Source organism: Herbihabitans rhizosphaerae (assembly GCF_004216555.1).
GTDB classification, from domain to species: Bacteria; Actinomycetota; Actinomycetes; order Mycobacteriales; family Pseudonocardiaceae; genus Herbihabitans; species Herbihabitans rhizosphaerae.
The window spans coordinates 172,204-267,531 of the sequence record NZ_SGWQ01000011.1; the positions used below are offsets into that span (position 1 = coordinate 172,204).

The 95,328-nt window shown below is 69.5% G+C and carries 100 protein-coding genes (1 of these 100 only partly in view); 47 read left to right on the forward strand and 53 right to left on the reverse strand.

The features are described 5' to 3' along the window. Nucleotides 1–226, reverse strand: partial view of an IclR family transcriptional regulator gene (locus EV193_RS26885; protein ID WP_130347714.1) — the start only. The gene continues 560 nt to the left of window position 1, outside the view; the window shows 226 of its 786 coding nt (coding positions 1–226); the start codon lies at nucleotides 224–226; the stop codon falls past the left edge of the window. Nucleotides 227–327: 101 nt separating this feature from the next. Between EV193_RS26885 and hutH the strand changes: the two genes are divergently transcribed. The 4 genes from hutH to EV193_RS26905 are packed head-to-tail and all read left to right on the forward strand — an operon-like array spanning nucleotide 328 to nucleotide 6,092. After that, nucleotides 328–1,845: a histidine ammonia-lyase gene (hutH, locus tag EV193_RS26890; protein ID WP_130347715.1), complete on the forward strand. Its 1,518-nt coding sequence runs from the start codon at nucleotides 328–330 to the stop codon at nucleotides 1,843–1,845. 15 nt (nucleotides 1,846–1,860) lie between these two features. Beyond that, entirely contained in the window at nucleotides 1,861–3,519 is a 1,659-nt protein-coding gene (gene hutU / locus EV193_RS26895; RefSeq protein ID WP_130347716.1) for a urocanate hydratase, read from the forward strand. A 3-nt stretch (nucleotides 3,520–3,522) separates the two neighbouring features. Continuing rightward, a complete protein-coding gene (locus EV193_RS26900; protein ID WP_242613696.1) occupies nucleotides 3,523–4,761 on the forward strand; it encodes an allantoate amidohydrolase in 1,239 nt (412 codons plus the stop codon). Next, nucleotides 4,758–6,092, forward strand: coding sequence for a formimidoylglutamate deiminase (locus tag EV193_RS26905; protein WP_130347717.1), 1,335 nt, complete (start codon nucleotides 4,758–4,760; stop codon nucleotides 6,090–6,092). Before EV193_RS26900 ends, EV193_RS26905 begins: the two co-directional genes overlap by 4 nt. Nucleotides 6,093–6,105: 13 nt before the next feature. Here EV193_RS26905 and EV193_RS33835 read toward each other — a convergent pair whose 3' ends face one another. Continuing rightward, nucleotides 6,106–6,507 carry a hypothetical protein gene (locus EV193_RS33835; RefSeq protein WP_207222815.1) on the reverse strand — a complete coding sequence of 134 codons (402 nt, stop codon included), beginning with the start codon at nucleotides 6,505–6,507 and terminating at the stop codon, nucleotides 6,106–6,108. A 101-nt stretch (nucleotides 6,508–6,608) separates the two neighbouring features. Between EV193_RS33835 and hutI the strand changes: the two genes are divergently transcribed. Beyond that, nucleotides 6,609–7,784: an imidazolonepropionase gene (gene hutI, locus EV193_RS26915; RefSeq protein WP_207222816.1), complete on the forward strand. Its 1,176-nt coding sequence runs from the start codon at nucleotides 6,609–6,611 to the stop codon at nucleotides 7,782–7,784. Here the strand turns inward: hutI and EV193_RS26920 are convergent. Then, the gene (locus EV193_RS26920) at nucleotides 7,777–8,019 is read right to left on the reverse strand and encodes a hypothetical protein (protein ID WP_130347719.1); all 243 of its coding nucleotides are present in this window, start codon (nucleotides 8,017–8,019) and stop codon (nucleotides 7,777–7,779) included. The genes hutI and EV193_RS26920 overlap by 8 nt on opposite strands. 115 nt (nucleotides 8,020–8,134) lie before the next feature. Here EV193_RS26920 and EV193_RS26925 point away from each other — a divergent pair, with 115 nt between their 5' ends. The 5 genes from EV193_RS26925 (at nucleotide 8,135) to EV193_RS26945 (ending at nucleotide 10,506) form a co-directional block, all read left to right on the forward strand. After that, complete coding sequence (locus EV193_RS26925) at nucleotides 8,135–8,995, forward strand: helix-turn-helix domain-containing protein (RefSeq protein WP_242613697.1); 861 nt, start codon at nucleotides 8,135–8,137, stop codon at nucleotides 8,993–8,995. A gap of 21 nt (nucleotides 8,996–9,016) precedes the next feature. Then, nucleotides 9,017–9,217 (forward strand): DUF397 domain-containing protein, encoded by a 201-nt coding sequence (locus tag EV193_RS26930; RefSeq protein WP_130347720.1) that lies wholly within the window; start codon nucleotides 9,017–9,019, stop codon nucleotides 9,215–9,217. Next, complete coding sequence (locus EV193_RS34505; RefSeq protein WP_130347721.1) at nucleotides 9,214–9,411, forward strand: DUF397 domain-containing protein; 198 nt, start codon at nucleotides 9,214–9,216, stop codon at nucleotides 9,409–9,411. The genes EV193_RS26930 and EV193_RS34505 overlap by 4 nt, the downstream gene beginning before the upstream one ends. A gap of 178 nt (nucleotides 9,412–9,589) precedes the next feature. Beyond that, nucleotides 9,590–9,991, forward strand: a complete 402-nt coding sequence (locus tag EV193_RS26940; protein WP_130347722.1) for a hypothetical protein — start codon at nucleotides 9,590–9,592, stop codon at nucleotides 9,989–9,991. After that, the gene (locus tag EV193_RS26945; RefSeq protein ID WP_130347723.1) at nucleotides 9,988–10,506 is read left to right on the forward strand and encodes a hypothetical protein; all 519 of its coding nucleotides are present in this window, start codon (nucleotides 9,988–9,990) and stop codon (nucleotides 10,504–10,506) included. The genes EV193_RS26940 and EV193_RS26945 overlap by 4 nt, the downstream gene beginning before the upstream one ends. 8 nt (nucleotides 10,507–10,514) lie before the next feature. Here EV193_RS26945 and EV193_RS26950 read toward each other — a convergent pair whose 3' ends face one another. Then, nucleotides 10,515–10,796 carry a contact-dependent growth inhibition system immunity protein gene (locus EV193_RS26950; RefSeq protein ID WP_130347724.1) on the reverse strand — a complete coding sequence of 94 codons (282 nt, stop codon included), beginning with the start codon at nucleotides 10,794–10,796 and terminating at the stop codon, nucleotides 10,515–10,517. 156 nt (nucleotides 10,797–10,952) lie between these two features. On the opposite strand from EV193_RS26950, the gene EV193_RS26955 reads away from it, so the two are divergent. Further along, nucleotides 10,953–12,161, forward strand: a complete 1,209-nt coding sequence (locus EV193_RS26955) for a Fic family protein (RefSeq protein ID WP_207222817.1) — start codon at nucleotides 10,953–10,955, stop codon at nucleotides 12,159–12,161. A gap of 9 nt (nucleotides 12,162–12,170) precedes the next feature. On the opposite strand, the gene EV193_RS26960 is transcribed toward EV193_RS26955, so the two are convergent. Then, entirely contained in the window at nucleotides 12,171–12,710 is a 540-nt protein-coding gene (locus EV193_RS26960) for a DUF1697 domain-containing protein (RefSeq protein ID WP_130347725.1), read from the reverse strand. 45 nt (nucleotides 12,711–12,755) lie between these two features. On the opposite strand from EV193_RS26960, the gene EV193_RS26965 reads away from it, so the two are divergent. Further along, nucleotides 12,756–13,748 (forward strand): aldo/keto reductase, encoded by a 993-nt coding sequence (locus tag EV193_RS26965; protein ID WP_130347726.1) that lies wholly within the window; start codon nucleotides 12,756–12,758, stop codon nucleotides 13,746–13,748. 3 nt (nucleotides 13,749–13,751) lie between these two features. On the opposite strand, the gene EV193_RS26970 is transcribed toward EV193_RS26965, so the two are convergent. The 5 genes from EV193_RS26970 to EV193_RS26990 form a co-directional block, all read right to left on the reverse strand. After that, nucleotides 13,752–15,302 carry a hypothetical protein gene (locus EV193_RS26970; protein WP_130347727.1) on the reverse strand — a complete coding sequence of 517 codons (1,551 nt, stop codon included), beginning with the start codon at nucleotides 15,300–15,302 and terminating at the stop codon, nucleotides 13,752–13,754. Nucleotides 15,303–15,484: 182 nt separating this feature from the next. After that, a complete protein-coding gene (locus EV193_RS26975; RefSeq protein ID WP_130347728.1) occupies nucleotides 15,485–16,057 on the reverse strand; it encodes a Uma2 family endonuclease in 573 nt (190 codons plus the stop codon). Nucleotides 16,058–16,139: 82 nt separating this feature from the next. Next, complete coding sequence (locus EV193_RS26980; protein WP_242613699.1) at nucleotides 16,140–16,865, reverse strand: GAF and ANTAR domain-containing protein; 726 nt, start codon at nucleotides 16,863–16,865, stop codon at nucleotides 16,140–16,142. 28 nt (nucleotides 16,866–16,893) lie between these two features. After that, nucleotides 16,894–17,637, reverse strand: coding sequence for a GAF and ANTAR domain-containing protein (locus tag EV193_RS26985; protein WP_130347730.1), 744 nt, complete (start codon nucleotides 17,635–17,637; stop codon nucleotides 16,894–16,896). Then, nucleotides 17,634–18,575 (reverse strand): acyl-CoA desaturase, encoded by a 942-nt coding sequence (locus tag EV193_RS26990; protein ID WP_130347731.1) that lies wholly within the window; start codon nucleotides 18,573–18,575, stop codon nucleotides 17,634–17,636. The genes EV193_RS26985 and EV193_RS26990 overlap by 4 nt, the downstream gene beginning before the upstream one ends. Before the next feature lie 129 nt (nucleotides 18,576–18,704). Between EV193_RS26990 and EV193_RS26995 the strand changes: the two genes are divergently transcribed. The 3 genes from EV193_RS26995 to EV193_RS33520 all read left to right on the forward strand — a co-directional run bounded on the left by EV193_RS26995 (nucleotide 18,705) and on the right by EV193_RS33520 (nucleotide 20,044). Beyond that, complete coding sequence (locus EV193_RS26995) at nucleotides 18,705–19,262, forward strand: YflT domain-containing protein (protein WP_423202225.1); 558 nt, start codon at nucleotides 18,705–18,707, stop codon at nucleotides 19,260–19,262. Between the two features lie 162 nt (nucleotides 19,263–19,424). Next, complete coding sequence (locus tag EV193_RS27000; RefSeq protein ID WP_242613701.1) at nucleotides 19,425–19,892, forward strand: DUF5994 family protein; 468 nt, start codon at nucleotides 19,425–19,427, stop codon at nucleotides 19,890–19,892. Further along, a complete protein-coding gene (locus EV193_RS33520) occupies nucleotides 19,889–20,044 on the forward strand; it encodes a DUF6307 family protein (RefSeq protein WP_165401520.1) in 156 nt (51 codons plus the stop codon). The genes EV193_RS27000 and EV193_RS33520 overlap by 4 nt, the downstream gene beginning before the upstream one ends. Before the next feature lie 12 nt (nucleotides 20,045–20,056). Here the strand turns inward: EV193_RS33520 and EV193_RS33525 are convergent, their stop codons facing one another. Continuing rightward, entirely contained in the window at nucleotides 20,057–20,230 is a 174-nt protein-coding gene (locus EV193_RS33525) for a DUF6104 family protein (RefSeq protein WP_165401521.1), read from the reverse strand. Nucleotides 20,231–20,233: 3 nt separating this feature from the next. After that, a complete protein-coding gene (locus tag EV193_RS27005; protein WP_242613708.1) occupies nucleotides 20,234–23,899 on the reverse strand; it encodes a multifunctional oxoglutarate decarboxylase/oxoglutarate dehydrogenase thiamine pyrophosphate-binding subunit/dihydrolipoyllysine-residue succinyltransferase subunit in 3,666 nt (1,221 codons plus the stop codon). A 197-nt stretch (nucleotides 23,900–24,096) separates the two neighbouring features. Here EV193_RS27005 and EV193_RS27010 point away from each other — a divergent pair, with 197 nt between their 5' ends. From EV193_RS27010 to EV193_RS27030, 5 genes are read left to right on the forward strand one after another with little or no spacing between them, the layout of a single operon-like run. Further along, entirely contained in the window at nucleotides 24,097–24,546 is a 450-nt protein-coding gene (locus EV193_RS27010; protein ID WP_130347734.1) for a hypothetical protein, read from the forward strand. Between the two features lie 38 nt (nucleotides 24,547–24,584). Further along, nucleotides 24,585–25,760 (forward strand): acyl-CoA dehydrogenase family protein, encoded by a 1,176-nt coding sequence (locus EV193_RS27015; protein ID WP_130347735.1) that lies wholly within the window; start codon nucleotides 24,585–24,587, stop codon nucleotides 25,758–25,760. Further along, nucleotides 25,757–26,854 (forward strand): acyl-CoA dehydrogenase family protein, encoded by a 1,098-nt coding sequence (locus tag EV193_RS27020; RefSeq protein WP_130347736.1) that lies wholly within the window; start codon nucleotides 25,757–25,759, stop codon nucleotides 26,852–26,854. The genes EV193_RS27015 and EV193_RS27020 overlap by 4 nt, the downstream gene beginning before the upstream one ends. 10 nt (nucleotides 26,855–26,864) lie before the next feature. After that, complete coding sequence (locus tag EV193_RS27025; RefSeq protein WP_130347737.1) at nucleotides 26,865–27,044, forward strand: hypothetical protein; 180 nt, start codon at nucleotides 26,865–26,867, stop codon at nucleotides 27,042–27,044. A gap of 50 nt (nucleotides 27,045–27,094) precedes the next feature. After that, nucleotides 27,095–28,006 (forward strand): GNAT family N-acetyltransferase, encoded by a 912-nt coding sequence (locus EV193_RS27030; protein ID WP_130347738.1) that lies wholly within the window; start codon nucleotides 27,095–27,097, stop codon nucleotides 28,004–28,006. A 6-nt stretch (nucleotides 28,007–28,012) separates the two neighbouring features. Here the strand turns inward: EV193_RS27030 and EV193_RS27035 are convergent, their stop codons facing one another. Together EV193_RS27035 and EV193_RS27040 are read right to left on the reverse strand one after the other, a co-directional pair. After that, nucleotides 28,013–28,924, reverse strand: a complete 912-nt coding sequence (locus EV193_RS27035; RefSeq protein ID WP_130347739.1) for a hypothetical protein — start codon at nucleotides 28,922–28,924, stop codon at nucleotides 28,013–28,015. A gap of 47 nt (nucleotides 28,925–28,971) precedes the next feature. Continuing rightward, nucleotides 28,972–32,736 carry an ABC transporter ATP-binding protein gene (locus EV193_RS27040; RefSeq protein ID WP_130347740.1) on the reverse strand — a complete coding sequence of 1,255 codons (3,765 nt, stop codon included), beginning with the start codon at nucleotides 32,734–32,736 and terminating at the stop codon, nucleotides 28,972–28,974. Between the two features lie 45 nt (nucleotides 32,737–32,781). On the opposite strand from EV193_RS27040, the gene EV193_RS27045 reads away from it, so the two are divergent. Beyond that, entirely contained in the window at nucleotides 32,782–33,693 is a 912-nt protein-coding gene (locus EV193_RS27045) for a hypothetical protein (RefSeq protein WP_130347741.1), read from the forward strand. On the opposite strand, the gene EV193_RS27050 is transcribed toward EV193_RS27045, so the two are convergent. From EV193_RS27050 to EV193_RS27075, 6 genes are all read right to left on the reverse strand, one after another. Next, the gene (locus tag EV193_RS27050; RefSeq protein WP_130347742.1) at nucleotides 33,694–34,593 is read right to left on the reverse strand and encodes an ABC transporter permease subunit; all 900 of its coding nucleotides are present in this window, start codon (nucleotides 34,591–34,593) and stop codon (nucleotides 33,694–33,696) included. Then, nucleotides 34,593–35,708: an ABC transporter ATP-binding protein gene (locus EV193_RS27055; RefSeq protein WP_130347743.1), complete on the reverse strand. Its 1,116-nt coding sequence runs from the start codon at nucleotides 35,706–35,708 to the stop codon at nucleotides 34,593–34,595. Before EV193_RS27055 ends, EV193_RS27050 begins: the two co-directional genes overlap by 1 nt. Before the next feature lie 51 nt (nucleotides 35,709–35,759). Continuing rightward, a complete protein-coding gene (locus EV193_RS27060) occupies nucleotides 35,760–36,065 on the reverse strand; it encodes a hypothetical protein (protein WP_130347744.1) in 306 nt (101 codons plus the stop codon). Continuing rightward, nucleotides 36,062–36,262, reverse strand: coding sequence for a hypothetical protein (locus EV193_RS27065; protein ID WP_130347745.1), 201 nt, complete (start codon nucleotides 36,260–36,262; stop codon nucleotides 36,062–36,064). Before EV193_RS27065 ends, EV193_RS27060 begins: the two co-directional genes overlap by 4 nt. 421 nt (nucleotides 36,263–36,683) lie before the next feature. Beyond that, nucleotides 36,684–37,805 (reverse strand): alanine dehydrogenase, encoded by a 1,122-nt coding sequence (gene ald, locus EV193_RS27070; RefSeq protein ID WP_130347746.1) that lies wholly within the window; start codon nucleotides 37,803–37,805, stop codon nucleotides 36,684–36,686. A 126-nt stretch (nucleotides 37,806–37,931) separates the two neighbouring features. Beyond that, nucleotides 37,932–39,500: a PucR family transcriptional regulator gene (locus tag EV193_RS27075; RefSeq protein WP_130347747.1), complete on the reverse strand. Its 1,569-nt coding sequence runs from the start codon at nucleotides 39,498–39,500 to the stop codon at nucleotides 37,932–37,934. Between the two features lie 80 nt (nucleotides 39,501–39,580). Here EV193_RS27075 and EV193_RS27080 point away from each other — a divergent pair, with 80 nt between their 5' ends. Then, the gene (locus EV193_RS27080) at nucleotides 39,581–39,973 is read left to right on the forward strand and encodes a hypothetical protein (RefSeq protein WP_130347748.1); all 393 of its coding nucleotides are present in this window, start codon (nucleotides 39,581–39,583) and stop codon (nucleotides 39,971–39,973) included. Here EV193_RS27080 and EV193_RS27085 read toward each other — a convergent pair. The 4 genes from EV193_RS27085 to EV193_RS27100 form a co-directional block, all read right to left on the reverse strand. After that, nucleotides 39,933–40,241, reverse strand: coding sequence for a transcriptional regulator (locus EV193_RS27085; RefSeq protein WP_130347749.1), 309 nt, complete (start codon nucleotides 40,239–40,241; stop codon nucleotides 39,933–39,935). The genes EV193_RS27080 and EV193_RS27085 overlap by 41 nt on opposite strands. Then, nucleotides 40,238–41,086 (reverse strand): hypothetical protein, encoded by an 849-nt coding sequence (locus EV193_RS27090; RefSeq protein WP_130347750.1) that lies wholly within the window; start codon nucleotides 41,084–41,086, stop codon nucleotides 40,238–40,240. The genes EV193_RS27085 and EV193_RS27090 overlap by 4 nt, the downstream gene beginning before the upstream one ends. A 93-nt stretch (nucleotides 41,087–41,179) precedes the next feature. Next, on the reverse strand, nucleotides 41,180–41,623 hold the full coding sequence (locus EV193_RS27095) for a VOC family protein (RefSeq protein WP_130347751.1): 444 nt from the start codon (nucleotides 41,621–41,623) through the stop codon (nucleotides 41,180–41,182). Beyond that, complete coding sequence (locus EV193_RS27100; RefSeq protein ID WP_130347752.1) at nucleotides 41,620–41,976, reverse strand: PadR family transcriptional regulator; 357 nt, start codon at nucleotides 41,974–41,976, stop codon at nucleotides 41,620–41,622. The genes EV193_RS27095 and EV193_RS27100 overlap by 4 nt, the downstream gene beginning before the upstream one ends. Before the next feature lie 69 nt (nucleotides 41,977–42,045). On the opposite strand from EV193_RS27100, the gene EV193_RS27105 reads away from it, so the two are divergent. Continuing rightward, entirely contained in the window at nucleotides 42,046–42,426 is a 381-nt protein-coding gene (locus EV193_RS27105) for a VOC family protein (RefSeq protein WP_130347753.1), read from the forward strand. On the opposite strand, the gene EV193_RS27110 is transcribed toward EV193_RS27105, so the two are convergent. From EV193_RS27110 to EV193_RS27125, 4 genes are all read right to left on the reverse strand, one after another. Then, on the reverse strand, nucleotides 42,423–43,607 hold the full coding sequence (locus tag EV193_RS27110) for an HNH endonuclease signature motif containing protein (RefSeq protein ID WP_130347754.1): 1,185 nt from the start codon (nucleotides 43,605–43,607) through the stop codon (nucleotides 42,423–42,425). The genes EV193_RS27105 and EV193_RS27110 overlap by 4 nt on opposite strands. A gap of 252 nt (nucleotides 43,608–43,859) precedes the next feature. After that, entirely contained in the window at nucleotides 43,860–44,738 is an 879-nt protein-coding gene (locus tag EV193_RS27115; protein WP_130347755.1) for an SGNH/GDSL hydrolase family protein, read from the reverse strand. Nucleotides 44,739–44,822: 84 nt separating this feature from the next. Next, nucleotides 44,823–45,320 carry a hypothetical protein gene (locus EV193_RS27120; RefSeq protein ID WP_130347756.1) on the reverse strand — a complete coding sequence of 166 codons (498 nt, stop codon included), beginning with the start codon at nucleotides 45,318–45,320 and terminating at the stop codon, nucleotides 44,823–44,825. 87 nt (nucleotides 45,321–45,407) lie between these two features. Beyond that, nucleotides 45,408–46,019: an SACE_7040 family transcriptional regulator gene (locus EV193_RS27125; protein ID WP_130347757.1), complete on the reverse strand. Its 612-nt coding sequence runs from the start codon at nucleotides 46,017–46,019 to the stop codon at nucleotides 45,408–45,410. Between the two features lie 209 nt (nucleotides 46,020–46,228). Here EV193_RS27125 and EV193_RS27130 point away from each other — a divergent pair, with 209 nt between their 5' ends. From EV193_RS27130 to EV193_RS27155, 6 genes are all read left to right on the forward strand, one after another. Beyond that, the gene (locus tag EV193_RS27130) at nucleotides 46,229–47,020 is read left to right on the forward strand and encodes an SGNH/GDSL hydrolase family protein (RefSeq protein ID WP_242613709.1); all 792 of its coding nucleotides are present in this window, start codon (nucleotides 46,229–46,231) and stop codon (nucleotides 47,018–47,020) included. 356 nt (nucleotides 47,021–47,376) lie between these two features. Then, nucleotides 47,377–48,981 (forward strand): carboxyl transferase domain-containing protein, encoded by a 1,605-nt coding sequence (locus EV193_RS27135; protein ID WP_130347759.1) that lies wholly within the window; start codon nucleotides 47,377–47,379, stop codon nucleotides 48,979–48,981. A gap of 2 nt (nucleotides 48,982–48,983) precedes the next feature. Continuing rightward, nucleotides 48,984–50,981 carry an acetyl/propionyl/methylcrotonyl-CoA carboxylase subunit alpha gene (locus EV193_RS27140; RefSeq protein ID WP_130347760.1) on the forward strand — a complete coding sequence of 666 codons (1,998 nt, stop codon included), beginning with the start codon at nucleotides 48,984–48,986 and terminating at the stop codon, nucleotides 50,979–50,981. Continuing rightward, a complete protein-coding gene (locus tag EV193_RS27145) occupies nucleotides 50,978–52,132 on the forward strand; it encodes an acyl-CoA dehydrogenase family protein (protein ID WP_130347761.1) in 1,155 nt (384 codons plus the stop codon). Before EV193_RS27140 ends, EV193_RS27145 begins: the two co-directional genes overlap by 4 nt. Nucleotides 52,133–52,273: 141 nt before the next feature. Next, entirely contained in the window at nucleotides 52,274–54,121 is a 1,848-nt protein-coding gene (locus EV193_RS27150; protein ID WP_207222819.1) for a Xaa-Pro dipeptidyl-peptidase, read from the forward strand. Nucleotides 54,122–54,190: 69 nt separating this feature from the next. After that, a complete protein-coding gene (locus EV193_RS27155) occupies nucleotides 54,191–56,032 on the forward strand; it encodes a Xaa-Pro dipeptidyl-peptidase (protein ID WP_130347762.1) in 1,842 nt (613 codons plus the stop codon). Here the strand turns inward: EV193_RS27155 and EV193_RS27160 are convergent. Beyond that, nucleotides 56,010–57,020, reverse strand: coding sequence for an aldo/keto reductase (locus EV193_RS27160; RefSeq protein WP_130347763.1), 1,011 nt, complete (start codon nucleotides 57,018–57,020; stop codon nucleotides 56,010–56,012). The two genes, EV193_RS27155 and EV193_RS27160, sit on opposite strands and share 23 nt — an antisense overlap. Nucleotides 57,021–57,162: 142 nt before the next feature. Here EV193_RS27160 and EV193_RS27165 point away from each other — a divergent pair, with 142 nt between their 5' ends. Further along, nucleotides 57,163–57,726 (forward strand): nuclear transport factor 2 family protein, encoded by a 564-nt coding sequence (locus EV193_RS27165; protein WP_130347764.1) that lies wholly within the window; start codon nucleotides 57,163–57,165, stop codon nucleotides 57,724–57,726. Here EV193_RS27165 and EV193_RS27170 read toward each other — a convergent pair. From EV193_RS27170 to EV193_RS27220, 11 genes are all read right to left on the reverse strand, one after another. Further along, the gene (locus EV193_RS27170) at nucleotides 57,723–58,511 is read right to left on the reverse strand and encodes a SigB/SigF/SigG family RNA polymerase sigma factor (RefSeq protein WP_130347765.1); all 789 of its coding nucleotides are present in this window, start codon (nucleotides 58,509–58,511) and stop codon (nucleotides 57,723–57,725) included. The genes EV193_RS27165 and EV193_RS27170 overlap by 4 nt on opposite strands. Next, a complete protein-coding gene (locus EV193_RS27175; RefSeq protein WP_242613702.1) occupies nucleotides 58,508–58,933 on the reverse strand; it encodes an ATP-binding protein in 426 nt (141 codons plus the stop codon). The genes EV193_RS27170 and EV193_RS27175 overlap by 4 nt, the downstream gene beginning before the upstream one ends. 57 nt (nucleotides 58,934–58,990) lie before the next feature. Continuing rightward, a complete protein-coding gene (locus EV193_RS27180; protein WP_165401523.1) occupies nucleotides 58,991–59,374 on the reverse strand; it encodes an STAS domain-containing protein in 384 nt (127 codons plus the stop codon). 223 nt (nucleotides 59,375–59,597) lie between these two features. Beyond that, nucleotides 59,598–60,689 (reverse strand): Rv2629 family ribosome hibernation factor, encoded by a 1,092-nt coding sequence (locus tag EV193_RS27185; RefSeq protein WP_130347767.1) that lies wholly within the window; start codon nucleotides 60,687–60,689, stop codon nucleotides 59,598–59,600. A 151-nt stretch (nucleotides 60,690–60,840) separates the two neighbouring features. Next, entirely contained in the window at nucleotides 60,841–61,761 is a 921-nt protein-coding gene (locus EV193_RS27190; RefSeq protein WP_130347768.1) for a cation diffusion facilitator family transporter, read from the reverse strand. Between the two features lie 82 nt (nucleotides 61,762–61,843). Beyond that, nucleotides 61,844–62,599, reverse strand: coding sequence for an alpha/beta fold hydrolase (locus EV193_RS27195; protein ID WP_130347769.1), 756 nt, complete (start codon nucleotides 62,597–62,599; stop codon nucleotides 61,844–61,846). Nucleotides 62,600–62,633: 34 nt separating this feature from the next. Then, nucleotides 62,634–63,620, reverse strand: a complete 987-nt coding sequence (locus EV193_RS27200) for a sigma-70 family RNA polymerase sigma factor (RefSeq protein WP_130347770.1) — start codon at nucleotides 63,618–63,620, stop codon at nucleotides 62,634–62,636. Beyond that, nucleotides 63,621–64,166, reverse strand: coding sequence for a DinB family protein (locus tag EV193_RS27205; protein ID WP_130347771.1), 546 nt, complete (start codon nucleotides 64,164–64,166; stop codon nucleotides 63,621–63,623). Between the two features lie 215 nt (nucleotides 64,167–64,381). Then, nucleotides 64,382–65,464 carry a glycoside hydrolase family 172 protein gene (locus tag EV193_RS27210; protein WP_130347772.1) on the reverse strand — a complete coding sequence of 361 codons (1,083 nt, stop codon included), beginning with the start codon at nucleotides 65,462–65,464 and terminating at the stop codon, nucleotides 64,382–64,384. Beyond that, nucleotides 65,461–66,846 carry a sugar porter family MFS transporter gene (locus EV193_RS27215; RefSeq protein ID WP_130347773.1) on the reverse strand — a complete coding sequence of 462 codons (1,386 nt, stop codon included), beginning with the start codon at nucleotides 66,844–66,846 and terminating at the stop codon, nucleotides 65,461–65,463. Before EV193_RS27215 ends, EV193_RS27210 begins: the two co-directional genes overlap by 4 nt. 111 nt (nucleotides 66,847–66,957) lie before the next feature. Beyond that, the gene (locus tag EV193_RS27220) at nucleotides 66,958–67,422 is read right to left on the reverse strand and encodes a carboxymuconolactone decarboxylase family protein (RefSeq protein WP_130347774.1); all 465 of its coding nucleotides are present in this window, start codon (nucleotides 67,420–67,422) and stop codon (nucleotides 66,958–66,960) included. A gap of 47 nt (nucleotides 67,423–67,469) precedes the next feature. Between EV193_RS27220 and pdxR the strand changes: the two genes are divergently transcribed. Further along, nucleotides 67,470–68,897: a MocR-like pyridoxine biosynthesis transcription factor PdxR gene (gene pdxR, locus EV193_RS27225; RefSeq protein ID WP_130347775.1), complete on the forward strand. Its 1,428-nt coding sequence runs from the start codon at nucleotides 67,470–67,472 to the stop codon at nucleotides 68,895–68,897. 9 nt (nucleotides 68,898–68,906) lie between these two features. Continuing rightward, on the forward strand, nucleotides 68,907–69,560 hold the full coding sequence (gene kamB / locus EV193_RS27230; protein WP_130347776.1) for a 16S rRNA (adenine(1408)-N(1))-methyltransferase KamB: 654 nt from the start codon (nucleotides 68,907–68,909) through the stop codon (nucleotides 69,558–69,560). Here kamB and EV193_RS27235 read toward each other — a convergent pair. The 4 genes from EV193_RS27235 to EV193_RS27250 form a co-directional block, all read right to left on the reverse strand. Then, on the reverse strand, nucleotides 69,547–69,810 hold the full coding sequence (locus EV193_RS27235) for a hypothetical protein (RefSeq protein ID WP_130347777.1): 264 nt from the start codon (nucleotides 69,808–69,810) through the stop codon (nucleotides 69,547–69,549). The genes kamB and EV193_RS27235 overlap by 14 nt on opposite strands. Before the next feature lie 537 nt (nucleotides 69,811–70,347). Continuing rightward, entirely contained in the window at nucleotides 70,348–71,007 is a 660-nt protein-coding gene (locus EV193_RS27240) for a class I SAM-dependent methyltransferase (protein WP_207222820.1), read from the reverse strand. Between the two features lie 7 nt (nucleotides 71,008–71,014). Next, the gene (ligD, locus tag EV193_RS27245; protein WP_130347778.1) at nucleotides 71,015–72,028 is read right to left on the reverse strand and encodes a non-homologous end-joining DNA ligase; all 1,014 of its coding nucleotides are present in this window, start codon (nucleotides 72,026–72,028) and stop codon (nucleotides 71,015–71,017) included. A 2-nt stretch (nucleotides 72,029–72,030) separates the two neighbouring features. After that, entirely contained in the window at nucleotides 72,031–73,113 is a 1,083-nt protein-coding gene (locus EV193_RS27250) for an ATP-dependent DNA ligase (protein ID WP_207222821.1), read from the reverse strand. 88 nt (nucleotides 73,114–73,201) lie between these two features. Here EV193_RS27250 and EV193_RS27255 point away from each other — a divergent pair, with 88 nt between their 5' ends. Genes EV193_RS27255 through EV193_RS27265 form a run of 3 tightly spaced genes read left to right on the forward strand, consistent with a single transcriptional unit; the run spans nucleotide 73,202 to nucleotide 75,661 of the window. Further along, nucleotides 73,202–74,002, forward strand: a complete 801-nt coding sequence (locus EV193_RS27255) for an SAM-dependent methyltransferase (RefSeq protein WP_242613703.1) — start codon at nucleotides 73,202–73,204, stop codon at nucleotides 74,000–74,002. A 3-nt stretch (nucleotides 74,003–74,005) separates the two neighbouring features. After that, nucleotides 74,006–74,806: an SAM-dependent methyltransferase gene (locus tag EV193_RS27260; RefSeq protein ID WP_130347779.1), complete on the forward strand. Its 801-nt coding sequence runs from the start codon at nucleotides 74,006–74,008 to the stop codon at nucleotides 74,804–74,806. A gap of 54 nt (nucleotides 74,807–74,860) precedes the next feature. Beyond that, nucleotides 74,861–75,661: an SAM-dependent methyltransferase gene (locus EV193_RS27265; protein WP_130347780.1), complete on the forward strand. Its 801-nt coding sequence runs from the start codon at nucleotides 74,861–74,863 to the stop codon at nucleotides 75,659–75,661. Here EV193_RS27265 and EV193_RS27270 read toward each other — a convergent pair whose 3' ends face one another. Together EV193_RS27270 and EV193_RS27275 are read right to left on the reverse strand one after the other, a co-directional pair. Beyond that, nucleotides 75,662–76,297, reverse strand: coding sequence for an SRPBCC family protein (locus EV193_RS27270; protein WP_130347781.1), 636 nt, complete (start codon nucleotides 76,295–76,297; stop codon nucleotides 75,662–75,664). Then, on the reverse strand, nucleotides 76,294–76,629 hold the full coding sequence (locus tag EV193_RS27275; protein WP_130347782.1) for an ArsR/SmtB family transcription factor: 336 nt from the start codon (nucleotides 76,627–76,629) through the stop codon (nucleotides 76,294–76,296). The genes EV193_RS27270 and EV193_RS27275 overlap by 4 nt, the downstream gene beginning before the upstream one ends. Before the next feature lie 79 nt (nucleotides 76,630–76,708). Between EV193_RS27275 and EV193_RS27280 the strand changes: the two genes are divergently transcribed. Together EV193_RS27280 and EV193_RS27285 are read left to right on the forward strand one after the other, a co-directional pair. Then, nucleotides 76,709–77,050 (forward strand): DUF5313 family protein, encoded by a 342-nt coding sequence (locus EV193_RS27280; protein WP_242613704.1) that lies wholly within the window; start codon nucleotides 76,709–76,711, stop codon nucleotides 77,048–77,050. Between the two features lie 169 nt (nucleotides 77,051–77,219). Continuing rightward, nucleotides 77,220–79,031, forward strand: a complete 1,812-nt coding sequence (locus EV193_RS27285; RefSeq protein WP_130347783.1) for a glycoside hydrolase family 84 protein — start codon at nucleotides 77,220–77,222, stop codon at nucleotides 79,029–79,031. A 192-nt stretch (nucleotides 79,032–79,223) separates the two neighbouring features. Here EV193_RS27285 and EV193_RS27290 read toward each other — a convergent pair whose 3' ends face one another. The 3 genes from EV193_RS27290 to EV193_RS27300 all read right to left on the reverse strand — a co-directional run bounded on the left by EV193_RS27290 (nucleotide 79,224) and on the right by EV193_RS27300 (nucleotide 81,676). After that, nucleotides 79,224–80,072, reverse strand: a complete 849-nt coding sequence (locus tag EV193_RS27290) for an ABC transporter permease (protein ID WP_130347784.1) — start codon at nucleotides 80,070–80,072, stop codon at nucleotides 79,224–79,226. Beyond that, nucleotides 80,069–81,067 carry an ATP-binding cassette domain-containing protein gene (locus EV193_RS27295; RefSeq protein WP_130347785.1) on the reverse strand — a complete coding sequence of 333 codons (999 nt, stop codon included), beginning with the start codon at nucleotides 81,065–81,067 and terminating at the stop codon, nucleotides 80,069–80,071. Before EV193_RS27295 ends, EV193_RS27290 begins: the two co-directional genes overlap by 4 nt. A 273-nt stretch (nucleotides 81,068–81,340) precedes the next feature. Beyond that, nucleotides 81,341–81,676: a DoxX family protein gene (locus EV193_RS27300; RefSeq protein WP_130347786.1), complete on the reverse strand. Its 336-nt coding sequence runs from the start codon at nucleotides 81,674–81,676 to the stop codon at nucleotides 81,341–81,343. Nucleotides 81,677–81,752: 76 nt separating this feature from the next. On the opposite strand from EV193_RS27300, the gene EV193_RS27305 reads away from it, so the two are divergent. Then, nucleotides 81,753–82,508, forward strand: coding sequence for an ABC transporter permease (locus tag EV193_RS27305; RefSeq protein ID WP_207222822.1), 756 nt, complete (start codon nucleotides 81,753–81,755; stop codon nucleotides 82,506–82,508). Here the strand turns inward: EV193_RS27305 and EV193_RS27310 are convergent. Beyond that, entirely contained in the window at nucleotides 82,477–83,121 is a 645-nt protein-coding gene (locus EV193_RS27310; protein WP_130347787.1) for a TetR/AcrR family transcriptional regulator, read from the reverse strand. The two genes, EV193_RS27305 and EV193_RS27310, sit on opposite strands and share 32 nt — an antisense overlap. Before the next feature lie 83 nt (nucleotides 83,122–83,204). Here EV193_RS27310 and EV193_RS27315 point away from each other — a divergent pair, with 83 nt between their 5' ends. After that, nucleotides 83,205–84,098 (forward strand): AurF N-oxygenase family protein, encoded by an 894-nt coding sequence (locus tag EV193_RS27315; RefSeq protein WP_130347788.1) that lies wholly within the window; start codon nucleotides 83,205–83,207, stop codon nucleotides 84,096–84,098. A gap of 55 nt (nucleotides 84,099–84,153) precedes the next feature. Here EV193_RS27315 and katG read toward each other — a convergent pair whose 3' ends face one another. Both katG and EV193_RS27325 read right to left on the reverse strand, forming a co-directional pair. Further along, nucleotides 84,154–86,370, reverse strand: a complete 2,217-nt coding sequence (gene katG, locus EV193_RS27320) for a catalase/peroxidase HPI (protein WP_130347789.1) — start codon at nucleotides 86,368–86,370, stop codon at nucleotides 84,154–84,156. Between the two features lie 34 nt (nucleotides 86,371–86,404). After that, the gene (locus EV193_RS27325) at nucleotides 86,405–86,836 is read right to left on the reverse strand and encodes a Fur family transcriptional regulator (RefSeq protein ID WP_130347790.1); all 432 of its coding nucleotides are present in this window, start codon (nucleotides 86,834–86,836) and stop codon (nucleotides 86,405–86,407) included. 114 nt (nucleotides 86,837–86,950) lie between these two features. Between EV193_RS27325 and EV193_RS27330 the strand changes: the two genes are divergently transcribed. The 8 genes from EV193_RS27330 (at nucleotide 86,951) to EV193_RS27365 (ending at nucleotide 94,533) form a co-directional block, all read left to right on the forward strand. Continuing rightward, the gene (locus EV193_RS27330; protein ID WP_207222823.1) at nucleotides 86,951–87,550 is read left to right on the forward strand and encodes a helix-turn-helix domain-containing protein; all 600 of its coding nucleotides are present in this window, start codon (nucleotides 86,951–86,953) and stop codon (nucleotides 87,548–87,550) included. Nucleotides 87,551–87,613: 63 nt separating this feature from the next. Next, nucleotides 87,614–88,762, forward strand: coding sequence for an NAD(P)/FAD-dependent oxidoreductase (locus tag EV193_RS27335; protein ID WP_423202226.1), 1,149 nt, complete (start codon nucleotides 87,614–87,616; stop codon nucleotides 88,760–88,762). Beyond that, nucleotides 88,759–89,010, forward strand: a complete 252-nt coding sequence (locus tag EV193_RS27340) for a (2Fe-2S)-binding protein (RefSeq protein ID WP_130347793.1) — start codon at nucleotides 88,759–88,761, stop codon at nucleotides 89,008–89,010. Before EV193_RS27335 ends, EV193_RS27340 begins: the two co-directional genes overlap by 4 nt. Before the next feature lie 14 nt (nucleotides 89,011–89,024). Then, entirely contained in the window at nucleotides 89,025–90,341 is a 1,317-nt protein-coding gene (locus tag EV193_RS27345) for an FAD-dependent oxidoreductase (RefSeq protein WP_242613705.1), read from the forward strand. After that, a complete protein-coding gene (locus EV193_RS27350; protein ID WP_130347795.1) occupies nucleotides 90,328–91,233 on the forward strand; it encodes a dihydrodipicolinate synthase family protein in 906 nt (301 codons plus the stop codon). The genes EV193_RS27345 and EV193_RS27350 overlap by 14 nt, the downstream gene beginning before the upstream one ends. 1 nt (nucleotide 91,234) lies before the next feature. Beyond that, nucleotides 91,235–92,236, forward strand: a complete 1,002-nt coding sequence (locus tag EV193_RS27355) for a proline racemase family protein (RefSeq protein WP_130347796.1) — start codon at nucleotides 91,235–91,237, stop codon at nucleotides 92,234–92,236. Further along, entirely contained in the window at nucleotides 92,233–93,567 is a 1,335-nt protein-coding gene (locus EV193_RS27360) for an aldehyde dehydrogenase family protein (RefSeq protein WP_130347797.1), read from the forward strand. Before EV193_RS27355 ends, EV193_RS27360 begins: the two co-directional genes overlap by 4 nt. A 9-nt stretch (nucleotides 93,568–93,576) precedes the next feature. Next, entirely contained in the window at nucleotides 93,577–94,533 is a 957-nt protein-coding gene (locus EV193_RS27365; protein ID WP_278044224.1) for an o-succinylbenzoate synthase, read from the forward strand. A 161-nt stretch (nucleotides 94,534–94,694) separates the two neighbouring features. Here the strand turns inward: EV193_RS27365 and EV193_RS27370 are convergent, their stop codons facing one another. Further along, complete coding sequence (locus tag EV193_RS27370) at nucleotides 94,695–95,213, reverse strand: DUF6879 family protein (RefSeq protein WP_130347798.1); 519 nt, start codon at nucleotides 95,211–95,213, stop codon at nucleotides 94,695–94,697. Nucleotides 95,214–95,328 lie beyond the last annotated feature (115 nt).

Consider the following 95,328-nt stretch of genomic DNA (forward strand, 5'->3'; position numbering starts at 1 on the left):
CACCCAGCTCGAACGCGGCGAGCCCGAGCGCGTAGCGGCGCTGGTCGGGCAGGTGGGTGACGAATCCGGCGTCGGTCAGCTCCGCGAGCAGGTGGTACGCCGTGGACCGGGGGAGCGCCAGCTCGCGGGCCAGCCACGCCGCGGTCACCGGCTCGGCGCGGTCGGCGAGCACGCGCAGCACGGCCAGCCCACGCCGCAACGCCGGCACGTCGCTGCTGCCACCCACGGGACCTCCAATACGCCGTTGCGGTGACATTGTCTGGGATACCAGACACGGGCGCACGCCGTGGGGTCGCAGAGACGCCGCCCAGGGTTTGGGATGGGGGCATGGACGCAGTGCTGCTCGACGCCACGCCGCTGCGACGCGATCAGGTGGTCGCGGTCGCCAGGCGGGGCGCTCCGGTCGAGTTGACCGACATCGCGAAGGAGGCGGTCGCCGGCTCGCGGGCGCACGTCGAGCTGTTGGCCGGCGCCGAGCAACCCACCTACGGCGTGTCCACGGGGTTCGGCGCGCTCGCCGTGCGACACATCCCGGTGGACCGGCGTGCCGCGCTGCAGCGGTCGCTGATCCGCTCGCACGCCGCCGGTGCGGGCGCCGAGGTCGAGTGTGAAGTGGTGCGCGCGCTGATGCTGCTTCGCCTGCGCACCTTGGCAAGCGGGCACACCGGCGTTCAACCGTCCACTGTGGACGCGCTGGTGCGGGTGATCAACGCGGGCATCACCCCGGTGGTACCCGAGTACGGCTCGCTCGGCTGCTCCGGTGACCTGGCTCCGCTGTCCGCCGTGGCGCTCGCGCTGATGGGCGAGGGCGAGGCGCGCGACGCCACCGGCGCGCTGCGCCCCGCCGGCGAGGTGCTCCGCGAGTCCGGCATCGAGCCGATCACGCTGGCCGAGAAGGAGGGCCTCGCGCTGATCAACGGCACCGACGGCATGCTCGGCCAGCTGGTACTCGCGCTCGACGACCTCGCGCGGTTGATCGACATCGCCGACCTGACCGCCGCGATGAGCGTGGAGGCGCTGCTCGGCACCGACCGGGTGTTCGCCGCCGATCTGCAGGCGCTGCGGCCGCACCCCGGCCAGGCCGTGTCCGCCGCGCGGATGAGCGTGCTGCTCGCCGACTCCGAGATCGTGGCCAGCCACCGCGGCCCGGACTGCAACCGCGTGCAGGACGCGTACTCGCTGCGCTGCGCGCCCCAGGTGCACGGCGCGGCCCGGGACACGGTGGCGCACACCGAGACCGTGGCCGACCGCGAACTGGCCTCGTTTATCGACAACCCGGTCGTGCTCGCCGACGGGCGGATCGAGTCCAACGGCAACTTCCACGGCGCGCCGGTCGGCTACGCGCTGGACTTCCTGGCGATCCCGACCGCCGACGTGGCGAGCATGTCCGAGCGGCGCACCGACCGGATGCTCGACAAGAACCGGTCGCACGGGCTGCCGCCGTTCCTGGCGCACGACCCCGGCGTGGACTCCGGCCACATGATCGCCCAGTACACGCAGGCCGGCATCGTCTCCGAGCTCAAGCGCCTCGCGGTACCGGCCAGCGTGGACTCGATCCCGAGCTCGGCCATGCAGGAGGACCACGTCTCCATGGGCTGGTCGGCCGCGCGCAAGCTGCGCAAGGCCGTCGACGGGCTGACCACCGTGCTCGCGATCGAGCTGCTCACCGCGGCTCGCGCGCTGGACCTGCGCGCGCCGCTCAAGCCCGCGCCGAAGACGGGGGCCGCGCTGGCCGCCCTCCGCGAGACGGTCGACGGGCCCGGCCCGGACCGGCACCTCGCACCCGAGATCGCCGCCGCGGAAGCGCTGATCCGCTCCGGCCGGCTGAACGAGATCACCGCCTAGTCAGGAGGACACACGATGACCGGACCGCGACCAGTGCGGGCCGCCCGAGGTACCTCGATCACGGCCAAGAGCTGGCAGACCGAGGCGCCGATGCGAATGCTGGCCAACAACCTGGACGCCGAGGTCGCCGAGCGGCCCGACGACCTGGTGGTCTACGGCGGCACCGGCAAGGCCGTGCGCGACTGGGCCAGCTTCGACGCGATCACCCGCGAGCTGACCGACCTGGAGCCGGACGAGACCCTGTTGGTCCAAAGTGGACGGCCGGTCGGCGTGATGCGCACGCACGAGTGGGCGCCGCGGGTGCTGATCGCGAACTCCAACATCGTGCCGGACTGGGCGACCTGGCCGGAGTTCCGCAAGCTCGAGTCACAGGGCCTAATGATGTACGGCCAAATGACCGCCGGATCGTGGATCTACATTGGTACGCAAGGGATCCTGCAGGGCACCTACGAGACGTTCGCCGCGGTGGCGAACAAGCGGTTCGGCGGCACGCTGCGCGGCACGTTGACGCTGACCGCCGGGCTCGGCGGCATGGGCGGCGCGCAGCCGCTGGCGATCACCATGAACGACGGTGTGGCGCTGGTGGTCGAGGTCGACCCCGCGCGGGCCAACCGCCGGGTGGAGACCCGCTACCTGGACGAACTGGCCGACGACCTGGACGACGCGGTGCGCCGGGTGGAGGCGGCCAAGGCGGAGAAGCGGCCGCTGTCGGTCGGCGTGATCGGCAACGCGGCGGAGGTGTTCCCCGAGCTGCTGCGCCGGGGCGTGGCGATCGACATCGTGACCGACCAGACCTCGGCGCACGACCCGCTGGCGTACCTGCCGAAGGGCATCGCGCTGGACGAGTGGAAGGACTACGCCGACAAGAAGCCGGACGAGTTCACCGACCGGGCGCGCGAATCGATGGCCGAGCACGTCGGCGCGATGATCGGCTTTATGGACAAGGGCGCCGAGGTGTTCGACTACGGCAACTCGATCCGCGGCGAGGCGAAGCTCGGCGGGCTGGAGCGGGCGTTTGACTTCCCGGGCTTCGTGCCGGCCTACATCCGGCCGCTGTTCTGCGAGGGCAAGGGCCCGTTCCGGTGGGCGGCGCTTTCCGGTGACCCGAAGGACATCGCGGTCACCGACCGGGCGATCCTGGAGCTGTTCCCGGAGAACGAGTCGCTCGCGCGGTGGATCAAGCTGGCCGGCGAACGTGTTGAGTTCCAAGGACTTCCGGCGCGCATCTGCTGGCTCGGTTACGGCGAGCGGCACCTGGCCGGGCTGCGGTTCAACGAACTGGTGGCCTCCGGCGAGATCTCCGCGCCGATCGCCATCGGGCGCGATCACCTGGACTGCGGCTCGGTCGCGTCGCCGTACCGGGAGACCGAGGGCATGATCGACGGCTCGGACGCGATCGCCGACTGGCCGCTGCTCAACGCGATGGTCAACACCGCGTCCGGGGCGACCTGGGTGTCGATCCACCACGGCGGCGGAGTCGGCATCGGACGGTCGATCCACGCCGGCCAGGTGACCGTCGCCGACGGTACCGATCTGGCGGCTGCCAAGATCGAGCGCGTGCTGTCCAACGACCCCGGCATGGGCGTGATCCGCCACGTCGACGCCGGTTACGACCGGGCGAACGAGGTCGCCGCCGAACGCGGAGTCCGAATCCCCATGGAGCACAAGGACTAACCTGTGATAGTCCACAATGGACACTCGGAGGGCGGGTCGGTCGCCACCGCGACCGGCCTGCTCTCCGCTATCGCCGACGTCGGCACCGACCGCACTCGTGGCGGGTTCTCCCGGCACGTGTTCGACCGTGCCGAGCACGACCTGCGCGAATGGTTCGTCGAGCAGGCGCGGCGCAGAGGGCTCGACGTGCACAGCGACCGCAACGGCAACCTGTGGGCGTGGTGGGGCGCGCCGGGGCCGGACGCGGTGGTGACCGGCAGCCACCTGGACTCGGTGCCCGGCGGTGGCGCGTTCGACGGCCCGCTCGGCGTGGTGTCCGCGCTGGCCGCCGTGGACTCGTTGCGCGCCAAGGGTTTCACGCCGTCGCGCCCGTTCGCGATCGTGGTGTTCGCCGAGGAGGAGGGCGGCCGGTTCGGCATCCCGTGCCTCGGCTCACGGCTGCTGTCCGGGGCGATCAGCCCGGACGTGGCCCGCCGGCTGACCGACGCGGACGGCGTCACGTTCACCGAGGCGGCGCGCGCCGCGGGCGTCGATCCGGCGTTCGTGGGCCGCGACGAGGAGGCGCTCGGACGCATCGGCCGGTTCGTGGAGCTGCATGTCGAACAGGGTCGGGGGCTGGTCGACATGGACGCGCCGGTCGGAGTCGCCGAGTCGATACTGGCGCACGGGCGGTGGCGGTTCACCTTCTCCGGCCAGGGCAACCACGCCGGCACCACGCAGATCGGCGACCGGACCGACCCGATGCTGCCCGCCTCGCAGACCGTGCTCGCGGCGCGCTGGGCGGCGTCCGGTGTGGACGGCGGGCGCGCCACGGTCGGGCGGATCGTGCCGAATCCCGGTGGCACCAACGTGATCGCGTCCAGCGTGGACCTCTGGCTGGACGCCCGCGCGCCCAACGACCGGCGCGCGCGGACGATCGTGGAGCGGATCACCGCGGCGGCGAAGCAGGCGGCGAACACCGAGGGCTGCCGGGTCACCGTGCGGCAGGAGTCCTACGGCGACACCGTGCACTTCGACGCCGACCTGCGCGACGAGGTGTCCACCGTGCTCGGCGGGGTGCCCGCGCTGCCCACCGGCGCCGGCCACGACGCGGGGATCCTCGCCGCGCACGTGCCGACCGCGATGCTGTTCGTGCGCAACCCGAGCGGGGTGTCGCACGCGCCGGCCGAGCACGCCGAGCCGGACGACTGCGAGGCCGGCGTCGCGGCGCTGGCTCGCGTCTTGGAGCACTTTTCGGCATGACCGACTTCTGGTGTGAACGCGCGCTGCTGCCCGACGGCGTGGCACGAGGTGTCCTCGTCAACGTCGCCGAGGATGGGACGGTCGGCGGGGTGTCCACAGCGGACACCCCGCCGCCTGACGCGCATTCGTTGCGGGGCCTGGTGTTTCCCGGTTTCGCCAACGCTCACTCGCACGCGTTCCACCGTGCGTTGCGCGGGCGCACCCACGGCAGTGACACTTATGGGGGCGGCACGTTCTGGACCTGGCGGGACGGCATGTACACGCTCGCCGAGCGGCTGGACCCGGACTCGTACCACGAACTGGCCCGCGCGGTGTACGCCGAGATGGCGCTGGCCGGGATCACCTGCGTCGGCGAGTTCCACTACCTGCACCACGGGCCGGGCGGCACGCCGTACGCCGATCCGAACGCGATGGGCGAGGCACTGATCGCGGCGGCGGCCGACGCCGGTATCCGGATCACCCTGCTCGACACGCTGTACCTGCGCGGTGGGCTGACCGAGGACGGGTACCAGCCGCTGGCCGGCCCACAGTTGCGCTTCGGCGACGGTGACGTCGAGGCGTGGGACGACCGGGTGTCACGGCTGCGGCCCGATTCGCACGCGCGGATCGGGTCGGCGCTGCACTCGGTGCGGGCGGTGCCGAAGGACATGCTCGGCACGTTCGCGATGCACGTCGAGGGCACGCCGGTGCACCTGCACCTGTCCGAGCAGCCGGCGGAAAACGAGGCGTGCCAACGGTTTCACGGCTGCTCACCGACCGAGCTGCTGGAGTCCTACGGTGTGCTCGGCGGCTGGGTCACCGCCGTGCACGCCACCCATCTGTCCACAGTGGACATCGGGCTGCTCGGCTCGAACGGTGTCACCGCGTGCTTCTGCCCGACGACCGAGGCCGATCTCGCCGACGGCATCGGCCCGGCGCGTGAGCTGCTCGACGCCGGCTCGCCGTTGGCGCTGGGCAGCGATCAGCACGCGGTGATCGACATGCTGGTCGAGGCGCGGGCGCTGGAGCACGGTGAGCGGTTGCGCACCGGCGAGCGCGGGCGACTCACCCCGGCCGAGCTGATGCGTGCCGTGACCGAGGCAGGTCACCGCTCGCTCGGCTGGCGGGCCGGACGGATCGTCGCCGGTGCGCCCGCCGACCTGGTCGCGGTCGACCTCGACACGCCCCGCACCGCCGGTGCCCGCCCCGACCAGGTGATCCTCGCCGCGACAGCCGCCGACATCCACACCGTCGTGTCCAGCGGCCGGATCATCGCCCGCGACGGCCAACACGAGAAGCTCGGCGCCGTCGGCCCGCTGCTGACCAGCGCGATCACCCCGCTCTGGGCATGATCAGCGTGCGTCGTCAGTCGTCGTCCCGTTCGTTGATCTCGTTGGTAAGCAGTGCGGTGATCTGGGCCATTCCCACGCTCATCGTCGAGAACCCGTGCTGCATGTCGACCCTCATCGCAGCGAACTCGCCGCGCAGGTCGATCTGGTCCTCGCGCAAAGCGTTGATCACCTCGGCGTGGGCCTTGAAGCCGGCTCGCATCTCGCGTCTGACCTCGGCGAACTCGTCGTTGACCTTGGCGAACCCGTCACGCATCTCGTGCCGGAGATCGACCTGGTCCTCGCGGAGCGCGTTGAGCACCGAGCGGTGCGCCCGGAGTTCGCTGCGGACTTCCGCGACGTCCCGGTCGGCGCCTTTGGCCAGATACAGCGCGGTGGCAGTGTCCTGGCGGAGCTGGTTCAGCTCGTCGTCGTTCATGTGGCGTCCCCTTTCATCGGCGGTGAACCTAGCCGAGGTGTGGCGACGCCGTCGGGAGTTATCCACAGGCCCCAGTATGGTCTGGACGGGTCGACGGCGCTATGAGTGAAGGACTGCCCGTGAGCGTGTTGATCACCGGTATCGGCGAGTTGACCACCAACGACGAGGAACTCGGCACGCTGCCGGACGCGGCGCTCGTGCTGGACGGCGACCGGGTCGTCTGGGTCGGGCCGGCACCGGCCGCGCCGGACGCCGACGAGCGGGTCGACGTCGAGGGGCGGGCCGTGCTCCCCGGCTGGGTGGACAGTCACACGCACCTGCTGTTCGCCGGCGATCGCACCGAGGAGTTCGGCGCGCGGATGGCCGGAAAGCCTTATGCGGCGGGGGGAATCGCGGTCACCATGGCCGCCACGCGCGCCGCGACGGACGACGAGCTGGCCGGCAACCTGCGCCGGCACGTGGCCGAGGCGGTGCGCCAGGGCACCACGTACCTGGAGACCAAGACGGGCTACGGGCTGACCGTCGCCGACGAGCTGCGTGCCGCCAAGATCGCCGCCGGGCACGCCGACGAGGTGACTTTCCTCGGCGCGCACCTCGTCCCGCCGGACACCGACGCGGCGTCCTACCTCGACCTGGTGTGCGGGGAGATGCTCGACGCGGTGGCGCCGCACGTGCGCTGGGCGGACGTGTTCTGCGAGACGGGGGCGTTCGACGCGGACGCCTCCCGTGCGGTTCTCCTTGCCGCGCAACGGAAGGGGCTGGGCCTGCGGGTGCACGGCAACCAGCTCGGCGAGGGCCCCGGGGTGGCGCTGGCGGTCGAGTTGGGCGCGGCCAGCGTGGACCACTGCACGTACCTCGCACCGTCCGATGTGGACGCGCTGGCCGGTTCGGACACGGTGGCGACCCTGCTGCCGGCGTGCGACCTGTCCACCCGGCAACCGCTGCCCGACGCGCGGGCGCTGCTGGACGCGGGCGCCACGGTGGCGCTGGCGTCCAACTGCAATCCCGGGTCGTCGTACACGTCCTCGATGGCCTACTGCGTCACGACCGCCGTGCTGCAGATGCGGATGAGTGTCACCGAGGCGGTGCGCGCCGCGACCTGGGGCGGTGCGCGGGCGCTGCGCAGGGAGACCGGCGACGGCGCGGTCGGCGTGCTGCGGCCGGGCGCACGGGCGGACGTGCACGTGCTCGACGCGCCGTCGGTGACGCACCTGGCCTACCGTCCCGGCGTGGCCCTGACCCACGCCGTGTGGCGGGCCGGACGGCGGGTCAGGTGACAGGAGTCCCGCTCAGGTCGTGCTCCGCCTGAGCGATCGCCTCATCCAGGGCTTGCCGATAGTCGGCGATGTGCGATCCGGAGAGTGTGGTTTGCTCGTCGTCCGGCCCGAAGAGTTCGATGGTGCCGCGCGACACGGTGATCGCGCATACGGCGAGGTCACCGCCGCCGTCCTCGCAGCGGACCAGCCATTCGCGCTTCGGGTTCTCCGGCTGAATCCTCGACATGCCGTCCATGGGTTCCTCCCTTAGTCTGCTCTACAGCAGTTGCAAGTTTGAGCCCTGGAGGCGCTACTCTGCAACTGCGAACTAGCAGTACACCCGAACGGGCGAGTGACGCGGAGGTAGTGCGATGGCGATGACACCCACAGTGCGCCTGAAGTTCCTGTCCATCTACATGCGCGAGGCCAGGCTGAAGGCCGGTGTCACCACCAAGGAGGTCGCCAAGCTGCTCGGCCGCGACACCACGCGGGTGGCCAAGTTCGAGCGCGGCAAGGAAGGGCTGACGCCGGGCGACGCCAAGATGCTGCTCGACCACTACGACGTGCACTCCGAGCAGGAGAAGGCTGAGATCGTGGAGCTGGCCCGCACGCGGTCACAGCGCGGCCGCTGGATCGGCCACCGTGCTGTGATTCCCACCGAGCAGCGCGCCTTCTATGACTTCGAGACCGACGCCAATCTCATCCAGCACTACGGCAACGAACTCGTCCCCGGCCTGCTCCAGACCGAGGACTACATCCGCGCACTGTTGATCGATGAGCCACGAGTCGATCCAGGGAGCATTGACGATGTAGTCGCCATGCGGCTGGAGCGCCAGCGCCTGCTCTACCGCGCCGAGGCGGCCGAGGCCGCGTTCGTGCTCAGCGAGAGTTGCTTGCGTCGCAAAATCGGTGGCAACAAGATCATGCACGAGCAGATGCAGCATCTCGCAATGTTGGCCCGGCGGCCGAACGCACAGATCCAGGTACTACCGTTCAACTCGTCCGGCCGTGCCAGCACCTTCGGCTTCACGATGTTGCGAATTCCGGCACCGACGGCGTCCGCTCCACCGTTGGACATGGTTTACGTGGAGAACCTGCACGACGCTGACTACCTCGATGACTTGGATGCCGTCGCCGACTATGCAGCTCTCTGGCGCAACTTGACTGCCAGCGCGCGCAGCCCGGAGTCATCCCGCAGGTTTATCCTGGAGGTCGCCCGCGGATACGCCTGAACTCGCCAAGGAGCAATTGCTATGACTGTCATCCGGCCGGACTTCGCGTCGGCCACGTTCAAGACGTCGACGTTCACTGAGGCCAACGGCACGTGCGTGGAGGTAGCCGTGGTGCCGGGGTTCGCGGCGGTGCGGGACACCAAGCATCGCGCGGGCGGCCACCTGTCCGTGCCCGCGCCCGCGTTCGCCGACCTGCTGAGCAGCGTGCGAGCCGAGCGATGATTGCCACTCCGGATTTCGGTGCCGCCCGGTTCAAGACGTCGAGCTTCTCCGAAGGCACTGGCACGTGTGTCGAAGTGGCGGTAGTGCCGGGGTTCGCGGCGGTGCGGGACACCAAGCACCGCGCCGGCGGTCACCTCACCCTGGCCGCGCCCGCGTTCGACACGTTGGTCCGGCGGGTGACTGTCAGGTTCTGAACGGCTGATCGGCCGACCGAGGGTTGTTGCTCACCCGCTCGGCGTAACTTTTCGTGTTGACCTTGCTTCGCTGTGTGATCTGCTCCACGGTTGACTCAGCTGTCACTGGGGAGTGGGGTCGATGGATGCGGGGCATAGATCCTTTACGCGATATCTGGTCTTGTGCGCGGCGGTCACCGTGACCGTGCCACTCACCTCTTCGTGTCAACCGCTCGAGCCGACCGTCAAGGCATGCGATCTGTCGGTCGATAAACCACATGTATCGAGCGGTTTGAAGAAGAAGGGCATCCTCGGTGTGGATGCCAAGGTGAGAGTGGAGTGCGACGTCGCGCCGGAGTCGCATATTGTCACGATTCAGTTGAAACGAGAGGTTTCGCACCGCTGGGTCGTGCTGGAGACTGTCGAGGACAGTCGGCTGCCACGGCCGGGAAAGAGAGAGACCTACCAGATCAACTACGCCGGTTGCGTGCCTGGAGCGTGGCGCGCGATCGCGCAGGCGCGAGGTTCCCTTCGAGGCAAGGCTTTCAACTTCGCAGCCGAAAGCGATGCCTCGATAGGCAAGGAAGAGTGCACGCTGTGACCGGTGATGGCGAGGGTGAGCACGCCGGCCTTCCCGAGGGGTTTCTGGGACCGGACGGCTTTCCGCTCAGCCTTGCCCGATTTCGCGCCGAGGTGGTCGCGCGTGGCGGTGCGATCACCGGTGTCGACCTCCGGTGGGTAGTGAGTCATCCCGATCCCGGCATTCTGGATATCGTGATCTCCGTCGACGAACACGGGGATGCGATCATCGACGCCGGTGGTGAGGTTTCCCTGGATCTGCACTGCCAGGAACGATGGTGGCAGTCGCCGTCCGCGGACCGCGATTGGTCGCACATCGAGGACGCGTTGCTCGGCTATCTGAATGGGGGATACACCGAGGTGTACTCCTTCAACGCCGAGGGCGAACGAATCCGCGTCGATTTTCTCCTCGAGTATCCCGAGGAGAGCCCGGACGCCCGCGAAAGCGGTGGATACGCCGACCCCGCCGTGTCACCGGACCGGCGTGAGGTGTCGCGCACGGTGCGGTGGAAGTATCCGGCGTGGCCGGCCGAATAGATTGCGTTTCAGTCGGCCGTGCGGGCGAGGAATCGGTGCACCGCCGAGCGCACGGACTGCCGGGGATCGGTGTTGCGCTCGGCCAGGTCTCGCAGGTCGGCCAGCAGGTCCGGATGATCACGCAGGAAGTCCGTCGGCACGTCGAGCACATCGATCAGGAGCGCGGCGTCGTAGCCGTCGGAGTGGATGATCGGGCTGCGGCGCAGCACCCGCGTGGCTGCCGGCAGCACCTCGTCGAGTCGAATCCGTTGTGTCACAAGGGATCGCAGCTCCTCAACCGTCAGTTCCATCAACCCTCCAGCATCGCGGCGAGCTTGGTGACCGTGTACCCGGGGCGTAGCGGTCGCATCCGAGCTACGGCAAACCGCTAGCGTCAACCGTCGGCAGTCGATGTTAGCCGCAAGTGTTAGCGTCACTTGTAGCATAAATGATGCTAGTGTGGTGACGTGGCGTCAGAATCGGGAGTCGAAGACCGAGGTGCCTGGCCGGCGCTGACGTGGGAGTCGCGCGATTGGGTGTCGACGATCCCTCGTGACCTCATGTCGCGGTCGGTTCGCGAGCGGCACTCCGGCCCGTATCGCGCCGCCGTGACGCCGCCAATCGCCGAGGTCGTACCGGTACTGCCGTCAGGTGTCATGTCGATGGCGGACGACGCATCGATCGAGATCGCGCACTTCGACGCGGAACTGGGTGCCGAGATCGCCCCCTTCGGCGCGATCCTGCTCCGCTCAGAATCGGCGTCGTCGTCGCAGATTGAGAACCTCACGTCGAGTGCGAAGTCCATCGCGCTCGCCGAACTCGGCAGCCGCGGCAAACGAAACGCGACCGAAATCCTGGCAAATGTGCGAGCCATGCAGGCGGCGATCGATCTTTCCGACCGACTCGATAAGGACGCCATTGTCGCGATGCACGATGCGCTGCTCGGCGCACATTATCCGAACCTCGTCGGTGGCTGGCGAACCGACCAGGTATGGATCGGCGGCAGTGGTTTCGGTCCGCACCAATCGGATTTCGTGGCACCCCACCCTGAGCGGGTCGCGGAGGCTATGGACGATCTCATCCGCTTCGTCAAACGAAGTGACGTTCCGACGCTGGTGCACGCAGCCCTGGCGCACGCGCAATTCGAGACCATTCATCCTTTTCCTGACGGAAATGGTAGAACCGGGCGAGCGCTGATTCATTCCATGTTGCGCGCGAGAGGCTTGACCAGAAACGTCGCGGTTCCCGTGTCGGCTGGGCTGCTCTCCGATACGCGATCATACTTTGATGCGTTGAACGCCTTTCGGAGCGGAGATCCTGGACGTATTGTCACGATGCTCGCCGAGGCGTCTTTCACGGCGATCGTCAACGGCCGGCAGCTCGTCGCCGACCTGCGAGAGGCGCGTGAGCGGTGGAGTGACGCGATCACCGCGCGTCGCGACTCCGTGGTGTGGCGGATCGCGGACCTGCTGTTGCGGCAGCCGGTCATCGACGCGCCGACTGCGCGACGAGAGACCGGCGCACCGTCCGCGAACACCGCACGGGCGATCCGACAGCTCGCCGATGCCGGTGTCATCACCGAGTTCGGCAATCGCAAACGCGACCGGCTGTGGCAGTCGACTGAGGTGCTCTCGGCGTTGGACGCCTTCGCCGAGCGAGCTAGCAGGCGACGGTGAGCTTGGTGATCAGCCCTCCAGCATGGCAGCGAGCTTGGTGACCGTGTTCCAGTTGCGGTTGGACACCACCACGTCCAGCTTCTTCTCCACGAACGCGGTCACGCCGGGCGCGGCCATGATCCCGTCCGGGCACCATTGATAGACCACCCGGTCACCGAGGAACACGTTGCCGGTATCGAGTTCGCGAGGATCGTGGCGCGCCAACAGGTTCTGGTCGATCGGGTGATCGAGGAACAGCGCGAGATACCGTGATCCGTTGATCTCCTTGCCGCGCATCGGGTCGGCGTCGATCACCGCGCGCAGCTCCGCCGCGGTGCGCACCAGACACCGGATGCGCAGGCCGAGCCGCTCGGTGATCGCGCCCTCGATCTCGGCGGCGATCTCCGCCGGCGTGCGCTCACCGGTCGTGAACACCGCGTTGCCGCTGCGCAGCAGTGTCGCCACGTCGGTGAACCCCAGGCCGCTCAGCAGCTCCCGCAGATCCGCCATGGCGATCTGGTTGTTCTTGCCGACGTTGATCCCGCGCAGCAGCGCGACGTACGTGACCACGCAGGCAGCGTAGCTGGAGCCACTCCACGGTTAGGGTGGGAAGACATGGAGTACACCCACCTCGGCCGCAGCGGCCTGTCCGTGTCCCGGCTCGTGCTCGGTACCATGAACTTCGGTCCGGAGACGTCCGAACAGGACAGTCACACGATCATGGATCGCGCGCACGAGCACGGCATCAACTTCTTCGACACCGCCAACGTCTACGGCTGGCGCAAGGGCGAAGGCGTCACCGAGCAGATCATCGGGCGCTGGTTCGCCAAGGGCGACGGGCGGCGCGAGAAGACCGTGCTCGCCACCAAGCTCTACGGCAGCATGAGCGACTGGCCGAACGACACCTTCCTGTCCGCGCTGAACATCCAGCGCGCCTGCGAGGAGTCGCTCAAGCGCCTGCGGACCGACCACATCGACCTGTACCAGATGCACCACGTCGACCGGAACACGCCGTGGGACGAGATCTGGGAGGCGTTCAGCGTCCTTCGCCAGCAGGGCAAGGTGCTGTACTTCGGCTCGTCCAACTTCGCCGGCTGGCACCTCGCCCAGGCCCAGGAGGCCGCCAGGAGCAGGCACTTCCTCGGCCTGGTCAGCGAGCAGTCGATCTACAACCTGATGACTCGCTGGATCGAGCTGGAGGTGCTGCCGGCCGCGCGGCACTACGGGTTGGGCGTGATCCCGTGGTCGCCGCTGCACGGCGGCGCGCTCGCCGGCCTGCTGCGCAAACAGCGTGAGGGCACCGCCTCGCGCGGCCTCGGCGACCGTCCGTCCGAGGCACTGGCCAAGCACGGCGAGGCGATCGAGGCCTACGAGAAGCTGTGCGCGGACATCGGCGAGGACCCGGCGAACGTCGGGTTGGCCTGGCTGCTCGCGCAGGAGGGCGTCACCGGTCCGATCATCGGGCCGCGCACCGCCGAGCAGCTCGACAACTCCCTGCGCGCGCTGGAGATCACGCTCGACCAGGACACGCTGGCCACGTTGGACGAGCTGTTCCCGCCGCCCGCGCCGAACGGGTCCAAGCCCGCGCCGGAGGCCTACGCCTGGTGACGGTCACCAACCTCGGCTGAACGCCAGCACGCTGGAGATCACGTCCGGATCGTTGTCGAAGTCGCCGTGCCGCACGGCTCTCGCGGTCATGCCCTCCACGGTGGACTGGCACGGTGATCGCACCAGCCGGCCGTCGGCGCCGAGGAATTCGCGCACGACGGCCAGCTCCGGCGTGTCGTCGCGCGCGCTCAGGTGACGCTCGAGCCCGACAATAGGTAGGACGGCGGAAGAGTGCCCGTCGTGTTCGAGAGCACCGCTTACAAGGTAGAGCAGTGATCTCGGATACGCGGGGCCACCCACGCGGTCGTCGCGCTCGTGCTGGTCGTCCATGGTGAACATGCGGAACCCGCTGATCAGCGGGCGCGCGGCGGTCAGCGCCTCGGCGAAGTGCGCGTGGGTGTTGGCCGGCGCGAGGAACGCGACCCGGAAGGACAGCCCGTCCGGCCAGGTGCGGCCGCCGGTGGCGACCTCGCGCAGCAGGTTGTCGATGAACACCGCGCCGGTGCTGTGCCCGACCAGCGTGATCGTCTTCGGTCGGCCGTCGAGGCGTTCGGCGAGCCGGTCCAGGAAGTAGCGGCCGGCGCGCACCTCGCCGTCGGCCTTCGCGAAGGTGTCCGCCGTGTCGCGCTTCATCGTGGACCACACGGTCGCGCCGATCGCGCCGAGGTAGAACTCGCGCAGCACCTCCTCGACCACCGTGGGGTACAGGCCGTGATCGCGGTCGGTGCGGTACCGGTCCACGACTCTGGCGAGGATCGCCACCCCGTGCCTGGCCAGGTTGATCATGTTGATCAGGCCGAGCCCGGCGACGGCCGGCTCGCCGGCCCGCGGGGTGGTGATGTCGGCCAGCGTGGACGCGTCCATGCGCGGGGGCTGGGCGGCGATCACCCGCACGGCGGCCGGGTTCGCGAGTTGCTTCTCCACCGCCTCGGCCGCCGCCATGCGCAGCTCCTCGTCGCCGGCCAGCACCTCGGCGAACCGGCGCTCCTCGGCCGCGCTGATCGCCCGGGGGCGGCGTGTCGGGTGCACCCCGGCGAACGGTTCGACCGATGAGCGGATGCCGGGTTCCCTTGCCGCACTTGGGCTTGTGACACTGGGGCTTACCGCACTGGGGAAGGCGGCGGCCAGCTCGTCCTCGACCTCGGACAGCCGGGGGAGCGGGACACGGCCCGAGGCGGTCGCGCGCACGCCGAGCGTGACACCGATCTTGCGGGTCGCGAACTGGGTCACCCTGGCGATGATCCGGCGGAAGAACTCCTGCCCTGCCAGCTCACCGAGAGCCCGCTCGGCGAGTTCGGGCAGGTTGTTGCCGACCGTCTCGGTGAGCCCGCTGTGCCACACGAAGAACACCGGCTCGACGCCCCCGGCGGTGTACGCGCCGTGCAGCCGGTGTGCCAGGGCCAGCCCGACCGGCGTGGCCACGAGACCGCCGTGGAAGTGCAGCAATGGACGTTCGGCGGCACACACCCGGTCCACGATCGCGTCGATCGTGGCGGTTGTCGTCGCGCCGGCGAGCCGCCCGTCGCCGGCGGACTCGATGATGCCGGGCACCATGGTGTCCCCCTCTCACGGTCCAACATTCCGTGATCGGGGTGGCGCCCGCGGCCGTTAGCTCAGAAGGTGCCGCCCTCGCGAGTGTGTTGGTGTACCGCGTTCAACACGACCAGGCCGACCACCGCGACCACCAGCACGCCGAGGAAGATCCACAGAAAGGGTCACGACTCGACCGTAGACGATCAGCCGGTCAGCTCGTCCAGGTCGAGCGCCAACGCGAACGGGTCGGACACGGTCAGCTCACCAGTGTCCGCGCCTGTCGCGACGTAGACCCGCGTTGTCTCGTCGAGGCGGTACCGGAACAGTGTCGGCGCGCTGGAATCCAGCTCCACCCGCCAGAAATGAGGAACTCCCGCCATGGCGTACTCGGCCGGCTTGTCGGTTTGGTCGGTGATGACCGACCCCGGAGACATCACCTCGACCACGAGTGAACAATGTTCGGCGCGCAGAGTGGCGTCGTTCGGGAGGTCGCCGTCGAACACGACGATGTCCGGCCGGCGGTTCAGCAGTGGGATGTCGCGCAACCGAAGGTCGACATCGACGCTGACGCCGTATCGAGGCCTCGCCGCCGCGCGGAGCGCGTGCGCGAACTCGAACGCGAAGGTCTGGTGCAGCCGGCTGGGCGAGGGGCTCACAACGATGTTCCCGTCAACGATCTCGATCTGGCGGCAGACGTCTTCGGGTAGCGCGTCGTAATCGTCCGCCGTGAGCCCGCCGGGTGGCGCGATCATCCACTCGGGCAAGGTCGCCGTCATCGCCACACCTCCGTCGTTGCGTTGGCCTCCGCACCAAGCTTAACGACCGTGGGGGCGATCTGTCGTTCTCGAGAGCGAGGACTCACGTGCCACGCAAGGCCTCGGCGTCGACCGTCCCGTCGATGATTCGCGCGGCGACCTCGCCGAGCCGGCGCTGGTTCGCGCGGGCGTAGCGGCGCATGGCGTGGAACGACTCGTCCATCGACAGACCGGTGCGCTCGGCGAGCACGCCCTTCGCCTGCTCGAGGAGCACCCGGCTGCTCAGCGCCGCCTGGAGCTGTTCGGCCAGCTGCTCACTCGCGGCGATGGAGCGCTCCTGCATCAGCCCGACCGTGGCGACGTGGGCCATCGCCTGGCCGATCCAGAGGTCCGACTCGGTCAGCGGACCGGGCCGGCTGCGGAACAGGTTCAACACGCCGATGGTGTCGCCGTGCAGCCGCATCGGCAGCGCCTGTGCGGAGCTGAACCCCAGTTCCCGCATGCGTTTGGTGAAGACCGGCCAGGTCGCCAGCATCGCGTCCAGGTCGGCGCGCGCGACGGGTGCGCCGGAGTGGAAGCAGTCGAGGCACGGGCCTTCGTTGCGCTGCAGCTCGTACAGCTCCAGCAGCCGGGCCTCCTCGGTGGACGACGCCATCACGCGCAGGCTGCCACGCTGGTCGGCGAGCATGATCCCGGCGGCGTTCGCGTCCAGCAGCTCCGTGCTGCGGGTGGCCAGGGTGTGTAGCAGGTCGATCACGTCGAAGTCGGCCACCAGTGTGTCGGCCAGGTCCACGAACGTCCTCGCCAGAAGATGTTCTCGACTCGTCACCAGCGCACGCCCTCGACTCGGGATGCCATCACGGATCGCCAGAAGCGCCGGTATCGCTGTCGTCGAAGCGGATTCGGCGGTCAACGACATCGACGGCGACCTCTGACACCGTACGACTCGTAGCGTACGCGTGTGCGCGCAGCCGCAGCAGCGCCTCGGCCATCTCGACGTCGAGCTGGATCGTGATCATCCCGGTCGCCTGGTGCACCTGGGCCCGGTTGTCGATCGGCTCGGTCAGCGCGGCCGGTGCGAGGCCGGCGCCGCTGTCGGCCTGCAGGTACAGCACCACGACCGTGGCCGCGTCGGCGAACGCCAGCGCCTCGGCCAGGTCCTCGGCGGACAGCCAACCGGGAACATCGCGGTAGAGGTCCAGGATCCCGACCCGGATGGCGCCGACCCGCAGTGGGAACGCGAAGATCGCGCGCACCCCGGCCTCCAACACCGCGGCGCCGAAAGCCGGCCATCGGGTCGGCCCGGACGACCCGAGGTCGGGCTCCAGCACGGCCCGACCATTGCGGGACGCCTCGACGCACGGGCCCTCGCCGAGGCTGAACTGCAGCTCCTCCAGTTTCCGTGCCCGGTCGTCGGTCGCCGCGAGCACCACACCGCTCGGGCCCTCGTCGGTCATCAACGCCAGCGCGACGCCGGCGACCGGCAGCGCGGTCAGGCCCTGTGCGCAGAGCCTGACCAGCAGCGGCCGGTCGTCTTCCGTATCTGTGATCAGCGACAGGATCTCGGCGACTCGGCGATCGTGTGCCGCCGCCGTGGTCATGTTCGTGCCGAGATCCGAGCCAGCCGGTCGGGGGTGGTCCAGCGGACGTCGGACACCCAGCCAAGCTTCTCGAAGATCCAGATCACTCGGGCGGAGATGTCGATCTGGCCGCGCAGTACGCCGTGGCGGGCGCACGTCGGGTCGGCGTGGTGGGAGTTGTGCCACGACTCGCCCATGGACAGGATCGCCAGCGGCCAGAAGTTCGCGGCCTTGTCCCGGCTGGCGAACGGCCGGTGGCCGATCATGTGGCAGATCGAGTTGATCGACCAGGTCACGTGATGCAGGAAGGACACTCGCACCAGGCTGGCCCAGAAGAACGCGGTGAGCGCGCCCCACCAGGACCACGTGATCAACCCGCCGAGCACGGCCGGCATACCGAGGCTGAGCACCATCCACAGCGGGAACAGCCGGTCGATGAGTCGCAGGTCGCGGTCGGCGAGCAGGTCCGGCGCGAACCGCTCGGCGTTGCTGCTCACCCGCTCGAACAGCCAGCCCATGTGCGCGTGCCAGAACCCCTTGGCCAGGGCGACCGGCCCGGTGCCGTAGCGCCACGGCGAGTGCGGGTCGCCCTCCCGGTCGGAGAACGCGTGGTGCCGGCGGTGGTCGGCGACCCAGGGGATCACCGGGCCCTGGGCGGCCAGACCACCGGCGATCGCCAGTGCGATGCGCAGGCCGCGCTTGGCCTTGAACGCGCGGTGCGTGAAGTAGCGGTGGTAGCCGACGGTCACGCCGAGGCAGGCCACGGTGTAGAAGCCGGCGGCCAGGGCGAGGTCGGTCCAGCCGAGCCCCCAGCCCCAGGCGATCGGCACGGCCGCGATCAGCGCGGCGAACGGGATGAGTACGAACGTCTTGACCAGGATCTGCTCGCGGACCGAGCGACCGGGCACGATCAGCGGCTTCGGTTCAGGACGACGCGCTGGATCGAGTACGGCGGTCATAGGTGCCCCCTCCGGGGGTAGTCGTCACGCCGGGGGCTGGGGCACTTGTCCTCCATCGTACCCGCCGCGTTTCGGTCGCGCGTCTGAGAAATCGCCGTGATTCCCAGAAATTCGGAACTATTCACCAGGATGAGATGTTGGGCAGGGTGTAGGACTTTCTCACCCGAAAGGGGGCGGACATTGACATCGACATTTTCGAACGGACGGCGTGAAACCGCGCTCCCGACCTTGCCGGACGGTTGGCCGATCGGCTCGTACGACACATACCAGCAGGCCCAGCGCGCGGTGGACCACCTCGCGCACAGCGACTTCCCGGTGCGCGGCCTGGCCATCGTCGGCGTCGGCCCGATGCTGGTCGAACGGGTGGACGGACGGCTGACCCGGCGGCGCGTGGTCGGCGCGGCCGCGCTGTCGGGCGCCTGGCTCGGCCTGTTCCTCGGGCTGATGTTGAGCCTGCTCACACCAGGTGCCGGTGTCACGACCATCCTGGCCGGGATGATCATCGGTATGGGGCTCACGGCTGCCATGGCCGCCGCTCGTTACGCCGGCGCGCGCGGACGGCACGACTTCGTGTCGCACAGCCAACTGGTCGCGCACCAGTACGACGTGCTGGCCCCGCCACCGGTGTCGGAGCGCGGACGCGATCTGCTGGCCATGCTGTCCATGAAGGGCCCTCAGGCCGGCTGACAATCGCGGCGAAGGTCGTACAGAAATCAATTGGACGCCGATCTTGCCGAATTAGGTGTAGACTGAAATTACCGAGAATATTTCGTACCTGAGCGGTCAAGCTCGGATCATCCTCGGCGAAAGTCCACATTCGGCCAATTTCGGCCGAAGGAGGGACCCGGCATGACGTCGGCCCCGCACCGTCCAATGACCCCACCGGCCAGTACGGCCACCGAGCTGTCTCGGCATCCGCTCCGCTTGCGGCTGCGGCCGAAGGCGCCCACCACGGGGTATGTCGACGGTGCCTGGTGGCCACATGGCCGGGACCTCTCCTCGGAACTGCCGGCACTGCTCGCGGTGCTGGCAGTCCGCCTGGGTCCAGTCCAGCGCGTGAGCTACAACCTCACCGAATGGGACACCCCACCTCGCCGCCTGACCGTCGACGGCCAGCCGACCCGGCTCGCCGGCTTCCTGTCACAGCCCGCGCACACCATGGACGTCATCGCGTCCGATCGTGGCCGGCTCACCCTGCTCGTCGTGCCGCCCGACACCGAATCGTCCTCAGCCCACGACACCATGATGGACGCCGCCGACCGGGACAACATCGACACCGTCGACCACCTGCTCGCGGCTCCCGAGGAGACACCATGACCACCACGTACGTTTCGCGCTACGACCGCAGGGTCAAGCTCGTGCAGAACACCCTGGCGGCGCACGCCGAACTCGGTGACACCGCCGCCAAGGACCTCGCCGTGCATGTGCTCCAGGCGCTGGACCACATCCCGGAGGAAGTCCGCCGCTGATCCCGGAGCGGCTCAGTCCTCTTCGTCGTCGCGCGCCAGGTAGGTGGCCAGGCGCTCGACGGCGTCCTCGTAGTCGGGGTTGGTGTCGACGAACTCGCGCAGCTTCACGGCGAGCCAGGCCAAACTGACCTGCTCCTCGCCGCGTCGCCGCTCGAGCTCCTCGATTCCGCGATCAGTGAAGTACACGGCTCAGTCGAACGCCTTGTTGATGATCGAACGCTGCTCCAGTTCGTGCACCTTGCTCGACCCCGCAGACGGCGCGGACATCGGCCGGCGGGACACGCGGGTGACGTTGGCCAGCCGCTCGCCGAACAGCTCGCGCAGGTGCAGCCCGTAGAACGGCCACGCGCCCTGGTTGGCCGGCTCCTCCTGCACCCAGCGGAAGTCGTCGGCGTTGGCGTAGCGCTCCAGCACCGCCTCGAGCTTCTTCTTCGGCACCGGATAGAGCTGCTCGATCCGCACCACCGCGGTGTCCTGGGCGTCGCGCTTGACCTTCTCCGCGGCCAGCTCGTAGTACAGCTTGCCGGACACGAACAGCACCTTGCGCACGCCGGCCGGGTTCGCCATGTTCGGGTCGTCCAGCACCGAGGAGAACCGCGCGTGGGTGAAGTCCTCCACCGGGCTGACCGCCGCCTTGTTGCGCAGCATCGACTTCGGCGTGAACACCACCAGCGGCCGCTGCACGCCGTCCAGCGCGTGCCGGCGCAGCAGGTGGAAGTAGTTCGCCGGAGTGGACGGCAGCGCGATGGTCATCGAGCCCTCGGCACACAGCTGCAGCCACCGCTCGATGCGCCCCGACGTGTGGTCGGGGCCCTGGCCCTCGTGCCCGTGCGGCAACAGCATCGCCACGTCGGACACCTGGCCCCACTTCGCCTCCGACGAGGAGATGTACTCGTCGATCACCGACTGCGCGCCGTTGACGAAGTCGCCGAACTGCGCCTCCCAGAGCACCAGCGCCTCCGGGTTGGCCACCGAGTAGCCGTACTCGAAGCCGAGCGCCGCGTACTCCGACAGCGCCGAGTCGTACACCAGGAACCGGCCCTGGTCCTCGGACAGGTTCTGCAGCGGCGTGAACTCCTTGCCGCTCTTCCGGTCGATGATCACCGAGTGCCGCTGGGTGAACGTGCCGCGCCGGGAGTCCTGGCCGGCCAAGCGAACCAGCCGGCCCTCCAGGTTCAGCGACCCGAATGCCAGCAGCTCGGCGAACGCCCAGTCGATGTCGCCCTCGCGGGCCATCTTGGCGCGCCGTTCCAGTACCGGGCGCACCCGCGGGTGCGGGCTGAAACCGTCCGGCAGGTTGACGTGCGCGTCGGCGATCCTCTCCAGCATGTCCTTGCCGATCGCGGTCGGCACCTTGGCCGGGACCTGCTGCTCGGACTCCACCGACGGGCTCGCCATGACCGGGTGCCGCTCCAGCTCGCGCACCTCGTTGAACACGTGCTCCAGCTGTGAGGAGAAGTCCTTGAGCGCCTTCTCCGCCTCGTCGACGGAGATGTCGCCGCGCCCGATCAGCGCCTCGGTGTAGCCCTTACGGACGCTGCGCTTGGTGTCGATGATGTCGTACATCGCCGGCTGCGTCATGGACGGGTCGTCGCCCTCGTTGTGCCCGCGGCGGCGGTAGCACACCAGGTCGACCACGACGTCCTTGTTGAACGTCTGGCGGTAGTCCATGGCCAGGCGCGCCACCCAGTAGCACGCCTCCGGGTCGTCGCCGTTCACGTGGAACACCGGCGCCTGGATCATCTTCGCCACGTCGGTCGCGTACTGCGAGGAGCGCGAGTGCTCCGGCGCGGTGGTGAACCCGACCTGGTTGTTGATGATCACGTGCACGGTGCCGCCGGTGCGGTAGCCGCGCAGCAGCGCCAGGTTCAGCGTCTCGGCGACCACGCCCTGGCCGGCGAACGCCGCGTCACCGTGCAGCGCGACCGGCAGCACGGAGAACCCGCCGGAGCTGTCGCCCTTGTCGAGCATGTCCTGCTTGGCGCGGACGATGCCCTCCAGCACCGGGTCGACGGTCTCCAGGTGTGACGGGTTCGCGGTCAGCGAGACCTGCACCTCGCCGTCGCCGAACATGCGGAAGTACTTGCCCTCGGCGCCGAGGTGGTACTTCACGTCGCCGGAGCCGTGCGCCTGACCCGGGTCGAGGTTGCCCTCGAACTCCTGGAAGATCTGCGCGATCGGCTTGCCGACGATGTTGGCCAGCACGTTCAGCCGGCCGCGGTGCGGCATGCCGATGACCACCTCGTCGAGGTCGTACTCGGCGGACTTGTCCAGGATCGTGTCCAGCAGCGGGATGACCGACTCGCCGCCCTCCAGCGAGAACCGCTTCTGCCCGACGTACTTGGTCTGCAGGAACGTCTCGAAGGCCTCGGCCGCGTTCAGCTTGGACAGGATGTACTTCTGCACCGCCTGCGCCGGCTTCTCGTGCCGCACCTCGACCCGGTCCTGGATCCACTGGCGCTCGTCGGGGTCGAGAATGTAGGTGTACTCGACGCCGACCGTGCGGCAGTAGGAGTCGCGCAGCACGCCGAGCACGTCGCGCAGCTTCATGTGATCCTTGCCGGCGAATCCGCCGACGGCGAACTCCCGGTCCAGGTCCCACAGGGTGAGCCCGTGGGTGAGGACGTCGAGGTCCTTGTGCTTGCGCTGGCGGTAGTTCAGCGGATCGGTGTCGGCCATCAGGTGGCCGCGGGTGCGGAACGCGTCGATCAGCCCGAGCACGCGCGCGGTCTTGTCGACCGGGCCCTCGGCGATGTCCTCGGTCCAGCGGATCGGCTCGTACGGGATCCGCAGCGACGTGAAGATGTCGTCGTAGAACCCGTCCTCGCCGAGCAGCAGCTTGTGGATGCGGCCGAGGAACTCGCCGGACTCGGCGCCCTGGATGATCCGGTGGTCGTAGGTGGAGGTCAGCGTGATGATCTTGCTGACGCCCATCTCGACCAGGGTGCGCTCGCTGGCGCCCTGGAACGGCGCGGGGTACTCCATCGCCCCGACGCCGATGATCGCGCCCTGGCCGGCCTGCAGCCGGGGCACCGAGTGCACCGTGCCGATGCCGCCCGGGTTGGTCAGCGAGATCGTGGTGCCGGCGAAGTCGTCCGCGGTCAGCGCGTTGGAGCGCGCTTTCCGGATCAGCTCCTCGTAGGACTGCCAGAACTGCTGGAACGTCATGTCCTCGCAGCCCTTGATGGCGGCGACGACGAGCGTCCGGTTGCCGTCCTTGCCCTTCATGTCGATCGCGAGACCGAAGTTGACGTGGTCCGGCGTCACGATGCCCGGCTTGCCGTTGATCTCGGCGTAGTGCCGGTTCATGTTCGGGTAGGCGTGCAGCGCGCGCACCATCGCGTAACCGATGATGTGCGTGAACGAGACCTTGCCGCCTCGGGTGCGCTTGAGGTGGTTGTTGATCACGATGCGGTTGTCGGAGAGCAGCTTCGCCGGGACCGCGCGCACACTCGTCGCCGTCGGAACGGTGAGCGAGGTGTTCATGTTCTTCGCGATCAGCGCGGCGGCGCCACGCAGCGCCTTGCCGTTCTCGGTGGCCTTGGCCGGCTCTTTGGACGCCGACTGAGCCGGGGCCTTGGCCGGGGCGGCGGCGGGCTTGGCGGCCGCGGTGGCCGCCGGGCGCGCGGTACTGGCCGGCACCTGGCCGTTGTCGGACGACTCGGTGGGCGGTGAGCCACCGGACGGCGGCTTGGTCGCGGTCGTCGTCTCCGTCGCGGCGGGCTTCGGGGTACCAACGTCAGCGGCCGAGTTCTTCTCGGTGGTCCCGGTCCTCGGTGTGGGCTTGTAGTCCGCGAAGAAGTCATGCCACGCGGGGTCTACTGACGACGGGTCCGCCAGGAACTGCTCGTACATCTCTTCGACGAGCCACTCGTTGGGGCCGAACTGTGACGCAGGGCTGCTGGACACGGCTGGCGTTCGCCTCTATCCATCTCGATCTTGGTAGTGACACACTCTTACACCAGGCTAGTCCCCGGATCGCACCGGGTGGGAGTCGGTCGAGGCCCCGCACGCGGGTGATCTTGCGGTATCCGTCACTGAATCGATTGGGCGTGGTGAAGTCGCTGACCAGGGAACGGCGGCTGCGTCTGGCGCAGTACTTGGAAGCCGAGGCGTTGGCGAAGAAGCTGCCCGCGATGCGGGTGCGGGAGTACCTCGACTGGCTGGCGATCCCGGAGTGGATCGCACCGGCACTGGCGGCGACGAGACGCACCGGCGCCGAGCCGGACGAGGTGCTGCCGGAGAGATCCGAGGACGCCGAGGTGCGGGCGTGGCTGCGGGTGTTCGTGGCGCGCGCGAGCCTCGGCCGGCAACTGCTCGTGGCGAGCGGCATCGAGCGGTTCCCGTGGCTGTCCTGTGAGGCGCGCTCCAGCGGCTGGCTCGACGAGCTGATCGACGCGAAGGGGTACGGCCCGACGGTGGTCTCCCGCGACCGGGGCGCGCTGGTGGTGTTCTACCAGGAGGAGCACGAGTACCAGGCGTTCCTCGCGCGCCAGGACTGAATCCGCTACCCGCGAGTAGTCCGGGTTACGGTGAGCCCATGACCACGGTGGACGATCTGCGCGAGCGCACTCGCGCGCTGCTCGCCGAGCACGACCCCGGCGAGGCGCTGGCGTTCCTGCGCGCGCGGTTCGACGCGGGGCTGGCCTGGGTGCACTTCCCCGAAGGGCTCGGCGGGCTGGGGCTCGCCCGCGAGCTGCAGTCCGTCGTGGACGCCGAGCTGGCGGCGGCCGGCGCGCCGGGCAACGACCCGGAGAAGATCGGCATCGGGTTGGGCATGGCCGCGCCCACGATCCTGGCGTTCGGCACCGATGAGCAGCGCAAGCGCCTTCTCCGTCCACTGTGGACAGGCGAGGAGGTGTGGTGCCAGCTGTTCAGCGAACCCGGCGCCGGCTCCGACCTCGCCGCCGTCGGCACCCGCGCGGTCCGCGACGGGGACGGCTGGCGGGTCACCGGCCAGAAGGTGTGGACGTCCAACGCGCACAGCGCCAAGTGGGCGATCCTGCTCGCGCGCACCGACCCGGACCTGCCCAAGCACGCCGGGCTCAGCTACTTCGTGCTCGACATGACCGATCCCGGTGTCGAGGTCCGGCCGCTGCGCCAGATCACCGGCGAGGCCGAGTTCAACGAGGTGTTCCTGACCGACGCGCACATTCCCGACACGCTGCGGCTCGGCGAGGTGGGCAACGGCTGGCGGGTCGCGCAGGCCACGCTGATGAACGAGCGGGTGGCCATCGGCGGGCGCCCGATTCCGCGCGAGGGCGGCATGATCGGCGTGGTCGCCGGCACCTGGCGCGCCCGTCCCGAGTCGCGCACCGCCGAACTGCACGACCGGCTGCTGCGCGGCTGGGTGGAGTCGGAAGCGTTGCGCCTTGCGGGAATGCGGCTGCGCCAGCAGCTCGCGGTCGGTGCACCCGGTCCGGAGGGCTCGGCCATGAAGCTGGGCTTCGCGCGGCTGGCCCAGGAGCTGTCCGGGCTTGAGGTGGAGCTGCTCGCCGAGGACGGCTTGCGCTACGACGACTGGACCCTGCGCCGCCCGGACCGGGTGGAGTTCACCGGGCGCGAGGCGGGCTACCGGTACCTGCGGGCCAAGGGCAACTCGATCGAGGGCGGCACGTCGGAGATCCTGCGCAACATCATCGCCGAGCGGATTCTCGGGCTGCCCACCGAGCCGCGCGCCGACAAGGACGTGCCCTGGAAGGACCTGCCGCGATGACCGATCTACTGTACAGCGACGTCGAGGAGGACCTGCGGGCGAGCGTGCGCGATCTGCTCGCCGACCGGGTGGACGCGGCGGCGATCCTGGCCAGGTGCGAGACCGGCGAGCCGCACGACCGGGACACCTGGCGGGCGCTCGCCGAGGTCGGCGTGACCTCTCTGCAGGTGCCCGAGGAGCTCGGCGGCCAGGGCGCGTCGCTGCGGGAAACCGCTGTGGCACAAGAGGAACTGGGCCGGGCGGTGGCGCCGGTGCCGTTCCTGGGCAGCGCCGTCCTGGCCACCGCCGCGCTGCTCGACTGCGGTGCGGACGACCTGACCAGAGCACTCGCAGAGGGCACCGCCACAGCCACGCTCGCGGTGTCGCTGGCCACCGCGCCGGGTGCGGCGTTCCCGTCCGGTGTGTCCGTCGTGGGCGGCCGGCTCGGCGGTGTGGTCCGGGCGGTCGCCGACACCTCGATCGCCGACCTGCTCGTGGTGCCGGCGATCGGTGACGGCGGTCCCGAACTGCACGCCGTGCGGGTGGCCGATGTCGGGGTGACGATCACGCCGTCGGTGTCGCTGGACCTGACCAGGCCGGTGGCCGACGTGGAGCTGACCGGGGTGGCGTCCGAACGGCTCGCCGGGCCGGACCGCGCCGAGTCCACTGTGGACAACTCGCTGCTGGTCGGTGCCGGAATGCTTGCCGCGGAACAGGTCGGGCTCGCCGAGTGGTGCGTTCAGTCCACTGTGGACTATCTGAGGGAGCGGCACCAGTTCGGCCGGCCGGTCGGCTCGTTCCAGGCGCTCAAGCACCGGCTGGCCGACCTGTGGTCGTCGCTCGTGTCGGCGCGCGCCGCGTCCCGGTACGCGGCGGACACCCTGGCCACCGGCGATCCTGACGCGCGCATCGCGGTGCACCTCGCCGCGTCGTTCTGCTCGGCGCTGGCCGTGCGGGCGGCCGAGGAGTGCGTGCAACTGCACGGCGGGATCGGCATGACCTGGGAACACCCGGCGCACCTGTACCTCAAGCGGGCCAAGGCGAACGAGATCGCGCTCGGCACGCCGGGCACGCACCGTACTCGGTTGGCTCCGCTGGTGGACCTGCCGGCGTAGGCTGGGACGCATGGGAGCGTTCGGACAGCTTTTCGGCAACGGCAAGCTCCGCAAGGAGAGCGCCGACGAGGACGGCGGCGGCCAGTGGGGTGACCCGGGTCCGCTCGACCTGGACAGCGGCGTGGTTCGCGTGCCCCGCAAGGAATCCCAGCCGCCCGCGGAGGACGAGCAGGCCGAGGACGCCGAGTAAAGCCGAGAAAATCGGAGGCGCCACGCCGCGCCGCTGGTTAACGTGCCGGTGTGACGCTGACTGTTCGTGACTTCCGACCGTCCGATGTGGAGGCTGCCTCCGCAGCGGTGCGGGCCGGTGTGCCACACCTGGCCATCGGGCGACCGGAGATGTTCCTCTGGTTGGTCGAGAACGCGCCCGCGGCGCAGCGGCTGCGCGCGTTCGTGGCCGAGCTGGACGGTCAGGTCGTCGGCGTCGTGCGCGCGAACCTGCACAACGAGACCAGCGAGCCGGGGCAGGCGTCGGCCAACCTGACCGTGCACCCCGACCATCGCGGCAAGGGCGCCGGCACCGCGCTGATCACGCGAGCCGAGGAGTACCTGCGCGAGATCGGCGCCACCCAGATGTACTCGTGGGCCGTGGACGAGCCGCGCGCGCTGGCCTTCGCCGAGCGGCACGGGTTCCGGCTCGGCAGCGCGGCGACGTTCCAGCGGTTGGACCTCACCGGTGAGCTGCCCGCGATCCCGGCAACCCCGGACGGTATCTCGCTTGCGACGGCGGCCGACTACGCCGACGACCCGCGCCCAGTCTACGACGTCGATGTCGAGGCCACCCTGGACGAGCCGAGCGACGTGGACGCGGTCTCCTACTCCGACTGGCTCGCGATGCACTGGGAGCGCCCGGATCTGGACCGCGAGCTGAGCGTGCTGGCGGTTGCCGACGGCGTGATCGTGGCGTTCACCTCCGCCATGACCGACGGCCGCACTCGGTACTTCTCCGGCATGACCGGCAGCAGGCGCGCGGTTCGCGGGCAGGGGCTGGCCAAGCTGGTGAAGGCGCACTCGCTGCACCGCGCGCGGGCCGCCGGGTACACCGAGGCTTTCACCGGAAACGACCTGACCAACCAGCCGATGCTCGCGATCAACCGCTGGTTCGGCTACCAGCCGGCCCAGGGCGAGCGCCGCGCCATCCGCGATCTCTGAGCGCGATCAGAACGGCGGCACCGAACTGGTGGCGGCGGCGCCACCGTCGCCTCTCTCCGTCGTCTGCAGTTCGATTTCCCAGTTCGAGCTGGGGTGGAACGGCTCGTCGAACTTCTCGAACCCACAACCCCTTGTGAACCCGCGCCTGCCGGCGTCCCAGTCCACACCGCTCTTGAGGTACACCTCGTAGGTGCCGGACAGTCCGGTCAGCTTGGTGTTGCTGTTGGCGTGCACGTAGATGGTGGCCTGTGGGATGGCCGGATTTCCGGTCACCGCCGAGACGGCGTAGTCGCTCGCGGAACCGTTCCTGATCAGCAACTCACCGCTGCCGCGCCGACCGGCCCGCTGCACGATCTCTCCGTTGCGCGCCCTGCGGTTCAGCTCTGGTGGCGGCGGCGGGATGACCGGTGGCGGTGGCAGCATCTCCGCACCGAACCGCAGGCCGACGTTGGTCAGGCCGGCCTCCAGCCATCCGGGCAGCTCGACGGACCGGTACGTCAGCAGCTTGGCGCTGGCGAGGTCGATCTCTGGTGTCGGGATGCCACAGATATTGGGCGGGACGCCGGAATTGACCGGCACGTCGATCCGGGTGGCACCGAGGGCGGTCAGGACGTCCTGGTGTCGCTCGCCCACCTCCGTCGGCGGCTTGACCGGCGCCACGGCCGCCCGCTGCTGATCGAGTACCGCCTGGAGGTCCTTGCGGGCGGCGGTGAGCTCGGCGACGGTGCCGGTGGCGAGCATCCGCTCGACGGCGGGTCGCACGGTCTGCTCGACACCGGTGAGCATTCGCTGGTAGTCCGCGAGCGGCATGCCCGCCGAGGAGCCTTCCGCGGCACCGGGCTCGCTGGTGCATCCGGTGGCGCACAACAGAATCGCGCCCGCGACGGCGAGCGCGGCGATCTTGGTGGTGTCCCCCATGGGCGGAGCGTATGGGCACGCGGCTGGGACCGGTACCGCCGTGCGGGTCAGCCGTCGGCGGCGGCTCCGGCGTGCTCGCGAGTGCCGGCGCGCCACAGGCGGGTGTAGTGCCCGCCGGCGTCGACCAGCTCGGCGTGCGTGCCCTGCTCGACGATCTTCCCGCCGTCCAGCACCACGATCCGGTCCGCGCGCGCCGCGGTGGCCAGCCGGTGCGCGACCACGAACGTGGTGCGCGTACTGGCCAGCCGGTCGGCCGCGGCCAGCACGGCCGCCTCGGTCGAGGGATCGAGCGCCGCGGTCGCCTCGTCCAGCAGCAGCACGTCCGGGTCGACCAGTTCGGCGCGGGCCAGCGCGACGAGCTGCCGTTGCCCGGCGGACAGGCTCTGCCCGCGCTCGCCGACCTCCTGGCGGAACCCGGACGGCAGCGTGGCCACCATCGGCAGGCCGCCGACCGCCCGTGTCGCCCGCTCGACGTCGGCGAGTGGCGCGTCCGGCTCGCCGTAGGCCACGTTCGCCGCGACGTCCCCGGTGAACAGGTGCGCCTCCTGCGGCACCACGCCGAGCCGGTGGTGGAACGCGGCCGGGTCGTAGCGGCGCAGGTCCACGCCGTCCACGAGAACGGCGCCGTCCGTCGGGTCGTAGAACCGCGCGACCAGCTTCACCAGTGTGGACTTCCCGGCACCGGTGGCACCGACGAGTGCGACCGTCTCACCGGGACGGACGTGCAGCGAGATCCCTTGCAGCGCTGGGGTTTCCGTACCCGCGTAGGCGAACGACACGTCGCGCAGCTCGATCTCGCCGCGCAGCCGGGCCGGCACCGCGACCGGCTCGTCCGGCGCCGGCACCGTGGTCGGGGTGCGCAGCAGGTCGCCGATCCGGCGCAGCCCGACGCGCGCCTGCTGGTAGCCGTCGAACACGCCGGACAGTTGCTGCACCGGCGCGAAGAAGAGCCCGAGGTAGAGCAGGAACGCCATCAGCACGCCGGGGGACAGCTCGCCGGTGGCCACCCGGTGCGCGCCGACCACGAGCACCGCCGCGCGGGCCACGCCGGACAGCATGTCCACGAACGGGAAGTACGTCGCGATGTAGCGCTGCGCCCGCGCGCGGATGCGCCGGTAGGCGTCGCTGCGCTCGGCGAACGCCTTGGCCGACACGTCCTCGCGGGTGAACGCCTGTGACACCCGCAGCCCGGTCACGTTCTCCTGCATGTCCGCGTTCACCGCGCTGACCCGCTCGCGCGCCTCCGCGTACGCCCGGCTGGACAGCCGCTGGAAGATCACCGTCGCGACGATCACGATGGGCAGCACCGCCAGTGCGACCATGGCCAGCGACAGATCGGTGATCAGCAGCGCGCCGGTCACCCCGACCACGGTGAGCAGGCTCGCCGTCGCGGTGGTGAGCCCGGTCTGCAGGAACGTGGACAGCGCGTCCACGTCGGTGGTCATCCTGGTCATGATCCGGCCGGCCAGCTCACGCTCGTAGTAGTCGAGCCCGAGCCGCTGCAGGTGCGCGTAACTGCGCACGCGCAACAGGAACAGCAGCCGCTCGCCGAGCCGGGTGGTGACCATCGTGTTCGCCACCGAGGCCAGCCAGCCGACGGCGACCAGCACGGTGGCCAGCAGTGCGGCCGTCCACAGTGGACCGTCGCGGCCGGTGAGCACGCCGGAGTCCACGCCGTGCCGCACCAGCGTGGGCAGCCCCATCGACACCAGCGCGTCGGCGATCATCAGCACGCCGGCCAGCGCCAACGCGGCACGCACCGGGCGCAGCAGCCGGCGCAGCCGGAAACCGGGATCCGGCGCGGTCGGGTCCTCGCCGTCCAGTCGCGGCCGCTCCTCGGCGGGCGGCAGCGCGCGCACCTGGTCGAGGAGTTCGGCCGTGGGTGGCAGCGCGCCGATCGTCGTGCCGCCGCCACCGCCGCGCCCGCCGGGGAGCCGCCCGCCGCCCGAGGTGCGCAGCGCCGCCGACGCGGTGGCCGCCTCGGGTTCGTCGGCCGGCTCCGGCCACAGCGCCGGTGTCACGCCCTCGTCGTCCGGCTCCAGATCGGCGGCCGCGCGGCGGTGCGGGTCCTCGATCGCCTCGCCCGGCCCGGACAGCAGGCACCGGTACAGCTCACAGCGCGCGGTCAGCTCCTCGTGCGTGCCGACGTCGACGAGCTTTCCCTTGTCCAGCACGGCGATCCGGTTCGCCAGGGCCAGTGTGGACCGGCGGTGCGCGATCAGCAGCGTGGTGCGCTCGGCGGTGACCGCGCGCAGCGTGTCGTGGATGGCCGCTTCCGTCGAGGCGTCGACCGCCGAGGTCGCGTCGTCCAGCACGAGCACCCGGGGGTCGCTGAGCAGCGCGCGGGCCAGTGCCACCCGCTGGCGCTGCCCGCCGGACAGGGTGAGCCCCCGCTCGCCGACCACCGTGTCGTACCCGTCGGGCAGGTCGGCGATGAACTCGTCGGCCTGCGCGGCCACCGCGGCGGCGCGCACCTCCTCGGCGGTGGCGTCCGGACTGCCGTAGGCGATGTTGGCGAACACCGTGTCGGAGAAGAGAAAGGCCTCCTCGAACACCACGCCCAGCGCGCCGCGCAGCGAGGCGATCTCGAGGTCGCGGACGTCCGTCTGTCCGATGTGGACACTGCCGGACTGGACGTCGTAGAACCGGGGGAGCAGCAGCGAGACGGTCGACTTGCCCGAGCCGGCCGTACCGACCAGCGCCAGTGTCTCGCCCGGGTCGACGTGCAGGCTCACCCCGTCCAGCACCGGCTCGCTGCGCGTGTAGCCGAAGCGCACGTCGCGCAGCTCGACCGCGAGCGGCCCGTCCGGCACCTTCGCCGCGTCCGGCTTCTCCCGCACGTCCGGCTGCGAGTCGATCAGCTCGTACACCCGCTCCACGCCGGCCCGCGCGAGTTGCGCGTTGATCAGCAGGGCGGACAGCAGGCGGGTCGGGCCGACCAGGTTCGTCACGTACGCGGCGAACGCCAGGAACGTGCCCAGCGACAGCGCGTCGTGCATGGCCATCGCGCCGCCCAGTGCCAGCACGGCCACCTGCCCGGCGGCCGGCGCGGCGACCAGCGTGGCCTGCGGGCGCGCGGTCAGCGACGCGCTGCGCATCCGCTCGGCGAACAGCCGGCGCGCGGCCGACTCCAGGCGGCTCACCTCGCGCGCCTCCTGGCCGAAGCCCTTCACCACGCGCACGCCGGTGACCGTCTCCTCGACGTGCTGGGCGAGGTCGGCCGCGCGCTGTTGCGCCGACCAGGTCGCGGGGAACAGCACCTTGCGGCTGCGCACCGCCACCAACGCCACCATCGGCACCACGACCAGCGCGACCACGGTGAGCAGCGGCGACAGCCACAGCATCGCGGCCAGCGCGGCGATCGCGAACACCACGTTGCCGATCGAGTACGGCACCATCGACAGCAGCCCCTGCACGAGCTGCAGGTCGGTGATCGAGCGGGACACCACCTGGCCGGTGCGCATTTTGTCCTGCGCGCCGCCGTCCAGCCGCTGTACCGCGCCGAACACGGCCTGCCGCAGGTCGTGCTGGACGTCGAGGGCGAGCCGTCCGCCGAGGTAGCGGCGCACGAACGCACTGCCGAAGGTGAGCAGCTCCAGCCCGATCAGCGTGATCACGAGCCAGCTCAGCCGGTCGGTGCGGCCGGCGACCGCGTCGTCCACGGCGAAGGCCACCAGCAGCGGGCCGAACGCCTGGAACCCGACCCCGATCACGGACGCGCCGACCGAGGCGAGCACCAGCTTGCGGTGCCGCCAGCAGGCCGCGTTCAGCCTGCGGATCCAGCCGGTCGGGTTCTCGGGTGCTGACACCAGACCAGGTTACGGATCACCTCCGACAACCGTGCCAAGCTGACCGGCATGCGATCAGTACGCATGGAGCAGCGGGCGGTGTTCGAGCCGCCGCGCGACGGCGACGTGCTGGTGTCGGCCGACGTCGGCCCGCACGGCGAACTCGTCACGCTCTGGGCCGCCGAGGCGGATCGCGAGGCGCTGCACGGGCGCACCGTCGCGCCGAGTGGCGTGTCCCACGCGCACACCAGGACCGAGCGGCCGGTGACCGTGCGGGTGTGCGTGCACTACGACGACACCGTGCACCAGGTGGAGATCGACAAGTTCCGGCTCGCCCACCCGTCGGTGCAGCCGCTGCCGGACGGGCGGCTGCTCGCCGTCGGTGCGCGCTGTCGGTCGGACAACGGCGGGCCGGAGCGCAACGCGGTCGTGTACGACGAGCGCGGGCGCAAGATCACCGCGGCCAGCGTCGGCGACGGGGTGAACCACGTGCGGACCACGCCGTCCGGTGCGATCTGGGTCGGGTACTTCGACGAGGGCATCACTGGGATCGGCGCGCCCGGGATCGTGCGGTTCGACCAGGATCTCCAGGTCGCGTGGCGGTTTCCGGTCAACGTGCTGGACGACGGCATCCTCGATTGCTATGCGCTCAACTCAGATGGTGAGAACATCTGGGCGTGCACCTACCCCGAGTTTCCGGTGATCCGGATCGACGGCGAGCGGGTCACGTCGTGGCGTAACCGGCTGCGAGGTGTGGACGCGCTGATCACCGACGGGCGGCGGTGCGCACTGGTCGGCGGCTACGGCAGCGATCGCGACCGGCTGATGATCGGGCAGTTGGACGGCGGCGGCTACAACCCTCGTGATCGCCGCCGTCTCGTGACACCGCCCGGTGACCGCATTGCGATCACCGGGCGGTGTTCGACGCTGCACGTGGTCGCCGGCCACACGTGGTGGACGCTCGACCTCGCTGATCTCTGATCAGGTGATGTCGCGCCGCTGGTTGCGCGCGAGTCCGGACACGAAGAACAGCATGCTCCAGCCGATGAAGATCAACGCGCTGGCCCAGAGGGCGAACGCGCCGGGTGCGCCGGCCGCGAACCGCATCGCCGCCTGGAAGGTGTCGACCGCCCGGTCGGAGATGGGCTTGCCCTGGGCGAGTTCCTCGATCTGCTTCTGGATCAGATCCGCGGCGGTCGAGCCGGTCAGGCCGTTCGCCGACCCGTTCGGCAGCGCACCGGCGATGTTCGGCTTTCCGTCGGCGAACCCGGTGAGCACGATCTCGCTGACCGGGCCGACGATGATCGCGTAGATCAACAACACGATCACCGACGCCACCGGCGAGCCCATCAGCGCGCCGACACCCAGGCCGAGCAGAGTCCACAGGACGGTGGACACGATGCCCATCAGCGCGATCAGCATCCACTGGCCGCCCTCGGGCAGGATGTCGGAATCCGAGCCGGCCAGCGTGCCGAGGCTGGCGCCGAGGACGATCACGATGCCGTAGATCGCGCCCCACAGCACGTAGGTGATCGCCTTCGCGCTGAGCAGCGCGGGACGGCTGGACGCGGTGAGGAAGCTGGTGGTGATCGTCTTGCGGTGCAGCTCGGACGAGAGCGCCAGTGCTCCGAAGATCAGCGGGAACATCGTGGAGATGTTGATCGCCCTGGTCAGCGCGATCACGCCGAAGGAGACGGAGTCCTTCCCGATCCCGGCGGACTTGATGAAGTCCTCACGGTAGACGTCGTCGGCGATGTCGGAGGTCAGCGCGCCGACACCCCACGCCATGGCCAGCGCCACGATGAAGGTGGGGATCATCAGGCCCCACCACATCTTGGTGGTGAGGATCTTGCGGAACTCCGCGTTGATCAACCTGCCCATCAGGCGTTGCCTCCCTGTCCGCCCTGGTAGCCCTGGTGCTGGTCGTAACCCTGCGGCGGTGGCGGCGCCTGCGGCACCGGCCCGCTCTGCGGGTTCCAACCTCCGGGCTGCGCGCCCTGGGGCAGTTGCACCGGCGCGGCGTACCCGCCCGGCGGCGTGCCGTGTGCCCCCGGCGGCAACTGGCCGAACTGCGGGGGGTTCTGCGGTGCCGCGTACTGGCCGCTGGTGAGCCGGAAGAACAGCTCCTCCAGATCGGCCCGCTCCTCCTGGACGCCGTACAGTGCGACACCGGCCTTCGCCGCGACGTCGCCGACCTGTTGCACGGTCACGCCGGGAATCGCGATCTTGCCGTCCTGGGTCGGCGTGGCCCCGGAGAGCCCGGCCTCCTGCAGCGCGCCGACCAGCTTGTTCGGGTCGGACGGCTGGGCGATCACCCGCGACTGCTGCGACTTCCGCAGATCATCGAGCATGCCGTAGTACATGGTCTGGCCGCGGCTGATGATCACGACCTGATCGATGGTCTGCTCGACCTCGGCCAGCAGGTGCGAGGAGATCAACACCGTGCGGCCGCCACCGGCGAAGCTGCGCAGGAACGTGCGCAGCCAGGCGATGCCCTCGGGGTCCAGACCGTTGGCCGGCTCGTCGAGCACCAGCACCTGCGGGTCGCCCAGCAGCGCGGTGGCCAGTGCCAGGCGCTGTTTCATACCGAGGGAGAACCCGCCGGCCTTGCGGTGCGCCGCCTCACCGAGGCCGACGAGGTGCAGCACCTCGTCACACCGCTGGTCCGGGATGCCCATCGCGGCCGCGTACACCCGCAGGTGGTTGCGTGCCGATCTGGTCGGGTGGAATCCCTGGGCCTCGAGCACGGCGCCGACCACCCGGCCGGGGTTGCCGAGGTGGTTGAACGGCTGGCCGTTGATCGTCGCCCAACCGGCGGTGGGCGTGACCAAACCGAGCAGCATGCGCAGGGTCGTGGTCTTGCCCGCGCCGTTCGGGCCGAGGAAGCCGGTTACCGATCCCGGTTCCACGTGGAAGCTGAGGTTCTGCACCGCGCCCACCTGACCGAAGTGCTTGGTCAGGTTCTGGACAACGATGCGACCGCTGCCGTCGTGCACAGGGCCTCCCTGTTCGCCTGGCGATTGCTGGCGACATCTTGCCCTATGCGATCAGCGGCCGTGCCGCGACGGGCCCTTCCGCACACGATGCCCGGTCGCGTCACCGATCAGTTGCCGATGCGCCATCCGCCAGACCTGGCACGGCCACCGCTTGCCGCGCCATCCGCGTGGGCAGGCCTGGCAGCGCCGGTCGTGGTCGGGCTGGTGCACGGTCAGCAGCAGACGCCACCCTTCGGCCAGCCGGTGCAACTCGGTGCGGGCCAGTGCTTCCACGGTCCGCGGGTCGCCGCCGTCGGCCACATGGTCCAGCAGGTCGAGCCGTCGAAGCACGGCGTCGCGGATGGCGTCGTCGCTCATCGCGGCGGCCCGGTCGGTACGTCGGCGACCGCCTCGCCGAGGACCTTGGCCAGCGTGCTCGCCTGCTGCGGCGAGAACACGGCGGACGCGCCGGGCGGCTGGACCAGGACCACGCCGTCACCGGCTGTCAGTACGGTCAGCGCCCTGTCACGGCCGAACGGATCGTGGCAGCTGATGCGCCAGCGGAGTTCGTTCATGGGACTTCCTTCACACCGTGTAGGGCTGTGTCACTCCTTTGTCGTCATCGGCAAGATCAGTACTAATCCGTAGCCAGGTTCACACCATCGGTTAGTTTGTCCTGCGCATCACCCATTCGTGACCCTTTCGCGGAGGCATCCACCGGGTATCGATTCGAAGCCAGGTGAGGCGCTTGTCCGAGTTATTGCCTAAGCTTGTCCCCGGCGGCCCGCTCCCGGTGACCCCCAGGCCGGTCGAGCGGGCCGCCCCGAACCTCGAACCGTGTTCGCGGAGAGCGCGAACCACGGTTCGGGGCAATGTCTTGTGGGGCCAAGCCCCCCACCCCTGCCGGGGGGCAAGCCCCCGGACCCCCGTAGGTGGGCCGTCATGACAGAAGGGGCCACCGTCCATATTGGACGGTGGCCCCTTCTGTTTGGGGTGTTACGCGTTCCCGATGACCTCGTCGAGGTCGGTGTACGACAGGCCGTGGGCCTCGGCGACCGGGGCGTTGGTGAGCGCGCCGGCGTGCGTGTTCAGGCCGAGAGCCAGCGGACGGTCGGCGCGCAGCGCGTCGGCCCAGCCGTGCTCGGCGAGTGACACCGCGTACGGGAGCGTCACGTTGGTCAGCGCGTAGGTGGACGTGCGCGGGACGGCGCCTGGCATGTTGGCCACGCAGTAGAACACCGTCTCGTGCACCGAGTACGTCGGCTCGGCGTGCGTGGTGGGCCGCGAGTCCTCGAAGCAGCCGCCCTGGTCGATCGAGATGTCCACCAGCACCGCGCCCGGCTTCATCCGCTCGACCAGCGCGTTGGACACCAGCTTCGGCGCCCGGGCACCCGCCACCAGCACCGCGCCGATCACCAGGTCGGCCTCCAGCACGGCCTGCTCCAGCGCGTAGCGGTTGGACGCCACCGTGCGGATGCGGCCGTGGTAGTCGCGGTCGATCTGGCGCAGCCGGTCCACGTTGGTGTCCAGGATCTCCACGTCGGAGCCCATACCGAGGGCGATCGTGGCCGCGTTCAGGCCGGCGACACCGCCACCGATCACGACCACGCGGGCCGGGTGCACACCGGGCACGCCGCCGGGCAGCACGCCGCGCCCGCCGGACGGACGCATCAGCGAGTACGCGCCGACCTGCGGCGCGAGCCGGCCGGCCACCTCGGACATCGGGGCCAGCAGCGGCAGCGCGCCGGTGGGCAACTGCACCGTCTCGTACGCGATCGCGGTGCTGCCGGAGTCGATCAGCGCCCTGGTCAGCGCCTCGTCGGCGGCCAGGTGCAGGTAGGTGAACAGCACCTGGTCCTTGCGCAGCAGCGGGTACTCCTGCGCGATCGGCTCCTTCACCTTGAGTACGAGGTCACCCTCGGCCCACACCTCGGCCGCGGTCGTGAGCACCTTGGCGCCGGCGGCGAGGAACTCCTCGTCCGGGATGGCCGAACCGGCGCCGGCGTTCGCCTCGACGAACACCTCGTGGCCGCGATCGACCAGCTCGTGCACCCCGGCCGGGGTCAGCGCCACCCGGTACTCGTGGTTCTTGATCTCCCGGGGAACAGCGATCTTCACCGTTGGTCCTCTCGTTGCCTGTGTTGCCCCATCTGGGTGTCCTACACCACGGTGAGGCAGCAACTCTCCGCTGTCATCGTGCTCCTGCACTGACGATTTCGCTTCTAGTTTGTGCTCCGAGCACAACTACCGCCAGCGGAGCGCCGCCAGCTGGGTGAGCAGCGCGAGCCGCACGTCCGGGTCGGCCAGGTCCACGCCGGCCAACTCGCCGATCCGCGCCATCCGGTAACGCAGCGTGTTGGGATGGATGCCGAGAGAGCTGCTCGCCGCGCGCGCGTCGCCGGGGTGACGCAGCCAGGCGTAGAGCGTGTCGACGTACCGGGTGCCGTCCGCCTTGTCCGCGGCGATCAGCCGGGGCAGCGGGCCGAGGTCGGTGACACCCGCGCCGGTCGCCGCCACGGCGAGCCGGTGCAGCACGAGTACCGCCCACACGTCCTCGTGCGTGGCGACCGGCGGCGGCACCAGTCCGGCGCGCAGCAGGGCGAGCGATTCGTCGGCCTGTGCGCGGGAGTCGGCCAGCTCGCCGAGTTCCACCGGTGCGCCGGCCGCGACCAGTGCGCCGCCGTCACCCTCGTCCGTGTCCGCGCAGAGTGCCTTGCGCAGCTCGGGCCAGCCGCCCGCGCCGGACCGGTCCGGTACCACGGCGTAGAGCACGTCGCCCAGCTCCGCCACGGCCGGCCGCCGCCCGATGCCGGCGGTGATCCGCTCCCACAGCGCCAGCCGCATACCCTCGGCGCCGAGCGCGTCCTCGGTGTCCACGTCGATCGCGACCACCCGGTGCGGCTCGTGTTCCAGGTCCAATTCGGCGGTGGCCAGGCGCACGCTGCCGGTGCCGGACAGGATCGCGCGCACCAGTTCGGCGGACCGCCGCCGCTCGGCGTCCAGCAGCGCGCGCCGGCGCAGAAGGTGAAGTGCCACAACGGGTGCGGCGTCCGCGAAGGCGGCGGCGCGCTCGTCCGGCACCGGCCCGGCGACCACCGCCCACATCGAGCCGAGCAGCTCGCCACCCATCCTGATCGGCACGATCAGCCGTGGCAGCGTGCCGTCCGCCTGGGCCGGCACGAAGATCGTGGTGCGGCCGCGGGACAGGTCGCGGAACACGCCGCGGGAGCGGAACCTGGCGAGTACGTCGTCCGGTACGCGCCGGCCCATGATCGTGGACACCCGCGCCGGGTCGGTGCGGTCCTGGCGGGCCGAGTAGGCGAGTACCCGGGAGTTGGCGTCCTCGATGGTCACCGGAGCGTCCACCACCGCGGCCGCCGCGTCGGCGAGCCGGAACAGGTCGCCGAACCCGGGGGCGCCGTCCGTGCTGGCCAGCGACTCGTGCTCGTCGGCGGCCGCGTCCAGCACCGTGCGCAGCAGCCACACCAGCTGCGCCCACGCGGCGGCGACGTGCACCTCGACGATCGTCACGCCGGCCGCCCGTGCGGCGGTGCGCACCGCGGACCGGCCGGCCAGCGGCGGCTTCAGCAGGACGGCCGCGGCGCCGTGCGAGCCGCAGTGCCTGATCAGCTCGACCGCCGCGTCCACGGTGTGCGCCGCGACCGCGAGGACCAGGTCGCCGTCCGCGACGTGGGTGCGCCGGCCGGCCTCGGCGATCACCACGTCGGTGACGGTGCTGGGGCCCTCGACGGGGAGGGTGACGCGCAGCAGCGTGGGACCGACGCGGTCGGCCACGCCCCGCACGGAGATCATCCGTCCTCCCGCCTGTCACGTCCGATGGCCGCTCATCGTCCTCGTATCAACACATCGTTCACCCAGCAGGGAGGAAAGTCATGCGCAGCTACGCCAGAGTGGTCGCGGCGCTCGCGGCGGTGTTCTACCTGGTCTTCGGCGTGTGGGCACTCGTGGCGCCGTTGTCGTTCGCGGCGAACATCGCCACCTACGGCGAGCCCAACGTGCACTATCTGCACGATCTCGGCGCGTTCCAGATCGGGATCGGGGTGGCGGCGCTGGCCGGGTTGTTCCTGGCCGACGGGCTGGCCGCGGTGCTGGCCGGTGTGTCGGCGGGCTCGATCATGCACGCGGTGTCGCACGTCGTGGACGTGGATCTCGGTGGGCGCGGCCATGATCCGTACGCCACCGGTCTGATCGGCCTGCTCACCCTGGTCGCGTTCATCGGCGCGGTCAGGAGTCGTGCCGGGCGACCAACGCGCGTAGAGCGCTGATCTCCTTGTGCAGGGCGGCGCGGCCGGAGCGGGTGATGCCGACCCAGGTGCGCGGCCGCTTGCCGTCGTAGCCCTTCTCCATGGTCAGCAGCCCGGCGTCGACGAGCACGGTGAGATGGCGGGACAGGTTGCCGGCGGTCAGGTCCAACGCCTCACGCAGGTAGCCGAACTCGACGCGCTTGGACTCCGCCGCGATGGTCAGGATCCCGAGGCGGTGCTTCTGGTGCACGACGTCGTCGAGCCCGTTGGTCGGGTGGTCGTCGCTCATCGCCGCCCCGCTCGCTCGGTGACGGCCGCGAGCACACCGCCGACGATCAGGATCAGCGCGGGCAGCGCGAGGCTCCCCAGTACGACGATCCGGTGGTCCGCGTTCCAACTCGCGAGGACCCCGAGGTTGACGAGCAGGGCGGCGGCGGCGAACTGGATCCCGACGACAGCGACCAGCAGGCTGCGTTCCAACCAGGCGAGGGTGAGCACCGCCATGGCGATCACCAGCAGTGCGGCGAAACCGAAGCGCAGGTATATGCCGAGGGCGGCGAATGCGGTGCTGGCCAGAAACAGGCCGACGAAGAGGCCGGCGGCTCGCGGTCCGGCTGTCCGATGTGGACGGAGACTCCAGTACAGGACGAGCGCGGACAGCAGGCCGGCCCCGAAGAGGATCGGAAGGTTGATCTCCGGTGTGGAGTAGAGCGTCGTGGGTGTGTCGACAAAGGATGTGAGCAGTGGTACGCCGAGCAGGAATCCGGCGACTGCCGCGCCGACCACGCCGAGCTGCTTGCGGGTGTCGATTTCGAGGCCGACTTGTTGTGCTCGCCGTCGGTACCACCACACGGTCGCCGCGAGGCCGACGACGATCGCCAGCACCCAGTACCAGCCGACCAGCGACGGGTACCGGAGATCGCTGAACATGCCCGAGCCGAACAGTGGGAACGGTCCCTTGTCGACCAGCGCCCATTTGCCGGGCGGCGGCGGATCGTTCTCCCGGTAGCACAGCGGCGCCACCAGGATCAGTGCGCCGAACAGCAGCAACGGGAACGCGTTGCCGCGCCCGTCCCGGCGTGCCTTGCGGCGTAGTGCGTCGACATCGTCGAGCAGCTCGCTCGCCTCACTCACGTCAATCCTCCTCAACTTGACTGCGATGACGACTAGTTTGTATCGCAAACCTGTCGGTCATGGCAAGTGCCGTAGTGGCACGGAATCGGGGAGTCAGGCGTCCGGTGGTGTGTGCCGGACGATGTCGTCCGGCGTGTACTGCTCGCGGCGGGTGGACAACGCCCAGCGGTGGCCGGACGGATCGACCACGATGCCGTAGCGCTCGCCGAAGAACATCTCCTGGACTTCCATCTCGACGGTGGCGCCCGCGAAGATCGCCCGCCGCGCCGTGTCGTCGACATCGTCGAGTTCGAGCAACAGGAGCATCGGAGAGCCGCCGATACTCGCCGGCGACAACGCACGCCGCGCTGGTGATTCTTCGGACACGAGCAGCCGCCCGCCCCCGACAGCCAACTCCACGAAGAGAATCGTCCCGTCCGGCAACACGTTGCGAAACAGCTCCACGGCGCCGAATGCCTTGCGGTAAAAGGAGATCGAGCCCTCGACATCCCGCACGAACAGGTGCGGACTCAGCGCGTGCGGGCGCGGCGGGCTCATGCCGTGGAGCGCCGGGCCGAGTCGAGCAAGCCGGCGTTCTCGGCGACCCCGACCAGCCGAGCCAGCAGATCGGTCTCCCTCTTCGCCGCGTCGATGCCGAGGGACGTCATCCGGTAGTAGCGCCGGCGAGCGTCGTGCGGCTCACTGTCGTCGCCGGAGACTTCCTCGACCAGCCCGTCGGCGACCAGCCGCGCGATCGTCCGATAAAGCGTGCCGGGCCCGAGTTGTACCGAGCCGTTGGTGACGTCCTCCACGAACCGCATCACCGCGTACCCGTGCGCTTTCCCGTCGGCGAGCGCCAGGAGCACCTGGTACCCGGCCGGCGTCAGCGGCGGAGGGTTGCGATCGGCCATGCGGGGAGTCTACAGTCCAGTCTCGATATATCCGAAGTGGATATATCCAACCTGGACAGGAGTAGCACGATGATCCACGGAGTGCACAAGGTCGTCATCGGAGTGGTCGACCAGGAGAAGTCGAAGTCGTTCTGGACCGAGAAGATGGGCTTCACAGTCGCGCGAGACCTCCCGTACGCCGAGGGCAGCAGGTGGATCGAGGTCCTGTCGCCGGACGGCGCGACACGACTGGTACTCGATCCGAACACGCCGAGGCGGACCGAGGGCATGCAGGACGATTTGCCGCATTCGAACGTGTTCTTCTACGCCGACGACATCGAGAAGACCTACGAGGAACTGTCGGAGAAGGGCGTGGTGTTCCCGACGCCACCGGTGAAGCAGCCCTGGGGTTGGTGGTCAACGTTCGAGGACGAGGCCGGCACTCGGTACGCGCTCAGCCAGCGTGACTAGTTCGCGATTTCTACGTGCATAGTGTTGCGGATCGGTTTGCGCTGCGGATCAACCCACGCTGGCGGGATGTAGTACGGGAACCCACCGCGCATGACGATTTCCCAGTCCTGCTCGTGAATGATGGTGTGGTGGAATCGACACAATAGTGCCATCGTTTCTTCGCTGGTGATTCCACCGTTGAGCCAGTGCACGATGTGGTGTGCGTCGGTCCATTCTGGTGGCCGGTCGCAGCCGGGGAATGTGCAGCCTTTGTCTCGGGCGATCAAGGCGGCGCGGATTGCCGGGGTGGCGGTTCGTTGCTCGCGTCCGACGTCGAGTGGCTTCCCTTCGCTGTTCAACACGATGGGTGTGATCCCGGCGTCGCAGGCGATCTGCCGAATGGTTTGAGGTGTGATCAGCGCTCCGAAGTTGCCCCTACCGAGCCCGATCTGGTCGCGAAGTTGTTCGTATGAAATCGTGATCGCGAGGTGCGGCCGGCGTCCGCCGTCCTGCGGCAGGGTGTCCGAGTTGAGCACCCGGTGCGCCAACTCAACGAGCGCGTCGGCCCACCTGCGGGCGGCGGATCGGTCATCATCTTTTCCGGCGGGTTTCGCCAGCGGTGACAGCGCCGCTTTCAACACCTCGGCACATTCGGGTGAGAGCCGCCCGCGCACCATGATCATCCCGTCAACGTCCTCGACCATCGAGAACTCCATCCGCTTGCGTGCAGCTTGTTCTTCCAGGACAACCTGTTCGGGCTGCAGGTGCGCCCTCGTCCGGAGGGCGAGCTTGCCGAGTTTGACGGGGTCGAAGCGTTCGGCTTCGCCCACGAGGAGCTGTTCGACTTCGGCGTGATGCTCGTCGGGGAGTTTGTCGATGGTGGTGCGCACGACTTGCACGTGGTCGCGGCTGATCACTCCAGCGGCGAGAGCTGTCGCCGCGACGGGTAGCTGTGCCTCGATGGGCTGCCCGGTCAGTGTGGTCGACCCGAACAGGGCGTTGGCGTCCGCGACGCGTCGTCGTGCGTCGGCGGGTGTGATCCGCACGGTGTCCCGCAGGAACGATGCCGTGGAGTAGGCGCCCATTTCTTTCGCGAGGCCTTGCTCATGGATTTCGTGGATGAGTTGAAGTCGTTCGTATTCGAGTTGTCGAATGTGGGTTTCGCGAGCCCGGAGCTCGTCGATGAGTTGTTGTCCCCTCATACCTCGATTCTACCGAAATGGTCGACCGCTATGGGGTGAATCAAAAGCAGAAAGGTGTGGCGGCGCGGTACGGGCAAAAGGCAGGCGGAGCCTGCCCGTAGCGCCAGCCGTTAGGGCCGATCGAGGCTCACAAGTCCAGGGCGAACCCCGCCAAGGGGTGAGTCGGCGAAGCCGACGCCGAAGGCGCCCTTGACTTGTGAGAATCGGCCCGCACAATACCGCGCCGCCACACCCCAAAACCAGAACAACGAATCACCCAGCAGAACCAGCCAACTCGCGAGCAACAAGAGAGGCGACGTGCGCCTGCCCAGCCGCATTCGGATGCACCGGCACCGACAGTGAAGTCGGAATCAGCCCTTCAACCCACTTGTTCCAAGGCAACTGACAAGCGTCATGCCCCGTAGTAGGCAGCGGATCGACAAACCTAGCCCCAGCCCGAGCCGCCTCCACCCCCACCATCGCATTCAACTTCCGATGGAACTCGTTGATGTAAACCACATCCCCCCGCGCGACGGGAACGAGAGGCCAACACCCACCCGTAGGCGGCAACACCCGTAAATACCCGACCGCCACAATCACCGCCCGCGGCGACCGCTGCTTGATTCCATCAAGTACGGCAGCCACCTTCGGCGCCGCAGCCGCGATCCGAGCATCCAGCTCATCAACGCCACCCTGCGTGTAATGAGCCTTACAAGGAGCCCCCAACGGATCCGTAAAACTCGCGACACCACACGTCCGCACGATGTCCCCGAACCCGACGTCATTGCCGCCGATCGTGAACGTCACCAAATCCGTGTCCGCCGTCAAAGCAGAGAACTGCGGAGCATTCGGCCCGAACACCACATCCTGCGGCGCCGTCATGTGCTCAGTAGTCGCCGCCCCACAAGAGATGTCCACGAACGCGGCCGGCTTCACCCGAGCAGCCACCCCCGCCGGCAAATTGTCGGTCGTCTTCGCACACCCCAACGGATCAGTCCTGATCTTCGTCAGCGTGCCGACAGCGGAGAACGAGTCACCCAGACCCACATACCGCTGATAGCCCGCAGAGGCCGCAGCCGTCCCCGGCATCGTGAGCACAGCGGCGGCGGCGATCGCGACGACGGCCGAAGACCGCCGGGAACGCAGGGACATGGTCGACCTCCGTTTTACCGGCTGGTAACACCGCGTCCGATCATTGGCCGCCCGACAACCCGTGTCAATACGCCTACAGAGGGTTCACGCCAACGCCTCGGCGATCCACTCGGGCACCGGCAGGTCGCGACTGGTGCATTCGGCGGACAGCTTGATCGTCCACCGCAGCGCCTGCACCATCAGGCTGGCCATCTCCTCCGGCCCGGCATTGCGCAGCGCGATCTCGATCTGCTCGCTGGCGGCGTCGGTGTCGCCGTGCACCTCGGCGAGCAGCGTGCGGACGGCGGTGCGCACCGGCGGGTCGGCCTCGTCGATCGGCACTTCGTGCCCGTCGTCGTCGTAGACCTGCATCTTCACCGGTGTCGTGCCGCCCTGGCCGAGTGCCGCGACCATCGTGCTGCACTCCCCGAACAGCAGCAGCATCAGCTCGCGGGCGTCGATCTTGCCTTCCTCCGAACCCGACGCGGCCTCGGCGAGCCCGCCGACGACGCCGGCGCCCTCGCCTGCCTTGACGGCGGCGAGCGCGGTGCTGGCGGCGGCGACGAGCCGGTCGTGGCGATCGGGGTCGGTGTTTTCCTCCACGGCCACATCTTTACCCAGTGCGGGCCAACCGGCGAGAGGCGGCCGAGTTTTCCCTTGTGGCGCGGGCGGTTCCGGCGTGTCGGGCGATCACACAGCGGCGTTGAGATCCGCCGCGCCGGTGCTGCCGACGTCCAGCAACGCCGACAGGGCCATCTGCCGCAGCAGCGCGGCCATCGCGTCCCGGTCAAGGTGCCGGCTGTGCGGTGTGGAGTTGATCAGGCCGAACACCGCGTGTGCGGCTGCTCTGGCGCGCGGCTCGTCGGCGGCCGGCGCGGCGTCCTGGATGGCGCGCACCCACACCTCGACGTAGCGCCGCTGCAGCCCGCGCACCCGCCGGCGGTCCGGGTCGGTGAGGTTGCCGAGGTTGCGCTCCTGGACGGTGATCAGCGACGGGTTGTCCAGGGCGAAGTCGACGTGGAAGGCGACCAGTTCGCCCAGCGTGTCGCGCGGGGTGCGGGCGCCGGCCGCGCGTGCCTCGCCGCCGGCGAGCAACACCTCACTGATCGAGGTGAGCATCTCGCCGAGCATGGCGTCCTTGCTCCGGAAGTGCCGGTACAGCGCGGGCCCGGACACACCGACCGCCGAGCCGAGATCGTCGATGCCGACCCCGTGGAAGCCGTGGCGCGCGAACAGCTCGGCGGCCGCGGCCAGGATCTGCTCGCGGCGACTCGGCTTCTCGCTCGTGGGGACCTGCGCCATTGAGCCATCGTATCCCGGCATGTTAGCGAGCGCTAACGTCCCATCCGATCTTCGTCTGGGACTGTTAGGGGTTTTCACGAAGCGTGTCGACCTGGTAACTCCTTTGTGGTGCGCGTTCTCGTCGGGGAGAGCGCCGGTCACGGAGGTCAAACATGAGGTCCCTCGTCTCGGCGCTGTGCGCCGGACTTCTTACTGTCGCTGCCTTGCTGGTGGGGACGCCCGCGGGTGCCACTTCCTTATCCGAGAACACCGAGAACACCGAGAACACCGAGAACACCGAGAACACCGAGAACTACGTCGCGCTCGGCGACTCCTACGCCGCTGGCACCGGCGCGGGTGACTACGGCGACAGCGGCTCGTGCATGCGCAGCGCCAACGGCTTCGCGCCACTGTGGGCGGCGGCCAACAGCCCCGCCTCGTTCGCCAACGTCACCTGTGGCGGCGCGACCACGGACGACGTGCTCGGCGGTCAGGTGGACGCGCTGAAGGAGGACACGTCGCTGGTGAGCATCGCGATCGGCGGCAACGACGTCGGGTTCGCCGACGTGATGACCACCTGCACGCTCGGCTCGGACCAGTCGTGCGTGGACAAGGTGGAGGAGGCGAAGACGGCCGCGCGGGAGACGCTGCCGGCGAAGCTGGACACCACCTACGCGGAGATCAAGAAGCGTTCGCCGCAGGCGCGCGTGGTCGTGCTCGGCTACCCGAGGGTCTTCGTGTCCGGGTCGGCCGACTGCTCGATGAGTGAGACCAAGCGCACCGCCCTCAACGGCGCCGCTGACGAGTTGAGCACGGTGATCGAGGGCCGGGTGGGCGCCGCCGGGATGACCTACTCCGACGTGCGCGACGAGTTCGACGGCCACGGTGTGTGCACCGACGCCGCGTGGATCCACGGCGTGCGGCCCAACCTCGGCGAGTCGTACCACCCCAACGCCGACGGCCAGAAGAGCGGCTACCTGCCCGCTTTCGAGGGTGCCGTCGGCGTCCGCGCAGCCCGCTGACCCCACGCTGTCCGATTCTTATCGACCGCTCGGCTGCTGTTCGGCGTACTTTAGCCCGCGAAAGTACGCCGACGGCAGGAGTGGCAGGTCAGGGTCGGGTGCGTGCGATCGGGTGTGTAGAGACTCCGACATTGGAGTGTCACCCTGACGAGGGTTGCGCGGGGTGAGGGGTCACCTTCTTCGGTGTGCGGCCCGGATATCCGGCTAGGTGATCTCTGGGGTGGCATGCGGGGTGTGTGGATCGACAAGCACCACCTGAGTAACTGCAAGCCGGTGTGATCTCGGGTGGACGGGGACGTTAGCGGTCGCTAACATGAGCGTTGAGGTTAACGACCACTAACGTCCCCGGAGCCGCCATGGACGCGCCCGTGCTCGCCACCGCCGCCGACTCGAGCGCCGAGTCGTTCCAGCGCTACACCAAGGAGCACACCGCGCTCGCCGACGAGCTGCGAGCGTCGCTGGCCACGGCCGGCCGCGGCGGCTCGGAGAAGGCGCGCACCCGGCACGTCGAGCGCGGCAAGCTGCTGCCGCGCGACCGGGTCGACTCGCTGGTCGACCCCGGCTCGCCGTTCCTCGAGCTGTCCCCGCTCGCCGCGCACGACATGTACGACGGCGAGGCACCCGGCGCCGGCATCATCACCGGGGTCGGGCGGGTGTCCGGCCGTGAGTGTGTGATCGTCGCCAACGACGCCACGGTCAAGGGCGGCACGTACTACCCGATGACCGTCAAGAAGCACCTGCGCGCCCAGGAAGTGGCGCTGCACAACAACCTTCCGTGCGTCTACCTGGTGGACTCCGGCGGCGCGTTCCTGCCGCGCCAGGACGAGGTGTTCCCGGATCGCGACCACTTCGGCCGGATCTTCTACAACCAGGCGACCATGTCCGCGCGCGGCATCCCGCAGATCGCCGCCGTGCTCGGCTCGTGCACCGCCGGCGGCGCGTACGTGCCCGCGATGTCGGACGAGGCGGTGATCGTGCGCAACCAGGGCACGATCTTCCTCGGCGGCCCGCCGCTGGTGAAGGCCGCCACCGGCGAGGTCGTCACCGCGGAGGAGCTGGGCGGCGGCGACGTGCACTCGCGCATCTCCGGCGTGACCGACCACCTCGCCGAGGACGACCCGCACGCGCTGCGCATCGTCCGCTCGATCGTGTCCACCCTCGGCCCGCGTGCCCCGCGCGCCTGGGACGTCGCTCCGGTCGAGGAGCCGGCCGTCGACCCGCGCGACCTCTACGGCGTGGTGCCGACCGACTCCCGCACCCCGTACGACGTGCGCGAGGTGATCGCCCGCGTGGTGGACGGCTCGCGGTTCCGCGAGTTCAAGAAGGAGTACGGCGCCACGCTGGTCACCGGGTTCGCGCGGATTCACGGCCACCCGGTCGGGATCATCGCCAACAACGGCGTGCTGTTCGCCGAATCCGCCATGAAGGGCGCGCACTTCATCGAACTGTGCGACAAGCGCTCGATTCCGTTGGTGTTCCTGCAGAACATCACCGGCTTCATGGTCGGCCGCGACTACGAGGCGGGCGGGATCGCCAAGCACGGCGCGAAAATGGTGACCGCCGTGGCGTGCGCCCGGGTGCCGAAGTTCACCGTGGTCATCGGCGGCTCGTTCGGCGCCGGCAACTACTCGATGTGCGGCCGGGCGTACTCACCCCGATTCCTCTGGATGTGGCCGAACGCGCGGATCTCCGTGATGGGCGGCGAGCAGGCGGCGTCCGTACTCGCGACGGTCCGGCGCGACCAGCTCGGTGACGAATGGTCGGCCGAGGACGAGGAGAGGTTCAAGGAGCCGATCCGGCAGCAGTACGAGGACCAGGGCAACCCGTACTACTCCACCGCGCGGCTCTGGGACGACGGCGTGATCGACCCGGCCGACACCCGCACGGTGCTCGGATTGGGCCTGTCCGCCTCGGCCAACGCACCACTCGAAGCGGTCAACTACGGCGTCTTTCGGATGTGACGATGTTCAACCGAGTACTGATCGCCAACCGCGGCGAGATCGCCGTCCGGGTCGCGAAGACGTTGCGGGACATGGGAATCCGCTCGATCGCGGTGTACTCCGACGCGGACGCCGACGCGCAGCACGTGCGCGCGGCGGACGAGGCGGTGCGGATCGGACCGGCAGCCGCGCTGGAGAGCTACCTGTCCATCGAGCGGATCATCGACGCGGCGCGGGAGACCGGCGCGCAGGCCGTGCACCCCGGCTACGGGTTCCTCGCCGAGAACGCGAAGTTCGCCCGCGCCTGCGCCGACGCCGGGCTGACGTTCATCGGCCCGCCGGTCGCCGCGATCGAGGCGATGGGCGACAAGATCCGCGCCAAGCAGGCCATGGTCGCCGCCGGAGTGCCGGTCGTCCCCGGCCGCACCGAGCACGGCATGTCCGACGACGATCTGGCCGCAGCGGCCGAGGAGATCGGCTACCCGGTGCTGCTCAAGCCGTCCGCGGGCGGCGGCGGCAAGGGCATGCGGCTGGTGTCCGAAGTGGACGGTCTGGCCGGCGCGATCACCTCGGCGCGGCGCGAGGCGCGTGGCGCGTTCGGCGACGACACGCTGCTGATCGAGCGGTTCGTGATCCGGCCGAGGCACATCGAGATCCAGGTCCTCGCCGACTCCCACGGCAACGTGATCCACCTGGGCGAGCGCGAGTGCTCGCTGCAGCGGCGGCACCAGAAGATCGTCGAGGAGGCGCCGTCCCCGCTGCTGGACGCCGCCACGCGCGAGCGGATGGGCGCCGCGGCGGTGGAGGCGGCCAGGGCGGTCGACTACGTGGGCGCCGGCACGGTGGAGTTCATCGTGTCCGCCGACCGCCCCGACGAGTTCTTCTTCATGGAGATGAACACCCGGCTGCAGGTGGAGCACCCCGTCACCGAGATGATCACCAACGTCGACCTGGTCGAGCAGCAGGTGAAGGTGGCCGCCGGCGAGACGCTCGATGCCTATGTGCGGCAGGTGCGGTTCCGCGGCCACGCGATCGAGGCGCGGGTGTACGCCGAGGACCCGGCGGCCGGATTCCTGCCGACCGGCGGCACGGTGATCGGCCTGTCCCAGCCCGACGACGTGCGGATCGACTCGGCCCTGCGCGTGGGCACCGTGGTCGGCTCGGACTACGACCCGATGCTGGCGAAGGTGATCACCTGGGGCGCCGACCGTGCCGAGGCACTGGCCAAGCTGGACGCCGCGCTGGGCCGGATGAGCGTGCGCGGCGTGGTCACCAATATCGGCTTCCTGCGCGCGCTGCTGCGTGACTCCGACGTCCGGTCCGGCACGCTGGACACCGAGCTGGTCGCCCGAAAGCTGGACGAACTCCTGAACGCACCTGGGGCGACACAAGAAGTTTCGGACGAGGTGTTCGTCGCCGCGGCACTCGACGAGCTGATCGGCATGCGGCCGTCCGGCGAGGTCGTGGACCCGTGGGCGCTGCCCACCGGATGGCGGATCGGCGGCGCGGTCGGCACCACGTTCCCGCTGCGGTGCGGCGGCCGGCAGGTGACCGTCGTGGTCACCGGGACGCCCGACGCGGCCACCGTCCGCCTGGACGACGGCGATCCCGTCGCCGTGTCGGCCGACCGCGACGGAACCGTGTTGTCGTTGACTCACAACGGAAAGCGACGGCGGTTCGAACGCTCGCTGGACCCGGCGAGCCACACCCTGTGGCTGTCCGCCGACGAGCTGGGTACCTGGGCGGTCGAGGAGCACTCGATCCTGGAGATCGGATCGTCCACATCGGACAGTGGCGGCCCGGTCACCAGCCCGATGCCGGGCACCGTGCTCGCGGTGAGCGCCAAGGTCGGCGACACCGTCACGGCCGGCACCGCGCTGCTCGTGGTCGAGGCGATGAAGATGGAGCACACCATCACCGCACCGGTCGACGGTGTGCTCACTGAGCTGAATGTGCAAGCGGGCCAACAGGTCTCGCTGAATCAACCCCTTGCCGTGGTCACCCCACCGGAGGAAAGATGATCGACCTGAGGCTCGACGAGGAGCACGAGGCACTGAGAAAGACCGTCCAGGAGTTCGCCCGCGACGAGGTCGCCCCGGTGATCGGGGACTTCTACGAGCGCGAGGAGTTCCCGTACGAGATCGTCGCCAAGATGGGCCGCATGGGCCTGTTCGGCCTGCCCTTCTCCGAGGAGTACGGCGGCATGGGCGGCGACTACTTCGCGCTGTGCCTGGCGCTGGAAGAACTCGCGCGCGTCGACTCGTCGGTGGCGATCACACTGGAGGCGGGTGTCTCCCTCGGCGCGATGCCGATCTACCGGTTCGGCACCGCCGAGCAGAAGCAGCGCTGGCTGCCGCGGCTCACCACGGGGGAGCAGCTCGGCGCGTTCGGGCTCACCGAGCCGGGCGGCGGGTCGGACGCGGGCGCCACTCGCACCACCGCCAAGCTGGACGGCGACCACTGGGTGATCAACGGCTCCAAGGCGTTCATCACCAACTCGGGTACCGACATCACCGAGCTGGTCACCGTCACCGCGGTGACCGACGTGAAACCCAACGGGCGCAAGGAGATCACCGCGATCGTCATCCCGTCCGGCACATCGGGCTTCACCGTGTCGAAGAAGTACTCCAAGGTCGGCTGGAACGCCTCGGACACCCGTGAGCTGGCCTTCGCCGACGTGCGGGTGCCGGCGGAGAACATCATCGGCGAGCAGGGGCGCGGGTACGCGCAGTTCCTGTCCATCCTGGACGAGGGACGGGTGGCGATCGCCGCGCTGTCCGTGGGTCTGGCCCAGGGGTGCGTCGACGAGTGCCTGCGCTACGTCGGCGAGCGCGAGGCGTTCGGCCACAAGATCGGCACCTACCAGGCGATCCAGTTCAAGATCGCCGACATGGAGGTGCGGGCGCACACCGCGCGGCTGGCGTACTACGCGGCGGCGGCCAAGATGCTGCGCGGCGAGCCGTTCAAGCGTGAGGCGGCGATCGCGAAGCTGGTGTCGTCCAACGCCGCCATGGACAACGCGCGCGAGGCCACGCAGATCTTCGGCGGGTACGGCTTCATGAACGAGTTCCCGGTCGGCCGGTTCTACCGCGACGCCAAGATCCTGGAGATCGGCGAGGGCACCAGCGAGGTGCAGCGGATGCTGATCGCGCGGGAACTTGGAGTGGGCTGACGGGCCGGCTCCGCCCGGGGTTTGACGGTCTTCAAGACCCACAAACCCCGGTCGGAGATGTCCACAACGACAGCAAACCCGGCCACAAGACCCTCCGAAGGACGGTTCACCGGCGTGGCGGCGCTCGCCACGCTGGTTCACATGCGCCCGTCCCGTCTCCTGCTGTGCGCGGCTATCGCGCTCGTGGCCGTTCCAGTGCCGCTGGCGTCCGCCGAGCCGCCGCCGTCCGACCGTCCCGTGCCGCCGCCGTGGCTGAAGATGGCCGACGGCATGAGCCAGCCGCAGTTCGCCACGGCCGACGCGATCGACGAGGTCGCGTTCGTCGAGACCACTGTGGACAGTGACAAGGACGGCAAGAAGGATCGCGTCCGAGTGACGGTCGAGCGGCCCGCCGTCGCGCCGGGCGCCAAGGTGCCGGTGCTGTTCGAGCACAGCCCCTACCGGTACGGCACCAACCCGAACGCGCCGAACCACAACGTGGACGTGGACCGGTTGCCACAGGAGGACATCCGGCCGAACGGTCCGGCCGGCGACGGGCGCACCAGGACCGGGAAAATGGGCACCTCCGCCGTGGACACCGACTACTGGGTGAGCCGCGGCTACGCCACCGTGCTCGGCGAGAGCATCGGCACGGCCGGATCGGACGGCTGCCCGACGGTCGGCGACATGAACGAGGCACTGGCCGGCAAGGCGATCATCGACTGGCTCAACGGGCGCGCGCCCGCGTGGAACGAGGCCGGCGAGCCGGTGACGGCGGACTGGTCCACCGGCGATGTCGCGATGACCGGAGTCTCCTACGACGGCACGCTGCCGAACATGATCGCGACCACCGGCGTCGAGGGCCTGCGCACGATCATCCCGATCTCGGCCATCTCGAACTGGTACGACTACTACCGCGCCGGAGGCCTGGTGCGCGCGCCGCACTCGAACGAGTCCGGCACCGGCACCAACTCCTTCCAGGGCGAGGACCTCAGCGTGCTCGCCGAGTTCGTCCAGGGCGAGGATCGCCTCAAGAAGTGCAAGGCGGTGACCGACGGCCTGCGCACGATCCAGGACCGGCACACCGGCGACTACAGCGCCGACTGGAAGGAGCGCGACTACCTCCAGCGCGCCAACGGCGTCAAGGCGAGCGTGTTCGTAGTGCACGGGCTCGAGGACTACAACGTGATGCCGACGGCGTTCGCGTCGTGGTGGGAAGCGTTGCGGCGCAACAACGTTCCGCGCAAGATCTGGCTGCACAACGGCGGCCACGGCGGCCCGCAGGGCGGTGGCTATCAGCAGACGCTCACCAAGTGGATGGACCACTGGCTGTTCGGCGTGGACAACGGGATCATGGACGAGCCGCTCGCCGACGTGCAGCGGCCCGCGGGCGACTACGTGAAGTCGGCTGACTGGCCGGTCCCGGACAGCCGGGACACGACCCTGCACCTGTCCGCGCCCAACGCGACCGACCCCGGCGCGCTGCGTCCCGCGCCCGGTGGCCCGGCCGACGTGCGGCAGAGCTTCGTGGACAAGGGCCGCGAGCTGAACACCGACAAGGCACTCGTGCCGAATCCGGACACGGCGAACCCGAACCGGCTGGTGTACCTGTCCGAGCCGCTCGGCAAGGAGGCACACCTGAGCGGCACGCCGTCGGTGTCGGTGAAGGTGTCCGTGGACAACCGGTTCGCCGCCAACCTGACTGCCGTGCTGGTGGACTACGGCCCGGCCGGCTCGACGGCGGCACCGGTCGTGGTCACCCGTGGCTGGGCCGATCCGCAGAACCGCGAGTCGCTCGACGCGAGCAAGCCGATCGAGCAGGGCACGGAGTACCCGGTCGGCTGGAAGCTCGAGCCCGACGACCACGTGTTCGCCCAAGGCCACCGGATCGGCCTGGTGATCGTGTCGACCGATCAGCAGTTCACCCTGCGGCCCACGTCGGGCACGAAACTGAGCGTGACACCGGCCGGTAGCTCGCTCGTTCTGCCGGTCGTCGGCGGGTTGGGCTGATCAGTCGCTCGACTCCGGGCCGTTCGTGATTCAGGATGTTCTGGATCACGAGCCAACGGAGGTTCGCACATGCGCCGGTTCGCCGTACTGGGAATTGCCCTGGCACTCGTCGGAGTGCCAGCGTCGATCGCTACCGCCGCGCCACCGGATCGGCCCACGCCGCCGCCGTGGCTCAAGATCGTCGACGGGGTGAGCGCGCCGCAGTTCTCGCTGGACGAGGCGATCGAGGAGACGCTCTTCGTCGAGTCCACTGTGGACAGTGATCTGGACGGCAAGCGGGACCGGGTGCGGCTGCGCCTGTCCCGGCCGAAGGAGACCAGCACGCAGGGCATCAAGGTGCCGGTGGTCTTCGAACAGAGCCCGTACCGGTTCGGCACGAATCCCAACGCGGCCAACCACAACGTGGACTACGACGTGCTGCCGCAGGAGTTCATCCAGCCCCGGATCGCCGGCGCGGACACCGGCGTCCGGACGGCGAAGGCCGATCTGCCCGGCTCGCTGGACAACTACTGGGTGCCGCGCGGCTACGCCGTGGTGCTCGGCGAGAGCATCGGCACGGCCGGCTCGGACGGCTGCCCGACGGTCGGCGACCGGAACGAGACGCTCGGCACCAAGGCGATCATCGACTGGCTGAACGGGCGCGCGCCCGCGTGGAACGAGGCCGGCGCACCGGTGTCGGCCGGCTGGACCACCGGCGACGTCGGCATGATCGGCACCTCGTACAACGGCACGCTGCCCAACCAGGTCGCCACCACGGGCGTGGAAGGTCTGCGCACGATCGTGCCGGTATCGGCGATCGCCAGTTGGTACGACTATTACCGCGCCAACGGCCTGGTGCGCGCGCCGCACTCGGCCAAGTCCGGCGTCGGCGTGAACGGCTTCCAGGGCGAGGATCTGGACGTGCTCGCCGAGTTCGTCCAGGGCGAGTCCCGGCTGGAGAAGTGTCGCCACGTGACCGATCGGCTGCGCGAGATCCAGGACCGCACGACTGGCGATTACAGCGCGGACTGGAAGGAGCGGGACTACCTGCACCGGGCGCGCGGCGTGAAGTCCAGCGTGTTCGTGGTGCACGGGCTCGAGGACTACAACGTGATGCCGACGGCGTTCGCGTCCTGGTGGGAATCGTTGCGGCGCAACAACGTTCCGCGCAAGATCTGGCTGCACAACGGCGGGCACGGCGGTCCGCAGGGTGTCACCGACTACCAGCGCACGCTCAACCGCTGGATGGACCACTGGCTGTTCGGCGTACCCAATGGAGTCATGGACGACCCGCGCGCCGACGTGCAGCGGCCGGCCGGCGACTACGTGAAGTCGGCCGACTGGCCGGTGCCCGGCAGCCGGGACACCACGCTGCATCTGGGCGCCACCAACGCATCCGAGCCGGGCACGCTGTCGCCGAAGCCGCAGCAGGGCGGGCCGAAGCCGCGGCAGAGCTTCACCGACCGCGGGCGCGAGCTGAACACCGACACCGCGCTGCTGCCGAACCCGGACGCCGCGAACCCGAACCGGCTGATCTATCTGTCGCAGCCGCTGCCCGCCGAAGCGCATCTGAGCGGCACGCCGTCGGTGGCGCTGCGCGCGTCCGTGGACAACCGGTACGCGGCGAACCTGACTGCGGTACTCATCGACTACGGCCCGCCGGGCAGCGCCGCGCCGCCGGTGATGGTCACCCGAGGGTGGACCGACGTGCAGAATCGCCGGTCGGTCGACAAGAGCACGCCGATCCAGCAGGGCACCGAGTACACGTTCGACTGGAAGCTGGAGCCGGACGACTACGTCTTCCCGGCCGGCCACCGGATCGGCCTGGTGATCGTGTCCACCGATCAGGAGTACACGCTGCGCCCACTGCCCGGCACCGCGCTCACCGTGAACCCGGCGCGCAGCACGGTCACCCTGCCGCTGGTCCGGTAGCGCGCACGCCGTCCACGTGGTCGAGGTAGGCGGCGTCGGCGCGATCGCCCGCGACGGCGTCGACCGGGACGTGCGCGCGGAGCTGGGCGATCTCGTCGTCGGTCAGTCGAATCGCGGCCGCATCGGCGTTCTGTCGCGCTCTGGCGGCGGACCGGCTGCCGGGAATGGGGATCACGTCCTGTGCGGTGAGCCAGGCCAGGGCCACCTGCGCCGGGGTGAGTCCACGGTCGTCGGCGAATTCGGTGACACGGTCGGCCAGGCGCACGTTCCTGGAGATGTTCTCCTCGTGGAATCGCGGATTTCCTCGCCGCCAGTCGCCGGATTCCAGATCGGAATTGCTCCTGATCCGCCCGGAAACGAGCCCGCGAGCGAGTGGGCTGTAGGCGACGAACCCGATCCCCAGCTCAGCGGTCAGCGGAAGAATTCCGGTTTCGGGTTCGCGGGCGAACAGGGAGTATTCGGTTTGCACCGCGGTGATCGGGTGGACGGCATGCGCCCGGCGAATGGTGTCCACCCCCGCTTCGGAAAGGCCGATATGGCGGACCTTGCCGGCTCGCGCCAGCTCGGCCATCGCACCAACGGTGTCCTCGATCGGCGTGGTGGGGTCGACCCGGTGCAGGTAGTACAGGTCGAGATGGTCGGTGCGCAGCCGCCGCAGGCTGGCCTCGGCCGCGCGGCGCACGTGTTCCGGACGTCCCAGCCCGGGTAGCAGAGCGCCGTCCCGGCCGACGTCACCGCCGAACTTGCTGGCGAGCACCACCTGATCGCGCCGGCCCGACAACACGCGGCCGACGAGCTCCTCGTTGTGCCCGGAGCCGTAGATGTCGGCGGTGTCGACGAGGTTCACGCCGGTGTCCAGCACGGCACGCAGTGTCCTTTCAGCCTGCGCGTCGTCGACGCTCCCGTAGATGCCGGGGGACAGGGTCATGGCGCCGAAGCCGATGACCGACACCGTCGGACCGCCGACCCCGAGTTCTCGATACCGCACTGGCCACTCCGTTCGCCGGCGACGAATTCGTCACGTCCGACGTTGTCAGCTGCCGGTCTCGGCGGCCAATACCCGTTGCCATGCCGCGATGGAATGAGAACGGGTATTGGACCGCGATCGGGCCGGCTGATTGCCTCGGTTCATGGACGAGAACTCGACAGCCACCAATCAGGACGGGATCAGCCGGGCGACGCTGCTCCGCGGAGCAGCGCTGAGTGTCGCGGGAGCGGTCGGCTTGGGATTGGCCGGACAGACACCAGCGGGTGCGGCGGGCCGGAGCGAACACCCGAATGTGCGCCTCATCCGCGATTACTACGCCGCCTATGCCAGCGGTGACCTCGACGCGTTGCGCCGGTTCTTCGCTCAGGACATCACGTGGACGATTCCCGGGCACCACCCGCTGGCGGGTGTCAAGAAAGGGACCGACGAGGTGCTCGCGTTCTTCGCCGAACTCGGCAAGGCGGGCTTTCGGGCCGAGACGATCTTCCTCGCGGCCGACGGCGACTGGGTGGTCGACGTGCACCGCGGATGGAGCACGACACCCGAGGGGCTGGACACGTTCTGGGCGCTCGCCTTTCGCATTCGGGGTCGCAGGATCGCGGAGGCGATCAACTTTCCCGGCGACCAACACGCCGCCGACGCCTTCTTCTGGCGCAGTTACCCCCTCGCCCCGCTGCCCGACCGTCTTGCCAACCCGGCGAGCTAAGGGTTCTGCTCGTCCTGGAGTCGCCGGCGGAGGCGTTCGAGGGTGCGCGACAGCAGGCGGGACACGTGCATCTGGGAGATCCCGATGCGCTCGGCGATCTGCGTCTGTGTCATGTTGCGGAAGAATCGCAGCGCGAGAATGTGGCGCTCCCGCTCGGGCAGTTCGCGCACCAGCGGCTCCAGCGACTCGTGGTACTCGACGCCCTCCAGCGCCGGGTCCTCCTCGCCGATGCGGTCGCGCAGCGGGGTGACCTCGTCGTCGGCGCCGCCGCGCACCTCGTCCAGCGACACCGAGTGGTACGCCGCGCTCGCCTCCAGCCCCTCGTAGACCTGCTCCTTGGTCATCCCGAGGTGCTCGGCGATCTCGCTCGGCTTCGGTGCGCGCCCGAGCCGCTGGGACAGTTCCGCGCTGGCCGCGCTGACCGACAGGTGCAACTCCTTGAGCCGGCGCGGAACCCGGACCGACCAACTGGTGTCCCGGAAGTGCCGGCGGACCTCGCCCATGATCGTCGGCACGGCGAAGGACAGGAAGTCCGAGCCGCGCTCCGGGTCGAACCGGTCCACCGCGTTGATCAACCCGACGGTGGCCACCTGGGTCAGGTCGTCGCGCGGCTCACCCCGGTTGCCGAACCTGGCCGCGATGTGCTGCGCGAGCGGAAGATGTTCGGTGACAAGGGTTTCCCGCAACTCGGCACGCTTCGGGTCGGACTCGGGCAGCGCGGCCAGCTCGCCGAACAGCGGCGCGAGATGCGCGTAGTCCCCGGTGTGCTCCTTGGCACCGGTCACGTGGTGGCCGTTCTGTTCTTGGCGATGTCGACCTGGATCACGTAGTGGCCGTCGACGGACTCCAGTCGGGTGCTGACCGAGTCGGTCAACGTGGTGAGCACGGTCCACCCGAACGAGTCACGCTTGGGCAGATCGTCGTTGTGCGAGGTCACCCTCACGCACGCCTCGATACGGTCGGGTGACAGCCGGAAGACGCAATCCATGGCCGAGCCGGGGACCGCGCGCACGATCAGGTCCGTGCACACCTCGTCGACGGCGAGCTTCAGGTCGGCGATCGCGTCGATGTCGAAGTCGGCGCCCATCGCGATGTGGGCGGCCACCGCACGGACGACGGACAGGTGCTCGAGCTGGGCGCCAAGTCTCAACTCGACCTGGTCAACCAACTCGGCTTCCTCGGTCAGCGTCGACTCAGGGTCGCCCACGGTCACTCCTCGTCGCACTCGTGCCACCGTCCGGTCCGACAGCGGCACGAACGTACCTCAGCCGGCGACCGTCCACGGGACAACCGGCGACACGGCCGCCAACGCCTTACCGACCGTGGGGTACACCGGAAGCTGTTGATCCAAACCCGTCGCTTGCAGTGGCCTGCGCACCGCGTGTCCCGCGGCGACCAGCGACCAGCGCAGCCCGCCTCGGGACGCGCGCCGCTTGATGTCCAGCAGCGCGGCGAGTCCGGACGCGCTGAGGAATCGGACCGCGTCGAGATCGAGGACGAAGTGTCGAGAGGACCGCAGCTGTTGATCGACGCAGTCGCGCAAGACGGGCTCGGTCAGGGCGTCGACCTCTCCGGAGACGTGGGCAAGCACCACGCCGTCCGGCCGCGGCTCGACATCGATCTTGATGTTCGGATGCTCGGAGTTCACGTCCTGCTCCTTGCGTTGTGCGGACACGTGCTCGGGGAGACCGTGAACCGTCCAACGCAGGCGACGGGAGCACGCTACATCGCAGCGCCTCCACAGGGGGACAGCTCAGCTACTCCCCGTGCGGCTGTCTGCTCAACCGCTCTTTTCACCGTACAAGCTCGTGGCTCAGAGACAACCCGTGGCGACCGATCGTGAAGGATTTCCTCCGTTCAGGGGTGACCCCTCACGGGTGACGCAGCAACGCGCCGACGCCGTCGCGCAGGTCGAGCCCGTCCGTGACCACGATGGTGGCGCCCGTGGTCAGCGCGGCGTACGGCAGCGCTTCGTCCGCGCGCACGGACTCGGCATCGCCGTCGAGTGCGGCGGCCTCGGCCGCGACCGCGAACGGGTCGCGATTGGTCCAGACCATCGCGTCGGATAGGGCGGTGTCGCCGACGAACAGCGTGGCGACGTTCGCGTCCCGCAGTGCCGAGGCGGTACCGGCCAGCCCGTCGACGGCGAGCCCCTGATCGCGGCCCTGTTCAGCCCGGAACCGTTGCAGCACTTCGTCTTCGTGCTGATCCTGCCGCGCGTCGATCAGTTGGTGCACCCGTTGTTCCACGGCGTGTGTGTTCGCGCCGGCCGCCCGGGCGCCGGCCGTCACCTCGACGCACACCTCGGCCGCGCGGTGGGACAGCGCGTGTGTCACCGCCGAGCGGGCTCGCACCTCGCCGACCAACGCCAGCAGGTCGGCGCCGACCCGCCGGACCGCGGTGTCGATCTCCGCGGCGATGTCGGCGACGTTCGTGTCGACGGTCTGCTCGACCCGGCGCTGGATCGGCTGGTGCGCCCGGCCGCCGCCGCCGACCTTGTGCACCGGGTGCCGCGCGCCCTCCCTGGCATAGGACGCCACCAGGTCACCGGTCGCGTCCACCGCGCGAAGATCCACACCGATCCGGTCCACGGTGGCGACCACGTGCGGGACGCCCGATCGTCGGGCCGCGAGCACCGGCATCAGGTACGGCAACTCGGAAACCCGCGCGACCGGGACCGGCGGCGCGTCCGGCAGACGCTGGTCGATCAGCACCTCGCCGCCGGTGGCGACGATCGCCCGGCCGCCGCGCCCGATGGTGGGCACGCCGTCGTCGATCGCCTCGCCGACGGCCGTGATCGTGGGCTCGTCGGCGCCCTGCTCCTGGAGAGCCTGGCGGGTGGCGCGCCAGCGCAGTTCGATGGCGCGTGCGGCGTCCTCGGTGTCGTGCGAGCTGTCGACGTAGACCGAGGCGAACGGGCCGCGCGCGTCGGTGACGTGGCGCAGGCTCCGGTAGGCGTTCATGCTTCTCGCTCCTCGAACCGTTGGGGCGCTTCGTGAACTGCCTCGCCGGTTACCCGCCGACGTCCGGCTGACACACACGCGTCGAAAGCTTTCGGGAAAGCTGCCAGAAAAGCTTTCGCAAAAGCTTTTACAAAAGCTTTTGCGAAAGCTTTCAGGTGTGCGCGCCCTCGGGTTGGGTGTGCACGGTGGCGCTGTGCAGGCGGGGGATCGACGTGCGCAGTCGCTGCTCGGCGACGTGTGCCAGCTCGTGCGCGCCGGTCAGCGTCATGTCGGCGCGCAGCGACAGGTCCACCTCGGCGTGCAGGTCGTGGCCGATCCACCGCAGCCGCACCGTGTTCACCTGCCGCACGCCGTCGGTCTCGGCCAGCGTCGCGCGCACGGAGTCGACCAGGTGCGGGTCCACCGCGTCCATCAGCCTGCCGAACACCTCCTTGCCGGCCGCGTAGGTGACCGTGGCGATCGCCGCCGCGATGAACAGCCCGACGATCGGGTCGGCCAGCCGCCAGCCCAGCGCCGCGCCACCGGCCGAGCCGAGCACGGCCAGCGAGGTGAGCGCGTCGGTGCGCGCGTGCAGCCCGTCGGCCACCAGCGCGGCCGAGCCGATCCGGCGGCCGGTGCGGATCCGCACCCGCGCGGCGATCTCGTTGCCCACGCACCCGACCACACCGGCGGCGGCCACCGCCCACAGATGTTCGACGTCGGACGGATTCGCCAACCGCCGCAACGATTCCACCAGCGCGGCGATCGCGGACGCGGCGATCACCAGGACCACGATCACGCCGGCGAGATCCTCGGCGCGCCCGAATCCGTAGGTGAATCGCCGCGTCGCGCGCCGCCGGCCCAGCAGGAACGCGATGCCGACCGGCACGGCGGTCAACGCGTCCGCCGCGTTGTGCAGCGTGTCCGACAACAGTGCGACCGACCCGGATATCGCCACGACCACGGCCTGGCCGATCGCCGTCGCGGCCAGGACGGCGAGCGACACCCAGAGCGCGCGCATGCCGTCACGGCTGCCGGCCACCGCGTGGTGACTGTGGCCGTGCCCATGACCGTGTCCGTGTCCGTGCCCCATGCGGTGCACTGTATTCCGGAAATGCGATTGCGACGACGGCGCAATTGCCAGACCGTGGCAGGTTCACAATTGTTGCGTTCGCTCAGGAGCGTCGAATCGGCATGTACGTGGGGCTCGGATCGCTGGTCAGGAAGTCGGAAACGATCCGCGTGCACGTTTTCGGCTTCTCGAAAAGCAGCAGGTGTGACGTTTCCGGAACGATCGACAATTGTGCGTTCGGCAGGCCGCGGTACAGTGCGATCGTGTGCTCGAGCGTCACCAGATCGTCGTCGCCGGACATCACCAGCGTGCGGCACGGCACCGCACCGAGATCCTCCTCGGTCAGGTCGTCGCCCGCCTCGAACGCGGTGGCGACCTTGTCCACGACCACCGGGAAGTGGTCGCGGCCGTCCGGCGAGACCTCGGCGTAGGCGTCGATCAGGTGCGGCGGCGGTTCCATGCCGGCCTGCGGGGTCATGATCATGCCGTCCTTGCGGAACGCCCCGCTGATCAACACGAGCCGTTCGACCAGGTCGGGGCGCTGCCGCCCGACCGCCAGCGCCACCGCCGCGCCCGCGCTGTAGCCGACGAGCCGGCTCGGCGTGCCGATCACCTTCTCCAGGAACGCGATCGTGTCCGCGGCCATCAGCTCCATCGTGATCGGCCCTGGCACGTCGGCCGTGCGCCCGTGCCCGCGCCGGTCCGGCGTCAGCACCCGGAACCGGTCGGCCAGCGTGCCGAGGTTCGGCGCGAAGTCCCTGCTGTCGGTCAGCCCGCCGTGCAGCAGCACCAGCGGATCGCCGTCACCCTGCTCGTCGTACCACGTGTCGACGCCGTTGACCTCGACGTATTCGGCCATGTGAGCCTCCGTTCGTAGAACCGTGTCACCGGTACTACGAACGGGCGGCCGGAAACTCATCGGGCAACCCGAACAACGGGAACAATCGCGCGCCGTCCAGATAGGTCGTGCTGTCGAGGATCAGCCCGTCGGCGATGCCGAGTACGACGATCGCGAACGGCCGGAGCACGCCGCCCTCGTCCGGCATGTACTGCCCGAACGCCGGCGAGCCGTTGGCCGCCGTGGGCAGCAGCCGCGCCGAGGCGCACGGCAGGTCCGGCGCGCGCAGTGCCCGCTCCTGCTCGGCCCGCCCGCGCAGCCACCAGAGGAACGGCGGCATCGTCATGGTCGCGTCCTCGTGCAGCAGCGCCACCAGCGTGTCGACGTCGTGCCGCTCGAACGCCGCGCAGTACCGGTCGAGCAGGTTCCGCTGCTCGTCGTCGCTCGGGTCGAACGGGTCGGTCTGGCGTCCGCCGTCGCCCAGGGTGGCGCGGGCCCGCTGCAGCGCGCTGTTCACCGAGGCGACGGTGGTGTCCAGCAGGCCGGCCACCTCGTCGGCCTTCCAGGCCAGCACGTCGCGCAGGATCAGCACGGCGCGCTGCTTGGGCGGCAGCAGTTGCAGCGCGGCCACGAACGCGGTGCGGATGGTCTCCCGCTGGGCGACCACCTCAGCCGGATCACCGTCCGGCGAGATCGCCCGCTCGTCGGGAATCGGTTGCAGGAAAAGGCTTTCCGGCTGCGGGGGACCCATCGGCGCGCCGGCCGTCGAGGGTGCGGCGAGGTCCATCGCGCGGGCCCGGCGCTGCCGGCCGCGCAGCATGTCGAGGCAGACCGAGGTGGCGATCGAGTGCAGCCACGAGCGCAGTGGCGCGCGGCCGGGGTCGTAGGAGTCGAACCGCCGCCACGCGCGCACCAGCGTGTCCTGCACGGCGTCGTCGGCGTCGAACGCGGAGCCGAGCATCCGGTAGCAGTAGCCGGTCAGCTCGACCCGGTACCGCTCCAGCTCGGCTCCCACCGCCGCTGCACTGTCTACAGTGGACATTCAGTGCCCCGTCGCGCCGTCGATCCGCTCGCGCAGCAGATCAGCGTGCCCGTTGTGCCTGGCGTACTCGGCGATCATCTTCAACAGGATCGCACGCAGCGAGATCGGCTTGCCGTCGGTGACCTTCGTCCCGGTCGTGTCCAACGAGGGCGTGGCGAGGACGATCTCCCGGGAGCGCGCGCACTCGGCGCGCCACACCGCGAGCGCCTCGGCCGGATCACCGTCGAGATCGTCGAAATCCTGGTTCGGGTCGTCGTCGGAGTAGTACAGCATCGGCACCCGATCACCGGCGAAGTTGATCTGGAACCACCACCGTTCGCAGCCCGCGAGGTGCCGCAGCAGCCCGTGCAGGCTCAGGCCGGACGGCGGGATTCCCTTGTCCGACAAGCGCTCCACGGGCACGCCCGAGCATTTCAGCTCGAACGTGGCACGGTGCCAGTCGAGGTAGGCGATCAGCATCTCGCGCTCGCCGCCGGTATTCGGCAGCTCGGCGCGCAGGTCGTTGGCGGCCCACTTGGGTGAGAAGTGCGCGGGAATCTCCGTCATCGCCCCAATGTGCCATGACGCACCGACACCGGACGGGTGAACCCGTGCACGAAGCTTGACAACCGCACGCACCTGTGCCCGCGTACTTTAGCCCGCTAAAGTACGCAGACGGGCGGAAGAACCGCAGGTCGGAGTGACACCGGCACGCCGTGGCGGGCACTGGGAGCGGGACATTTTCGACCCGGATCACACTCACGTGGCGGGTCGGGGGAGTCTCAGAGGCCGCGCGGGATCCGGTCCTCCACGGGCGGGATGGAGAACGGCCTGTGCGGCTCGGACTGGTACCAGTAGGCCACCGACGAGTAGTCGTCCGAGCGCTTGTTCGCGTGCCCGTGCTCGATCGACACCCTGATCGACTCGCTGAACGTGATCGGGTCCTCGACGTGGAACCGGTACAGGCTGATCCGCCCGCTCCAGTTGTCACCGCCGGGCAGGGTGATCCCGTGGTACGGCGCGGAGTACTCCTGCGTCGGGCACCACGCCGTGTTGAAGTAGTCCTCGGTCCCGGTGCCGTGCAGCGTCGGCGGCCAGGTCGCGCCGTCGATGAAGATCATGTCGTCGCCCTCGCCGTACCAGTTCCACTCGTTGGTGTGGCGCAGGTTGTGCACGTTCAGCACGCACCCGACGTAGTGCCCGTGGCCGTTGGCCTCCAGCAGCGTGTAGTTGCGCTTGCCGTCGGTATTGGTGCCGCCGAACAGGAACTCGTCGTTGGTCTGGTCGCCCTGCGGCTCGCCGTCGCACGGGTAGGCCTGGCGGTACTGGGCGTGAAACCGGCCGAGCCCGTCCTCCAGCTCGTCGTAGGACTCGTAGTCGATGTAGTAGTAGAAGAAGATCTTCTCCTGCTCCATCTCGCTGACGATCTCGAACCGCGCGTTCTCGGCGAACGGCATGTGGAAGAAGCAGTTGAACGACTTGCCGTCCTCCGGGCTCATCTGCAGCGGCGCGGAGATGAAGTTGCGCGTCTGCGCGTGCCCGACGCCGAAGAAGTCGCCGAGCGGCACCTCGACGCTGGCGTCCTCCTCGCCGTCCCAGTAGACGCGCAACACCAGGCGCCGCAGGAAGTCCGGCTCCCGGTTCCACGGATCGAAACCCCGCTCGTTGGCCACGGTCACCCAGATGTGGTTCACGCAGCCGGCGCCATCGATGTCCGCGAGCACGCGGGTTTCTCCCGGCAGGACGGTCAGCCGATCGTCGTTGCCGCCGCTGGTGTCCCAACTGGACACTCGCCTGCGCCGGCTGTACCGCAGCCTGGCCAGGTCGCGAAGGCTGCTTCCGTGGTCGCCGAAGCGCACCGTCATCCGCGTGCTCCTTCCGTCCGAAAGTCGGTCTCGATCTGTTCGAGACTACGGCCCTTCGTCTCCGGCACCCAGCGCCGAACGAAGATCAGCAACAGCACGCCGAAGAACCCGTAGACGATGAACAGCGTGCCGATTCCCCACGCGTCGGCAAGCACCGGCATGGTGAGCGACACGGTGAAGTTCATGATCCAGTTGGCGATCGTGGCGATGCCCATCGCGGTGCCGCGCACGTTCAGCGGGAAGATCTCCGACAGCATCACCCAGAGCACCGGGCCCCAGGTGAGCGAGAACGTCACGGTGAACACCACGAGCCCGATCACCGCGAACGTGGTGGTGACACCGCTCGGCGCGTCGAGCACCTTCGGCAGGCCGAGCAGGAACATCCCGACCGCGGTGCCGACCGTGCCCCAGATCAGCAGTGGTTTGCGGCCGACACGGTCGACCAGGCGCGCGGCGAACGCCACCGCGATCAGGTTCGGGATCGTGTTGATCACGCCGAACAGCAATGCGAAGTTCTGGGTGGCGCCGAGCTGCTTGAGCAGGGTCGGCTGGTAGTAGACGATCGTGTTGATGCCGGTGAGCTGCTGCGCCACGGCGAGTCCGGCGCCGATCGCGAGGGTGCCGAGAATCCACCTGTTGGCAAGGATTCCCCGCACTCCGACGGTGCCGCTGCTCTCGTCCTCGACCCGACGGATGTCCGCGATCTCACTGTCCACAGTGGACGAGTCGCGGGTGATCGCGAGCACCGCGCGTGCCTCGGGCTCCCGGCCGCGGCGGATGAGCCAGCGCGGTGTCTCCGGCATGAACGCGAGGCCGATCAGCAGCGCCACCGCGGGAATCACACCGATCGCGAACGCGGTGCGCCACGCCTTGTCCTCTTGTGCCACATAGGCGACCAGTGCGGCGAGCCCGACGCCGACGATGATCAGCGTCTGGTTCAGCGTGGCGATCGCGCCCCGTATTCGGGTGGGCGCCATCTCGGCGAGATAGAGCGGGACGATCACCGACGCGCCGCCCACGGCGAGCCCGAGCCCGGTGCGCGCCGCCACGAGCGTGCCGACGCCGGTCGCCACGGCCGAGGCCAGCGCACCGAGGACGAAGATCACCGAGCAGACGGCGATCACCTTGCGGCGGCCGTACCGGTCGGCCAGCGGGCCGCCGCCCAGCGCGCCGATCATGGCGCCGACCAGGATGCAGCTGGTGATCAGGCCTTCGGCAAACGGGCTGACCTCCCACTCGTCGTGGATGAACAGCATCGCGCCGCCGATGATCCCGGTGTCGTAGCCGTACAGCACCGCCCCGAGCGCGCCGAAGACGTAGAACGCCCGGCCTCCGCGAAGGCCGGGCGTGGTGATCTGGGTGCTGTCCCCGACCGTGGCCATGGCGCCTCCCCGTCGCGCTGTGCGACCGTCCGGTGACGGGCGCGTTATCGCAAGATAGGGGACACGCAGCGGTAAGGTCTAGACCTCCTTTTGGCCTAGTTGGTCAGGAGTTCACGCGCGCTCGTCGGCACCGGCGATCTTGGCCGTGCTGACCGCGATGCGGTTCCAGGTGTTGATCGCGCAGATCGCCCCGAGGACCAGTCCCAGCTCGGTCTCGTCGAGGTGTTTGGCCGCGTTGGCGTACACCTCGTCGCTGACGCCGCCGTGGGACAGCAGGGTCACCGCCTCGGTCAGCTCGAGGACGGCGATCTCCTTCTCGTCGAAGAAGTTCCGCGCCTCGCGCCACACGCCGACCATGTGCATCTTGTCGTCGCTCCAGCCTGCCTTGCGCGCGTCGGTTGTGTGCATGTGCAGGCAGTAGGCGCAGTTGTTGAGCTGCGACGCACGGATCTTGATCAGCTCGGCGAGGTCGGGGTCGATCCCGTCCATCGACGCCGCCTCGAACGCGATCTGCGCCTTGAAGACCTTGCTCGCCGCCTTGGCGAAGTTGATGCGGGGGCTCTCGTTGTTCGTCATGCCATCGACTCTATGAGCGGAATCGACCGGCTGTAGGGTGCATTCTTGTGACGGAATCGTGGGTCAATGTGGCCGAGCGGATCGGCAGCGACCTGCACCTGGAGCTGGCTGGTACCGGTGGCCGGCGCGCGGTGCTGGCCGAGGCGCTGCGCGAGGCGGTGCGCTCCGGGCGGCTCGCGCCCGGCACCCGGCTGCCGCCGTACCGCTCGCTCGCCGCCGACCTGGGCCTGGCCCGCAACACGGTGGCCGACGCCTACGCCGAACTGGTGGCCGAGGGCTGGCTGGTCGGCCGGCAGGGGTCGGGCACCCGGGTGGCGCCGCGCACCGATCCGGTGAAACCCTTGCGGCGCAAGGAGAAACGGCCCGGCGGTGTGCCAGGGCCGGTGCACCTGCTGCGGTCGGGCCAGCCGGACGCCGCGTCGTTCCCGCGCTCGGCGTGGGTGACCGCGGCCCGCCGCGCGCTCACCGCGGTGCCCAACGAGGCGTTCGGCCCCGGCGATCCACGCGGCCGGCCCGATCTGCGCGCGGCGCTGGCCGACTACCTGTCCCGGGCGCGCGGCGTGCGCACCGACGCCGACCGCGTGGTGATCTGCTCCGGGTTCGGCCACGCGCTACAACTGCTGTTCGGCGCGGGCGTGCTGCGCGGCCCGGTGAGCTTCGACTCCTACGGCCTGTGGGTGCACCGCGAGCTGCTCGAGCGCGCCGGGGCGCGCACGGTTCCGCAGGCGGTGGACGACGACGGCGTGGTGACCTCGGAACTGGTGCGGCACAAGGGAATTCGGGTCGCGATGGTCACCGCGGCGCACCAGTTCCCGCTGGGCGGCGCGCTGCACAGCGACCGGCGGGTGGAGCTGGTCGAGTGGGCGCGGGCGCGCGGCGGGGTGATCCTGGAGGACGACTACGACGGCGAGTTCCGCTACGACCGGCAGCCGGTCGGCGCACTGCAGGGGCTCGACCCCGATCGGGTGATCTACGCCGGCTCGGTGAGCAAGAGCCTGTCGCCGGCCGTGCGGGTCGGCTGGCTGGTGCTGCCCGAGCACCTGGTGGACGACGTGGCGGCGGCCAAGGGGGAGCGGGAGAGCTGGACCAGCGTGCCGGACCAGCTCACGCTGGCCGAGTTGATCACCTCCGGCGCGTACGACCGGCACCTGCGCCGGATGCGCCAGCGGTACCGGCAGCGGCGCGATCAACTGGTGCACACCCTGGCCGAGCGCGTCCCGCACATCGAGGTGACCGGGATCGCCGCCGGACTGCACGCGGTGCTGCGGCTGCCGTCGGGCACCGAGCGCACCGCGCTGCTGGCGGCGCGCTGGCAGGGGATCGCGCTGGAGGGGCTGTCCACGTTCCGCCATCCGCGGGCCGTGATGCCGACGCAGGACGGGCTGGTGGTCGGCTACGCCGCGCCGACCGATTCGGCGTACGCCTCCGCGCTGGAGGCACTGTGCCGAGTGCTGGAAGGCGTGAGCCCCGGTTAGGCTGCCGCCGTGCGTCGTGTCACGGGAAAGCAGGTCGTCGAGTACTCCGCCGCCGAATTCGCCGAGCTGCGCGCGAATTACCGCGGCGTGCTGCTCGACGTCGGAACCGGCGACGGAAAGCACGCCTATCACGCCGCGAAGAACAACCCGGAATCACTTGTCGTCGGGCTGGACGCGGCGAAGGACAACATGCGGAAAACGGCGGCCAAGGCGTCGGCGAAACCGGCGAAGGGCGGCCTCGCGAACTTGGTGTACCTGTGGGAGTCGGCCGAGCGGCTGCCGGACGCGCTGACCGGCGTGACCGAGCTGCATGTGTTGATGCCGTGGGGAAGCCTGCTGCGCGGGGTGCTCGGCTCGGACCCGGAGATGCTGCGTGGGCTGGCCGCCGTGTGCGTGCCGGGCGCGCGATTTCTCGTGGCGCTGAACCTGCACGCGTGGCGGCCGCCGGTGCCCGAGGTCGGAGACCATTCCGAACCGACTCCGGAATCGGCGGACGAGGATCTCGGCCTGATTCTCGCCGAGAACGGGTGGAAACTCGAATCCGCGCGCTATCTGAATGCCGACGAAATCGGCGCGCTGGCCACGTCGTGGACACGCCGGCTGAATTCCTCGCGGGATGCCTTCGACGTTCTGGAGTTGACCGGGGTGATCAACCCCGGCTGACGGCTCCGACCGTGCGCGAGCCCACGCCCCTGGCCAGTCCGAGCCAGGACAGCACCAGGTAGGACAGCAGCGACACCAGCACGGCGTTCAGCGCCGGCACGCCGAACGGCAGCGTGAACGCGGCGACCCCGCCGACCGCCCAGCAGACCGGACCGGCCGGCACCCATTCCGGTGTGCTCTCCGGCAGAGCGCCCGCCGCACGCGTGCACGCCAGCGGTTCACGCCAGCGCCGAACCAGGTTGCAGCGCAACGGGAATCCAGCCGCGTCGCGCCGACGCCGGCACGCGCTCCAGTGCGTGGTCGTCCTGTCCGGCGGACCGCTGTTTCGGGCTCACGGTAGGTAACCGTACGAGCACTGATCAGCACCGAGCTACGGCCGAACGTCGGACTCAGTCGCCACCGCACGGCCCGGACCGCACGTCTTTGGAGCCGCGCGCACCCGCTGACATCCGAATCCCGCAACAGTACGCACGTTCTGCTGGGTTATTACGCTCCAGGTGCCCGATTTGCCGGTTTGCTCCCGCCAAACCGCCACTTTGTGCGTACTTTAGCCCGCTAAAGTCCCTCGGTCACGGAGAAAGCCCAGGTCAGGCAAGATCAACAGGGCGCGGGAAACATAAGGGTGATGCACAAACGGCTCCGCGTGGCGGTGGGATCACACTCACGGGCTTGCTCGGCGCCCTCCCTGTCATCGCGGCTGGAACGGGGTTGAGCCCGCTGAACCCGTTAGCAGGCCGAACGGGTTCAGCGGGCTCAACCCGTGAAGGTGACGATGCAGCCTGTGGCACTAGCCGGGTTTGACCGCCTCGAAGTGGGCCACCGCGCCGGACAGGGTCAGTGTCTCGATGCGCAGCCCGCCGGTGGTGAGCCAGCCGGCAAGATCGTCGGCCGTCCCGCCGGGGCCGAACGCGCCGATCGTGCGCAGGCCCGCGACGTTCAGGTCGAACCGCAATCCCGCGCCGCGCACGATCATGTCGCCGACCAGTCGTCCGCCCGCGCGCAGGCAGCGGGCGATCTCGGTGACCGCGGCCGGCGGATCGGGCAGGCAGTGCAAACCGTTGAAGCACAAGCACATGTCGAACTCGCCGTCGGCGAACGGGAGGTGCTCGATGCTCGCCTCGACGAACTCGACGTCCGGCACGCCGACCTCCTCGGCGCGCTTGCGGGCCCGGTTCAGCATGTCCACCGAGATGTCCGCGGCGACGTAGCGCAGGTCCGGCACCACGCCGAGGTGCTTGATCGCGATTCCGCCACCGCACGGCACGTCGAGCACCGCGGCGCCGTCCGGCAGCGAACGCGGAGCACGCATCGCCTCGAAGATCTGGCCGACGTCGGTGGCCCAGAGCAGCCCTCCGGCCAGCTTCGCGATTCTCTCGTTCTCGATTCCCCGGTCGTAGATCGCGCCGTTCAACCTGCCGATGGTGCGGCTCTGCCAGACGTTGCCCACGCCAGCATTATTCCTCTTTCTTCGCCCGGCTGGGTGCCACCCGCGGTGGTTCGTTCGGCTGCTTCGGGTATACCGGCGGCCACGGCGCGTCCATCAGCCCGTCGGCCATGTCGCGCTCGGACATCTCCAGCAGCGGCTCGATCGACTGCGGCTCGGAGATCTCCGCCCACGGGTCGCCGAACTCGGCCACCCTGGCCGGCACGGTGGCCAGCGTCAGCGCCGTCGGGTCCACTGTGGACAGATCGTCCCAGGAGATCGGCGTGGACACCTGGGCGCTCTGTTTCGGCCGCACGCACCACGCGCCGAACACCGTCTTGTGCGGTGCGTTCTGGTTGAAGTCGACGAACACGCGCGCGCCGCGTTCTTCCTTCCACCACTTGGCGGTGATCTTCTCCGGGTGGCGGCGCTCCAGCTCGCGGGCCAGCGCCACCGCGGCCGCGCGCACCTGGTAGGAGTCCCACTTCCGTTGCAGCGCAACGTAGACGTGCAATCCGCGGGATCCCGAGGTCTTGAGCCGGGCGGCGATCCCCAGCTCGGCGAGCAGCTCGCGGGTGAGCACCGCGCCCTCGCGCAGCGCGTCGAAGTCGACGCCGGGGGACGGGTCCAGGTCCACCCGCAGCTCGTCGGTGAACTCCGGCTCGCCGGCGCGGTAGGGCCACACGTGGAACCCGAGGCAGCCGAGGTTGACCGCCCAGATCACGTGCGCCATGTCCGCGGCGACCAGCGCGTCGCTGGTGGTGCCGTTCGGGGTGGACACGACCGTGGTGCGCAACCACTCGGGAGTGCCGGCCGGCACGCGCTTCTGCCACCACGACTTGCCGCCGGCGCCGTTCGGGTAGCGCTCCATCAGCAGTGGCCGGTCGCGCATCACGGCCATCAGCGGCTCGCCGACCGCGAGGTAGTAGTTGACCAGGTCCAGCTTGGTCTCGTTGCGCTGGTTGAAGAACACCTTGTCCGGGCTGGACACCGTGACCTCGGTGCCGCCGACGTCGACGGTGATCGACTCGCTCTTGGCCGCCATGGCTAGTTCCCCCGCTGGGTGGCGGAGAACAGGTCGATCAGCTCGGCCGGCACGGCCTCGTCGAGCTGCGAGTACGTGCACGACTCGGGTGTCCGATCCGGCCGGAAGCGGACCAGCCGCCCACCGTGCCGGAACCGGCCGGCCAGCACGTTCTCGTACCGGACCTCGGCGACCAGCTCGATGCGCACCGGCTCCCAGGACAGGTCCTTGCCGCCCGACCACCGGCTGAGCCCGCCCGGCATCCGCCCGCTCTCGTGCGCTTCGGCTTGGGCCCACTCGCGCCACGGGTGGGCGTCCAAGGCATTGCGCCGCAACGGTTCCAGCTCGTCGACCAGCTCAGCGCGCCGGGCGGCGGTGAAGCTGGAGGCGACGCCGACGTGGTGCAGTGTCCCGTTGTCGTCGTAGAGCCCGAGCAGCAGCGAGCCGACGCCCTTGCCGTCCTTGTGCATCCGGAAGCCGGCGACCACGCAGTCCGCGGTGCGCTCGTGCTTGACCTTCCACATGATCCGCTTGTCCTGCTGGTACGGCGAGTCACCCGGCTTGGCCATCACGCCGTCGAATCCCGCGCCCTCGAACCGCGTGAACCAGTCCTCGGCGACATCGGGGTCGCGCGTCAGCGGCGTCAGGTGCACCCTGGCGAACTCGGTGTCCACAATGGACTCGAGCAGTTCGCGGCGTTCGGTGAACGGCTTCTCGGTGAGGTCGTCGTCACCCAGCGCGAGCAGGTCGAACGCGACGAAACTGGCGGGCGTCTCGGCGGCCAGCTTCTTCACCCGGGAGGCGGCGGGGTGCAGGCGGTTCTGCAGCGTGTCGAAGTCCAGCCCGGTTCCGGTGACCACGATGATCTCGCCGTCCACCACGCAGCGCGGCGGCAGCGCGTCGGCCAGCAGGTCGACCAGTTCGGGGAAATACCTGGTCAGCGGGCGATCGTTGCGTGATCCCAGTTCGATCTCGTCGCCGTCACGGAACACGACGCACCGGAAGCCGTCCCACTTGGGCTCGTAGGCGAGGCCCTCGGCGCGGGGCACCTCGTGCACGGCTTTGGCCAGCATCGGCTTCACCGGCGGCATGACAGGAAGGTCCACGTCTCGACACTAGATCGTCAGCGGGCCCTGCACGAGGCTGGACACGGACAGTAGGCTTTCGTGTACCGGTCAACAGGCGAGGTGAGCAGTGAACGACCCGTCGTGGGTTCCGCCCGATATCGACGTCACGATGCCGAGTGCGGCCCGCGTGTACGACTATCTGCTCGGCGGTGCGCACAATTTCGCCGTCGATCGCGCGGTCGGCGAGAAGTTCCTCCAGACGATGAAGAACGGCACCCAGCTCGCCGGTTCGAATCGGGGATTCCTGCGCCGGGCCGTGCTGCACATGGTGGAGCAGGGCGTCACACAATTCCTGGATCTCGGGTCGGGTATTCCGACGGTGGGCAACGTGCACGAGATCGCCCAGGCGGCGGCGCCCGGCGCGAAGGTCGTCTACGTCGACTACGACGACGTGGCCGTCGCGCACAGCGAGGTCATGCTCCAGGACAACGACAACGCGGCCGTCGTGCACGCCGACCTCACCGAGCCGGACACCGTGCTGTCCGATCCGGCGACCCGTGCGCTGCTGGACTTCGACAAGCCGATCGGGCTGCTCGTGGTCGCGGTGCTGCATTTCGTACCGCACGAGAAGCGGCCGCTGGAGATCATGGCGGCCTACCGGGACGCGTTGCCGGCCGGCAGCATGCTCGCGCTGTCGCACCTGACGAGGCAGCACGATCCGGAGGGCATGGGGGTCGTCATCGAGGAGATGAAGGACACCAGGGACTCGGTGACCTTCCGCGGCCGTGAGGAGATTCTGGCGCTGTTCGACGGGTTCGATGTGATCGAGCCCGGCGTGATCTCCGCACCGCGATGGCGGCCGGAGCGCGCGGACGAGGATTACGAGTTGCAGGACGTCTATGCCGGCGTCGGCCGCAAGGAGAGGTGAACGGTGAACGACCGCCCGTCATGGGTTCCGTCCGATGTGGACGTCGAGATACCGAGTTCCGCTCGTATCTACGATTACCTGCTTGGCGGTGCGCACAATTTCAGTGCGGACCGCACGGTCGGCGAGAAGATGCTGCGGGCGATGCCCAACGCGACGCGGATCGCCGGAGCGAACCGCTCGTTTCTGCGCAGGGCGGTGTTGTACATGCTCGAACAGGGCATCACGCAGTTTCTCGACCTCGGCTCCGGGATTCCGACCGTCGGCAATGTGCACGAGGTGGCGCAGGGCGCGAATCCCGACGCCAAGGTGGCCTATGTCGACTACGACGAGGTGGCCGTGGCGCACAGCGAGCTCATCCTGGAGGGCAACGAGAACGCCACCGTCGTCAAGGCCGACTTCACCGAGCCGAACACGGTGCTGTCCGCGCCGCCGGTGCGGCGGTTGTTGGACTTCGACAAGCCGATCGGCCTGCTGATGGTCGGCGTGTTCCATTTCGTGCCCGACGAGAAGCAGCCGCACGAGATCCTCGCCACCTACCGGAACGCGTTGCCCGACACGGGTGCGCTCGCCCTGTCGCACCTGACCGCCGATTACGCCCCGGAGGGCATGGCCGGCCTCGCCGAGGCGATGCGCAAGAGCAAGGACCCGATGTACCTGCGCGGCCACGACGAGGTGGTGTCCCTGTTCGCCGGCTGGGAGCTGATCGAGCCGGGTGTGGTCCCCGCGCCGGGATGGCGTCCGGAGCGCGCGGGCGAGCCCATGGAGCCGAAGGACATCTACGCCGGAGTCGGCCGCAAGGTGTGAGTCACTCCGTCCATAGTGGACGGTCAGTCAGGTTTCGATCAAGCGAGGTGAACGATGAACGACCGCCCGTCATGGGTTCCGTCCGATGTGGACGTTCAGGTGCCGAGTGCTGCTCGTGTGTACGACTACCTGCTCGGCGGCGCGCACAATTTCGCCATCGATCGCGCGGTCGGCGAGAAGGTGCTCCAGGTGATGCGCAACGGCACGCAGATCGCCGGTTCGAACCGGGCGTTCATGCGTCGGGCCGTGCTGCACATGCTGGAGCTGGGCATCACGCAGTTTCTGGACCTCGGGTCGGGCATCCCCACCGTGGGCAACGTGCACGAGGTGGCACAGGGCGCGAACCCCGACGCCAAGGTGGCTTACGTCGACTACGACGAGGTGGCCGTCGCGCACAGTGAACTTCTGTTGGACGACAACGAGAACGCGGTTGTGGTCAACGCGGACCTGACCCAGCCGAACGTGGTGCTGTCCGACCCGACGGTGCACGCGTTGCTGGACTTCGACAAGCCGATCGGCCTGCTGATGGTCGCGGTGTTCCACTTCGTGCCCGACGAGAAGCAGCCGCTGGAGATCCTCGCGGCCTACCGGGACGCGCTGCCCGCCGGCAGCATGCTCGCGCTGTCACACCTGACCGCCGACCACGCCCCGGAGGGCATGGCCGGCGTGGTCGAGGCGATGAAGAACAGCCGGGACCCGATGTACTTCCGTCCGTACGACGAGGTCGTGTCGATGTTCACCGGGTTCGAGCTGCTGGAGCCGGGCGTGGTGTCCGCGCCGGCGTGGCACCCCGAGCGGGCGGACGAGACCGAGGGCCCGAGGGACGTCTACGTGGGAGTCGGCCGCAAGGAGTGATCACTCCTCGGGCTGTGTGGTGTAGGCGGCGTACACGCGGTCGGCGGCGGCCTTGGCCTGCTCGGGGTCGGCGCCGTCCTCGACGTCCGCGGCGCGCCAGCGGTCGCTCGACTCGGCCATGAACGCCAGGCCCTCCTCAGAGAAGTGCCAGGCCATCGCCTCCTCCTGGCTCAGCGAACCGGCGCCGGACATGTGCAGGTACAGGCCCATCAGCAGCATGTCCCAGCCGATGCCGACCATGCCGGGGCCGAACTGCTTCCAGTCGTCGGCGACGTGCGCGACGTGCTCCAGTTCGAACCTGGCCCGCTCACTCGATTCGGCGGACAGGCGCACCTCGATCCAGCTCACATTGCCGTCGTACTCCCAGGTGGCGGCGAAGCTCTTCGGCGGGTCGCAGCGCTCGACCGTGCCGCCGGCGTTGCCCTCCAACTGGTAGCGGCCGCCGAGCTTCAGGTCGCCGGTGACCGGCAGGAACCAGCGGGGGATCCGTTCGGCGTTGGTGCAGGCGTCCCACAGGTCCTCGGCCGTGGTGTCGTAGCTCTGGCTGATCGTGAGCACCCGCGCCTCGCCGGCCTCCAGCTTTCGGGTGCCGAGGTGCCGGCGGACGGCGTTGATCTGGTGCTTGACGTCGATCATTGTTGTTTTCTCCGTTCACGTTTGCCGCGTGCGATCTCGGTCGCGAGCGCGTCGAGGTGGGGCGTCCAGAAGCGTCGGAAGCGGTCGATCCAGTCGTCGACCTCACGGAGGGGTTCCGGGTTCACCGCGTACAGCCGCCGCGTCCCTTCCGGGCGCACGGTGGTTAATCCGTTGTCCCGCAACACTTTCAGGTGCTGTGAGACGGCGGGTTGGGTGATCCGGAACTCCTCGGTGATGATCGCGCAGACGGCCCCGGAGGTCTGCTCGCCGTCCACGAGCAGCTCCAGGATTCGGCGGCGAACCGGGTCGCCGAGGACGTCGAACGCGTGCACGGCGGCAACTCTAGAAGGTGTTGCTTATATAAGTCAACTCTTAAAGTATTGCGGGCGCTCTGGTGGGTACTCCTGGCTGGTGGACGCGATAAGCAGGCCGGGTCCGCTGCGGTGGCTGCGCTATGCCTACGGCGGCCGGCTGCCCGATCGGTATCGGGCGTGGGTCCTGCGCGACGCGACGGCGCCACACTGGCGTTGGCGGTACGCGCTGCGCGTGCTCGCGGAGACGGCGCCGTTCCTGGCCGTCGGGTTTCTCGTGCTCATGCTGCTGCCGGTACCCGTGGCGATGGCGCTCGCCGCGCTCGGGTTCGCCCTGGTGATGACGCTGGCCTTCACGCTCGCGCAGGCCGAGGAGTTCCGGGCGGATCGCTTGGTACAGCACGGTTTCCCGCCTGATACCGGCCGGCGATCGCGCCGCTGACCGATACACGTCGGACGTATCTTGACCGTCCGGCTCGAGACGTGGTCTAGTCCATAGCGGCCCATGACCGGTAGACCGGGAAGGTGCGCCCGTGCGGACGTCACGATTCGTTGCCTTTGCGGCAATCTCGATGTTGACAATCACCGGAATAGCGGTTGCGGAGGCAGGTATGGCCCCGGTGGAGGCGACTGTCACTCCTCGGATTCATCCGACACCGGCCGCGATCTCGATGCGGGGCGAGCCGTTCCCGGTCACCCCGGATGTCGGCCTGGTCACCGGAGCGCGCACTGATACGCCGGCCGTCGCCGCCGTGCGCACGGCGCTCGCCTCGGCCGGATTCACCCGCGTCACCGAGGCGACCGAGTCCGATCCGGGCACCCCGGTCACCGTGTGGGTGGGTGGCCCGGCCGAGAACGCCGCGACCGCCGGCACGCTGGACACGCTCGGCGTGCGCGGCCCGGCCGGCCTGCGTGCGGACGGCTACGTGCTGGCCAGTGGCCGCGACTCGGCCGACCGCGAGCACGTCGTGCTGGCCGGGGTCGACGGTGCGGGCACGTTCTACGCCGCCCAGTCGCTGCGCCAGCTCCTCACCCCGGCGGGGATGCCCTCGGTCGAGGTGCGCGACGAACCGTCGGCCGAGCATCGCGGAACGATCGAGGGCTTCTACGGTCAGCCGTGGTCGCACGCCGACCGGCTGGACCAGATGGACTTCTACGGCCGCACCAAGCAGAACATCTACGTCTACGCCCCGAAGGACGACCCGTATCACCGGGAGAAGTGGCGCGAGCCTTACCCGCCGGCCGAGCTGGCCCGGCTCAAGGAGCTGGTCGACCGGGCCGCCGCGAACCACGTCGGCTTCACCTTCGCGCTCTCGCCCGGCCTGTCGATCTGCTACAGCTCCGACGCCGACCTGCGGGCGCTGGTCGACAAGTTCGAGTCGCTGTACGGAATCGGCGTGCGGCAGTTCAACATCCCGCTCGACGACATCTCCTACGACAAGTGGAACTGCGTGGAGGACGAGCAGAAGTTCGGCCCTGGTTCGCCGGCGTCCGCGGGGGCGGCGCAGTCGTTCGTGCTGAACCGGGTGAAGACCGCGTTCAACGACAAGCACCCGGACGTCAGTCCACTTCAGACGGTCGCGACCGAGTACTACGACATCAAGGAGTCGGCCTACAAGAAGGCGCTGCGCGAGCAGCTGGACCCGAGCGTGCTGGTGCAGTGGACCGGCATCGGGGTGATCGCGCCGACGATCACCACCGCGGACGCGCGGGCCGCCCGCGAGGTGTTCGGGCACAAGATCCTGGTGTGGGACAACTACCCGGTCAACGACTACGTGAAGGAGCGGCTGCTGCTCGGCCCGTACGTCGGCCGGGAGCCCGGGATCACCACGGAAACCGTTGGTGTCACGGCGAATCCGATGAACCAGGCGCAGGCCAGCAAGATCGCGCTGCACACGTCGGCCGACTTCCTGTGGAACGCGCCGGCCTACGATCCCGCGCGCTCCTGGGAGGCGGCGATCGCCGATCTCGGTGGCACGGCGGCGAACTGGCTGCGGGTGTTCGCGGAGAACAGTCACTCGTCGCGGATCCAGCCGGTCGAGTCGGCGACGCTGACGCCGCTGATCGCCGAGCTGTGGCGGGCGTTCGAGCAGAACCAGGACGTCACCGCGCCCGCCGCGAAGGTGAACGAGTACTTCGGGCTCGTCGAGCAGACGCCGGCCCGGCTGGCTGAGGGCCTCGCGAACCCCCGGTTCCTGACCGAGACGAAACCGTGGCTGGACAAGTTCGGAGCGTACGGCGCCGCCGGCAAGATCGCGGCGGATCTCCTTGTGGCGTACCAGAAAGGTGACACCGCGACGGTGGAGCGGCTGCGGGCGGACCTGACGGCCAAGCGCGACGAACTGCACGCCATCCCGCAGGTGCTCGCGCCCGGCGTGTTCGACCCCTTCCTGGACCGCGCGCTGCGTGACACCGGGGCGTAGCGAGGAACCAATCGAGCCGTGAGGGTGACCATGCCGCCCCGCTCGGCCTGACGTGCACCACCTTCACGTTTCCCGCCACTAGTTGATCATGTTTGACCTGGGCGTTCTCCGTGGCCGGGGTACTTTAGCGGGCTAAAGTACGCGGATGGGTACCCGCGCGATTGTCAAGCGTTGGGTGCGACGACTCGGGGACTACTTTCGGTTGTACAGCCGCATGGTCAGCGTTCCGAAGACCACGGTCAGCACGGCGCTGGCCACGAGCACCCAGAGGATCTCGCCGCCGTCCCACGTGCCGCTCATGGTGGATCGGCAGGCCGCCACCAGGTGCGTGATCGGGTTGACGTCCACAAAGGACTGCAGCCAGCCGGGCATGGTCTTCGGGTTGACGAACACGTTGCTCAGGAAGGTCAGCGGGAACAGCACCAGCATGCTGACGCCCATCACCGACTTCTCCGAGCGCATGAACAGCCCGAACATCGTCCACACCCAGGAGAACGCGAACGAGAACACCATCAGCAGCCCTACCGCCGCGAGCACGCCGACGATGCCGCCGTCTGGCCGGTACCCGAGGATCAGCCCGATCACCATGATCGTGGTCGAGGCCAGCACGTACCGCAGCAGGTCGCCCAGGATGTAGCCGACCATGGCCGCCGGCCGCCACACGGGCAGGCTGCGGAACCGGTCGAACACGCCCTTCTCGATGTCGGTGTTCACCGCGACGCCGGTGTACATCGTGATCATCACGACGCTGGTGACCAGGATGCCGGGCAGCAGGTACTGCAGGTATTCCGTGGTCGAACCGGCGAGCGCACCACCGAACAGGTAGGTGAACATCAACGTCATCATGATCGGGAACGCGGTGACGTCGAACAGTTGCTCCGGCACGTGCTTGATCTTCAGCACGGCCCGCCAGCCGAACGTGATCGACGCGGACAGCGCACTGGGCCTCGGCGGCCGCTCCTTGGCGACCAGCACGCTGGCCAGGTTCTCCGCGACCGGCGCCAGCTCGATCTCGTCGTCCTTCGCGCGTGCGGTGGTCATGCCGCGCTCCCTTCGGTGGCCGGGCGGTCGGTGAGCGCGAGGAACACCTCGTCCAGGCTCGGCTGCCCGAGGGAGAACGTGTCCACCACGATCTCGGACCTGCCCAACTCGGCCAGCGCGCGCGAGGCCTGCTCGGCCGCGCCGCGTTCGGTGCCCCCGTCGCCGCCACCGTCGGCGATCCGCGCGGTGATCGCCACCGGGTCGTGGTCCAGGATCACCTGCGCGTCCAGTGCGGACCGGAGGATCTCGGCCGCCTCGGCTCGTTGCTCGGCGTCGCGCAGCCGCAGGTGCACGGCACCCACGCCGACCGACGCCTTCAGCGCGCCCTTGGTGCCCTCGGCGATCACCTTGCCGTTGTCGATCACCGCGATGCGCGACGCGAGCTGATCGGCCTCGTCCAGGTACTGCGTGGTCAGCAGCACGGTCGTGCCCTGGGCGACGATCGCGCGAACGATGTCCCACACCTGGTTGCGGCTGCGCGGATCGAGGCCGGTGGTCGGCTCGTCCAGGAACAGCAGATCGGGCGTACTGAGGATGCTGGCCGCGATGTCCAGCCGCCTGCGCATGCCGCCGGAGTACGTCTTCACCTGCCGGTCGGCCGCCGGGGTGAGCCCGAACGCCTCGAGCAACTCGGCGGCCCGGTCGCGGGCGGCGTGCCGGCGGTGCCCGAGCAGCCGGCCGATGAGGATCAGGTTCTCCATGCCGGTGAGGTCCTCGTCGACCGAGGCGAACTGCCCGGTCAGGCTCACCCGGCCGCGGACCTCGTCGGCCTGGCGCCGCACGTCCTTGCCGAACACGAGCGCCTCGCCGCCGTCCGGGCGCAGTAGGGTCGCCAGCACCCGGACCGCGGTGGTCTTGCCGGCGCCGTTCGGGCCGAGCACGCCGTAGACGATGCCGCGCGGCACGGTCAGGTCGAGCCCGTCCAGCGCGCGTGTCTCGCCGAACAGTTTCACCAGGCCGGCCGTCTCGACCGCCGGTTCGTCGTGGTTGTCCACCTCTGCACCTCCACCGGGGAAGTCGCGCCAAGGTGGCCGAAGTTACGCCCGAACCCTGACAAACCGGGACGATTTCCACAGCCAGCTGGCGGGTCATGACGCGGAGATCACCAGGCCGCTCGGCCCGCTTGACCGCACGAGCGGAAGCCACGCTGGGGAGGTGGCGTGGCTGGACCACCCAATCAACTCAGCCACCCACCTCGCGGCCCGCAACCATCCAAGCAACAAGACCACAGGCCGTCGGCGAAGCCGACTCCGCGACCTTGCCCGAGTTCACAAGAACAGTGAGACGGCCGCCGGCGCCATGTAGATCAGCGGGAACGGGATGTGCGAGTACCACTTCGCGCGGATCACCGTGATCACCGCGCCGATGAAGTAGAGCACCAGACAGACCGCGGCGGCCACGCCGATCGCCGGCACGAACAACCCGACGATCAGTCCGGCCGCGCCGGCCGCCTTCGCCGTGCCGAGCCAGGGCAGCCACGACTCGGGGACGCCGTAGTCCTCCATCGGCTTCACCACCCACGGGGTGCGGGCGAACATCGACACGGCGGAGAACCCCACCATGACCGCTCCGACGATGGTGACGATGACGTATGCGGTGGACATCGCGAACTCCTTGGTCCGATCGGGTGTGTCACCGCCATGACGGACCGCGCGGCACCGATGTGACAGGGTTCGAGCCGTGGTGACAGACCAGCTGTGGCCCGCGGTGATCCTGGTGTTGGCCGGACTGTGCGCGTTCGCCGCCGTCGTGGTGTGGCTGGGGGAGGTCGTCGCCTGGTGGGCGGTGGTCACCGCCGTGCTGCGCGCCACCGTCCAACTCGCCGTGGTGTCGCTGCTGATCGCCGCCGTGCTCGCGTCGGTCGGCTGGACCGCGTTGTTCGTGCTGACCATGTACGCCGTCGCCACGGTCACCTCCGCGCGGCGGATCGGCACGCTGCGCGCGGCGCCCCCGGTCGCGGCGGCGATCGGCTGCGGGGTGCTGCCGGCACTCGCGATCCTGGTCGTGACCGGCGTCGTGCCGGCTCGGCCGGTCGTGCTGCTGCCGGTGGCCGGGATCCTGATCGGCGGGGCGATGACCGCCACCTCGCTCGCCGGCCGGCGCGCGGTCGACGAGCTGGTGAACCGGCGCGGGGAGTACGAGGCGGCGCTCGCGCTCGGGTTCACGATTCGGGGCGCGGCTTTGGAGATCTGCCGGCCGTCGGCTGGTCAGGCGCTGGTGCCCGCGCTGGATCAGACCCGCACGGTCGGGCTGGTCACGCTGCCGGGCGCGTTCGTCGGGATGCTGCTCGGCGGCGCGAGCCCGGCCCAGGCCGGCCTCACCCAGCTGCTCGTGCTGGTCGGTCTGCTCGCGGTGGAGGCGGTCGCCGTGGTGATCACCGTGGAGCTGGTGGCGACCGGCCGCCTCACGGGCGCAGCGCGCGGACGATCGGGATGAAGTACAGCTCGGCGAGCCGCTGGCGCCCCTCTGGCGAGTCCAGCGGCAGCAGCGTCTCGGGCGTGAGGACCAGCGACAGGACGTTGCGCGCCAGGACTTCGGCGACGATGTCGATGTCCTCGTCGGGCATCGCGAGGTGGCCGGCGGTGACCTCGGCGCGGATGTGCCCGGCGATCCAGTTGCGCGCGGCGGCGAGGAAGTCGCCCGCCTTCACGGTCAGGTAGGGCAGCAGGAACTCGGGCTCGGTGCGCAGCAACCGGGACAGCAGCTTGTGCTCGCGCAGGAACATCACGGCGAAGGTCAGCCCCTCGATCAGCTTGGCCTCCGGCGTGGACTGGGCCGCGATGACCGTGTCCGCCTTGGTCAGGAAGCGCCGCAGCTCGCTCATGATCAGGACTTTGAGCAGCTTGTCCTTCTTGGGGAAGTGGCGGTAGATCGTCACCCGGGACAGCCCGACGCGGCGGGCCACCTCGTCGACGGTGAACCGTCGAAGCCCGAAGTCCTCGGCGTGCTCCAGCGCCGCCCGCAGGATCCGGTTGGTGCTCTCGTCGTCGGGCAGCTCGGCCTCGATCGCCTCCCTGAGAACGTCCTTGCGCACTCTGCCCGTCTGCATGGACAGCAGCTTAACGGACTTTACATCTTGACGTAGTTTGTTACATGCGTTTTCCTGTAGCGACGCGACCCGGAGGGAGTCACATGGTCAAGATCGGTGACCGGGAGAGGACCGCCGAGCGTCTGCTGCAGTCGAGCGCGAAGCTGTCCTACGACCCGCTGGTCGACGTCGACTGGAACGCGCCGCTGGCCGACGGCAAGCTGTTCATCCCGGAGCGCACGGTGTCCCTGTACGGCACCGACCTGTGGCGCCGGATGAGTCACGAGCAGCGGATCGAGCTGTCCAAGCAGGAGATGGTCAACACGGTCAGCGTGGGCATCTGGTTCGAGGTGATCCTGATGCAGATGCTGCTGCGGATGGCCTACCACCGCGATCCCACCACCGGGCACGTCCGGTACGCGCTGACCGAGATCGCCGACGAGTGCCGGCACTCCACGATGTTCGCCATGCTGATCGACAAGGTCGGCGAGACGCCGTACCGCAACGGTTGGCTGCTGCAGAAGCCCGCGCACGCGCTGCCGTTGATCCTGCGCGGCGCGCCGATGTGGGTGGCGACGCTGATCGGCGAGGAGATCTTCGACGCCATCCAGCGCGAGCACCTGCAGGACGAGTCGATCCAGCCGCTGGTGCGCGCGATCATGCGCATCCACGTCACCGAGGAGGCGCGGCACGTCCGCTACGCCCGTGAGGACCTGATCCGGCAGTTGGACCGGCGCGGCTGGCCGACCAGGGAGTTCACCCGCGACGTCGTGGCGATCGGGGCGTTGCTGCTGTCCCGGCTGCTGGTCCGGCCGGAGCAGTACGCGCGCGCCGGACTGGCCGAACCGCGCAAGGTCGCGGCGCTCGCCAGGGCCAACCCGCACCGGCGCGAGGTGCTGACCGAGGCGTCCGGCCGGCTGGTGCGCTTCCTGGACGACGCCGGGCTGATCGCCGGTCCGAGCAAGATGCTGTGGCGACGCGCCGGGGTGATGCTCTGACGATGTCCGGGCCGACCGTGTGGCCGGCCCGGACGCCGCTGTCAGATACCGAGGATCAGACCAGGTCGTACCGGTCCAGGTTCATCACCTTGTCCCACGCGGACACGAAGTCGCGCACGAACTTCTCGCCCGCGTCGTCGCTGGCGTAGACCTCGGCGACGGCCCGCAGCTCGGAGTTCGACCCGAACACCAGGTCGGCCCGGCTGCCGGTCCACTTGACCTCACCGGTCGCGCGGTCGCGGCCCTCGAAGGTCTCCGCGTCCTCGCCGGTCGGCTTCCACTCCGTGCCCATGTCGAGCAGGTTCACGAAGAACTCGTTGGTCAGCGACCCCGGCGAGGAGGTGAACACGCCGAGCTGGGACTGCTGGTAGTTCGCGCCGAGCACCCGCAGACCGCCGATCAGGACGGTCAGCTCCGGCGCGGACAGGGTCAGCAGGTTCGCCCGGTCGAGCAGCAGGAACTCGGCCGGCAACCGGCCGCCCTTGCCCCGGTAGTTGCGGAACCCGTCGGTCGCAGGCTCCAGCGGCGCGAACGACTCGACGTCGGTCTGCTCCTGCGACGCGTCCGTGCGGCCCGGCGTGAACGGGACCGTCACGTCGTGGCCGGCGGCCTTGGCGGCCTGCTCGACCGCCGCGCACCCGCCGAGCACGATCAGGTCGGCCAGCGAGACCGGCTTGCCGAACGACCCCTGAATCCCCTCCAGCGTGCGCAGCACCTGAGCGAGATTGTCCGGGTCGTTGACCTCCCACTGGCGCTGCGGCTCCAGGCGGATCCGCGCACCGTTCGCGCCGCCCCGCTTGTCACTGCCGCGGAACGTCGACGCGGACGCCCACGCGGCGGAGACGAGCTGGGACACCGACAGCCCGGAGTCGAGGATCTGGCTCTTGAGCGCCGCGACGTCCTCGGCGTTCACCAGCTCGTGGTCCACCTCCGGCACCGGGTCCTGCCAGATCAGCGTCTCCTCGGGGACCAGCGGGCCGAGGTAGCGCTGGATCGGGCCCATGTCGCGGTGCGTCAGCTTGTACCAGGCGCGGGCGAACGCGTCGGCGAACTCCTCCGGGTTCTCGTAGAACCGACGGGAGATCGGCTCGTAGACCGGGTCGAACCGCAGCGCCAGGTCGGTGGTCAGCATGCCCGGCGTGCGGTTGAGCGCGCCGTCCTCCGGGTCCGGAACGGTGTTGCGGGCCTTGTTGTCCTTCGGCGTCCACTGGTTGGCACCGGCCGGGCTCGTGGTCAGCTCCCAGTCGTACTCGAACAGGTTGTGGAAGAACCAGTTGCTCCACCGGGTCGGGGTCGGGGTCCAGGTGACCTCGATGCCACTGGTGATCGCGTCGCGGCCCTTGCCGCTGCCGAAGCTGTTCTTCCAGCCGAGGCCCTGCTCATCGAGCGAGGCGCCTTCCGGCTCGGCGCCCACGAACTCGTCGGCGTCGGCCGCGCCGTGGGTCTTGCCGAAGGTGTGGCCGCCGGCGATCAGCGCGACGGTCTCCTCGTCGTTCATCGCCATGCGGTGGAACGTCTCGCGGATGTCCCGTGCCGCGGCGAGCGGGTCCGGCTGGCCGTTCGGGCCCTCCGGGTTCACGTAGATGAGACCCATCTGCACGGCGGCCAGCGGGTTCTCCAGCTCGCGGTCGCCGCTGTAGCGCTCGTCGCCGAGCCAGGTGCGCTCCGGGCCCCAGTAGACGTCCTGGTCGGGCTCCCACACGTCGGCGCGGCCACCGGCGAAGCCGAACGTCTTGAAGCCCATGGTCTCCAGTGCGCGGTTGCCCGTGAAGATCATCAGGTCGGCCCAGGAGATCTTGCGGCCGTACTTCTGCTTGACCGGCCAGAGCAGACGGCGCGCCTTGTCCAGGCTCGCGTTGTCCGGCCAGCTGTTCAGTGGTGCGAAGCGCTGCATGCCGGCGCCCGCCCCGCCGCGGCCGTCGTCGATCCGGTAGGTGCCGGCGCTGTGCCAGGCCATGCGGATCATGAGCCCGCCGTAGTGGCCGAAGTCGGCCGGCCACCAGTCCTGCGAGGTGGTCAGCACCGCGTCGACGTCGGCGGCCAGCGCGTCGAGGTCCAGGGAGTTGAACTCCGTGGCGTAGTCGAAATCGTCGTCCATCGGGTCGGCCGCCGCGGAGTGCTTGCGCAGGATCGCCAGGTTGAGCTGGTTGGGCCACCAGTCGCGGTTGCCGCCGCCTTCGGTCGGGTGGCTGAACCGTCCGTGCGCGACCGGGCAGCCGCCCGCGCTCTCCTCGTTCATCTCTCCGACAACAGCGTCAGGACTGTCAGACACGGGAATCCTTCCGGGATCGAAATGGTGGTGGTGTTCAGGAACTGCGAGCGGTCGAACATTCCGGGCACAGGCCCCAGAAGATGACCTCGGCTTCGTCGATCTCGTAGCCGTGGTCGTCGGACGCGGTCAGGCACGGTGCGTCGCCGACGGCGCAGTCGACGTCGGCGATCGCTCCGCAGGACCGGCAGACGATGTGGTGGTGGTTGTCGCCGACGCGCGATTCGTACCGCGCGAGGGAGCCGTGTGGCTGGATGCGCCGCAGCAGGCCGGCCGTGGTCAACGCGCGCAGCACGTCGTAGACGGCCTGGTGGGACACCTCGCCGAGGTTGGCACGCACGGCACCGATGATCGACTCGGTGTCGGCGTGCGGGTGGTCGTGCACCGCGGACAGCACCGCGATGCGGGGGCGTGTCACGCGCAGGGCGCCGTCGCGCAGCATGCGCTCGAGGTCCGCTGTCGTGGGCACGCCCCGAGTCTGCCATCTATTCTTGATTCATTCAAGATTATCCACCCGTCCGTGTCGGACGGGTGTGTGGCAGCCTTGCGGCAACTGATCTGGAGCGGAGGCGTGGTGGGTCGGATGAGTGCGGGTGCCGTGCTGGGGGTGAACATCCGGAGCTTGCGTACGCGAGCCGGGCTGTCGCTGTCGGAGCTGGCGCGGCGGTCGGACATCGCCAAGGGAACGCTGTCCCAGTTGGAGAACGGGATGGGGAACCCGACCATCGAAACCGTGTTCAGTCTGTCGAACGCGCTCAATGTACCGGTGTCCTCGCTGCTCGCCGAGACGGCCGAACCGGAGTCACTGGTGGTCCGGTCCGCGGACCTGGACGTGCTCAGCAGCAACGCGGTGGACCTGCGCCTGCTGCGCCGGATGGACGTCACCGACACCGTGATCGAGGTGTACGACCAGCAGGTGCGCCCCGGCGAGACGCAGGAGTCGGCCGGGCACCCCGGCTACGAGCACGTCGTTGTCACGCAAGGAGTTCTGCGGGTCGGGCCGGTGGACGACCCGTTCGTACTCGGGCCCGGCGACTACGCGTGTTTCCCCGGGCACCTGCCGCATCTGTGCGAGACGGTCGAGGGTCCGGTCGCCTCGGTGCTGATCCTGCAGTACCCGGTGGACGCGGGTGCCGGGCCGATGGCCTGTGCGGTGTCCACCGCCGCCCGGCCGCGGGCTTGACGGGCTGGTCGTCCGGGACGTAGCGTCGCCAGCGTTCACTTTAATGAACGCTGGAGGATGGTCGTGTACCCCGATGTCGTGGTGGTCGGCGCCGGAGTCATCGGTGCCGCGTGCGCGCACGCGCTGACCGCTGCCGGGTGCGCCGTGACCGTCGTGGACCGGGGTGCCCCCGCGTCCGGAACCACCGCCGCCGGCGAGGGCAACGTGCTGGTCTCGGACAAGGCGCCCGGCCCGGAACTCGATCTCGCCATGCTGTCCCGGCGACTGTGGCCGGCCCTGGCCGACGAGCTGGGCGACATCGAGTGGGAGGCCAAGGGCGGGCTCGTGGTCGCCACCACCGAGGCCGCCGCCCAACCGCTGCTGGACTTCATGCGTGACCAGCGCGCCGTCGGAGTCGACGCGCGCGAGGTGCCCGCCGGTCTGGTGCACGAACTCGAACCGCACCTGACCCGCGCGGTCACCGCCGCCGTGCACTACCCGCAGGACGCGCAACTGCAGCCCGTACTCGCCGCGACCGCGCTGCTGGCCGAGGTGACCCGGCGCGGCGGCGTGATCCGGCCGCACACCCCGGTGTCCACTGTGGACACCGGGCGGGACGGCCGGGTGCGCGGCGTGCGCGTCGCCGACGGCGTGATCCCGTGCGGCGCGGTGATCAACGCGTGCGGACCCTGGGCTGGGGACTTCGCCCGGGCGGCCGGCGTGCCGATCGCGATCCTGCCCAGGCGCGGCATCGTCCTGGTGACCGCCGCGCTGCCGCTCGTGGTGCGGCACAAGGTCTACGACGCCGACTACGTGGGCGCGGTGGTCAGCGACGACGCGGCGCTGCAGACCTCCAGCGTGGTCGAGTCGACCGCCGCCGGCCCGGTGCTGATCGGCTCCAGCCGTCAGCGGGTCGGGTTCGCCGAGCGCGTCGATGCCCACGTGTTGCGTGCGCTGGCCCGCAAGGCGGTCGGACTTTTCCCTGTACTGGCAACGGTTCCCGTGATGCGCGCGTACGGCGGCTTCCGCCCCTACGCGCCGGACCACGTGCCGGTGATCGGGCCCGATCCGCGGCTGCCCGGCATGTGGCACGCCACCGGACACGAGGGCGCCGGCATCGGGTTGGCCGCCGCCACCGGACGGCTGATCGCCGACCTGGTGACCGGTGCGGCGCCGGTGATCGATCTGGCGCCGTTCCGGGTCGACCGGCCGGCCGTGCTGGAGGCGGCATGAAGGTGACCGTGGACGGCGTGCCGACGGTGGCGCGCCCTGGCCAGACCGTGGCCGCCGCGCTGATCGAGCGGGGCCAGACCTCCTGGCGGGACACCAGGATCGGTGGCCGCCCGCGCGGGCTGTTCTGCGGTATCGGGGTGTGCTTCGACTGCCTCGTGGTGGTCAACGGCGTGCCGGATGTGCGTGCCTGTCAACGGGTTCTGGCCGACGGCGACGAGATCCGCACCCAGCGCGGGGCCGAGCTGTGAGGCGGGTCGTGGTCGTGGGAGCCGGACCGGCAGGGCTCGCCGCCGCGAGGGCCGCCGCCGAGGCGGGCGCGCGGGTACGGCTGATCGACTCCGCGCCCTCGGCCGGCGGACAGTTCTTCCGAGGGCGGCCCGACGTGCCGCCCGTGCACCCGAAGGTCGAGCACCTCGCGGACTCCGCCGTGTGGCACCTGGAGAGCGTCCACAATGGACACACGGTGCGGGTGCGCACCGGACCGGCCGACGCGCCGGTCCGGCGCGGCGTCACGCTGCACGCCGACGCGCTGATCCTGGCCACCGGTGCCTACGACCGCGCGCTGCCGTTCCCCGGCTGGGACCTGCCCGGCGTGGTGACCGCGGGCGGCGCGCAGGCCATGGCCAAGGGACATGGCGTCGCCGTTGGCCGCCGAGTGATCATCGCCGGTACCGGGCCGTTCCTGCTGCCCGTGGCGACCTCGCTGGCCGGCACCGGGGCGACCGTCGTCGAGGTGCTCGAGGCCAACGGGCCGGCCGGCTGGCTGCGGGCGCCGCGTGCGCTGCTGGCCGGCGCCGGACGGCTCGGCGAGCTGGCCGGGTACGCGAAAGCCCTTGCCGCACAACGGATTCCGTACCGCACCCGACGCACGGTGATCGCCGCACACGGCACCGGTCGGGTCGAGGCGGTGACCACGGCGGCACTGGACAACGGCTGGCGGATCCGGCCGGGCACCGAGCGCCGGATCGCCGTGGACGCGGTGTGCGTCGGCTACGGGTTCACCCCGCAACTGGAGCTGGCGGTGGCCGCCGGCTGCCGGTTGCGCGACGGGTTCGTCGAGGTCGACGCCGCGCAGGCCACCTCGACGCCGGGCGTGTTCGCCGCGGGGGAGTTGACCGGCATCGGCGGCGCGAAGCTCGCCGCCGCCGAGGGCACCGTCGCCGGTACCGCGGCCGCCGCGTCCGTCGAGGTGCCGCGCGCCGCGCTGCGGGCCGTGCGCCAGGGCCGGATCTTCGCCGACGGGCTGGCCGCCGCGCACCCGATCCAGGACGGCTGGCGCACCTGGCTGACCGACGACACGCTGGTGTGTCGCTGCGAGGAGGTCACCCTCGCCGGCCTGTGCGACGCGCTCGACCGGCACCGCGCGCTGGGCGTGCGCACACTGAAGCTGACCAGCCGCGTGGGGCTCGGCCCGTGCCAGGGCCGCGTCTGTGGGCGCAACGCCGCCGAACTCGCCGCCGGGCACACCGGCGGCCACTACGACCCCGCCGACACCGCGCGCAGGCCGATCGCGGCACCCGTGCGGCTCGGTGAACTCGCCGAAGAAGAGACCGTGGAGGAAATGAATGGACAGGCTTGACGGTGTGATCGTGGCGACCGCGTTGCCCTACACCGAGGACCTGAGCGCGCCGGCCGGGCTGCGCCCCGACCTGGACCGCTACGCCGAGCACTGCCAGTGGCTGGTGGCCAACGGCTGCCGAGGCGTCGGGCCGAACGGGTCGCTCGGCGAGTACTCCTCGCTGACCGACGCCGAGCGCCGCGCGGTGGCCCGCACGGCGGTGGAAGCCGTGGGGGACAAGGGAATTGTGGTGGTCGGCGTGCACGGCGCCGGTGCGCACCAGGCGCGGTACTGGGCCGAGTTGGCCGCCGAGGACGGTGCGGACGGCGTGCTGTGCCTGCCGCCCACGATGTACCGGGCCAACCCCGGCGAGGTGATCCACCACTTCACCGAGGTGGCCAAGGCCGGGCTGCCGATCATGGTCTACAACAACCCGATCGACACCAAGGTGGACCTCACGCCCGAGCTGGTGGCCGAGATCGCGCGGATCGACAACGTGGTGGCGGTCAAGGAGTTCTCCGGCGACGTGCGGCGGGTGCTGGAGATCCGCGAGCGGTGCGACATCGCGGTGGTGGCCGGCGCCGACGACGTGGTGCTGGAGAGCCTGCTGATGGGCGCCACCGGCTGGTTCGCCGGCTTCCCGAACGTGTTCCCAGCGGAGTCGGCACGGCTGTACTCCCTTGCCACGCAAGGAAAGCTGGACGAGGCGCGGGCGCTGTACGAGCCACTGGTGGCGGCGTTCCGGTGGGACTCGCGCATCGAGTTCGTGCAGGCGATCAAGTACGGCATGGACGTGGTCGGCCGGTTCGGCGGACCGTGCCGCCCGCCGCGCGGACCGCTGTCGGACGCACAGCGCGCCCAACTGGCCGTGGACATGGAGCGGGCCGTCGACTACTTGCGCGCGGCGGCCTGACATGCGGGCCAGCCGGTACTTCAGCGCGGTCGACTCACATACCGAGGGAATGCCCACTCGGGTGATCACCGGTGGCGTGGGGGTGATCCCTGGCGACACGATGGCCGCCCGTCGGGAGTACTTCATCGCCCACATGGACCACATCCGCGAGCTGCTGGTGAACGAGCCGCGCGGGCACTCGGCGATGAGCGGAGCGATCCTGCAGCCGCCGACCCGGCCGGACGCCGACTGGGGCGTGGTCTACATCGAGGTGTCCGGGTGCCTGCCGATGTGCGGGCACGGAACCATCGGCGTGGCAACGGTTCTCGTGGAGACCGGCATGGTCACGGTCACCGAGCCGGTGACCACCGTGCGGCTGGACACCCCGGCCGGGCTGGTGGCCGTGGACGTGGCGGTGCGCGACGGGCACGCGGACGGCGTGACGCTGCGCAACGTGCCCGCGTACAGCCACGAACTGGACGCCGTGGTCGAGGTGCCCGGGCTCGGCGAGGTGCGCTACGACCTCGCCTACGGCGGCAACTTCTACGCGATCCTGCCGCTGGAGCAGCTCGGCTTTCCCTTCGACCGCGCCGAATCCGGCCGCATCCTGGACGCCGGACTGTCCATCATGGATGCGATCAACGAGCAGCGTCGGCCGGTGCACGTCGCCGACCCGTCGATCGGAGGCTGCAAGCATGTGCAGTTCACCGCGCCCGGTGCGGACGGCGCGCACTCGCGCAACGCGATGGCCATCCACCCCGGCTGGTTCGACCGGTCGCCGTGCGGCACCGGCACCAGCGCGCGGATGGCCCAGTTGCACGCGAAGGGCGAGCTGAAAATCGGCGAGCCCTTCGTCAACGAGTCGTTCATCGGCACCCGGTTCACCGGGCGCCTGCTGGAGGAAGTGCCGATCGGTGATCGGGTCGGGGTGGTGCCGACCGTGACCGGCCGCGCCTGGATCACCGGTATGGGCCAGTACCTGCTCGACCCGACTGACCCGTTCCCGAGGGGGTTCACGCTGTGAGCATCGTGGTGTCCGCGTCACCGTGGCAGCCGTCCGACGTGGTCGCGGAGGTACCCGCCGCCACACCGTCCGATGTGGACAAGGCGGTGGCCGCTTCGGTTGCCGCGCAACGAGAGTGGGCCGCCGCCGCACCCGCCGTGCGCGCCTCGGCTCTCGGCGCGATCGCCGACACTGTCGCGGCCGAGGCCGGTTCGCTGGCCGAGTTGATCACCCGCGAGGTGGGCAAGCCCGCCGTCGAGGCAGCCGGTGAGGTGGCGCGGGCGGCGGCCCTGCTGCGGTACTACGCGCAACAGGCGTTCGACCCGTTCGGCGAGACCTACCCGGCCGGCGGCGGCCTGGCGTTCACCACCCGCCACCCGCGCGGCGTGGTCGGGTTGATCACGCCGTGGAACTTCCCGCTGGCCATCCCGGTGTGGAAGTCCGCACCCGCGCTGGCGTTCGGCAACGGCGCGCTCATCAAGCCGTCGCCGGACGCCGTGGCCTGCGCGCTGCGCTGGGCTGAACTCGCCACGCCGCACTTGCCGGACGGCTTGCTCGCCGTGCTACCTGGTGGTGCGGAAACCGGCGCGGCACTGGTGGCGGGTACCGACGCGGTGTCGTTCACCGGCTCCGGCGGAGTCGGCCGCGCGGTGGCCGTCGCGGCGGCCGAGCGGGGGATACCGGCGCAGTGCGAGATGGGCGGGCTGTCCGCCACGATCGTGCTGCCGGACGCCGACCTGGACCGTGCGGCGGCCGATATCGCTTACGCCGCAATGGGTTTCGCCGGTCAGAAGTGCACGGCCACCAAACGAGTGATCACCGTCGGCGGTGCCGAGCTGACCGACGCGTTGGCCGCGAAGGTCGCCGCGCTGGACGCCACACCGGTGATCAGCGCCGCCGCACGCGGACATGTGCGCAACGCGATCGCCGTCGCCGAGTCCTCGGGCGGCCGCGTGATCGCCAGCGGCTCCGTGCCGGAGGGCGACGGGTGGTTCCTGCGCTCCGCCGTGATCGCCGGTCTCTCCTCGGACGCGCCGCTCAACCGCGAGGAGGTGTTCGGCCCAGTGTGCACCCTCACCGAAGTGTCCGATGTGGACAGTGCACTCGCGCTGGCCAATGACACCGGCTACGGCTTGGTAACCTCGATCTACACGGCCGACTTGGACGCCGCACTGGCCGCCGCGCACCGTTGCGAATCGGGCACCGTGAAGGTGAACGCACCCACCGCCGGTGTGGACTTCCACCTGCCCTTCGGCGGCGAGAAGGCGTCCGGCTACGGCGGCAAGGAGCAAGGCAAAGCGGCACAGGCGTTCTACACGGCGAGCCGCACGATCCAGATCGGAGCCCATTAAGCTCGACCTGTGGACTTCGATGGGGCGCGCGTCTACGCCATCCCGATGCGGACGCGCTTTCGTGGAATCACCGTGCGCGAAGGAATGCTGATCGAAGGGCCTGCCGGCTGGGGCGAATTCTGCCCGTTCGCCGACTACGACGACCGCGTATCGGCTTCGTGGCTGGCCACCACCATCGAGCAGTGCACGATCGGATGGCCCGAACCCGTGCGCGACCGCATCCCCATCAACTGCACAGTGCCCGCCGTCGACCCCCAACGCGCCCACGAGATCGCGACTCTTTCTGGTTGTCAGACCGCCAAAATCAAGATCGCCGACCACCCCGACTCGTTGGCCGAAGACCTCGCCCGCGTCGAAGCTGTTCGCGACGCCCTCGGCCCCCACGGCGCCATCCGCGTCGACGCCAACGCCGTCTGGGACGTGGACACCGCCGTCACCCACATCCGCCAACTCGACCGCGCCGCACAGGGCTTGGAGTACGTCGAACAGCCGTGCCGCACGATCGAGGAGTTGGCCGCCGTCCGCCGCCAAGTCAACGTCCGCATCGCCGCCGACGAATCGATCCGGCGCGCCGAAGACCCCCTCCGCGTCGCCGTCGCCGGAGCCGCCGACATCGCGGTCATCAAGTGCACCCCGTTGGGTGGAGTGCGCCGCTCCCTCCAAGTCGCCGAAGCCGCCGGTCTCCCGTGCGTGGTCTCCTCCGCCCTGGAAACCAGCGTCGGCCTCGCCGCCCAACTAGCCCTCGCCGGCGCGCTCCCGGAGCTGGACTTCGCCTGCGGCCTAGGCACCCTCGCTCTGCTGGACGGCGATCTCGTCCCCGACGCCCAGTCCTTCCACCCCATCGACGGCCACCTCCCCGTCCCCCGCACCCCGCCGATTCCCGACCCCGCCCTCCTCGACACCTACGAACCAACCGGCACCGCGTCGTGGCACGCCCGCCTCACCCGAGTCCGCCGCCACACCTGACCCGCGAGTCCCGCGCTCCGCACCCCCGAGTTCCACCTTCACGCAGACACGCGTGTTCGCGCGAAGGTGGAATCAGGAGAGAATCCGTGCGTAATCGGATGGCGCGCGGCGAGGTCTTGCCGCAGTTGCAACAGGGCCAACTCAATTCTCTGCGAGTGCGGCTATGTCGGGTTGTATTCGTTGTGCGGTATCGAGAGCTTCCAGACGGACTCGAATGCCGTGCGGCACAGCGTGACATCGCGCGGGTTGACGGAGGAGGCTTTGCTGAGTGCGAGTCCGTCGCCGGTGTAGTGCAGAAACACGACGAGACGTCCATCGAACAGGTAGAAGTCGTTGCCAGGTAGAGCGATGGACGAGACGAGGTGTCGGGGGACCCAGCGAATGTCTTCGCCGGCGTCGACCATGGGTTTGGCGATGCTGTGCGACCAGCGCTGGTAGAGGCTTAGCGGCTCGGAGACGATCCGGGCTCGGCGTACCGACCGCCCCGCGTGCGTATGGTTTCGCAGGGTGGCGCACCAGTCATCGAGCCAACGTAGGTCGTCGTACTCTCCGGTGGCCCATTTCGCCATGTGTGGCAGCTCGACCTCGGTGCCGTACGCGTCGCGAGTTTCCAGATGAACGGCCTCCCGTTTGAACGTTCGCAGGAGGGTGTCGAACTCCGACTCTGATACCGGCCGCATGATCTACCCGGTAGTCTCTGTGTCGCGGAGCTGTTTCTCAACTGCGTCCAGTGCTTTCGCCCAGGGGTAGTTTTTCATCGCGGTGTTGCCGGTTCTGGGTGGGTGTGGATGGAAG

Coding starts and splice junctions, on each gene's coding strand:
- hutH (WP_130347715.1), top strand. CDS start 328: ATGGACGCAGTGCTGCTCGACGCCACGCCGCTGCGACGCGATCAGGTG.
- hutU (WP_130347716.1), top strand. CDS start 1,861: ATGACCGGACCGCGACCAGTGCGGGCCGCCCGAGGTACCTCGATCACG.
- EV193_RS26905 (WP_130347717.1), top strand. CDS start 4,758: ATGACCGACTTCTGGTGTGAACGCGCGCTGCTGCCCGACGGCGTGGCA.
- EV193_RS33835 (WP_207222815.1), bottom strand. CDS start 6,507: ATGAACGACGACGAGCTGAACCAGCTCCGCCAGGACACTGCCACCGCG.
- hutI (WP_207222816.1), top strand. CDS start 6,609: ATGAGTGAAGGACTGCCCGTGAGCGTGTTGATCACCGGTATCGGCGAG.
- EV193_RS26920 (WP_130347719.1), bottom strand. CDS start 8,019: ATGGACGGCATGTCGAGGATTCAGCCGGAGAACCCGAAGCGCGAATGG.
- EV193_RS26925 (WP_242613697.1), top strand. CDS start 8,135: ATGGCGATGACACCCACAGTGCGCCTGAAGTTCCTGTCCATCTACATG.
- EV193_RS26930 (WP_130347720.1), top strand. CDS start 9,017: ATGACTGTCATCCGGCCGGACTTCGCGTCGGCCACGTTCAAGACGTCG.
- EV193_RS34505 (WP_130347721.1), top strand. CDS start 9,214: ATGATTGCCACTCCGGATTTCGGTGCCGCCCGGTTCAAGACGTCGAGC.
- EV193_RS26950 (WP_130347724.1), bottom strand. CDS start 10,796: ATGGAACTGACGGTTGAGGAGCTGCGATCCCTTGTGACACAACGGATT.
- EV193_RS26965 (WP_130347726.1), top strand. CDS start 12,756: ATGGAGTACACCCACCTCGGCCGCAGCGGCCTGTCCGTGTCCCGGCTC.
- EV193_RS26970 (WP_130347727.1), bottom strand. CDS start 15,302: ATGGTGCCCGGCATCATCGAGTCCGCCGGCGACGGGCGGCTCGCCGGC.
- EV193_RS26975 (WP_130347728.1), bottom strand. CDS start 16,057: ATGACGGCGACCTTGCCCGAGTGGATGATCGCGCCACCCGGCGGGCTC.
- EV193_RS26985 (WP_130347730.1), bottom strand. CDS start 17,637: ATGACCACGGCGGCGGCACACGATCGCCGAGTCGCCGAGATCCTGTCG.
- EV193_RS26990 (WP_130347731.1), bottom strand. CDS start 18,575: ATGACCGCCGTACTCGATCCAGCGCGTCGTCCTGAACCGAAGCCGCTG.
- EV193_RS26995 (WP_423202225.1), top strand. CDS start 18,705: ATGAGATGTTGGGCAGGGTGTAGGACTTTCTCACCCGAAAGGGGGCGG.
- EV193_RS27000 (WP_242613701.1), top strand. CDS start 19,425: ATGACGTCGGCCCCGCACCGTCCAATGACCCCACCGGCCAGTACGGCC.
- EV193_RS33520 (WP_165401520.1), top strand. CDS start 19,889: ATGACCACCACGTACGTTTCGCGCTACGACCGCAGGGTCAAGCTCGTG.
- EV193_RS27005 (WP_242613708.1), bottom strand. CDS start 23,899: ATGTACGAGCAGTTCCTGGCGGACCCGTCGTCAGTAGACCCCGCGTGG.
- EV193_RS27015 (WP_130347735.1), top strand. CDS start 24,585: ATGACCACGGTGGACGATCTGCGCGAGCGCACTCGCGCGCTGCTCGCC.
- EV193_RS27020 (WP_130347736.1), top strand. CDS start 25,757: ATGACCGATCTACTGTACAGCGACGTCGAGGAGGACCTGCGGGCGAGC.
- EV193_RS27025 (WP_130347737.1), top strand. CDS start 26,865: ATGGGAGCGTTCGGACAGCTTTTCGGCAACGGCAAGCTCCGCAAGGAG.
- EV193_RS27035 (WP_130347739.1), bottom strand. CDS start 28,924: ATGGGGGACACCACCAAGATCGCCGCGCTCGCCGTCGCGGGCGCGATT.
- EV193_RS27045 (WP_130347741.1), top strand. CDS start 32,782: ATGCGATCAGTACGCATGGAGCAGCGGGCGGTGTTCGAGCCGCCGCGC.
- EV193_RS27050 (WP_130347742.1), bottom strand. CDS start 34,593: ATGGGCAGGTTGATCAACGCGGAGTTCCGCAAGATCCTCACCACCAAG.
- EV193_RS27060 (WP_130347744.1), bottom strand. CDS start 36,065: ATGAGCGACGACGCCATCCGCGACGCCGTGCTTCGACGGCTCGACCTG.
- EV193_RS27065 (WP_130347745.1), bottom strand. CDS start 36,262: ATGAACGAACTCCGCTGGCGCATCAGCTGCCACGATCCGTTCGGCCGT.
- EV193_RS27075 (WP_130347747.1), bottom strand. CDS start 39,500: ATGATCTCCGTGCGGGGCGTGGCCGACCGCGTCGGTCCCACGCTGCTG.
- EV193_RS27080 (WP_130347748.1), top strand. CDS start 39,581: ATGCGCAGCTACGCCAGAGTGGTCGCGGCGCTCGCGGCGGTGTTCTAC.
- EV193_RS27085 (WP_130347749.1), bottom strand. CDS start 40,241: ATGAGCGACGACCACCCGACCAACGGGCTCGACGACGTCGTGCACCAG.
- EV193_RS27095 (WP_130347751.1), bottom strand. CDS start 41,623: ATGAGCCCGCCGCGCCCGCACGCGCTGAGTCCGCACCTGTTCGTGCGG.
- EV193_RS27100 (WP_130347752.1), bottom strand. CDS start 41,976: ATGGCCGATCGCAACCCTCCGCCGCTGACGCCGGCCGGGTACCAGGTG.
- EV193_RS27105 (WP_130347753.1), top strand. CDS start 42,046: ATGATCCACGGAGTGCACAAGGTCGTCATCGGAGTGGTCGACCAGGAG.
- EV193_RS27110 (WP_130347754.1), bottom strand. CDS start 43,607: ATGAGGGGACAACAACTCATCGACGAGCTCCGGGCTCGCGAAACCCAC.
- EV193_RS27115 (WP_130347755.1), bottom strand. CDS start 44,738: ATGTCCCTGCGTTCCCGGCGGTCTTCGGCCGTCGTCGCGATCGCCGCC.
- EV193_RS27125 (WP_130347757.1), bottom strand. CDS start 46,019: ATGGCGCAGGTCCCCACGAGCGAGAAGCCGAGTCGCCGCGAGCAGATC.
- EV193_RS27135 (WP_130347759.1), top strand. CDS start 47,377: ATGGACGCGCCCGTGCTCGCCACCGCCGCCGACTCGAGCGCCGAGTCG.
- EV193_RS27140 (WP_130347760.1), top strand. CDS start 48,984: ATGTTCAACCGAGTACTGATCGCCAACCGCGGCGAGATCGCCGTCCGG.
- EV193_RS27145 (WP_130347761.1), top strand. CDS start 50,978: ATGATCGACCTGAGGCTCGACGAGGAGCACGAGGCACTGAGAAAGACC.
- EV193_RS27150 (WP_207222819.1), top strand. CDS start 52,274: ATGCGCCCGTCCCGTCTCCTGCTGTGCGCGGCTATCGCGCTCGTGGCC.
- EV193_RS27155 (WP_130347762.1), top strand. CDS start 54,191: ATGCGCCGGTTCGCCGTACTGGGAATTGCCCTGGCACTCGTCGGAGTG.
- EV193_RS27165 (WP_130347764.1), top strand. CDS start 57,163: ATGGACGAGAACTCGACAGCCACCAATCAGGACGGGATCAGCCGGGCG.
- EV193_RS27185 (WP_130347767.1), bottom strand. CDS start 60,689: ATGAACGCCTACCGGAGCCTGCGCCACGTCACCGACGCGCGCGGCCCG.
- EV193_RS27190 (WP_130347768.1), bottom strand. CDS start 61,761: ATGGGGCACGGACACGGACACGGTCATGGGCACGGCCACAGTCACCAC.
- EV193_RS27195 (WP_130347769.1), bottom strand. CDS start 62,599: ATGGCCGAATACGTCGAGGTCAACGGCGTCGACACGTGGTACGACGAG.
- EV193_RS27200 (WP_130347770.1), bottom strand. CDS start 63,620: ATGTCCACTGTAGACAGTGCAGCGGCGGTGGGAGCCGAGCTGGAGCGG.
- EV193_RS27205 (WP_130347771.1), bottom strand. CDS start 64,166: ATGACGGAGATTCCCGCGCACTTCTCACCCAAGTGGGCCGCCAACGAC.
- EV193_RS27210 (WP_130347772.1), bottom strand. CDS start 65,464: ATGACGGTGCGCTTCGGCGACCACGGAAGCAGCCTTCGCGACCTGGCC.
- EV193_RS27215 (WP_130347773.1), bottom strand. CDS start 66,846: ATGGCCACGGTCGGGGACAGCACCCAGATCACCACGCCCGGCCTTCGC.
- EV193_RS27220 (WP_130347774.1), bottom strand. CDS start 67,422: ATGACGAACAACGAGAGCCCCCGCATCAACTTCGCCAAGGCGGCGAGC.
- ligD (WP_130347778.1), bottom strand. CDS start 72,028: ATGGCGGCCAAGAGCGAGTCGATCACCGTCGACGTCGGCGGCACCGAG.
- EV193_RS27265 (WP_130347780.1), top strand. CDS start 74,861: ATGAACGACCGCCCGTCATGGGTTCCGTCCGATGTGGACGTTCAGGTG.
- EV193_RS27270 (WP_130347781.1), bottom strand. CDS start 76,297: ATGATCGACGTCAAGCACCAGATCAACGCCGTCCGCCGGCACCTCGGC.
- EV193_RS27285 (WP_130347783.1), top strand. CDS start 77,220: ATGGCCCCGGTGGAGGCGACTGTCACTCCTCGGATTCATCCGACACCG.
- EV193_RS27290 (WP_130347784.1), bottom strand. CDS start 80,072: ATGACCACCGCACGCGCGAAGGACGACGAGATCGAGCTGGCGCCGGTC.
- EV193_RS27300 (WP_130347786.1), bottom strand. CDS start 81,676: ATGTCCACCGCATACGTCATCGTCACCATCGTCGGAGCGGTCATGGTG.
- EV193_RS27310 (WP_130347787.1), bottom strand. CDS start 83,121: ATGCAGACGGGCAGAGTGCGCAAGGACGTTCTCAGGGAGGCGATCGAG.
- EV193_RS27315 (WP_130347788.1), top strand. CDS start 83,205: ATGGTCAAGATCGGTGACCGGGAGAGGACCGCCGAGCGTCTGCTGCAG.
- EV193_RS27330 (WP_207222823.1), top strand. CDS start 86,951: ATGAGTGCGGGTGCCGTGCTGGGGGTGAACATCCGGAGCTTGCGTACG.
- EV193_RS27340 (WP_130347793.1), top strand. CDS start 88,759: ATGAAGGTGACCGTGGACGGCGTGCCGACGGTGGCGCGCCCTGGCCAG.
- EV193_RS27350 (WP_130347795.1), top strand. CDS start 90,328: ATGGACAGGCTTGACGGTGTGATCGTGGCGACCGCGTTGCCCTACACC.
- EV193_RS27355 (WP_130347796.1), top strand. CDS start 91,235: ATGCGGGCCAGCCGGTACTTCAGCGCGGTCGACTCACATACCGAGGGA.
- EV193_RS27370 (WP_130347798.1), bottom strand. CDS start 95,213: ATGCGGCCGGTATCAGAGTCGGAGTTCGACACCCTCCTGCGAACGTTC.